This is a genomic window from Pseudoalteromonas sp. SCSIO 43201 (assembly GCF_023716725.1).
Classification (GTDB): Bacteria; Pseudomonadota; Gammaproteobacteria; order Enterobacterales; family Alteromonadaceae; genus Pseudoalteromonas; species Pseudoalteromonas peptidolytica.
The window spans coordinates 1-115,343 of record NZ_CP072685.1 but is presented as its reverse complement, the minus strand read 5'-3'; the positions used below and the strand labels follow the sequence as shown (position 1 = coordinate 115,343).

At 43.3% G+C, this 115,343-nt stretch carries 99 protein-coding genes (1 of these 99 running past the window's edge); 16 read left to right on the top strand and 83 right to left on the bottom strand.

Features of this window, described 5'->3' with window-relative positions; all coding sequences use genetic code 11:
• From J8Z24_RS21780 to J8Z24_RS21680, 21 genes are all read right to left on the bottom strand, one after another.
• Positions 1–1,857 carry the 5' portion of a hypothetical protein gene (locus tag J8Z24_RS21780; RefSeq protein ID WP_252096041.1) on the bottom strand. Its footprint begins 330 nt before the window's first position, so 1,857 of the gene's 2,187 nt are visible here — the first part of the coding sequence; it begins with the start codon at positions 1,855–1,857; its stop codon lies off the left edge, out of view.
• A gap of 8 nt (positions 1,858–1,865) precedes the next feature.
• Complete coding sequence (locus tag J8Z24_RS21775) at positions 1,866–2,252, bottom strand: hypothetical protein (RefSeq protein WP_125251968.1); 387 nt, start codon at positions 2,250–2,252, stop codon at positions 1,866–1,868.
• A complete protein-coding gene (locus J8Z24_RS21770) occupies positions 2,252–2,554 on the bottom strand; it encodes a hypothetical protein (protein WP_125251969.1) in 303 nt (100 codons plus the stop codon). Before J8Z24_RS21770 ends, J8Z24_RS21775 begins: the two co-directional genes overlap by 1 nt.
• A gap of 93 nt (positions 2,555–2,647) precedes the next feature.
• Positions 2,648–5,044 (bottom strand): hypothetical protein, encoded by a 2,397-nt coding sequence (locus J8Z24_RS21765; RefSeq protein WP_252096040.1) that lies wholly within the window; start codon positions 5,042–5,044, stop codon positions 2,648–2,650.
• Between the two features lie 25 nt (positions 5,045–5,069).
• Complete coding sequence (locus J8Z24_RS21760; RefSeq protein ID WP_252096039.1) at positions 5,070–11,426, bottom strand: hypothetical protein; 6,357 nt, start codon at positions 11,424–11,426, stop codon at positions 5,070–5,072.
• Positions 11,427–11,520: 94 nt separating this feature from the next.
• On the bottom strand, positions 11,521–11,730 hold the full coding sequence (locus J8Z24_RS21755) for a hypothetical protein (RefSeq protein ID WP_125251867.1): 210 nt from the start codon (positions 11,728–11,730) through the stop codon (positions 11,521–11,523).
• Between the two features lie 157 nt (positions 11,731–11,887).
• Positions 11,888–12,514, bottom strand: a complete 627-nt coding sequence (locus J8Z24_RS21750; protein WP_128730760.1) for a hypothetical protein — start codon at positions 12,512–12,514, stop codon at positions 11,888–11,890.
• 146 nt (positions 12,515–12,660) lie between these two features.
• A complete protein-coding gene (locus J8Z24_RS21745) occupies positions 12,661–13,548 on the bottom strand; it encodes a hypothetical protein (protein ID WP_125251869.1) in 888 nt (295 codons plus the stop codon).
• A 3-nt stretch (positions 13,549–13,551) separates the two neighbouring features.
• A complete protein-coding gene (locus tag J8Z24_RS21740) occupies positions 13,552–13,977 on the bottom strand; it encodes a hypothetical protein (RefSeq protein WP_147390438.1) in 426 nt (141 codons plus the stop codon).
• 95 nt (positions 13,978–14,072) lie between these two features.
• The gene (locus J8Z24_RS21735) at positions 14,073–17,876 is read right to left on the bottom strand and encodes a DUF4815 domain-containing protein (protein ID WP_252096038.1); all 3,804 of its coding nucleotides are present in this window, start codon (positions 17,874–17,876) and stop codon (positions 14,073–14,075) included.
• Between the two features lie 42 nt (positions 17,877–17,918).
• Complete coding sequence (locus tag J8Z24_RS21730; protein ID WP_176033171.1) at positions 17,919–19,130, bottom strand: hypothetical protein; 1,212 nt, start codon at positions 19,128–19,130, stop codon at positions 17,919–17,921.
• A 17-nt stretch (positions 19,131–19,147) separates the two neighbouring features.
• Positions 19,148–22,174, bottom strand: coding sequence for a DUF4815 domain-containing protein (locus J8Z24_RS21725; RefSeq protein ID WP_252096037.1), 3,027 nt, complete (start codon positions 22,172–22,174; stop codon positions 19,148–19,150).
• A gap of 280 nt (positions 22,175–22,454) precedes the next feature.
• On the bottom strand, positions 22,455–24,074 hold the full coding sequence (locus tag J8Z24_RS21720; RefSeq protein WP_252096036.1) for a phage tail protein: 1,620 nt from the start codon (positions 24,072–24,074) through the stop codon (positions 22,455–22,457).
• A 17-nt stretch (positions 24,075–24,091) separates the two neighbouring features.
• Positions 24,092–25,534: a hypothetical protein gene (locus J8Z24_RS21715; RefSeq protein ID WP_252096035.1), complete on the bottom strand. Its 1,443-nt coding sequence runs from the start codon at positions 25,532–25,534 to the stop codon at positions 24,092–24,094.
• A 16-nt stretch (positions 25,535–25,550) separates the two neighbouring features.
• Positions 25,551–25,919, bottom strand: a complete 369-nt coding sequence (locus tag J8Z24_RS21710) for a GPW/gp25 family protein (RefSeq protein WP_125251876.1) — start codon at positions 25,917–25,919, stop codon at positions 25,551–25,553.
• A 66-nt stretch (positions 25,920–25,985) separates the two neighbouring features.
• Complete coding sequence (locus tag J8Z24_RS21705) at positions 25,986–26,297, bottom strand: PAAR domain-containing protein (RefSeq protein WP_125251877.1); 312 nt, start codon at positions 26,295–26,297, stop codon at positions 25,986–25,988.
• Positions 26,298–26,340: 43 nt separating this feature from the next.
• Positions 26,341–27,699, bottom strand: coding sequence for a hypothetical protein (locus tag J8Z24_RS21700; protein ID WP_252096034.1), 1,359 nt, complete (start codon positions 27,697–27,699; stop codon positions 26,341–26,343).
• A 119-nt stretch (positions 27,700–27,818) separates the two neighbouring features.
• The gene (locus J8Z24_RS21695) at positions 27,819–29,699 is read right to left on the bottom strand and encodes a hypothetical protein (RefSeq protein WP_252096033.1); all 1,881 of its coding nucleotides are present in this window, start codon (positions 29,697–29,699) and stop codon (positions 27,819–27,821) included.
• Positions 29,696–30,436, bottom strand: coding sequence for a phage baseplate assembly protein V (locus J8Z24_RS21690; RefSeq protein WP_128730751.1), 741 nt, complete (start codon positions 30,434–30,436; stop codon positions 29,696–29,698). The genes J8Z24_RS21695 and J8Z24_RS21690 overlap by 4 nt, the downstream gene beginning before the upstream one ends.
• Entirely contained in the window at positions 30,436–31,590 is a 1,155-nt protein-coding gene (locus J8Z24_RS21685) for a hypothetical protein (RefSeq protein ID WP_128730750.1), read from the bottom strand. The genes J8Z24_RS21690 and J8Z24_RS21685 overlap by 1 nt, the downstream gene beginning before the upstream one ends.
• A 234-nt stretch (positions 31,591–31,824) precedes the next feature.
• Positions 31,825–32,376, bottom strand: coding sequence for a hypothetical protein (locus tag J8Z24_RS21680; RefSeq protein ID WP_252096032.1), 552 nt, complete (start codon positions 32,374–32,376; stop codon positions 31,825–31,827).
• 513 nt (positions 32,377–32,889) lie between these two features.
• Here J8Z24_RS21680 and J8Z24_RS21675 point away from each other — a divergent pair.
• Together J8Z24_RS21675 and J8Z24_RS21670 are read left to right on the top strand one after the other, a co-directional pair.
• Positions 32,890–33,093 (top strand): hypothetical protein, encoded by a 204-nt coding sequence (locus J8Z24_RS21675; RefSeq protein ID WP_252096031.1) that lies wholly within the window; start codon positions 32,890–32,892, stop codon positions 33,091–33,093.
• Positions 33,094–33,387: 294 nt separating this feature from the next.
• A complete protein-coding gene (locus tag J8Z24_RS21670; RefSeq protein ID WP_176033177.1) occupies positions 33,388–34,017 on the top strand; it encodes a hypothetical protein in 630 nt (209 codons plus the stop codon).
• 50 nt (positions 34,018–34,067) lie between these two features.
• Here J8Z24_RS21670 and J8Z24_RS21665 read toward each other — a convergent pair whose 3' ends face one another.
• From J8Z24_RS21665 to J8Z24_RS21555, 23 genes are all read right to left on the bottom strand, one after another.
• Positions 34,068–34,718 carry a hypothetical protein gene (locus J8Z24_RS21665; RefSeq protein ID WP_125251885.1) on the bottom strand — a complete coding sequence of 217 codons (651 nt, stop codon included), beginning with the start codon at positions 34,716–34,718 and terminating at the stop codon, positions 34,068–34,070.
• Positions 34,719–34,725: 7 nt separating this feature from the next.
• A complete protein-coding gene (locus J8Z24_RS21660) occupies positions 34,726–38,691 on the bottom strand; it encodes a hypothetical protein (RefSeq protein ID WP_252096030.1) in 3,966 nt (1,321 codons plus the stop codon).
• A 125-nt stretch (positions 38,692–38,816) separates the two neighbouring features.
• On the bottom strand, positions 38,817–39,581 hold the full coding sequence (locus tag J8Z24_RS21655; protein WP_252096029.1) for a T4 family baseplate hub assembly chaperone: 765 nt from the start codon (positions 39,579–39,581) through the stop codon (positions 38,817–38,819).
• 287 nt (positions 39,582–39,868) lie between these two features.
• Positions 39,869–40,096, bottom strand: a complete 228-nt coding sequence (locus J8Z24_RS21650; protein ID WP_125251888.1) for a hypothetical protein — start codon at positions 40,094–40,096, stop codon at positions 39,869–39,871.
• Between the two features lie 88 nt (positions 40,097–40,184).
• Positions 40,185–40,691: a hypothetical protein gene (locus J8Z24_RS21645; protein ID WP_125251889.1), complete on the bottom strand. Its 507-nt coding sequence runs from the start codon at positions 40,689–40,691 to the stop codon at positions 40,185–40,187.
• 141 nt (positions 40,692–40,832) lie between these two features.
• Positions 40,833–41,363 carry a hypothetical protein gene (locus tag J8Z24_RS21640; RefSeq protein WP_125251890.1) on the bottom strand — a complete coding sequence of 177 codons (531 nt, stop codon included), beginning with the start codon at positions 41,361–41,363 and terminating at the stop codon, positions 40,833–40,835.
• Positions 41,364–41,423: 60 nt separating this feature from the next.
• A complete protein-coding gene (locus J8Z24_RS21635; RefSeq protein WP_128730746.1) occupies positions 41,424–43,298 on the bottom strand; it encodes a phage tail sheath subtilisin-like domain-containing protein in 1,875 nt (624 codons plus the stop codon).
• A gap of 46 nt (positions 43,299–43,344) precedes the next feature.
• The gene (locus J8Z24_RS21630) at positions 43,345–43,530 is read right to left on the bottom strand and encodes a hypothetical protein (RefSeq protein ID WP_125251892.1); all 186 of its coding nucleotides are present in this window, start codon (positions 43,528–43,530) and stop codon (positions 43,345–43,347) included.
• Positions 43,531–43,733: 203 nt separating this feature from the next.
• Complete coding sequence (locus tag J8Z24_RS21625; RefSeq protein ID WP_252096028.1) at positions 43,734–44,420, bottom strand: hypothetical protein; 687 nt, start codon at positions 44,418–44,420, stop codon at positions 43,734–43,736.
• Positions 44,413–44,883 (bottom strand): hypothetical protein, encoded by a 471-nt coding sequence (locus J8Z24_RS21620; protein ID WP_128730744.1) that lies wholly within the window; start codon positions 44,881–44,883, stop codon positions 44,413–44,415. The genes J8Z24_RS21625 and J8Z24_RS21620 overlap by 8 nt, the downstream gene beginning before the upstream one ends.
• Positions 44,884–44,936: 53 nt before the next feature.
• On the bottom strand, positions 44,937–45,401 hold the full coding sequence (locus J8Z24_RS21615) for a hypothetical protein (protein ID WP_147388872.1): 465 nt from the start codon (positions 45,399–45,401) through the stop codon (positions 44,937–44,939).
• Positions 45,402–45,483: 82 nt separating this feature from the next.
• Entirely contained in the window at positions 45,484–53,997 is an 8,514-nt protein-coding gene (locus J8Z24_RS21610) for a hypothetical protein (RefSeq protein ID WP_252096080.1), read from the bottom strand.
• A 248-nt stretch (positions 53,998–54,245) separates the two neighbouring features.
• Positions 54,246–55,505, bottom strand: coding sequence for a hypothetical protein (locus J8Z24_RS21605; protein WP_125251897.1), 1,260 nt, complete (start codon positions 55,503–55,505; stop codon positions 54,246–54,248).
• Between the two features lie 17 nt (positions 55,506–55,522).
• Complete coding sequence (locus J8Z24_RS21600) at positions 55,523–57,496, bottom strand: hypothetical protein (RefSeq protein WP_176033183.1); 1,974 nt, start codon at positions 57,494–57,496, stop codon at positions 55,523–55,525.
• A gap of 134 nt (positions 57,497–57,630) precedes the next feature.
• On the bottom strand, positions 57,631–58,962 hold the full coding sequence (locus tag J8Z24_RS21595; protein WP_125251899.1) for a hypothetical protein: 1,332 nt from the start codon (positions 58,960–58,962) through the stop codon (positions 57,631–57,633).
• A 14-nt stretch (positions 58,963–58,976) separates the two neighbouring features.
• Complete coding sequence (locus tag J8Z24_RS21590; protein WP_252096079.1) at positions 58,977–60,323, bottom strand: hypothetical protein; 1,347 nt, start codon at positions 60,321–60,323, stop codon at positions 58,977–58,979.
• A 164-nt stretch (positions 60,324–60,487) separates the two neighbouring features.
• Positions 60,488–61,378, bottom strand: a complete 891-nt coding sequence (locus J8Z24_RS21585; protein WP_252096078.1) for a hypothetical protein — start codon at positions 61,376–61,378, stop codon at positions 60,488–60,490.
• A gap of 51 nt (positions 61,379–61,429) precedes the next feature.
• Positions 61,430–62,512: a hypothetical protein gene (locus J8Z24_RS21580; protein WP_125251902.1), complete on the bottom strand. Its 1,083-nt coding sequence runs from the start codon at positions 62,510–62,512 to the stop codon at positions 61,430–61,432.
• Between the two features lie 265 nt (positions 62,513–62,777).
• Positions 62,778–63,164, bottom strand: a complete 387-nt coding sequence (locus tag J8Z24_RS21575) for a hypothetical protein (RefSeq protein WP_252096077.1) — start codon at positions 63,162–63,164, stop codon at positions 62,778–62,780.
• A 36-nt stretch (positions 63,165–63,200) separates the two neighbouring features.
• Positions 63,201–63,650: a nucleotidyl transferase family protein gene (locus J8Z24_RS21570; protein WP_252096076.1), complete on the bottom strand. Its 450-nt coding sequence runs from the start codon at positions 63,648–63,650 to the stop codon at positions 63,201–63,203.
• Between the two features lie 135 nt (positions 63,651–63,785).
• Positions 63,786–64,034, bottom strand: a complete 249-nt coding sequence (locus J8Z24_RS21565) for a hypothetical protein (protein ID WP_252096075.1) — start codon at positions 64,032–64,034, stop codon at positions 63,786–63,788.
• Between the two features lie 167 nt (positions 64,035–64,201).
• A complete protein-coding gene (locus tag J8Z24_RS21560; RefSeq protein WP_252096074.1) occupies positions 64,202–64,459 on the bottom strand; it encodes a hypothetical protein in 258 nt (85 codons plus the stop codon).
• Between the two features lie 205 nt (positions 64,460–64,664).
• Positions 64,665–65,156, bottom strand: coding sequence for a hypothetical protein (locus J8Z24_RS21555; protein WP_128730736.1), 492 nt, complete (start codon positions 65,154–65,156; stop codon positions 64,665–64,667).
• Positions 65,157–65,684: 528 nt separating this feature from the next.
• On the opposite strand from J8Z24_RS21555, the gene J8Z24_RS21550 reads away from it, so the two are divergent.
• On the top strand, positions 65,685–66,131 hold the full coding sequence (locus J8Z24_RS21550; protein WP_128730735.1) for a hypothetical protein: 447 nt from the start codon (positions 65,685–65,687) through the stop codon (positions 66,129–66,131).
• 211 nt (positions 66,132–66,342) lie between these two features.
• Complete coding sequence (locus tag J8Z24_RS21545; RefSeq protein ID WP_125251908.1) at positions 66,343–66,555, top strand: hypothetical protein; 213 nt, start codon at positions 66,343–66,345, stop codon at positions 66,553–66,555.
• Between the two features lie 496 nt (positions 66,556–67,051).
• On the opposite strand, the gene J8Z24_RS21540 is transcribed toward J8Z24_RS21545, so the two are convergent.
• From J8Z24_RS21540 to J8Z24_RS21505, 8 genes are all read right to left on the bottom strand, one after another.
• Entirely contained in the window at positions 67,052–67,363 is a 312-nt protein-coding gene (locus J8Z24_RS21540) for a hypothetical protein (protein ID WP_128730734.1), read from the bottom strand.
• Between the two features lie 352 nt (positions 67,364–67,715).
• Positions 67,716–69,032 (bottom strand): hypothetical protein, encoded by a 1,317-nt coding sequence (locus J8Z24_RS21535; protein WP_252096073.1) that lies wholly within the window; start codon positions 69,030–69,032, stop codon positions 67,716–67,718.
• A 57-nt stretch (positions 69,033–69,089) separates the two neighbouring features.
• A complete protein-coding gene (locus J8Z24_RS21530; RefSeq protein WP_252096072.1) occupies positions 69,090–70,409 on the bottom strand; it encodes a hypothetical protein in 1,320 nt (439 codons plus the stop codon).
• A gap of 163 nt (positions 70,410–70,572) precedes the next feature.
• On the bottom strand, positions 70,573–71,136 hold the full coding sequence (locus J8Z24_RS21525; protein WP_125251912.1) for a hypothetical protein: 564 nt from the start codon (positions 71,134–71,136) through the stop codon (positions 70,573–70,575).
• 97 nt (positions 71,137–71,233) lie between these two features.
• A complete protein-coding gene (locus J8Z24_RS21520) occupies positions 71,234–71,647 on the bottom strand; it encodes a hypothetical protein (protein ID WP_252096071.1) in 414 nt (137 codons plus the stop codon).
• Complete coding sequence (locus tag J8Z24_RS21515; RefSeq protein ID WP_125251914.1) at positions 71,640–71,894, bottom strand: RNA chaperone Hfq; 255 nt, start codon at positions 71,892–71,894, stop codon at positions 71,640–71,642. Before J8Z24_RS21515 ends, J8Z24_RS21520 begins: the two co-directional genes overlap by 8 nt.
• A gap of 88 nt (positions 71,895–71,982) precedes the next feature.
• Positions 71,983–72,336, bottom strand: coding sequence for a hypothetical protein (locus J8Z24_RS21510; protein ID WP_125251915.1), 354 nt, complete (start codon positions 72,334–72,336; stop codon positions 71,983–71,985).
• 73 nt (positions 72,337–72,409) lie between these two features.
• Positions 72,410–72,892 carry a hypothetical protein gene (locus J8Z24_RS21505; RefSeq protein ID WP_125251916.1) on the bottom strand — a complete coding sequence of 161 codons (483 nt, stop codon included), beginning with the start codon at positions 72,890–72,892 and terminating at the stop codon, positions 72,410–72,412.
• Positions 72,893–73,083: 191 nt separating this feature from the next.
• On the opposite strand from J8Z24_RS21505, the gene J8Z24_RS21500 reads away from it, so the two are divergent.
• Positions 73,084–73,563 (top strand): hypothetical protein, encoded by a 480-nt coding sequence (locus tag J8Z24_RS21500; RefSeq protein ID WP_252096070.1) that lies wholly within the window; start codon positions 73,084–73,086, stop codon positions 73,561–73,563.
• Positions 73,564–73,614: 51 nt separating this feature from the next.
• On the opposite strand, the gene J8Z24_RS21495 is transcribed toward J8Z24_RS21500, so the two are convergent.
• From J8Z24_RS21495 to J8Z24_RS21470, 6 genes are all read right to left on the bottom strand, one after another.
• Positions 73,615–74,289, bottom strand: a complete 675-nt coding sequence (locus J8Z24_RS21495; RefSeq protein WP_252096069.1) for a hypothetical protein — start codon at positions 74,287–74,289, stop codon at positions 73,615–73,617.
• A gap of 47 nt (positions 74,290–74,336) precedes the next feature.
• The gene (locus J8Z24_RS21490; RefSeq protein ID WP_252096068.1) at positions 74,337–75,374 is read right to left on the bottom strand and encodes a hypothetical protein; all 1,038 of its coding nucleotides are present in this window, start codon (positions 75,372–75,374) and stop codon (positions 74,337–74,339) included.
• 324 nt (positions 75,375–75,698) lie between these two features.
• Positions 75,699–76,031: a hypothetical protein gene (locus J8Z24_RS21485; RefSeq protein ID WP_252096067.1), complete on the bottom strand. Its 333-nt coding sequence runs from the start codon at positions 76,029–76,031 to the stop codon at positions 75,699–75,701.
• Positions 76,032–76,114: 83 nt separating this feature from the next.
• Entirely contained in the window at positions 76,115–76,690 is a 576-nt protein-coding gene (locus J8Z24_RS21480; RefSeq protein WP_252096066.1) for a YlcI/YnfO family protein, read from the bottom strand.
• The gene (locus J8Z24_RS21475) at positions 76,683–78,296 is read right to left on the bottom strand and encodes a hypothetical protein (RefSeq protein WP_252096065.1); all 1,614 of its coding nucleotides are present in this window, start codon (positions 78,294–78,296) and stop codon (positions 76,683–76,685) included. The genes J8Z24_RS21480 and J8Z24_RS21475 overlap by 8 nt, the downstream gene beginning before the upstream one ends.
• A gap of 18 nt (positions 78,297–78,314) precedes the next feature.
• Positions 78,315–79,409 carry a ParA family protein gene (locus J8Z24_RS21470; RefSeq protein ID WP_161972718.1) on the bottom strand — a complete coding sequence of 365 codons (1,095 nt, stop codon included), beginning with the start codon at positions 79,407–79,409 and terminating at the stop codon, positions 78,315–78,317.
• A gap of 568 nt (positions 79,410–79,977) precedes the next feature.
• Between J8Z24_RS21470 and J8Z24_RS21465 the strand changes: the two genes are divergently transcribed.
• The 5 genes from J8Z24_RS21465 to J8Z24_RS21445 all read left to right on the top strand — a co-directional run bounded on the left by J8Z24_RS21465 (position 79,978) and on the right by J8Z24_RS21445 (position 82,282).
• Complete coding sequence (locus J8Z24_RS21465; RefSeq protein ID WP_252096064.1) at positions 79,978–80,526, top strand: glycoside hydrolase family 108 protein; 549 nt, start codon at positions 79,978–79,980, stop codon at positions 80,524–80,526.
• Positions 80,523–80,882, top strand: coding sequence for a hypothetical protein (locus J8Z24_RS21460; RefSeq protein WP_128730212.1), 360 nt, complete (start codon positions 80,523–80,525; stop codon positions 80,880–80,882). Before J8Z24_RS21465 ends, J8Z24_RS21460 begins: the two co-directional genes overlap by 4 nt.
• A gap of 45 nt (positions 80,883–80,927) precedes the next feature.
• Positions 80,928–81,341 (top strand): hypothetical protein, encoded by a 414-nt coding sequence (locus J8Z24_RS21455; protein ID WP_176033193.1) that lies wholly within the window; start codon positions 80,928–80,930, stop codon positions 81,339–81,341.
• A 9-nt stretch (positions 81,342–81,350) separates the two neighbouring features.
• Positions 81,351–81,656 (top strand): hypothetical protein, encoded by a 306-nt coding sequence (locus J8Z24_RS21450; RefSeq protein WP_128730216.1) that lies wholly within the window; start codon positions 81,351–81,353, stop codon positions 81,654–81,656.
• Between the two features lie 83 nt (positions 81,657–81,739).
• Complete coding sequence (locus tag J8Z24_RS21445) at positions 81,740–82,282, top strand: hypothetical protein (protein ID WP_128730218.1); 543 nt, start codon at positions 81,740–81,742, stop codon at positions 82,280–82,282.
• A gap of 479 nt (positions 82,283–82,761) precedes the next feature.
• On the opposite strand, the gene J8Z24_RS21440 is transcribed toward J8Z24_RS21445, so the two are convergent.
• Together J8Z24_RS21440 and J8Z24_RS21435 are read right to left on the bottom strand one after the other, a co-directional pair.
• Complete coding sequence (locus J8Z24_RS21440; protein WP_128730220.1) at positions 82,762–83,184, bottom strand: hypothetical protein; 423 nt, start codon at positions 83,182–83,184, stop codon at positions 82,762–82,764.
• A gap of 459 nt (positions 83,185–83,643) precedes the next feature.
• The gene (locus J8Z24_RS21435; RefSeq protein WP_125251930.1) at positions 83,644–84,060 is read right to left on the bottom strand and encodes a hypothetical protein; all 417 of its coding nucleotides are present in this window, start codon (positions 84,058–84,060) and stop codon (positions 83,644–83,646) included.
• Between the two features lie 323 nt (positions 84,061–84,383).
• Between J8Z24_RS21435 and J8Z24_RS21430 the strand changes: the two genes are divergently transcribed.
• On the top strand, positions 84,384–84,650 hold the full coding sequence (locus tag J8Z24_RS21430; RefSeq protein WP_252096063.1) for a hypothetical protein: 267 nt from the start codon (positions 84,384–84,386) through the stop codon (positions 84,648–84,650).
• A gap of 52 nt (positions 84,651–84,702) precedes the next feature.
• Complete coding sequence (secB, locus tag J8Z24_RS21425; protein ID WP_128731802.1) at positions 84,703–85,209, top strand: protein-export chaperone SecB; 507 nt, start codon at positions 84,703–84,705, stop codon at positions 85,207–85,209.
• A gap of 155 nt (positions 85,210–85,364) precedes the next feature.
• On the opposite strand, the gene J8Z24_RS21420 is transcribed toward secB, so the two are convergent.
• Positions 85,365–85,652: an HU family DNA-binding protein gene (locus J8Z24_RS21420; protein WP_206644500.1), complete on the bottom strand. Its 288-nt coding sequence runs from the start codon at positions 85,650–85,652 to the stop codon at positions 85,365–85,367.
• Positions 85,653–85,902: 250 nt separating this feature from the next.
• A complete protein-coding gene (locus J8Z24_RS21415; protein ID WP_125251933.1) occupies positions 85,903–86,223 on the bottom strand; it encodes a hypothetical protein in 321 nt (106 codons plus the stop codon).
• A 954-nt stretch (positions 86,224–87,177) separates the two neighbouring features.
• Between J8Z24_RS21415 and J8Z24_RS21410 the strand changes: the two genes are divergently transcribed.
• Positions 87,178–87,729, top strand: a complete 552-nt coding sequence (locus tag J8Z24_RS21410) for a hypothetical protein (RefSeq protein ID WP_128731803.1) — start codon at positions 87,178–87,180, stop codon at positions 87,727–87,729.
• 571 nt (positions 87,730–88,300) lie between these two features.
• A complete protein-coding gene (locus J8Z24_RS21405) occupies positions 88,301–88,624 on the top strand; it encodes a thioredoxin family protein (RefSeq protein ID WP_147388888.1) in 324 nt (107 codons plus the stop codon).
• An 84-nt stretch (positions 88,625–88,708) separates the two neighbouring features.
• Here the strand turns inward: J8Z24_RS21405 and J8Z24_RS21400 are convergent, their stop codons facing one another.
• Both J8Z24_RS21400 and J8Z24_RS21395 read right to left on the bottom strand, forming a co-directional pair.
• A complete protein-coding gene (locus J8Z24_RS21400; protein WP_252096062.1) occupies positions 88,709–91,555 on the bottom strand; it encodes a DEAD/DEAH box helicase in 2,847 nt (948 codons plus the stop codon).
• 124 nt (positions 91,556–91,679) lie between these two features.
• Positions 91,680–92,039: a hypothetical protein gene (locus J8Z24_RS21395; protein WP_176033196.1), complete on the bottom strand. Its 360-nt coding sequence runs from the start codon at positions 92,037–92,039 to the stop codon at positions 91,680–91,682.
• A 283-nt stretch (positions 92,040–92,322) separates the two neighbouring features.
• Here J8Z24_RS21395 and J8Z24_RS21390 point away from each other — a divergent pair, with 283 nt between their 5' ends.
• Entirely contained in the window at positions 92,323–93,420 is a 1,098-nt protein-coding gene (locus tag J8Z24_RS21390; RefSeq protein WP_252096061.1) for a hypothetical protein, read from the top strand.
• Positions 93,421–93,748: 328 nt separating this feature from the next.
• On the opposite strand, the gene J8Z24_RS21385 is transcribed toward J8Z24_RS21390, so the two are convergent.
• From J8Z24_RS21385 to J8Z24_RS21370, 4 genes are all read right to left on the bottom strand, one after another.
• Positions 93,749–95,110, bottom strand: a complete 1,362-nt coding sequence (locus tag J8Z24_RS21385; protein WP_147388892.1) for a hypothetical protein — start codon at positions 95,108–95,110, stop codon at positions 93,749–93,751.
• Between the two features lie 81 nt (positions 95,111–95,191).
• Positions 95,192–96,322, bottom strand: coding sequence for a hypothetical protein (locus J8Z24_RS21380; RefSeq protein ID WP_252096060.1), 1,131 nt, complete (start codon positions 96,320–96,322; stop codon positions 95,192–95,194).
• A gap of 8 nt (positions 96,323–96,330) precedes the next feature.
• On the bottom strand, positions 96,331–97,041 hold the full coding sequence (locus tag J8Z24_RS21375) for a hypothetical protein (protein WP_252096059.1): 711 nt from the start codon (positions 97,039–97,041) through the stop codon (positions 96,331–96,333).
• Positions 97,041–98,816: a hypothetical protein gene (locus tag J8Z24_RS21370; protein WP_252096058.1), complete on the bottom strand. Its 1,776-nt coding sequence runs from the start codon at positions 98,814–98,816 to the stop codon at positions 97,041–97,043. Before J8Z24_RS21370 ends, J8Z24_RS21375 begins: the two co-directional genes overlap by 1 nt.
• Before the next feature lie 485 nt (positions 98,817–99,301).
• Here J8Z24_RS21370 and J8Z24_RS21365 point away from each other — a divergent pair, with 485 nt between their 5' ends.
• Positions 99,302–101,194, top strand: a complete 1,893-nt coding sequence (locus J8Z24_RS21365; RefSeq protein WP_252096057.1) for a site-specific integrase — start codon at positions 99,302–99,304, stop codon at positions 101,192–101,194.
• A gap of 579 nt (positions 101,195–101,773) precedes the next feature.
• Here J8Z24_RS21365 and J8Z24_RS21360 read toward each other — a convergent pair.
• The 15 genes from J8Z24_RS21360 to J8Z24_RS21290 all read right to left on the bottom strand — a co-directional run bounded on the left by J8Z24_RS21360 (position 101,774) and on the right by J8Z24_RS21290 (position 115,203).
• Positions 101,774–102,097 carry a hypothetical protein gene (locus J8Z24_RS21360; RefSeq protein ID WP_128731777.1) on the bottom strand — a complete coding sequence of 108 codons (324 nt, stop codon included), beginning with the start codon at positions 102,095–102,097 and terminating at the stop codon, positions 101,774–101,776.
• A gap of 1 nt (position 102,098) precedes the next feature.
• Positions 102,099–102,920 (bottom strand): ProQ/FINO family protein, encoded by an 822-nt coding sequence (locus J8Z24_RS21355; RefSeq protein WP_252096056.1) that lies wholly within the window; start codon positions 102,918–102,920, stop codon positions 102,099–102,101.
• Positions 102,921–103,278: 358 nt separating this feature from the next.
• Positions 103,279–104,484 carry a chloride channel protein gene (locus J8Z24_RS21350; protein ID WP_252096055.1) on the bottom strand — a complete coding sequence of 402 codons (1,206 nt, stop codon included), beginning with the start codon at positions 104,482–104,484 and terminating at the stop codon, positions 103,279–103,281.
• A 22-nt stretch (positions 104,485–104,506) separates the two neighbouring features.
• Positions 104,507–104,878: a hypothetical protein gene (locus J8Z24_RS21345; RefSeq protein WP_125251948.1), complete on the bottom strand. Its 372-nt coding sequence runs from the start codon at positions 104,876–104,878 to the stop codon at positions 104,507–104,509.
• A 275-nt stretch (positions 104,879–105,153) separates the two neighbouring features.
• Positions 105,154–106,038 carry a hypothetical protein gene (locus J8Z24_RS21340; protein WP_252096054.1) on the bottom strand — a complete coding sequence of 295 codons (885 nt, stop codon included), beginning with the start codon at positions 106,036–106,038 and terminating at the stop codon, positions 105,154–105,156.
• A gap of 51 nt (positions 106,039–106,089) precedes the next feature.
• Positions 106,090–106,821: a hypothetical protein gene (locus tag J8Z24_RS21335; protein WP_128731781.1), complete on the bottom strand. Its 732-nt coding sequence runs from the start codon at positions 106,819–106,821 to the stop codon at positions 106,090–106,092.
• An 11-nt stretch (positions 106,822–106,832) separates the two neighbouring features.
• Entirely contained in the window at positions 106,833–107,633 is an 801-nt protein-coding gene (locus tag J8Z24_RS21330) for a hypothetical protein (RefSeq protein WP_147388901.1), read from the bottom strand.
• Positions 107,634–107,665: 32 nt separating this feature from the next.
• Positions 107,666–108,394 carry a hypothetical protein gene (locus tag J8Z24_RS21325; protein WP_252096053.1) on the bottom strand — a complete coding sequence of 243 codons (729 nt, stop codon included), beginning with the start codon at positions 108,392–108,394 and terminating at the stop codon, positions 107,666–107,668.
• A gap of 8 nt (positions 108,395–108,402) precedes the next feature.
• Positions 108,403–109,215 (bottom strand): hypothetical protein, encoded by an 813-nt coding sequence (locus J8Z24_RS21320; RefSeq protein ID WP_252096052.1) that lies wholly within the window; start codon positions 109,213–109,215, stop codon positions 108,403–108,405.
• 174 nt (positions 109,216–109,389) lie between these two features.
• Complete coding sequence (locus tag J8Z24_RS21315; protein ID WP_252096051.1) at positions 109,390–110,466, bottom strand: discoidin domain-containing protein; 1,077 nt, start codon at positions 110,464–110,466, stop codon at positions 109,390–109,392.
• 104 nt (positions 110,467–110,570) lie between these two features.
• Entirely contained in the window at positions 110,571–111,638 is a 1,068-nt protein-coding gene (locus J8Z24_RS21310; RefSeq protein ID WP_252096050.1) for a hypothetical protein, read from the bottom strand.
• A 48-nt stretch (positions 111,639–111,686) separates the two neighbouring features.
• Positions 111,687–112,724 carry a hypothetical protein gene (locus tag J8Z24_RS21305; protein ID WP_252096049.1) on the bottom strand — a complete coding sequence of 346 codons (1,038 nt, stop codon included), beginning with the start codon at positions 112,722–112,724 and terminating at the stop codon, positions 111,687–111,689.
• Positions 112,725–112,735: 11 nt separating this feature from the next.
• The gene (locus J8Z24_RS21300; protein ID WP_147388907.1) at positions 112,736–113,278 is read right to left on the bottom strand and encodes a hypothetical protein; all 543 of its coding nucleotides are present in this window, start codon (positions 113,276–113,278) and stop codon (positions 112,736–112,738) included.
• 415 nt (positions 113,279–113,693) lie between these two features.
• Positions 113,694–114,434, bottom strand: a complete 741-nt coding sequence (locus tag J8Z24_RS21295) for a hypothetical protein (protein ID WP_252096048.1) — start codon at positions 114,432–114,434, stop codon at positions 113,694–113,696.
• A 7-nt stretch (positions 114,435–114,441) separates the two neighbouring features.
• Complete coding sequence (locus tag J8Z24_RS21290; protein WP_252096047.1) at positions 114,442–115,203, bottom strand: hypothetical protein; 762 nt, start codon at positions 115,201–115,203, stop codon at positions 114,442–114,444.
• Positions 115,204–115,343 lie beyond the last annotated feature (140 nt).

Below are 115,343 nucleotides of genomic sequence, written 5' to 3'. Positions count from 1 at the left end.
TGTATTTAGTGGTGGCTCATCACCGCCGAAAACCAACGTTTTATGCATGGTTTCGCCAGTAGCAGTTTTACCTGAACGTAAGTTTGCTACTTCCACATGGGTAAAGTCATCTGATGGGTGTGGCCCCACACCTGATAAGTCGGGTAAATCAGCAATGTCAGCCATTTTCACACTTTGCAGCGCACTATTGATTTTATCGATCAGTTCATCAGTCAAATCATGAGTTGAAAGGCCTTTCCCCGGTACATTATCAACTTTGCTTTGTACTGACTGAGTTTGTGCTACTGCTTGAGCGAAGTCAGAAATTGTCTGTGCCGTCTGTGTGCCAGTATGATTTGCTCTATCTCGATCCGCTTCGTGATAGTGTAGGTGAGTACTTTCACCTGTCGTGAGTTGCTGGTGTTGTTGCTCGGTGAGCAAGCGTAGGTCATCTGTGCGAACAATGGCACGCATATCGCCATCGACACCAAGTGTCCACGCATTGAGAGTTTCATCCCATAAAATGGCTGCATTGGCCGAGTTACCACGCGTAATTTTTAGGCCTGCGTCCAAGGTTGGTTCATCAGTGGTGCCTGCTAATAGCGTGATAAATTGCTCACCAGAGGTAACATTGGTCGAGCTAGTTTCGGTGCGTGTACCTGCTACGTCTAGGTTTTCTGACACAACCAAGTTTTTAACAGTTAACTTGCCTTCTGAGTTTAAGTTAAAGAACTTACTGATCACAGTGAGCAGCTGTTCAGCGCCACAATTAATATTAACGTTGTCATCACCATTGCCAATACTTGCATGCTCCGAGAAGCTCACTGGTGCATTGAAAGTGGTAGTGGCGTTGATTTCAGCGCTGTTTGCAGCGCCACTACCCAAAACGGTATTAGCACTGACATTGAGGTTTTCCAGCGCGCCATGTACAACATCAATACGTGCGCCAGTAAAGGCCTGGCCATTGATTTCTAGGGGCGCACCGGTTTCATCTATTAACTTTAATTGACCAGTTGCTTCGTCGTAGCGTAATAGATACTGCGTCTTATTAGAGCCTGTCAGTATGATTTGTGCTGGGGCAACACCTGCGCTGGTTGTCCGCGCTTGAATATCTACTTGGTTAGCAAGTAACTTTCCTTGTTGTGTGTCTGGATCTTCACTTTGAGAGCGTGTGTCGACTGAATTTGCTGATATATTCGCGGCGTGTACTTGGGCAAATGGGTGATCAGCTCGACCTAAAGTTTCTTGATCGGTATTAGGTAATAAGTCTTTGATGACCTTGGTGTGATCGAAATCGGCGGTAAACATGCCATTAAATGAATCGATGTGCCGCGCGTGATCGGTTAGCGTTGTCCCTACATCGGTTCCATCAACCATCAACCCATTGCTATCCGCTGTTACTTTGCCCTGTGCAACAGAAATAATTTGGTTAACGGTTAGCATTTCGATAATGCCATCTTCAGTTGCCAGTCTAGGGATCGCCAAGTCGCTATGGATAAACACCACTACTTTACCTGACACCGCATGACTGAAATTTAATTTAAACTTGTTTTTATCTATAGGGGTTGGATTGGCATGTAATATATTGCCGTTGTCGTCATACACCATAAACACATACTCATCGGTGTTATAGTTATGCGACACTGTCCATTCGAAAGCGGGAGTTGATTGAAAATGGACATGGGAACTTTTTTTATTGGTTAATGGAAACCAAGTTTGCGTTACGCCGATCTTGGAATATATGTATAGGATCCCTTCGACGAGTGCAAATTGCCCAGGAAAAGGGTTCAGTGGAAAAGAATCAATTTGATCAAAACTAAGCGCTGAACGACCGAACATTCTCATATTCGTCATCACGCGCAATTCAGAAGTAGACATATCGTCTCCTATTTTTTAATTGGGTACTCTGGTTTGGCTGTATCGTAAGATGGACACGGTTGCTCTGCGCCTGTTCGGAAGGGGTTTTCTGTTTCCCTATCTATGTCAATGCCACTAAAGCGGCACTTACCATCAAAATTTGTGGCAACTTGCTGCAACAAGCTCAATAACTCGTATTGCTCTTGAACAAAAACCACCATGTCTTCAGCAGACATCTCATCTGTACTGTCGATGAATTGTTTGCTTTTGGTGTGCTCAAGCTTGTGTGCTAGGTGTGTTGGTACATCGACGGGCACCTTGCCATTATTTGATTTGAGTAAGAAGCGTTCAATCTGTCTTTGTAGCTGATTTATCCAGCCTGCACTTTGTACCGTTTTGACATCTTTCACCGTCATTATTTGCGCCTCAACACCGTTTTATTGATTTGGATAGCATTCAGTAAAAGCACGCTCTGTTGTTGCTTTTGTTGTAACTTGCGATAATCCAAATGTCCTTCGTCAAGGATCAAGCGTTCAATACGCTCATAAAATCGGCGTAAGAACGTAATGGCTTGCGTTAGCTCTTTGATTGGCACGCCTTGCTCACTGAGCATGGCAGCCTTTAGCTCCGATAGTGCATCGTGCAATACATACAAAGCATCTTCGCGCGTTTTTAGAGCAACAACATTGACACGGTAAAAACTAAACAAGGTTGACATATTTGCCTCCTTCTTCATATGTTGTACAACATAAATGAGCCGACAACTACGTCGGCCCATTTATGTGTGTTAATACAAGGTAGGCCGAAAAACTTAAGCTGTTGGGTCTGCAAGTTTACGAACTGCTTGGACAGAGACTTTTACTCTTGCCGCTTCAGTTAGGTAAATCATCACAACATTGTCTGATTCTTGCTTGACCATGGTAATGTCGTTATAGAAGCGGGCATCTTCGCCTTCACCGCGCTCCACCCATACCATCACGTCGACATATTCAGAGTTTAGATTGTGTTCGATTTTGTGCTGCATCAGTTTGTTCTGTGACAGCTCGAAGTAAACATTATCATTAACTTGGTTTACGACATTGGTGATATTAGAGCGTACGCCACCCAGTTCAGATGCCATTTCTACATCTAACTTGGTGATAGCGCCAAATAGCGACGTTGTATCCTTGATATAAGTGTAGCTATCAACACTTTGCATGCTACCGTCTGCTGATAGTCCTGCCCCTTGTTTGATAGCGTTGTCAGCGTTCTCACGGGCAATCTTTTCAGCGACTAACTCGCTAGAGACTGCCTTTAATGCGCTATCTAAGAGTAAGCTTGCATTGTGTACACTCGTCGCGGTGTTTAAGTAGTTGCTGTCGGTTGCTTGCTTATAGCTTCCATCCAGCTCTAGACCCGTGCCTACTTGTGTTTTATCAAGCTCTAACTGTAGCGCTTGTCTTGCATTGTTATGTGCTTCTGATTCGCTGGATAGACGTTCATCAACGGCTTTAATTGCATCATCTAACGCTTTATCAGCTGTTTTTAAGCTAGTGACCGCTGTTAAGTAATTCGTTTCTGAATCAGCAATATAGCGACCGTCTGCCTCAAGGCCTGCAGCAATTTGGGTGGCGTTGAGTTCATTGGCAATGGCATTCACACTGTCTTGGAATGTGGCTGAAACCTTCAGGCCTGCATTACTTTTTTCTAGTGTATCGCCATCTATCTTAATCTGTAGCTTAGCCGCTGACGCATCTGACTCGGTGCTGCCATCTTCAGTTGTAAATAAGCCATCGCCAAAGTCGATACCAATCTCATCAGTTGGAGATTCCTTAACACCAGCCCCAAAATTCAAAAATAGGGTATTGCCATCTTTTTGAATACCTGCACCTGCTGTTAGCTGGCCTGCGCCCGAGAATTGTACGAAAGTCAGCTCGGTGGTTTCTAGACTAATTGGGTTGGGAGTGCCAAGTACAAAACCAGCATTGGCATAGGTTGCACCTTCTTCAATGAAGGTGTGCATGCCATTAGTTACTTCGCCATCTGGCGTACCATCTGCGTCTATCGCGCGCTCAAATTCAGCTTTTGCTTCGGTCGTTTGGTCAGAAACCTCAGAGATAGTGACGACATAAATACCGTTATAAATCGCGCTTGGTGAGTCGGTACCATTTTGGCTTGCTGAGTTTTTGATAAGTACGCGGTCGCCACTGACGAGTGATACACCATCAATTTGATAACTGTTATCGCCATTATCTTGAATATCACCACCGAGGTTGGCAATGGGGGCGGTTGTTGCGACCCGTACGGACTCTCGGACATCTAAGCCGGCACGCATACCATCGATGTATTTTAAATTAACTAGGTGATTGGGTTGCGTAGGTACGTGCGCGCTACTGATTGGGTTGGTACCCATATCGAGTGCGCCAGTCATTACACCGCCCGCAATATTTAGTTTTAAGTCATCGGCTTGCTCAGCGGCAACTTTATTGCTTTGTACCGTGTCTGTTAGCGACTTTATTGCATCATCTAACAACTCGTCAGCAGCGGCGAGAGAAGGCACTTTAGATGCGTTAGTAAAATCTTCTGATTTTAGATAATTTGCCCCAGTTGAAGGCGTATAATCGCCAGACTCACTTAACCCTGCTGCTGCTTGGGTTTTGTCTAACTCAGCTTGAATAGCCTCTGAGCTGACTTTACTGGCTGCTTTGTTGATGTCGATTTGATCAACCATCGCATCTAGGGCTGCCTTCAACGTGGTCGGTGCAATACTAAATTCACCTAAACCACCTGCTTTACCTTCGTAGCCAATTTTATTGGTACCAAGGCCTGCATTTTGCGCACCTAAATCAGCTAATGCTTGTTTGTCTGCATCAACAGCATCAATGATGGCGCCGATGATATTGTCTAGCGTGCTTGCTTGCGCTGAAAACTTCGCATTGCTGCCTTGCTTGCCTTCGTAACCGACTTTAGAAGCACCTGAATTGCCTGCTTCTTGAGATGCAAGCGCTGCTAAAAAGTCAGTAAACTCTTGGGTTGTTTGAAAAGCTATCGTTGTCAGCGCACCGCCTTCGTCAGTGATCGATGCCTTAAATTGCTTTTCAGCAGAGTTATACCACACGCGGCCTTCAGAAGCGCCTTGCGGATCTGAAGCCAAGGATTCAATAACAAGGTTTTCAAATGTTGCGCTATTTGCTAGCGTGATACCGTGAAAAATAGGGTAGTTAGCCATACTTTGACTGTCCTCTTACGTCGAATTATGAATAAAACACAACGTCAATGAAGCCGGTTAGGGCTTCGGTGAGACTCACCACAAAACTCATGTCGTCAATGATTTCGTGATGTGCGAACATGCGCACACCTTGACTGTTAAAAATTTCAATCGAGAAATCTTTGGTATTTCTCTCATGTTGTACAATCCACTGCGTTGATTGCTGAGAAAATTCAAATCTCAGTCTTTTTGGCAGTGATACTCGAGTCAGTATTTGTGCCATGCGGTCTTCGACCAGCTGTGGCACGGTTTCAGTTAATTTTAACGTGACCAGGTTTGGTATAAAGGTCGACTTTAATGTTTCAACCTCTGTATCTACAACGGTACGAACGGTGCTGTCTACCAAGTCAGGAACTGCTTCTTGGAGCGCAGCTTGTACTTCATTCAATGCGTATTCAGGTACTATGCGCTCGATAAAGGGTGACACCGTTGTGTCGACATACTCTTGTACAATACCTTGCGCAAGCGCGGTTACATTGTCTTGAAAGTATGCGGCAATACTGCCTTCATCTTTTAGACCCTCATTGATCTTGAACTCAACTAAACTCGGTAGTTCTGAGGTTATCGCGCCAAACGCCTTATCAACCTCACCGCTCACAAATAGTGGAAGTTGATTAGATATCTCTAATTGTACAACAGTAGAGAGAATATCGGGTAGTTGTTTGTCTACTTCCTGCGCTATTTTTGGAACGACGGATCCGTTGATGTGTGTATCGATCTGTGCCGCAGTCTTTGATGCGATAATGGGCCACAATGTATCTTCATTTAGCTGAGCATCAATCATATCCGGAACAGTGATCGCGTCGACAGTCGCGGCTATTTCTTGGATCTGTTCTTGAGTCCAATGGTTACCCAAGTTAATACTATCGATGGCTTGGCTCAGCTCCGTGCGATACGTCTCAGTGATTGACTGGGCTAGGTTTGATAGCGCGTCTGCAACGGTCTGTTCGCCAAAAGTGCCGAGCTTTTCGTTAAGCTTGTCCTCTACAATGCCTGGAACTGTAACATTGTCGACGGCTGCTGCAATCTCCTCTATTTGAGCTTGGTTCCATATTCCTTGACCAATATTCTCAATTGCTTGGGCTATTTCAGCCCGATAGGCCTCAGTTACGGTTGCTTGTAACGCGCTGAGATCATCGACAAGTGCTGCTTGGGCAAGTGGCGCAAGTTTTTCCTCAAGTTGTGTGTCGACAATGCCTGGCACGACTATGTGGTCTATTGCCGCTGCAATGTCTTCAATCTGTGCTTGAGTCCACTGATTGCCTTGGCCCATATTTTCGATGGCTTGCGCGATTTCAGCTCTGTAAGCGTCGGTGATGGAAGTTTGCAGGGCGTTCAGATTGTTTTCAACAGCAGCCTGAGCCAGTGGAGCAACTCTCGCGGGCAGCTGTGCATCAAGCATGTCTGGCACGGTGACACTGTCGACTGCTGCGGCAATTTCTTCAATTTGAGCCTGGCTCCATGCACCCTGAGCAATCTGCTCAATAGCTTCGTTTATCTCGGTGCGGTACGCCTGCGTGATAGACTGACTAATAGCAGATAATGTATCGGCAACCGTTTGTTCTCCCAGATCACCTAACCTTTCGGCAAGTATAGTCGCCACAATGTCTGGGACGGTGATGTTGTCAACAGCAGCGGCGATTTCCTCGATTTGAGCCTGGTTCCAGATCCCCTGTCCCATGCTCTCAATTGCCTGAGCGATATCAGCTTTGTAGGCTTCGGTGACGGCTGCCTGCAAGGCATTGAGGTCGTCGACAAGCGCTGCTTGAGCTAGAGGCGCTACTTTTAAAGCGAGCTGTGTGTCGACAATATCCGGTACCGTGACGGTGTCGACGTTGGCGGCAATGTCCTCAATCTGTGCTTGAGTCCATTGGTTGCCTTGAGCAATGCTATCAATCGCTTGTGTGATTTCTGCTTGGTAAGCCGCGGTGACAGATGCCACTAATGCGCTCAAATCATCAGCAAGGGCGGCTTTGGCTAAGGGTGCAACTTTTGCGCTTAACTGTGTGTCAATGATCTGGGGAACGTTAATAGAATCGACATTGGCGGCAATGTTTTCTATCTGTGTCTGCGTCCAACTGTTGCCTAAGTCAATGCTCTCAATTGCCTGATTTATCTCAGTTCGGTAGCTGGTTGTGAGCGACTGAGCCATTGTCGAGAGTGCATCTGCAACGGTTTGTTCACCCAACGTACCGAGCTTGGCATTGAGGTGATTATCCACAATCTCTGGTACGGTGATAGTATCGACATTAGCGGCGATGTCTTCAATCTGCCCTTGCGTCCAATTGTTAATTTGATCAATGCCTTCAATGGCTTGATTTATCTCCGCGCGGTAGGTTTGGGTGATGGACTGCGCCATAGCAAAAAGCGCATCAGCAACAGTTTGATCCCCAAGTTCGCCAAGTTTTGCATTTAATTGATTATCAACAATGCTTGGCACGGTGATAGCATCAACTGCGGCGGCAATGCTTTCGATTTGTTCTTGGTTCCAGCTATTGCCTTGACTGATACTGTCAAGCGCCTGTGTAATGGCCGTATTGTATGCTTCGGTCACCGCGCTCTCCAGCGCGAGTAAATCATCGGCAAGGGCGACTTTGGCCAGAGGAGCGACCTTCAAACTCAGCTGAGCATCTACAATATCTGGTACCGTGACCGTGTCGACGTTGGCGGCAATGTCCTCAATCTGTGCCTGCGTCCACTGATTGCCTTGTTCTATGCTATCAATCGCTTGTGTGATTTCTGCTTGGTAAGCCGCAGTGACGGACGCCACCAATGCGTTCAAGTCATCAGCCAGCGCAGCTTTGGCCAAGGGGGCAACTTTTGCGCTTAACTGAGTGTCAATGAGCTGGGGAACGGTGATAGAATCGACGTTGGCGGCAATGTCCTCAATCTGTGCCTGCGTCCACTGGTTGCCTTGTTCTATGCTATCAATCGCTTGTATGATTTCTGCTTGGTAAGCCGCAGTGACGGACGCCACCAATGCGTTCAAGTCATCAGCCAGCGCAGCTTTGGCCAAGGGGGCAACTTTTGCGCTTAACTGAGTGTCAATGAGCTGGGGAACGTTAACTGAGTCGACATTAGCGGCAATGTTTTCTATTTGAGCCTGTGTCCAGCTGTTGCCTAGGTCAATACTCTCAATTGCCTGACTTATCTCAGTTCGATAGCTGGTCGTGATCGATTGAGCCATTGCGAAGAGTGCATCTGCAACGGTTTGTTCTCCCAACGTACCAAGCTTGGCATTGAGGTGATTATCGACGATATCTGGTACGGTGATAGTATCGACATTAGCGGCAATGCTTTCTATCTGTGCTTGTGTCCAATTACTACCTTGGTTGATATTGTCAATTGCCTGGACAATTGCCGCGGTATACGCTTCGGTTACTGAGTTCTCCAGTTGATATAGATCGTCAGCAATGGCCGCTTTGGCCAAGGGAGCGACTTTTAGGTTCAGCTGAGTATCAACGATATCTGGTACGATAATATTGTCGACCGCTGCGGCAATCTCTTCGATCTGTCCTTGCGTCCAGCTACTACTTTGCCCTATGTCTTCAATGGCTTGGTTTATCTCGGCGCGATAGCTAGTCGTGATAGACTGGGTCATGGCCGAAAGTGCGTCTGCAACGGTATTGTCGCCAAGAGCGCCTAATTTTACGCTGAGTTGATTATCAACAATGTCAGAGGTGATAGCAGTACTTACTGCCGCAGCAATATTTTCTATTTGCGATTGAGTCCAACTATCGCTAGGCTCTATCCCCTGAAGAGCTTGTGTGATTTCGGCTCTATAGGCTTCGGTGACAGAAGCTTGCAATGCGTTAAGGCTGTCTTCAATTGCTGTGATAGCAAGGGGTGCCACTTTCAAATTAAGCTGTGCATCAACAATATCTGGGACAGTAACCATGTCAATGTTAGCGGCAATCTCTTCTATCTGTGCCTGTGTCCAATTGTTACTTTGGCTGATATTATCAACCGCTTGCGTAATTGCCGCGGTGTACGCTTCGGTTACAGCGGTCTCCAGTTGATATAGATCGCTCGCAAGAGCCGCTTTAGCTAAAGGTGCGACTTTTAAACTCAGCTGAGTGTCAACAATGTCAGGTACGATAATGTTGTCGACGGCTGCAGCAATTTCTTCGATCTGTCCTTGTGTCCAGCTATTGCTTTGCCCAATACTCTCAATGGCTTGGCTTATCTCGTTGCGGTAGTTAGTCGTGATAGACTGCGCCATGGCCGACAGCGCGTCAGCAACGGTATTGTCGCCGAGGGAGCCCAATTTGGTGCTCAATTGATTTGCAACAATATCCGGCACCGTGACGTTATCAACCGCCGCTGCGATTTCTTGAATTTGCGCTTCGCTCCAACCGCCACTTTGGTCAATGCCGGCGATGGCTTGGGCGATTTCTGTCTGGTAGGCGTCAGTGACACTGGCTTGCAAAGCATTGAGGTCATCGGCAAGGGCGGCTTTGGCCATTGGTGCAACTTTTAAGTTCAATTGCGTGTCGACGATTTCAGGCACCGTGACGTTATCAACCGCTGCTGCTATTTCTTGAATTTGCGCTTCGCTCCAACCGCCACTTTGGTCAATGCCCGCGATGGCTTGGGCGATTTCTGTCTGGTAGGCGTCAGTGACACTGGCTTGCAAAGCATTGAGGTCATCGGCAAGGGCGGCTTTGGCCATTGGTGCAACTTTTAAGTTCAATTGCGTGTCGACGATTTCTGGCACCGTGACGTTATCAACCGCTGCTGCTATTTCTTGAATTTGCGCTTCGCTCCAACCGCCACTTTGGTCAATGCCGGCGATGGCTTGGGCAATTTCTGTCTGGTAGGCGTCAGTGACACTGGCTTGCAAAGCATTGAGGTCATCGGCAAGGGCTGCTTTGGCCATTGGCGCGACTTTTAAAGTCAGTTGTGTGTCAACGATTTCTGGCACCGTGACGTTATCAACCGCCGCTGCTATTTCTTGAATTTGCGCTTCGCTCCAACCGCCACTTAGGTCAATGCCGGCAATGGCTTGGGCAATTTCTGTCTGATAGGCGTCAGTGACACTGGCTTGCAAAGCATTGAGGTCATCGGCAAGGGCAGCTTTGGCCATTGGCGCGACTTTTAAAGTCAGTTGTGTGTCGACGATTTCTGGCACCGTGACGTTATCAACCGCTGCTGCTATTTCTTGAATTTGTGCTTCGCTCCACCTGCCACTTTGGTCAATGCCGGCGATGGCTTGGGCAATTTCTGTCTGGTAGGCGTCAGTGACACTGGCTTGCAAAGCATTGAGGTCATCGGCAAGGGCAGCTTTGGCCATTGGCGCGACTTTTAAAGTCAGTTGTGTGTCGACGATTTCTGGCACCGTGACGTTATCAACCGCTGCTGCTATTTCTTGAATTTGTGCTTCGCTCCACCTGCCACTTTGGTCAATGCCGGCGATGGCTTGAGCGATTTCTGCCTGATAGGCGTCGGTGACACTGGCTTGCAACGCGTTGAGGTCGTCGGCAAGGGCAGCTTTGGCCATTGGCGCGACTTTTAAATTCAGTTGTGTATCGACAATATCCGGTACGACAATGTTATCGACTTCGGCGGCAATATTTTGAATTTGCGCTTCGGTCCAACTGTTACCTGGATCGATGCTCTCAATAGCTCGAGCGATTGCGGTTGTATAATCATTTGTGATTGATTGCGCAAACGCCGCTAAGTCATCTTGAATTGCAGAGGACACAGCTGGCGCTACCTGAACCTCTAACGCAGTACTGACTTGTTGTTCAACTCTAGGAAATACGTATTCATCAGAAAAATAAGCTAATTTTTCGCCAAGCGATATATCAATAAAATAATCAATAGCATCTGGTAGTATTTGGTTGAGCCTAGCTTCAACTACTTGCTCAGCTGTGTACTCTAAGCTTAGGTTTATTAAACGATAGGTTTCGTCTATATAGTTTTTTACATCGCCAACAAGCGCGGGAGTTTTAAGGAGCTCAGGCTCTGGAAAATTGGCTAAATTGTCTATCGAAGACAGAGATAACGCGTTGTGAATAACAGGGCTTTGGGCAAATTGAGTTGGATTAACGCCTGAAAAAGTAACATGTCCTTTGTACTCAATATTTGCGGTAGGGCTTAGTATCTGGTTAAAAAAATTATTTACATACTGTTTAACGCTATACGCGTTGACCGCGTATTTGGCATTTTCGAGTGCACCTAAATCAACATCAAGGTTGAAAATAACGGTGTTGTGATAGGTTTGGGTTCCAAAATATTCTTGATCTTGCTCTTTAAGCTGCTTTGTTGCTGACGCGATTAATGCAGCTCGTTCCTCTTGCAAAATTTGAGAACTTAGATTCCCGTAATCTAGCGTGGTCATCTCGCAAACTCTCACTCAACTTTGCGTCTTAGTGACGCATGCTCATAAACAAAGGCGGCAATCTATACTTGCCACCTTTCCAGCGCCTACTTACTTAACCTCGAGGGCTTGTAGGGTAGAGCTTACGTAGTTCACAAAGCTCAAGGTCATGTCGATAACAGCAAGAATTGCTATATTCGATTTCCCAATCGGTCAGTGTTTTTTCTGTTGCAAAGAAAAAACGACGATTTTCAAATTTTTCTAGGCTACAACCTTGCATTTTCATGAACGCAGCTAGCCCTAAACGGTGTGTTGAGATCACCATATCAAACTCCTAATTAATCATTTTCGCTATTTGTCTCACTCACAGCTAGCATTCGCGTTTACCATCACCATGGGCCGTAGTCTCTAGCGTGCACTTTTGGATGCTCGCGTTACACCACTGCTCTAACATCTGGCGGTGGTTTGAACGCCTTCAAATCTCATCGATACAGAATGTAGATACCGTAGATCGGACGTTCTGTATCTGCGGGGTCTTTGCTTTGAGGCATCGATAGTTTTGCTCGTAACGAACTTGCACCATTGGGTATGTCAATTGGCGTGTCTTGAGCAACGACATACCAACTGTCTGTGTTATCAAGAGACACTTTTACAATTTGATCTTCATACGATGGGATGGTCGTAATCAAAAGTTGATGGGCTTTTCCATCTGGTTGACTGTCACTGGTGATGTTTACACTATTGGTGACCAGCTCTGCGTTACTTTGATTAATATGCATGACCGCATCATATGGTCTTATTGTACAATTATGGCTTTCTTGCCCGTTTACTTCATTACCCTCTTTAAAGGTGAGTAGGTTTAAATAAGGTAAACCTGAAGTCAGTGACAAGTGAGTTGAATAGCTGACGACGACATAAGGCCGCTGCAACAGCTCTCTTTTACGTAATGAACTCTCTAAAAATTCTTTATCAACCAATGTCTTACTGTTGAATTTTAATGTTCCGTATTGATCCGTACGAAAACTGTCTAACACATCTAGGTTACTATGACGGTGATCGCGACTGCCTGTTTTAACGGGAACAGTTATCGTCTTTCTATGTATGGTCATCTTTAAATGATATCCAACTTACAAGTCTCATTCTCTACTATTGTACAATTTTAGCTAATTCTAAGGCGATAGTCACTGCTGAAAAATACCTAGAATTGCATATTTATTGCAGTATGAAGGCTTTTGTACTGCCTCCCAATACATTACTAATTATGTACAATAACATATCCGTTGAAAGCACGTTTCATTGACGCCCCAGCACTAGGGTTATAGATAAACCTCAGGGTAATATGATCACCGCCCTTGGTGAAAATAACGCCTTTGTTAAACGCTTCCCAAGTTGTGCCGCCATCTAAACTGTATTCGATGTTCAGGCCTTCAGTGTCGGGTAGCATTGCGATATGAACTGCGTTCCCGTTTGCAGCATCAAGCAAATGATGGGTTACCGTCGTCAAAACCGGCGCACGGCGTCCCCCTGCAGACATATCAACCTTATAGGGGGTGTGATCAATACCAGAAGAACTATCAATATTGATCCCCTCGGTTGTTTGAAAATCATCAATGATAGCATAAGCGAGATCGTACTTTTGGGCTGCAAAACTTGCGTACGCTCTAAGTAACATGGCGTTGGTATTGCCATTACCACTTGGAATAATGTGGTTGAGCGAATCAGGATCACCAATTTTTCCTGTGGTTTGCGGTGTCGATGCTGCAACTTTTTTAACGTTAGGGTGACGTTCTCGCGCTGCTAGCTTTGCGTATAAAGCTTCTAATTCTGAAAGTATGGGATACTTTATACTGACACCCGCTTTGAGTTGCATGGGGCTAACGAGGCTGTTGTAGGTCATTAGCATCCACCAATACTCGGTATGGCCATACAAGCGGTATGAAATTAATGGCGGGTTGCCTTCATCTTCAACGATTAAATACGTACCGGCCATCGGCAGCTTTTTTATCGCTGCAAACATATATGAATCTAAGACATCATATACACCGCCCTGTTTTCCTGTTTGTTCGGTACGGTGCTTAAAGGGCATGAATTTTTCAGCTGAGTAACGGCGCTCTGTTTCTCTTTGTATGTCAATATAAAACATGCGTTATTCCTCTAAAACTAACCAACCAAAGTCAACCGTGATCTGTATCGGGTCGTCACTGGGGTTGGCGATGTGCCAATAGAGTTTGTTATTTGGGAACTCATCTTTGTTGATGAGTGTCGGGTAGCGGTTATTACCCCAGACAGTGCCGAGTGTGTCCCATACCGCGCCCTCATAACTTAAGTAACTTGGGTAAGCTAAAAACTCAAAAGGATTTGGGTCAGAAAAGTCTTTTTTACCAAATATCCTGATCAAGCATGGCGCGCTGACCTCAAGCTTGGTGAGCGTGATTGATTGGCCCATTTTGACGCTTAGGCTTTCAAACTGTTTTGGCGCTATGACTCCTGAGGTGAGTATATCTTCACGACGATATGCGGCACCACCGCCACCGCCGCCCTTGAGGATTTTAAAGTCGTTCAATAATGCCATGACAGGCCTCTGTGTTTCACGTTGTGGCTTCTAGACAAAAAGGGGCGGCTCACTCAGTGAGACGCCCCAGTTGTTGCGTTGCTCGGGGCTTTATATTAGAAAGCCATTGCACGTAAGTTTGATACTACCGGTCGGTTAAGTGCCGAGCCATTAAGTACTAACTTTATTTGCGTTGAGGTATGCTCAAAGTTCTCTTTCGTGTAGGTATACTCAGTTCTGTCTATACCAAGCGCTTTTTCATCAGGGGATGTCATTTCAATCCAAGTGATGTTACTGGCACTTGGATCCACAGCGTAAAATACTTGTACGCTTGCATCACCTTTAAATTGGCCTTCAAAGGTAACTCGCAACGTTGACTCGGCAGCGCCAGTCATAAAGGTACGTGTACAGTAGAGGGCTTTAGATGCTTGTGAGCCAATCATCATCAGCGCTTCTGGCCACATTAATGGTGATCTATAGTGACTGTCTGACGATAAACGCGCAGAAACATTAACTTTACCCGTAAATGAATTAGGCAAGCGGAACGGGACATTCTCGTCGAGTTCGTAGGTGACATTCTCTTCCGTCGTGAAGTTGATCTTAATATTTGATTTATCAGAAGGGCGAATTGCACCACCTGCTACCATTAAATCAGACAATTTTTCAACTTCGAACTCGCCAAAATTAATCTCTTTTTCCAAAGAGGTAAATTCAGCTCTGAGTAAGCGGAATGTTAAATCTGCTTTTTGGTGTGGCGTCCAAGTTGTTGCGTTGGATGACGATAACATGACACCAATTTGGTAAGCTTGCTCCGTGATCACTTTTTGCTTCTCGTTGACACCGCCTAGCTCTGCAATCGCCATTTCGTGGTCAGCATCATCGGTTAATACAACAAAAGCATACTCCTGGCCCGCTTCAATATAAGTTGGGTCAAAAGTCAGACGTGTCCAGCCATAATCCTCAGGTTTGCTATAAGATTGCGGTTTACCATCGATCAGGGGATCTTCTTTAGAAGCATAAAGTCCACTGTCGTATTCAATTAACTCGTCAGCATTTACCCGTACTTCAGCTAATGTTTTATCTGGAATACCAACAGTCGTATTACGTAATTGCAGCACGAGTTGCTTAGCACCGCGTTTAGTAATTTTAATATCGACCCCTGAGATAAAGTGGCTCTCATTAAGTGTGAAGGTTTGCGCTAATGGATCCCAGCGTTGGAAACCTCCAGAGAACTTAGTTTGCCACTCCTCTGTTGTAATGGTGCCCTTACCCGTGAATGACGCTTCTGCTTCAGTTGGCTCGCTGCCACCAATACCTGTGCCTTTCACTGTTACTGCTTTTCGACCTGCAGGGTACGTCTCTTTTGGGATCTTAAACTTACCTTTGAGTACGCCAGAAGCGTCTGCAATCGTCGGGGTACTGCCGTCAATAGAGACAACTGGCAATACGTCACCATCAAAGGTTAAGGCTTGAATTCCTTCCCCTTCCAGCATGCCTTCTAGTGTAAATTCGACGTCCAGCTCCCGTAAAAACTCAGCGGCACGAGAAGTTGAGCCTACTTTTTGTGAAGTTACATTACCTCTAAACTTAAAGCCATATACCCCATGGTTTACAACAGTACTATTAAGCGGCGGACCATCTTTTAGTTCTATTTTACTTTCTGTCCAAATATCAACGGCAGGGATAAGCGTCATTTTTGCCGGAATAGGTTTAAACGCCGAGTAAGGGTTTACCTTCATACTCCCCGTTTTTTCAACCTGCTCGACAGGACGTCCCTTATCAATGAGTACCGTATGCTGATAATCAAGAGTCCATGGTTTGGTTTCTTTAGATGTATTTAAAGAGTTTGGTTTCATATTAATAGGCAGCACAAGCTCTTCACGAGCAGGATTTATTTGTGCTATTTGTTCAATACCATCCACTTTATTGCTTGTTAGATTCGATTCTAGACCTCGGTCACGCATGTCGTCATCCAGCATAGGATCAACGAATAATCCATGAGTGGCTGATGGTGCTTGGCGACTTGTATCATTTTTTAAGCGCTCTAATGACACCAAATCGTATAAGTCAACAATACTTTGCTGCATCTTATTTAGATCGCTCATATGTACTACTTTTACACCATCACGCTTAACATCAGGTTCTTCCCACCAAGTGTGATAAATTTCAGCAAGAGATAGCACGTTGTCAGGCAGCGCTGGAGATGCTGGTTTGGCGAAAGGTGATGATACACCACGTTTCATTATCAACTCACCATCTTTGTTTAAATACAAACGGTCGATTCTAGGTACGCGCCATTGGTAGTCGATCTGAACTTCTGTACCAGGCACTAGGCTTGTTTCGAGGCCATCTGGAGTTTCATCAGTTGTAAATGATTTTTGGATCTCTATTGCTTTACGGTCACCGGAAATACTCACTGCATGGGTGATCTCTTCATTGTGATTTAGGTCAACATAATACGAATCCTGAGGACCAGGAACACCGTCAACAGAACGCCATTTTATCGTCGAGTTACTTTCTTGGTTACCTAGAAAGTCCCAATGTGTACCTTCTTCAAAGATAACTTCGCTTTCGCCAGAACCAATGTATATCTTTTCAATTGAAGTAACAGCACTTACACCAAGCTGGTCAATACCTTCAGTAGTACGGATTATTTTTTTGTTGCGTAAACTCACTTCACCATAAACAACTTCAATTTGATATACAGGACCAAAGTCTAGGTCTAGTCGGTTTGTATTCTTATCGGGATCATTGTTTGGGTGAAAAGCTATTCTTTCACCTTGCGTCAGGTAAGTAACTGCATTGTTTTTGAAGCGGCTACGTTTATCGTGGCGTAAATCAATTTCTCTGCCACCGACATGGGCACGACCACTTGAGATAACAAATGTTGTTGAATCTTTCAGTGGGTCGGTGAGATCACCATCTACATCGGTATTAAACTCATGTAAGCGCACATCAAGGCCATTTACAGCATAATCACCATGGGCATCCACATCATAGCGCACAATTTGTGCGACTAGCTCTTTGGCTTCATCGGATAGTAGTGCTTCCTCTTCCAGTAGTTTACCGTTAGAAACCGTATAGACAGGGTAGAAGTCGCCCACATTATCTTGCACATAATCGAGTCCCCACTTAACTGATGCGTCTGGAGAGGTAAGCTCTGAGCCACCGACATTCTCTGCGCCTGAATTATCAACCCAGACACCAAATTTAAAGGTAGCATTGTGGCTCGCTGAAATTGGCTCAGCAGTTTGCGGCACGTATAGCACGGCACCGTTGATATAGATTGCAGCAGCATCAGCGCGTAGCTTAATATCATCGCCAATCGGCTGTGACACATGCAATGAACCGCCAGAGAGTAATTGGCCGTTACGTAGTAGCGCGTTACCTAGACCCTTAACCCACTGGGCAATAGCAGAGATTAATTTAGGGTGGGCGTCGGCATCCATGTTATGGTCATCAATATCGAGTGTATTTTCATATTTAAACTCAAATAACTCTGAGATATTAATGTTGGTTAGTGTTACCACAAGGCGCAGTGAAATTGAGCCTTCAAAATAATACGTTAAGGCGTTTGAAGGTTGACCAAGCGCCAGTAGAAACGGTTCTTCAGCTAGAATATTATCGTCTTCGCTGACGCTACCATAAAGATAAACTTCACCGATATCCATATCTTCTGTAGTTGCATTCGGAGGAATATTACAGACGAATTCGATAGAGTTTTCACTGATCACACGTCGTGATGTTATGGGGGCTTCATACCAAGTTTCGTTGGTAGACTCGCCATCGCGTGACGAATTTAAATCACCTTTTGTTGCACTGATAGCAAAATGTGTTGGGTTAATGTTCCAACCTTGTTGGTTGGCTGCGTTAATCGTCTTTGATAGACCTTCGTTCGTTATGACGCCAATAACTGCCATTTCAATTTTCCTTTATACAAGTCTCATTCGGATGTGTGTGAGTTAAACTACGGTCACACGTAAAGGGCGTACGCGCGGTACATCATTTGCGGTACCTTCAAGTTCTAGCTTAATGCGTATAGTTTCACCCGAGATATCATTTAATTCGTAGCGTCGCTCGCTAAAACCACCGCCCAGCGACATTTGCTCTACTAATGGCAGTTCCAGCCATTGTGAACCCGTTGAGTAGTACGCTGTCACTTTTGAGTCAAGGCCTGTCGCAGCATCAAATCCAACACGAACATCGACATGCTCGCCTAAGCTGATGTGACGGGTGATATAAATACCTTTTTCTTTTACACCAGCACCCACCATAGTAATCGGTGCCAGAACTTGTGGAGTTTTACCTTTGGTGCCTGATAGCTCCACCTTGACCTTCGCACGACCTGTTACCTTCTCGCCTAGGGTGATTAATGAGCCTTCTTTCAAGCGCACTTCACGATTGCTCGGCAAGGTCATCACGAGGTTAACGTCGGTTTCTGCATCTTGGCGCATGGCGTTAAACTGTGTTTGCACCAGATCTGCTTCATACAAATCAAACTCGCCCAAGTTATAGTTTCTTGTGGTTGAGGTAAACTCAGCTTCATGCAGCGTAAAACGTAGGTCGGTTTTTTGATGCGGCGTCCAAGTCACGGCATTACTTGAGCTTAATAGCACACCAATTTGAAATGGTTGCGCTGTTACCCATGCGTCAGCCCTTTCGTCATAGTCGCCTAATGTGGCCACTTCAACTTCATAGTTCGGATCATCAGACATCAGCACAATACAGTATTCAACACCACGCTCTAACAGCACAGGGTCAAAGGTAATGCGTGTTGCGGTGTTGTTTTGTGTGGTGATCGTATGAGCTTCAACACGTGTGCGACGTAATACAGTTTGTGTCGGAATGCCGTTTTCTGTCGTGCGTATGTCCACAGTTAGTGCGGTTTCACCTACTTTGGTAAACCAGACATCGGCTGCAGCTAGATACAATGTACGATCAAAAGTAAATGTTTGTGCTAATGGGTCGTAGCGCGTAATTTGTGTTAGTGATGTGGTGATCACATCTTGTACTTGAGTAACCTCAGCTTGCCCGTGTCCGGTAAAGGTCGTTGCTGCACTGCTATTTTTGTTACCTTCCACTGTTACATCATAGGTACCCGCGGGCACATTTGATGGAATTTGGAATGAGCCGCGTACAGCCCCGTTGTGATCTGCTATCAATGTGTTAGACATGTCTCATTCTCTCTTTATTAGCCTAAGTTGCCATGGTTTGTGTGGCTGATAACCTCAGCACGGTTTTGTTGGCTAAATGAACCCAGACCCCATGAACAAGGACGTCTAAATACCGCTAGGCGGGAGTCCTTACTTAAATCAATCAGATATTTAGATGACGCTTTTAGCTCACTTTCTCCAGCCTCGCTAGTCCAACATTCAATGATGTCACCTTGACGGCGCACGCGGACTAACATCCCTTCAGGGAATGCAGACCAAGCCGCCCCATTATTGTTACGCACATCGGTATTTTTTGAGCGAGAAATCTCAGTAGCATCGGCTGAGCGATAATCTTTAATAATGGCCCAGCGCAAATCGTTCTCGCCTTTGTCTTGGTTTCGAACAGCACTGAGGGTATGCTCTTTACCGTCAACTTTGATCCGAGCAATAACGATACCCATGCGGTCATTGTCGTTATCAAGACCTGTGAAACGGGCGGTTACATCAAAGTTATCAAATGTATTGGTTGAAAGCAGCATTGCCCAAGAGGTTGAATTAAATCGATATTGAAGATGGCCGTTCGATACAGACCACGCAGAACTTTCATTACCAACTTGCCCATTAGTAGAAGGGTTGCTGCGCTCCCAGTTAAGGATTGCATGCTGTGCGCCTTCAAACAGTGGGCGTGTATCTAATCGTCTGTTGTCGCCAATTAGCAGTGTTTTATCAACCGCTGGGAGGCCGTATTCACCAATAGAATCTGTTACATCTTTGCTCCCAAAGCGAATATTTCTTACCGCTTCACCTGGCTTAAAGCCTTGCAGGTCAAAGCTAACGCGCAGACTACGTAAGTTAGGCAAATCTTCTACACGCATGGTCGTGGATGAGCTCACATTTCGAGAATTAGTGACTGTGGCAACACTACCACTACCAAAACGCTGTCTGAAATCAGAGGCGCGCATACGTTGACGCGACGCAATGACGGTACGACTAATGGAAGTTCTTAGGTTTGTTTGTACTGTCCAATTATCGATCGCCGGAGAAATTGTCAGCTTCGGTGGAATTGGGTCAAATGCCGCATATGGATTGACCTTCATGGCCCCTGTACTGGCATTTTGAGAGACAATTTCTTTTAAAGTATACGGTAAGCAGGCTAGACCCTGTGGTGCATCTTCTTGGCTGATTGACTTGGTATCTATGGTATTGACATCAAATGCCAAGGTGAGCTCTTGGTTCTGTGCATCGACCATTGCGGTTTGTGTAGCGCCACCATCACGGTAGTCATCGCTGATGAATGGGTCAACAAACATACCTTTTGTAGTACGTGGATCGTCCGAGTTCGCAAGGCGTTCAACGCGCTCAACAGCCAACATATCAAACAGTTGTGAAATATGGTTGCGCATTTCGTTTAATTCGGACGCTTTGAGTGCCACCACGCCTGAGTCTTCGATCTGAGGGTTAACTCCCGCAGTCCAATGGTGGCGAATTTCAGCAAGCTGTAGGGCGCCGGCCGGTACTGCTGGGGTAGTCAATGAACGAGTGTCCCCTTTGCCTTTAACGCGTTCTATTTGCCCTGTGCGGTTTAAGATAACCAAGTCTTTTCTCGGTAGTAGCGTTTCATAACTGACTAAGAAGTGGGAATCTTCGACCGCATCTTGCAATGTAAAACCGGCTGCACTGATGTCGTTGGTGGGCACTGTTTTTGTTTTGGTAAATTGGACTTCGATGAAATAGTGCGCATCCATCGTAGGCGCTTGAGTTCCACTTCTAGACCAGTCTATAAAAGATCCAGATATGTCAAAGTGTACGCCTTCACGGTATTGTCGGCCGTCACCATATACGGCGATTATTTTAGTAGGGTTTTCTACAACAAAGTCACGTGTAGCGCTAAATTGGCCTCTTAGCACTCGGAATACTTGCTGTTTGGTGTAATCAACCCTAATAGGCTTATCAGTTGCAACGGGTTGCTCAAAAAGAGATACACCCATAATTCCCTTAGCATCAGGCTTAAATGTATGTCGCTCGGCAGCAACCGGCGCGGTATCAGGGTCAAAGTACTCTTTTATCTCAACGGTTTTATGTTGTTTTATTTCTGTGCCGTCGATATGGGCTTTGCCTTCAGAAACTTGAATAACATAAGAACTATCGTCGGTTTCGGTTATTGTTGCTTTTAGACCATTGACCACATAAGAGCCATTAGCATCTCTGTCATAACGAACAATGGCGCTAGACACTGGCTCTTGTACAATTTCACCTTTTACAACCGTTTTGAGATAACCATCTTCGACAACATGAATTTCATAGTAACGCGTGCCAGCGCTTTGATGGCGAGTGCCCCATTTTAGCGTTTTCTCTTGTGTGTCTGTATCGGTTGAGAGCCAAACACCCACTCCCATCACGCCACTCAAAGGTATGATCACTTCGCCTGCAGGCACCGTGTAAAGTACGCCCTTGTGGTAAAAACGCGCTGAATCTACTTTGCATCGTCCTGTTGCACGATCAATATACATAGAGCCACCACTGGCAAGCTGACCATCCACTAGGATAGTTTCACCCAGCGCTTTAATTTGATCGGTGAGCGTGCCGAATAATTCTTGGTGAGCGGTTGCATCGGTGTTATGTTCTTCAATCGAGCGATGGCCTGTGTATTTAAATTCAAATACTTGTGATGCTTGAATATTGGCAAGCGTGACGTGCATGCGCAGCGTGATAGAGCCATCTTTAAAATAAGTGACGTTATCGCTTGGGTGACCGATCGCCAGCAAAAACTCCGACCCTTCGTCTGGATTTTCACCGAACAGGTAAATCTCTTTGATGTGCTGATCTGTTTCGGTTACCTGTGGAGGTATTGTACAAACAAACTGAATGGTATTTTCAGAAACCACAGTTTGATCTGTGATGTGTGCGTCATACCAAGTGACATTTGTATCAGTTCGCTTTGCACTCAACTCCCCGTCTTGTGCCGAAATACCAAACCGTGTTGGGAAAATCGACCAGCCCTGGTTCGATGATGCCTTTACAGCTTCGGCAAGACCTTTATTGGTCACAATGCCTGTTATAGCCATGGAATAATCCCCTCAATTTTCATTTTGGTGGCGTTTGGGATAGGCCACCTACAAGTCTCAAGACATAAGTCTGTGTTAATACTACCACTGTTGTACAATGTGGCGCTAGCGTAAAGCGAAAAGGAGTGAAAAAAGAATATAGACTGTTACTCTTGCTTCAAACCAATTAGCGAATTTGTCTCAGTGCTACCATGTGTTATCGTCATGGTTTTATGTACGTACCATAGAACCTAACATGTTAATTCTGATGCTTTTTATTCATTCACAATACATGATTCGGCTAGTCTGGCGGCACACTGTGTATGTTACCCGAAAACTCTCGGTCCAATTGTCCGACTATCATGCACATTAAAGGTGAGGGTAAAGAGCTTCTAAGTGTCTGTGCTACTATGCCTTTTGTGCCTACGATGTTGGCATTAAGTGTGACTGTAAGGGTTTGCTCCTGTTCTCTTTCTTTCGTGTAGCCAAGCAAATCTTGATGAACCAAGCCAACCACACTGGTAACAATAGGGCTGACAGTATAGCCATAAAATTGACTGAGTCCGACACCTGCCATGCCAAACAACACGCTTGTTGATGTGGCACCTGGAATTTCTCGGTCTGTGAGCACGTTGACGGCTGTGTTAATTTCTGTACTTACTGAGCAAGTATAGTCTTGTACAATACTCGTCATGGTGGCTAAGTACTCACGCTCCAATAGACCTCTGACATCTAGCATCACTGGAGAGGCGACACTTCCTTCGAGCGTATGATTTGCGCGATAATGCACCCCCAACACCAGTGGTGATTGTACTGTCCCATCGAGGGTTTGATGAGGTAGAATGTTGTATGCGGTGCGTAGTTTTTCATCAACAAAATTGATGAGTAGTGCAAAGTCACTCATCACCGGGTAAACGTATTGACGCAAAAAGAGTCTCAGTGCTTGCAGTGCATTGCCTGTCAACTTATCGTTGTCTTTGGTCAGATCGACTTCCACGCGATAGGTCATTTCATCAGCAGTTTCGCCTGTCGGATCATCTTCCCACCACTCAAACAGTTGTACGTATTCTTTAAGCTCAAGCAAATCGAGCATCAGCTCAACCCCTTTTCTGGAGCCTTTTAGCTGGTGAATGGCCGTTAAAAATGAGCGCACCAGTGCTACATCTAGAGGACTCATGTTCAACGCATCGGTGAGATATTGATACCCGAACTCAGAAATAATTTGACTGTTTCGGTTGCGACTTAGGTCAAGGTCTTCTTGGGTGTATTTTTTGCCTTGAATAACCCACTCAAACCCTTCGGCAGCTGATTGAATTCGGTACTTAAAACCCGGTTCTAACGCATACAAGTCGGAGTTTCGTAAGTCGTTGAATTGGTATACTAAGCCCAGTGTCTCGCATTTGATGGAATCAATTGGAACTGGATGGCCATGAGACAAACCCAAATACTCAAAACGTACAGGTGCAGCACACTTTATTTCATATAGGGCATTTTCTTCGAAATAGCCCTCTTTCATGTTGCGTTGTAACGGTGTAATTTGCTTGATGTATTCGACTGCCTCATCGGCAACGATGTGGCTGATGGGCTCTAGTGATAGTGCTTGTGCGATGAATTGATGTGTACCTGTGCCAAAACTCAATTCAGCGACTTGTCGTTTAATCAGCGGTTCATCCATGTACACACTGGGTTCAATGATGGTGTCGTTTGGGTAACCTGTGATTTGAAATATGTCTGAGGCAGGTTGTTTGGCTAGCACTAAGTAAGTGGCGTACTTATCCCTAATTGCTTCCAAATGTTCTTGAACATTGTTTGTCCGCTCAAAATAGATATGTTCTAGGGCGTCGATCACGTCTTTAAATAGCGGCTTATTTCGCAGCTTTTCCGGTACTAACCCTTGAATATCAATAAAAGAATTTTGCATCTCACTCTCCATATGCACTAACGCTGAGCGGGACCTGAAGTCGCTTCAAAGCTTTTACTTGAGTCATATAGCGACACACGTGGCATGAATTTGAAATACTCACTCCAAGCAATGTTAAGTGGTTGCCATTGCTCCAGTTCTTCATCGCTGATATCGGGGGCTGGGAGCACCTCTATGCGCACGGCCTTGGCGTAAGGGAGATCAGCTAGAATGGCACTTTCTACGTCAAAAGAATCTAGCTTTAGACCTAAGCGGTTTTCAAATTGAGCCAAAGATTGGAGCACATCGATATCAATCGAAGAGGGGAGTTGATTACCTTTTTTAGGGATGATCTGTACTTCTAAGATCACTTCTACAACACGACCACTTACCAATACTGGCGGTGTTACACCCATCGGGCGATTTTCTTCCGGTGCGACCTGTGCTATTACGTTTTCTTTTTCTGCTTCGGTGAGAGGCTGCTCGGTGTCAATAATGTAGGCGATCATTTGCTTTGCTGAATCTAAATCTTTAGCTCGTACATCAATGGCATTTGGGAGCACTTCAGTGATGCGCTTCATATAGTCGTGACGGCCTCTTATCACACGCCCGGTTTCGTGGCGAAGCGGGCCTTTTACCTGTATCTCGCCGACGGTATCTGGAGCTTGATAGCGACTCGCGATCGCCACGTTCTCTAACGTGCCGACTTCTAGGTTAATATTGGTCAACTGCACGCGCTTGTTTTCATGCAGTTGAATATACAGTAGTGACAATTCATATCCGGCCCTGAACTTATCGGTATCTGCTAGGTAGTCATTAATAGCCATTACATCAATGGAACCCACCGTGTTGGTGATACAAACATATTTGCCATTGATCAGATCTATGACATCTTCACTGTGCGGCACGGCTTTATTGTTGAGCTTTAATTCAAAGTGCTCGCTGACATTTTCTTCTGTAAATCTAAATACTTGCGGTTTAGAGGTAGGCAATATGATAGATGTTGTGGCAAGTTGTCCAATGGCAACATCGATTTGTGTCGGTAGTGCATTTTCACTGCTTGGCGGAGAAATCGTATAATCTCCCAATGAGAGTAAATCATATACGCCAGACTCATCTTCGTATTCACCGACTTTGTCGAACTTTTTGATAGTGGTGACACTTGAGGTGTAAATGGATAAACGCAGGCTCACGTTGCTACCACGATATGCAGAGTAGCCAAGAGGCCCCGCGATTGCGCGAGCTGAGCTTTCTAAATGAGTTTCGTGTAGGTATGCCTCTCGTCGATTTGCAAGTGCAGAATATGTGGTAAATGAACCGACTGCAGAGAGTAATTCTAGAATAATTTGCCCGGTACCAAATTTGTAAAAGTCGCGCCAAGCACCATCGGTTTCGGAGTATTTTTCTTCTAATTTGCCGGTGAGATCGTTCAGTATTTGTTCGTAGCTGAACGAGTCAGGCTGGATCAAGTCTTGTGACATGGGGCATTACCTCGTGTTAATCTTTGGTCTGCAGTTTTTTTGTGAAGGTAAAGGTTCTATCACCTAAGCCTTTGATACTATAAAGTAAGTTCACAGAGTAAATATGCTCGTCAGGTATCATCTCCACGTTTAAAGACATGATAACGACGCGTGGTTCAAACTGGGTGATGGCATTATTCAGCCTGTGTTGAATATTAAAAGCAATCTCGTCATCCATTATTTCAAACAATAGATGTTCAATATCCATCCCGTATTCTGGATGGAATACGCGCTCACCGAGACGTGTATTAAATAGGTTATTTAATGCTTGCTGTACGGACTCTTCGTCAGAGACGAGATGTTCAGTAAACATATCACATTGATTAACGTCACTATATAACGCCATTTAAAAACTCCAATATCTAGTCTCATTAGAAGCACATTGTACAATTTATCTGATTGGCGCGTTTATCTAGGCCGTTTTGACTTTACTGGCACCTGACACTATGACGCCAATATTACACCCTGTCACCAAGTCAGTGATCCGAGCATCATTTTTTTTCTCAGCCCTAGTAAACCCTGACGCTGTGACAATAACGCCCTTGTGACCACATGAAGATGAGGTAATATCGCCGAACCGTGCTTTTGGTTTACCCTGTGCAATGACGGTCTTTGCGCCTCGGCGTAAAATTGTCCCTGTCATTGGAATGGGGGTTGGGTGACATACACAAATGCCAACCCACCTGTCACCTAGTCGCGCGTTGTTTAGTGCTGGTAATACCATAATAAACCTCTCGTAGCGGAAAGTTAATAATATTGTACAATAATCACTGAGCGTCTACTCTGGAAATCAACTCAAACTGAATTTCTTGGCCAAATGTAATTAAGCCAAGCTCAAGCTCTGCAAACTCGGCTCTGTCAAAATGGAGTTGATCCCACGGTGTGTCAGTGTTTACCTCTCTTGCCAGCACGCTGAAGCCTGAGTCATCGCTGATGAGTTTCAGCTCTACTCCTTCTATTTCTGACCAAGTTTGAAACGATTGGCCGCTGCTATTATCTTCCAAAGGTACGTAGTTGGTTGGTGTGTTGAAGGTGACTTGATCAACAGCCACACTCATTACGCCGCCAATGCCTCTTTTAACAATACTGATCAGTTGTTCCTCATGGTCATAGCCTAGGCAAAAACCGGCAGCGTATCGATGCAGCGCCGTGCTTTTTAGATGCACGGTTAAACTCCCTCGCCAATCTGGATCGTTAATATCATTATACAAATAGTATCCGCGCCGATAGTAGCTCGAATCACTCAGCACCACTTCGTTTTCGCCGAGCCACTGCCATTCACCACGCAAAGCGCGCCAGCTTTGAGATGAAAAGTCCACTGACGGGATTGGCTCGTTAGGCTGCACCGAGTTGTTAGCGACAAAGCGTTCAATCTCGGTCTCTAGTTTTTGCTGTGCAGGCCCACTAAGCGCTTGCTTTGATTCAATCAATCGCTCTGAGAGTTGAGAGGCATGTCTTGCCTTATTGGTGGCCCAGAGTCCAATGTCTTCATCGTCAATTGAACCGTCTTCAAGTCCTGCTTGGAGTTGCTGAATATTAAAATAATTTTGCTTTATGTCTTGACTGTAGGTGGCCACAGCAGTGAAGCAGTGCTCAAATGGAGAATTAGGCTCCGTGAGCTGGCCTATTTCCATCATTAGTTGCGCTAAATGCTGCATGGCGGTTGACAGCAACTCATTGACTATTTTTGCAAAATCGAGCAGCTCTTGAGCGATATTTTTTAATGAATACAAAGTATTACGAATGTTCGAGAGCTGCGAAGCAATAGCATTACAATCAGACAGTTGGGTAAGTTCGAAAAGCGGCGCCCGTAGTGGCTCGAAATACTCCCCGTTGGCAATTGAAGCAAATAAGCGGCTCATTCCGCCAATCGTTTGATAAAGAAATTCGTCATTGGATACCTCTACCGCGCGTCCATTGGTGCTCATGGCAGTGTAAAATGTGCCCAATTGGCGCATTTGCGACTTCATGTCGTTGCTGATTGTATTAATATCTGCGATGAGCTGCTGTCGTGTGTTGACAATACTGATGTCACAAAGCGTTTGTAAATCTGGATGGGCGTTCAACACTTGTGTGCTTAGCTCATTTAAGCGCTGGCTGATGCCATCAGGTAGCTGATCCGTCATAGTCGTTTCTCAAGTCTCATTTAAAAAGCGTAATTATGCTAACATCGATTTTGCTCGCGTATGAGCAGCTTAATTATATATTGTACAATAGTGAGAAGGGAGGATAAATCCTCATTTCATTAGTTCTCAGTAATTTTTGGTGCCTTCAATGCGATTTGTGTGCCTGCATTGTGTGTTTCTGTTTTGCCTGTTTTGTAGCTAAGATTTTTGCCAACTTTATAGTTTGCATTTTGTGCTATGCGATAATCGAGGTTCTTACCCACGTTCATAAAGAGATCTTTATCTATGACCCAGTCCATCGAGCCTGTTACGTGCCAGCCCCGTTTGGTTTTAGCAAGACTCGATGAGCCGCTGCCACCTTCAAGTAGCATAAATCCGGTATTACTCACATTAGCTGCGTTGACTTCACTGAGCATGTGGACACCCTTGAGAGACAGTGCCTTACCGAATTTATCTTTACCGATAGTGCCCATCGCTGCAGAAACGCTACCTTTACCTGAAAAAATATTGCCAGAACCTTGATAGTGGCCACCACTGATAGTGAGATCGCCGCCCACGGTATTACCTTGTAAAGTAGTGTTTGCACCATCAGCAACGCTAATGTTTTTTCCTACGTTGACACCACTCATTGTTAACGAGGAGGTTTTGGATGCGGTTAATGACTGGCTTAAAGATCCGCCCTCTATGTTCAAGCTGCCTTGGTTGAGTAAAATATCAGTATCTGAGCTGGTTATATTTACCATCGATAGCGCGCTTGAGCACTTGGTTAGGTTTAGGGCATTGGTGTCACCTTGCACTTTACCGCCGTCAATGCGCACAATGCTCTCTGTTATTGTGTACGCTACTTTTTGGCTTTTTACGTCGCTATTGTAACTCAACAAGGAACTGTTGTTGGATAATATGATTGCAGTGTCGCTCCCTGAAGCTTCCAAATTGGCATTGTGTAGCTCTACTTTACAGGCTGTCCCATCGATAATGCTTTGGGTCGCTTTTATCGAAGCATGCTGCACCTGCAACACTCCGTTTTTACCCGATAACACATTACTGGCGCTGCATTGCGTGTTGTGACCGATATACACTTTGCTATCGTCACAGCCTGACATGATGCCACTATCGGCTGATGAGTTAACTTTGATAGTAGAATTGATCGCCGACAACACTGGACCTTGCAGATCTTTAAAGAGCCATTTATCGACTTCTAAATTACTTGAATGCAGTGTAATGGCAACTTGGTTGGCGGACTTGGCAACAGTTGCACCCGCATTTATCTTTGCGCCATGATGTTGGGATAATATATGGCTACAGTTGTTGAACAATATCGCTTGGCTATTGTTCATAGTGAGGTCAGTACCATGGAATTGAAAGCGACAGTGTTTTGAGTTTTTGGCAAAAAATGTCCCCACAGGCAGTACTTTGGCATGAGGTCCCATGGAAAAGCTCATGGTAATGTGCTCACAATCCAATACATTATGCTCTGTGATCCAATCCTTAGTTTGTAACATAGTGACGGCCCCAAAGCGGCATTTAGACATGTTGCCGTTCCAACTAGACAGACCATTTAAACTGATAAAAAAGTGCTCGCTGTCTTTGATGTTTTCTAATGTGCTATCAATGAAAATAAAGCGGATCTTTGCATCAGGACTTTGGTTTTTCATTTTCCCTTGAATAGCGGCAATAGAGCTATTACGCAAAATAATAGTTGCCGGCGTTTCATAATTTAATGATTGTATTGTACAACCATTGAGTTGATAGGTGCCGTCTTTATCTATATTTAAATTACCGGCTTTACCGTGCAAACTGAAAGTTGGGTATTTAAGTGAACGCTCAGTTGCAAATATGGGATCTGAGCTTTGTTGTTCGTTAAATATTCCTGTTGTCAGATGATCAATGGCGTTACCTGTTTCAAGCTGTGTAGGCTTGAGATCGGCTGGGTAGGGATTGTTGTCAATGACACCCGCTTCTACATCCTTACGATGCAGTATTCTGTTGGGATGTGTCATGATTTATCTCCTTTTGGATTGCCTTGACCTATGATTTGATTGATTATGTTTTCAAAACCAATGCCATTTTGTGCCGTTGCGACATCCACTCCGTTGCTTGCTAGCAATGAAATAGCATCCGCACTGTTGATCATCAAAGAAGGTGTATTAAGAAAGATACCGTTTTTAGTTATAGTGAGTTCAACCCCCGCAAAGCTTGCATAAAGCTTTTGGTTTTCTCTATCAAACTCAACTAAGGTGCCATGTGGATCGCTGAGTAAAGTGACACTGCGTTCATTATCGTTAAATGTCTGACTGCCATCTTGCTGACGCGACTCCTTAAATGATAGACCTGGTGCGTGACTGGTAATAGATTTATTGCCATGAGCATCTGCTTCGCCATATCGATGAGGATACTCGCTTTGAAAATCCGTTGGGCGCGTTTGGCGGTTACTGACGCGCCAACGGTATACCGGGTGGTAGATACTCTTTTCTGGAAATTCAACTAATACCGTAGAGTGTAGCTCTGGTACATACATGCTGCTGCCAAACGCATTATTGCCAAGGTGTGCGGGTAATTGAGGATAGCACCAAGGTAAATCATCGATATCGATAAACTTGCTATCCATGAGGCCTTCAATAGAAACTTTGACTCTACCTAACATTCTGGGGTCTTTTACATCAACCACAGTCCCTTCGTATTGGCGTTGAAGGGCATTTCTCGGACGTAGCCAATCAGATTGTTTTATTAGCCCCATTAGCGTATCTCTCCAGCAATATCTTCATGAGTTTCACGGCTAAGCTCAACGGTCGTGACGATGTGATTGTTGGCAAATTTGCGACTTAGTTTACTGATAATATATAAACCTGTGTGGGTCTCGTCAGTGGCAGCATTGGTGCTATCTGGTTCTAAAAAAGAGACAAGATCCAGTACGCGCATCTGTGGGTGTAGTTGATCAGAATACGAAAGCGTTACGGTGACGGTACTAAATAGCGCCAGCGATGTGATGTTTTGTTGGTGTGCATGCCAGTATTTGGGGTGCACATTGTCGTTCAGCCATTGCGGTGTGCCGCGCCTACCATCGATATCTGAGCGTCGCGGAAATAAATTTGATTTGGTGAGCTTTGGCGTAGGCATTTCGAGTAATTCCTCGTATTCACCCAAGTCCCTATCAGTGATGTCTACTCGATTGCCATAACCTAACCAATGGTTGATAAAACCACTATTGGTATTGATTGTATATTCACCGCTATACCAAATGTTTTTGTCGTCTGCATTGTCCTTCACGTTTGGTAAAAACGCCCAATTAGGCTGTGCTTTGCTGACCAAGGTTTTTAAATCTCGAATACGAAAATCTCCGTTGGTACAAGGAGCAAGCATGAGCATAGAGTCTGGTAAGTTAGCATGAAGCCAGATGTCAGAAATAAATTTTTTATCGGTATCATTTGGTTGCAACCAAACTTGTCGGTCTTGTGACTTAGCGAGATTGCTATCTACCTTTTTGAAATGCGTTTTGGCAATCGTGGTAATTGCTTCTATTGCCGATTTTTCTTTTAGCGCCCTTTGGCGATGCTCTGCCAAATAGGACATTGCCGCATAAATTCCGGTAAATTTAATAAGGTAGTGGCTCGCAATGCGCTTTACCATGACGTTAGTGACTTGAAATGACGTCACAACCCCATCACTGTCATCTTCGTTGCGACGAAACATGACATTGAGTCTATTACCTTCGTGAAACAAAGCCCTGACTTTTTTATCACGACAGATCAGCGTTGCGCTGATTGTTGGTAAGGCGGTACCTACGGTCTCTATCATCTCAATTTCTTGGATATCTAGGTTACCTTGAGAATCGGCCAAAGATACACCGCCAATTTCGAGGTTTAACTCGTATTGACCTTCAATTTTCAACATACTTATCAAGTCTCATTAGGTGCTGGAAAACCAACTGTGTGAATTAATTCGTCTGTATGCTAGCTTACTGCGTTGAATAAGGATAGTAATTTATATTGTACAATAGTTGTTGCCAAGGATCACCTGTTTCAGCTTTATTATGTCAGTGAATAATAATTGTGTTTGGTGTCGACCTTGATGTTAACAGGTATAACAGAGAGCGGCTCAACAAGGGCTTTTCTCTGCTGTTTTTTATTATAATCCGATATTAAAAGCGAGGCAGTTTCTGACTATCGCTTGGCCTTTTTTACCGACAGATGGTTGATAATGGCGGATAAATGTTTGCGCTACTTTTTTCAAAAAGTGATTTTGCAAATCATTCTCTGGTAGCCACTTTGCTATGGGTACTATGTTTCCCTGTGCATTATCTTTATAAAGTAAAATAATGGCAGATGAAGCGAGATCATGCTGATCGCACATAAACTCACTCAGATGTTGTTCATGGTTTGTCACAAGCGCTACTTTGTAACGTGTGTTAACAATGTTAGGAGCGCCATTAAACGCGGTTAATATATTGAATAATAGCGCCTCATAGTCTTTTAAAAAGCGCTCCTGAATAAGACCTTTTAAGGCTCGTGTATAAGTCACATTCGTGTGCTGTAAACTAGAGTCAAGCTGTGATTGGCTGTCACGTTTAATGGTCGAGATAGGAAACACGTTGTTGTGGTTGTTAACCTTTAGGGTAGCGTGCTGACCAGCGAGACTTGTAAGCATACTTGATGTATTAAGATAATCTGATTTATACATAGAGATTGTACTCCTTTCTCAGAGTTGTTTTATTTCACCAACTAGAGCGCTACATCTCGGTTTGGCGCACCAGTTGGTAGCAAGTGGAAGCCTATATGAAAAAAAGTTAAAGAATCCATGATTTTTGAACTTTTTTAATTGAAACATAGTGTTGGGCTTTCCATTTACTTATGTTACGTGTATTCTTCGACGCGTACATGGTAAACCTGTTTTCTTTGGTCTTGTGTTTTTTAGAACGAAGAGTGTGAGCAGTTGCTGACCTCTTTGAGACATATAGTATGTCCTCTAGTTCAGATAAATAAGGCTACAGAGATAGATTCAGTTATGTTAATCTACCTATGTTAATTAGAGTTAGCTTAAATGTTATCCTATTTATTGAGCTGAAGGTGTGCTGAGTGTAAGCATTGGAACGCTAGTAGTGGTTTTTATATACTGGAGAGCCTTTTGAAGTACCAATTCACAGGGGATGATTTATGGAGACTCCGAAAGTGGATGCGTTTGACGCAGGCTCAAATGGCTGATCTAGTCGGTATCTCTAAAAATCATTACTGGACCCTAGAAAATTCAATTACTGAGACTGTCGATCATAAGTACGTAGGTATTTGGTTAAAGCAGGCTGGGCTAATTAAGCACAGTTGGTGGCAACCCTTTTTGGAATTAAAAGAGTCAATTGGTGAGCGGCCGATCCGTGCGCGTAAAAAAGACAACACGCTGTGACCGCCTTATTCATAAATAATGTTGTACAAAAACCAAATTAACCCCGCTTTTACCTGTGCTATTGTGGTTCGATATATTAGGCATATGTGTTTTATTTAATTTATTTGACTTGTAACCTTAAGAATATTTTGATGGCTAAGAATATACGTAAACAGCTTAAAATAATTGTTTGTTATGATACTCTTAAAAACGTGTCTGGTGGTAGTGGTGGTGATCAACTTCCAAAGGAAGTTAGGCCTAAGTAGCTGAATACTGGAACTTATCAGCGCTGTAATAATAAAAGGCAGAAAGTAAGTGAGCCGTAATCACTTATATATACTCGTAGTGGTAGTTGTCTCTGCACTTTTTGCAATAGTTGATAGTGCTACGGTATCAAGAAATGTGTTAATTGGTGTCTTATTAATCGTGACAGTGACCAATTGGCGGAATATAAATATTGCACATATATCTTGTATCTTATTAATCATTACACTCATTGAATATCTAGTGTTCTTTATTTTCTTTAAGTATTGGGTCTATTCGTCATTTTTTGGTAATGCGGTAATTTATATGATCCATTCTATGCTCGACTCTATAGTAATATGGGCGTTGTATAATCGTGACAAAATATCTCGCTATGTGTTGAAAAAGCAGGGATATGCACAAGAATTGAGTTATAAAATCTTTACTGACTCATGTTTAGTTGTTGTATTCGCAGGATTTCTAGTTATAGATGTTGCTGCTTTTTCAGAAAATTTACTACGAAATTTGCACGAGTTTGGGGTAAGCAGGCAAATCGCCGAACCATTTTGGAATGTGTATTTTATTTACGATCTTTATCTGCCCATTAAAAATATACTAAACAGTATCACCATTAGCATCATCGTCTTGTCGGTTTATGCCCTGTATGTTAAACCCCGTCAGCTGCGCGCACAGCAACGTTAAACCACTTATTTTGGTTGCAGTAAGTAACATGCTGCAACCAACTTCTCCCTTTACACTTGTATCATTTCAATGGCTTCATCGGCTGTGAGCAACTTCCATGGCGTTAAAGTGCACGACACTTCGGCATACAACGGGTAACCATTTTGTGTCACCTGTTTGCTGAAAGTGGCGGAGACATCTTCCATTAATAAGTTTTTGGCTTCAAACCAACGGCCTATTTTTAAGCTTATCAGCCCCGAGGCTGAGTCCAGCCCAGTAAATTTGTAGTTGTTAGGTGCACTTAAGAATAAGTCAACGCCCGCAATGGACGCAGCAGGCCCTGATGGGTAAACCGTTTTTAAAAGCGCAGCTACCTTTTGTCTTACATCCATACCATCTTTATATGCGACAATGAGAAAGTTGATTGGAATGGAGGGCGATTCACTTGATAGCCAGTGCTTTCGTGTCGATGCAATAGATGTCATCGACATTTGTGAGGGTGCCATGCCAAATAGGCTTAACGCGCTGTGCGCAGTTCTGGAGATTTCATCGGCAGACTCTAAATGTCCCGGTTGTTTGCCCTCCCATTGTGCGGCGCCCGCAACCGTCACTGCTTCGGTGAGGAAGCCTGTGATTGAGTCGTTTGGGGTCACAATATACAGTTTAGCATCTGGTACTTGTCCAGACTCGAGTGCTTCTAAATCTAGTGTATAGTCGCTCATATAACCTCTAATCGAATAAGATACTGTTCATTATCGCAATCCCATAGTCATCGATGCCAAAACTACTTTGAGCTGGTGTTGAACGACTTGCTGGGCGATTTAATTGCACCGACTTACGTGATGCAGACACCGGTTTTACAGTACTACTTGCTGGCAATTTCTTCGCAGTGGCCTGTGTGTTGACCACGTGCGAGAGTGTATCTTTGCGCAGAACTTGGTCGTTAAGTGGCTCTGGTATCGATGTTTTGGTATCTATTTGCAGTGATGATGCAAGGTTGGCAACTTCTGTTTGTTCCCTTTTCTCTTTACTTTGCTCGTGTTTGGCTGCTGTGTGAACGCGTGAGCTATGCGTCGGTATGTGTTGCTGTACCATCATCTGACCGGATGCTGGGGTGGTGGCTGCCTGTGTGTGTGGTTGTGTCATCATCGTCAACGGTATTGCGGCGGCTTTGATTAAACGAGTTGACTGTGATTTTGAACTTTTCGTTGTACCCTGAGGGTCGTTGGAAAAAAGCCCTGAAAATAGGTGACTGCCAAGGTTCACCACCTTAGAGCCAACATCGTACAAAGTGCGCGCGGTATTTCCTTCATCCAGTTGACCAAATGAGATCCCGGACAAAATAGAGCCAGCTGCTGATGCGACTTTCTGACCTGTGCTGGCTTTTTCATTTGCTTGCAGTGCAAAGTTTTCATCTGCACGTTGCCATCCAGCTGCGCCATCTAGTAAAGCTAAACCCGCCGTGAGTGCTTGACCTGCTATTGGAACAAGTTTAGCTCCTCCAAGTACTGCTCGCCCCAACCCTTTCATTGATGGGAGTCGGCTTGAAATAGACTTACTGGTATGCGATAGAGCCTTACTCGCCGTTGATTTACCTTGGGTTGTTTTCCTGCGTCGGCTTTGCGCTTTTACTTCAGATCCAAGACGAGGCTTAGCCTCTCTTCTATGCGCTTTTTTATGGCTAGTATCCGGTGCACCGCTGAGTGCGGCCATTCCGCCTGTCGCTAATGATGCTATGCCTGAAACTGCAGCGCTTGCGCCTCTTGATAATGTAGATATAAAGGAGCGACCAGTGCCGAGACGCTTCACTACCGTAGGTCTCGCTTTATTGCTGCGGCCATTCCGTTTACGATTAGTGCGCTTCTCTCGTTTGCTGGTATGCTTGTCTAGTAAATTGCCTAATAAATTATCCGCTGAGCCATCCTTTGGAAGTATGGTTTTGAACAAGCGTAATGTTTGATTCAGTTCTGACAGCGACTCCTTTTGTTCAGCGAATAACGAAGCGCCCAGATTAAGAAGTCGGCCCGTGATATTGCTTTGTTGACCTTGAATTCGAGTAGAGCGTGGATCCATGTGACTGGCTGCGTTTTTAGCAGTGTCGTGGGCTAATGATGCACCAAACAGGCTGGCGACCTGAGTGATAACTTCATACTTGTTCAGCAAGCCTGTTGTCGTCGCTAATCGAGGTCGTGTGTTGCTGCGCGTTGGTGCTTTGCTGTTACCTGACAATAACCGCAAACTCATCCTCCCATGTAGTGGAGACTGTTTTGTTGTTGGGCGTTTATCTGGATTGGCTACGTGGGTGACATGTGATGGCAAATACTCAGTTGCTAGTTTGGCTAAAGACTGTGTAGGAGCGGCAGCCCAAGTAGTGCGATTGGCTTTCACCTGACGCGCGCGCTTTTGATGTGCTTGCTTACCTTGAGCTGACGTACGTGCTTGGTTTGCTCTTTGTTGGTTCGTATGGGCAATATTCTGGTGAGCAGCTGAAGTTCGCTTGTCACCTTGAATAACTAGCGTGCTGCCTTTATCAATGGTAATTTGGGCATTGTTCAGGTGCAGTGTTTTGGGTGCTGCAACACTTTTTGTAGAGACAGACGCATTAGGGTTAACGTCGCTCGCAGTGATCCCTCCCAACAGCGCGGTGGTTTTAACGCGACCTTGTGGTGGTGCAATCGCTTTTTGACCTTGGGTAGATTTGGCCGTGTTGCCAGGTGGTTGCCTGGTCGCAAAAAGCTCTGTCACTGACCCCATCACACGCTTAGCCAAGCTTTTGTTTTGTGGCTTGGCAATACGTTTATCCAGTTTGGCAGTCTTAGGGTTACCGCCACTAAACAATGCTTTGAGATCGAGTATATTTGGTAGGTCATCAAGACCGAGTGTACCAAGTGCGACACGTAACCATTCATGCTTGTCAATGTTCAAAATCGACTGCTGCTCTGCGCGCCTATTTGAAGCCTCGCGATTAACCTGGGGTTTATGTCGCGGCTTTGTCGCTTGTCTAGTTGCTGTTACTCGTTGCGTTTGCAGCCGTGCAAAGGCCTCATTTACTGTACCTAGAATATTGAGCTTAGCTAGAGCAGGGGGAGCTATTTGCTCTTGTGGGCGTGGTGAGGTTGATTGTTTAATAAGTGTCTGTAATATCGCCTGCTGTGGCTTTGGTGCATCAACTAGCATTTCTTTATAGCTATTGGTCATACGCCCTTGCGTGATGGGCGTAGTGCTTTTTTGTTGCTGATTAAATGCACTAATCAAGGGCGCACAATCGGACAGCAACTGACGAAGAGAGTGAGTCTCTAAACGCTGTCCCTTGAGTAGCGTGTCTATATTTACAGAGGTAAGCGCGCTCGACTTTGTTCCGTTTATTTTGGCAATCGCCTGCAACTGCGTGCTGAGGCTACGTAATGCCGCATTGAGTAGCGCGTGTGTTTCCTCTGCGTGCTGTTGAGTGGGCACGGCGGCTTTTGCTGCACTCACGGGGAGCTGTGAGCGACTTTGTATCTCAGAATTTGGTTGTCGAGTGTTTTTGTTTTGGCTGTGGTGTTTGGGCACTGACGGATCAAAGGTGGATTGTGCGGTGCCTACGTCAATGAGCGCAGCTTTTGTTGAAATCACTGTGCTGCTAGTATTGCCCCGCATCATTGCGGTGTCAGTTGGTGCAAGCATAACAGCCGCTTGTGAAGCGCGTTTTGCAACAGTTGCTGTACTGCTATTTGGTGCGACTTGATTAACGTCAGATGACTGTTTTCCTGCACCTTTTTGACTGGTGAAAAGCGCATCAAAATTAACCAGTTCTGGTAAGTCATCAAGCCCAACTGTGCCCAGTGCAACCTTAAATAACTCTTTTTTGTCGATGTTGAACAAGCTTGCCTTGTCTTTTGTGGTGTCTGAGTTATCTTCTTTGTTGTTCAGATCTGAGCTTCGTCTGGCGCTTTTTAATGCCCGAGATTGTTGAGATTGCTTTTGTTGCTTCTCACTCTGCGCTTTTATATGGCTAGCAAGTTCTGTGAGCGTGCTATCCATATGAGTTAATACATTGAGCTGTGCGTGATCAGCAGCGGCATTTTGTGACAATAAATCTAAGGCCGAGTGGCACTGTGCTCGCTGGCTTTGATCTTTGCTTAATTGTAACTGTGCACTATATTGTCTCGCGATATCCTGAACTAAAATTGGATGATCGCTTTGCTGCTTGGCATTAAAAGCCTTGATCATTGGCCCAAGCATTTTCATTGTGGCGCGCAATGCCTCGATTGACAGATCTTGCCCTTGAAGGAGCTTATCTATATTCAGCGCATGGGGAACATTTTGTAGAGACTGTCCTGTGTTATGTTGAGCCGTTTTTAGTTCATCTAGGTTCAGAGCTTGCAATTGGACAGTAAGGCCCCTGACCACGGCATTGATCAAACCGGTCGCTGTATTTTTGGGGAGTGTAGTTAGAGTTGGGTGTGATTGCCCATTGGAGATAGGAGTATTAGCCTGTCTCGTATTGGGGGAGGGGCTTTTGAAGCGAGCAAAAGCTAACTGCAAGCGTTTTGCCAGCACCGCGAGCTCTTGAGGCTGCGCTTGGCGCGGCTCAAAAATGCGAATACCGCTTGGCTGCGTGCTGTTAATAGTTGTGACGTCACCCAAATTAGGGAGGCTTAGGGCATTTGACTGACGTAATTTGTCAATGTGGCGCACAGCGATGTTAGCCATACAAGTCTCCAAAATGTAATGACTCGGTCTACTGGCCCGAGTCTAAGTATTTACGTAATCGTTGTTGTAGCAGCATTGCCATACCGAAATCGAACTTGGCCAGTTCGGTGGGAGACAATATCTGCTTAATTGCCAAACCGAACTCGACTTCCAGTAGTTGGTTCAGATTTGCGAAAGGGATTGATAAGGGCCGCCTCATCGTCTAGAGAAGCTGAAAAAACAATGCCACATTCAGTATTGGCACAAGTTACCGCCATAGGTTTTAAATCGTGATATAAAAACTTGTCGATGTCCTCTAGTGTGGCCGCGTCATCGCCAATGGCATTGTTAAATAAATTATATGCCAACTTGTAATCAAGAGATGACTGCATTGCAGCGATAGCGACTGGGTCTTCATCGGCATTGCGTCGAGTCAACTCTAAATACTGGCCGACCGTGAGGGGTTTAAATTTAACGTCTGTCATGCCACATAAATCAGCGATAACGGGTAATTTAGGTGCCGCTAGGTCTTCAAATTGCAAATTTTCCCAGCCAAATTGATGTTGCACACTATGTTGACACTGTGGACATTCAACATTCAAATTAAACTCTACGGCATTCATTGTGCTCAAACGACGTAACAAGGCAATGTATAAAAAATCAAAAAATGTGATGTCTTCGCGATCCATTCCTTCTACGCTAATACCATTCAGGATTTTTTCTGTGCTTTTTGCACTAGACATTGTGCCTTGTGCCTGGGAAAACATCTTTACTTCGCCAAATGTATATGGCTTGTAATGTATTTCTGTTCCAACAGGGTAAGCTAAACCACGAGAGGGCAATTGTGCCACTTTTACCATGGTATCAGGTAAGTTGCTTTCTCTGTCTGGTGCTTGTTGTAATTCATTCATCGTATCATTACCTCAGTCTCAGTTTGCCACCATCTATTGGCGACACCTTTTAATCTTCTATTACGATAATCGCGCGTTTGTACTAATTTGTGTCACTACGTGAGCTATTTTTAGGCGGTATATTCGTATCAATAACTCCGCTATCTTGTTGTGCTGTCGCCAAGCTAGCTACATCCATATAGGCAAAGCAAAAATATTGCTACTTAGTTGCTCTAAATAGCAATTTTTGATGCAGTCAGTGTCAGATTTACGCCTTCAAATTGAATATGTAGTAAGGTAAATTGGTATTAAATACTGGTTCTATACTCTACAGCTGGATAGATCCCTTGAATAAGAAAGCCTAACTTAGCAAGTGTTATCGCTTCTTTTTGGGCGATTTCTTTACTCATCATCCAGATAACTTCGCTTCGAGCACCGTTATTGCGACTCTTAAATACCAAGCCGTGATATGCGTATTCATTGGTCGTTTTAAAACGGCCGTGTGGGGTGTCGATCATAAAGCGATATTTACTCATGAGGATCTCCATAACAGGTTGTACACCATCGGTGGGTGCGTCTAATTTAATCAACGTGTGATCAGAGTGTGTGTTTGGCTCTGAACCGTCACTTTTTTGTTTGGCTTAAAATACCCAGTACCTTGAAACTTATAGTATTTTCATGGCTGCCGCTTTCACTTGTGCCTGAAAAATTTAAGTCGCCATCGGGTATTACCATGTAAACTGTCTCTTTGGTTGGCTTTCTTTGTGCGTCTAACATTCTTACTTGTAGATAACGAACACATTCATGGGCGGTGCGCACAAATTTACCCTCACCAAAAATATCTTTGTTTACCCAGTCGCTTATCCAGTGCTTTATCGAATGCTCGCTATCATCAATAAAGCTGATATCTACAGTGGTCTCACTGGTGCTTTGTGGCACACTGTAAGATGAAAGATAAGCTTCAAAGGTAAAGCTTTGTGTTGTTGCTAAATTTTCGTTGACTGTTGTAGCTGGGAACCAATTCGTGAACTGCCCCGGCCCAGAGTTACTGCGGTCTATGAGCCTGCAGTCCCATAAGTAGTCTTTAGCCCAATCAACATTACGTACTGATTCCATCGAAAAATCAGCCATAGACCAGTCTCCGTATTTACACAACGATTACGTTGTGTATTGTACAATATATTAAAGCAAGTTTTATATTGTACAAAGTTAAAAAAAGGGGGCGCACTCGCCACCCTTTTTGTTGCCACACGAATATTACTTTATGGTTGCTTACTGTACAGAAGCACCAGCGCCCATTTTGAAGTAGTCGTATGATAAAGTTAGGCTCGGGCGCATGATATCTGACGTATCACCACCTAGTTCACCGCCCCAGTCCACGCTTTCTAAATAACAACCAAATAGCTTGTAGGTCCAGATTGGCTCGTCCTGATTATTTAGACGCGTTAGTAGCATATCACATTGATATTCCGCACGTTTCTTTTGTTTACCTATGCCTGTTTCCCACAATGCTTCACGCCAGTTGTGAAGCATATTGTGGATAGTGTTATCGACAGTTTCAGCAAACGTGAGATTGATTGTGTGATCATCATCCACAATACCTGCTTGCTTGATATGGTGACCTCGGATTTGAATATCAATGCTCTGCACGGCGCTTGTTGGCAGTGAGCTTGATAAACATCGTACGTTTAAGTCGTTACGATCGAATGCAACTGCCGGAGGGGGCGTGAACCAAACATCCCACTTATACAGAACAGCAAAGTCGTCTAAGTTACGGATCTGTTCAATTTGTAAACCAGCCATATTGGCCTCCTTTATTGGTGCAGGGTATGTACCCTACAAAAGTATCAAATGAACTGGCGCTTATGCAGCCAGTAACTGTTCTGCTAGGCTAAAATCTAAACCGGTTGGTAGTACTGCTGTGGTGAATGGAATATATTCAATACTGCGGGTCGGTTTAACAAATAGCCATAAGTTCATGCGGCCAGCATCAATGTCTTCTGGTGTGTTGTTTGAGTCGTCACAAACGACTTTAAAGTCATATACGCCTCGACGTGCCTTGATGCCATTCATGTATGACGTAACCATGGCACTTGCGATAGCACGTGATGACTCGTCGTTTAATTCAAACAAGAAGTTTTCTAGTGCATCGCGTACCGCCGGTTCTATGGTGATTAACATCATACGAACGTTGATTCTATCGAGTGCACTTGGCATTGAGCTCAGGGTTTTTTGACCCCAGATCAAGATGCCTTTACCTGCTGCAAAGCGCAGCGGATTAATACCAGCGGCGTATAGGCGATCCATTTCGCCTTTATCGTAGCGACGGCGTACATCGAGTACTTTGATCACACCACGGTTAAGGCCAGCTGCTGGGTACCAAGCTTCTTGGTTCATTGCAGTGCGTGATACCGCAAGTGCCGCATAAGCTTCAGGTGAAACAAAGACAGCACGATTGTTGAACTTGTCGAATATCTTAACGTGTGAGCTGTAAATTGCGCCAAATGAGCTGTTTGCATTTAATACAAGGTTACGATAATCAACCACTTCATTCAGGTAGTTGCTGCTTGCTTCAGCGCTGTAAGGCGTTGACAGAAAAGCGAAACAGTCCATACGTTTTTCACATAATGCAAGTAATGCTTTTTGATAACTTGGTACCGCATAGCCGCCATCCATAAACAGCTTGATTGGGTAAGTATCAGAGTTTTCAAACTCTTTTAGCGCTTGCATCATGTGGCCCGCCATGACTGCGCCACCTAAATCACCACCTGCAAAACCAATCGCGTTAAGCACGTGATCAGCCGGCTCTCCTACATAACTTGGGTTTGCGAAACCACGAATGTAGTTAGATTGCTCAAGTACGTTATCCAAAAAGATATTCTTGTTGAATCCATCTACCGCATCTTCACGTAACGCACAGGTAAATGATTCAACTGGGTTGGCGCTATCATCTAGATAGACTTCTAGTACGAATGTATTTGGCGTGGTGGCCACTGGTGAGAATAATGACATCACAATGTCACCTTGACCAGCATCGGTAAACGTTACGTACTCTTCGTCAGCTAATGCTTGTGCAGAGGTTGCCAATCGGATCTTGCCGCTCTCTTCACTTTTGACATAGTAACCGCGATCGCCAGAGATGCCGGTTGGTAGTCTGTCATCTTCCGCTTGCTTTATCACGGCTAAACGCACCACTGAGCCCGTAGACCAAGCCTGCGTAACTGCTAGGCTGCTATCAAGTACTTCAGCATCAGCTTCATCAGTAACTGTATTAAACGCAACTTTTTCTGCTGTACGATAGTTGTGTACTTTTACTGACAGGCGGTTACCCCAAGTGCCTTGATCTGCCGCTGTCAGGATGAATGCTTGTGGTGAAGCTGCTTTGATATCTAAGAAATCTTCGAAGCCATCTGCAATTGGCTTAGACTCTGTTTCAGAACCCATTTCGCCAATCGCGGTTGCTGCGAACTTTGCACCATCACCAAGTACACGACGAATGTACAATTTGTCTGCGCCACCAAGATAAGTCAGTGCAGAGTAGTGTGCGTTGTCAGCACCAATTTTAACCTTACCATCAACCGTGTAACGGTTTAAAAAAGTGTTTTCACTGGTACATAGTTGCGGTTCTAGAGAACCTCTTTCAGCTTGTGGTAATAAGATTGCGGCGTACATGCCGGCTTCTGAACCTACACGCTGAGATAAATTTAATTCTTTAAGAATGACTTGTGCAGATGACATTATGCGTCTCCTTTACTAATTCAATGAAGCTTGCGTATTCAAACGCTTAGCTTACTCGAACGCCTTTTGGCAATGCGCCTAAAGCTTTAGGGTTGATGTTATTGATACGTCCGCGTGGTGGTAGTGTCGTTGCATCACCGTCGTATGAAATAACGACAGGGTGGTTTAGCGTCGAAACTAACGTTGCAAGCTCCGTTGCTGCACTGTCGGTTTTAGATTTACGTGAAGCCATGTTTGCTCCTAATGTGACATTAAAATTAGTCCCAAGTTACCGGTGTAATCTTGGTTTAGGTGTCTCAATGCCTGAATAACAGGCGCTCATCTCACAGCTCATCGTCTCATAGGGTGTAACTTCAGGATAACGAGGAAGTTACGACTTTATTGTACAACAGTGATGGAAGGTTCGTCATCACTGGATTAAAATAATTCGCTAATTTAATCGTTTGCAGGCTGTGCTTTAGACTCGCAAAGAAGGTGGAGATTTACCCCCCCAGAAGCGAAAATATTGGTGATTAACGCCAGAGTTTCATTCTTTGATACAATGAACGGCCCCCTCACAATAACTTCTGCACCAATGGATTTGGTTGCACTGTCACCAAGGTCGACAGTAAAGTCTTGTAGGGCTTTCCAAGTAAGTTTGTATTCAATTTGTCCGATATCGGGAATATCAACACTAACTGCACTGATTTCACGCAAGCCCCCTGCCACGCTGTAGAGCATTTCAAAGCGTTCTAATTCTTCCATGGAAGAGGTGATATACATAAACTTAAAAGTCATGTCACCGAATAGCACGGGGTATTTGTCCAGAGCGGTTTGGCACTGATGCGGATTGAGTGGATTTTCAGAGCGATATTTTTTTGCCAGTAATGTGTGACCACTTCGCCCAGCATATATGTCATTATTGTTGATGGTGGAGCGGTTAAATAGCAGTAGTGGCAGCGCGGTTGGGTCTATCACTTGTTTTTTTTGATTCGCTGTGCGAAAGGCGCGCAAACCATCTTGATAGTCAAGTGATGGCGTGAATATCGCGTTGACATTAGGAAGGTAGTTACCTATTTCTTTGAGTAGATAATAGGTTACCAACGAAGGGGTTGCGACGACACGTGTTTGCGGATCAGTCATGAAGTTCCTCCGCCTCAATAGGCAATAACGCGAGCTTGTTCATCAAGCATTGTGTCACTCCCAGTGTGAGGGATTGTTTGACTTTGTAGGAAAATATTTTCCCATCACTACGCTCAAAAGTGAGCTTGTCTCCTGGTTTGATATCTGCTTGCGCGTACACCTCGACTTTTTTAGCACTACCTAAAGCATGTGTGCCCTCAAGTACCCAGCCTCGAGAGGGAGGAATTATTTTTGCGCGAAATTCCTTGATTTCAAAGGGCGAATTGGGTCTTGTTGACATGGGCCCTGTATGGCCACCATAAACACTGGCGATGGCAGACTGGGGGTTAAGCGTCTGAGGTTGCGATGACGCAACTGATACTTGGCGAGATACCTTGACCTCCACACCAAACATATTGATCAAGGTGGGGAACATGGAGGCACTCCACCGACTGATGGCAGATTCAATATTAGGATATAGCATTTACAAGTCTCTTTGCAGTTATCAAACCATATTATTGTACAATAACTGTCATTTTAGGTGAATGGATTACCAACATATAGATGAAATGTGTAACCGTGCCCAGTGTAACCTCTATTTGGTACTATCGGGCGAACAGAAAAGGAGTCCTTGCCCTCGTAGCCACGACCAGGTCGGTAAACAAGTTTATCATACATAGGAAACCAAGGTGCGACTTCGAGGACACCAAATTCCGGAAAGCGCAGTATTTCAAAACTGCAACGATACCTTTGAGAAAAGTCTTTCTCTAATTCTTTTTGGTCAATAAAATGCAGATCATAATATTCACGCTGATAGTCATAGCTCCAATAATCGATGGTGCGGTGTAAGACATCGCTACTGGTAAAGCGGGGATCTTTGGTGTGATCAAAAAAACTAAACCAGGTTTCTTGATTTCTTGCGATATGTGTTTGTTTTGGGCCATGTAAACGCACATAGGCCGGTCTTTTATTGGGCTCTACATTGGCATATGCTGTGATCATACTTTTCCCTTTTGTGTAATGTTGGCGCATGGGCTGTGCTCAGTGACAGTAGCCATACGCCGATCTTGGTTGGGTGTGCCTGTTACAGGCTACCCCATACAATATAATTGTATTGTGTATCCGACGGTGAATAGGCGCGCCACATCCAAGAGCCGTCTTTAGGGTGGCGATAAAGGATAGGCTCTACGACCATGTTCCTGACAGCATCAAGCATTGCTGCACGGGGAGAATACGCACCTTGCGCAGTTCCGGCTTGCACTTTTGCAATGAGCTCTTCTCGGTAATCTGTGCGTAAATCCCGTAACCATTGCATCAGATCAATAGCGACAATACCAGCTTTGTAACGGCGGTAATCATCACTGCGGTAATTAAGTGGTAAATTGAGCTCTACTCGATCATGGAATGGTTTTGTCTGTAAAGCAGAATGATCGATGCTATCGAGTATAGATGTCATATCCACCGCGAAGTTAGCACCGAGTTGCCTTTGTGTTGAGTGTGTTTGATGATAAAAATCAATTACCTCTGGCAAGTTTTGAGTCATGAAACGATATTTTCGTTGGTGGTTGGCTACCTGCTCTTTGTTCATCCGATAGTGCATATATGCACGGGGATCAGAGGCAAGGTATTGTTCAAATGCAGCGCCTATAGCCATGACGAGGTTAGGGTATTCCACATATTGTGCGATGATTGGGCTTGCAGCGTCGAGCGGAGACTGTAACTGGTTATAGGCAGACTCCAATTGCGCTGTGTTGACACCCAACTGGGTGAGGGTGTTCATCAGCTTAGCTGCACCGAGCATTTGTTGGTCGTATATGCGCTCAACGTCCACTTCATTGAGCTCGCTTTGTCTAAGTAGAGCTAACCTCTCGGCTAATCCTTGACGTGACTGCGCCATTAGTGTGTGAATGGTAGAAGCGGAAAGACCTGCCTGTGCAAGTGCATGTTGTGCGACGTTGTCAATGTGATTAGCCTGGATCAAGGCATTTAACAAGGTACTTTCACTTAGTAGGTCTTGACGATAATGTTGTCGCACACTAGGTGGGAGCACCATGGCCTGAGCTAAGCGGTTTAACAAGTGGCCTCGCGTCTTAAGTGACTGCTTAAAGCTTTTATCTGTGAGCCAGCTCCCTTCTAAGATCTCGATAATTTCTTTGTGCAGCTTGGTACTGATTGTGGGCGCTGTTTGTTTCATTTGCCAGTGATCGATAGCAACTGCTGTGAGTTCAGCCGTGTACTGCATTAAGCTCTGTATGTAGCTATCTGGTGACAGTCGAGTGTAATCTAACTTGTCTGCATGCGCGTATAGAGAGTCCCGTAATATGGTATTAATTTTGAGTGCATAATGGCTGACGGTACTTGCTTTTAGCCTGTCCATTTCCTGGATCTTGATTGGTATTGGCGCGCAAAACGTACGCTTACCTAAATCAACTGTGCCGTATAGGTCAAAACCCTTTGCATGACGCATGGCTACAAATACGCTGTCAGGCATGCTTTGTTTTAATAATTTATAAGGTGATTGTACTACCTTACCTAACGGCACATCACTTGGGGTAACGAGCTGATAAGTGAGCTCGGTTGAGCGCATCATGCTGTGTGCTTTCGCCAAGCTAATAGACTGCTTAGTAGTATGAACGTCGGTGACGCGTAATGTTAGCAAGCGCGTAACGTTGTAGCTCAAAGTGGTGACTTTTAGATTCACTAATGCGGGGATGTTTGTTGAGGTCTTTAGCGCCTCGAGCTTTTCCCATTGTATTGTCCTTGTGAGCGGGTTGGTCAGTGTTTCTTTAATGACGACATGCCTAACCGCCGGTTGGTCGCCACTATGCTTGATAGAGCGCGTTGTTCCCGTGCCGATTGTTTGCCATGCACGCGTCGTTGTATCGTGAGCACATATGATGTCGCTACAACGTGAAGCCCGATATGCCGTGGTGAAGCTGTGCGTGCTCAGTGGCGTGGCTAGTTTGTAGAGAAGGCGAGTGGTACTATTAGATAAGTGCGTATTGATCCATTTATCTACCGTCAGTTTACCTATCCCCTGACTAGTTTGGCGCCAAGCAATGTTATCGCTGTTATAGGCTTGAGCATGAGTGCTAGCGCGTAGCCAACTTGGGGCACCAATAAGCAGTCTCGTATTCGTTACCGCTTGGCTAAATAGGCGTTCTGTGTGTTCATGCCCTAATCGATTTTGTACATAACGCATGTTTAGTCGGCTGTAACCGAACGAGAATTGCTCTGCACTGCGACGTATTGTTCGGCTGACTGTTTTTTTCGCCTGCGATAGCTGCTTGAAATCATTCACGAATAATTGCAGATCTGCAGAAAATGGTGCGTAATTACGCTCATAATTGAGACGTACACCTCCAGCACTTCGCTTGTCACGGACGACATGCTGCGTGTGTTCTAATCCAAGGGCGTATAATCCGGCATCTTTTTGAGTGCTTAGCACCGCGGTATCTTGCTTTGGCAGTTCTTGAATATACTGTTGTTGTGACAAGTGCAGGCCAGGGGAAAACGGCCCAAAATCTTGAAGGAAATCGGGTAATCCATGAGGAAATATATAACGCGGTTTAGGCATCCAGTACTGAGGCTTTTGAGAAAGTAGCACACGCTTGCCAGCTTCGCGATAAATAGCCACACGTTGCAATAGGCGCGTGGTTTTATTAATTAAGGGCCTAAAATTAAGCATATTGAAGCGTTTTGACCACGGCTGATATAGTAGATAAGCAGCAACTTCTAGTTGATTGTGTTGGCAATAACCCGACTCCACCTGCCATTTAATCGTTGCCGGCAGGTGCACTTTGGTTCCAGCTTGCTTAAGTAGGTGTGCTTTTTTGAAGACATAATGATTTCTTACCCAAGTGCCTGGTATAAACTTCAGCTGCATATGTTGATTCAACGAATCAACATACATGCGGCCTGACATTTCAATTGCGCCGGACGCGTGCTTCGACAAGGCTTTATTTTGTATCAGCAAAGTGTTTGGTAAATGCTTGCCTAGTATCGATTTGATCGGATGTATTTTAAATGATTCTTGCAAAGAAAAATTGATCAGCTTGAGCGCATCTGCTTGCATCCCTGCGGTGATAGAAAAAACTGCTTTTGGTAAAGTGATCAGCGGTTGAATAACCTCATATATTGCATTGACTAATTTAATTTCTTGCGTCGATGTTATGCTGTTGGTTTGCTTAACAGCAAGCTGTTGCTGCCAGTTCTTAATTACTTCTACTGCGTGGAGCAAATGAGTGGGTCGGTGTGTTTGGCCATTGGCACGGATCAAGTAATGGGCGTAGTTGAGTACGCTTGCTTCAACCATCTTGACAATGAGCTTGGCGCTAGATTGATGTAAAAATTGTGTCTGTTGGCCCGTGTGTGACAACGCGGCGAGCGCTTTGTTATACACGACACTTAGGTATTGCTGTGCTTGATATAAACGTTCATACTTCACCGCATCAGAGCACAAAACAGCCATATTTTTGTTAATTTTAGATTGTATGGCAGAAAGTGTTTCTGATTCCAAAGAGGCGTATTTTGAATACCGGCCTAGGCCTTGTACAAATTTATTTAAAGTTGTGACTGTGACGATGAGCAGTTCAAGCGCATTATTACTATTGAGACTTTTAAAAGCCACATTGACCTCTTGAGCTAGGGTTTTATCTATGGCTGTGTATATTTTATCACTGAGTCTGTGTACTTCGCTTAACCAGCGAGACGGAGCCGCGTTGAGCATATTTATGGATAAGTTTTGCCACGGCGTCGCGTTAACTTGATTATTTAGCTTAAATTGAAAGCTCGGTGACTGAATATAGTATCCGTCGTTAATTGCTACGTCACGGTAGATAATGCGTGCAGTGAACTGCTGTTCTATCCATTGTTTAAAGACCCCGCGTACTATTTTTGCGCTGGTCTGTATACTGGAAATACCCGTTTTCTTTACGAGTGGTATATGCTGTTGAGCAAAGGTTGGTTGCTGATTGTCAGCAGCCTCTAAGCGTGAACACCAAAATCGTATGCTCTCATTCGCTGTGCTTCTAATGTTTAGAGGCCTTGCATTGTCAGCGGCGCGTACGCCCAATATTTTACCTGTGATCAGCCAAGGTAGCTGAGATCTACCTGTGAAGCCGCTAGATTGATAGGCATGCCCCTGTTGGTTATTTAAAAAGTTCACCGAAAACAGGGTAATATTGTGCTCTCTTTGCGGTGTACTTTGAATGAGCTCTCCAAGTGTGAGACCAAGTTTGGAGAAGCGGTAGTTCATCATATCGCTTATGGCATGTGAATAGGTAGGTGACTCAGCCGTTAGTACGGACACGGGAATATGTTTGATTTGTTTTGCCATCCAATACGATGCTTGTTCATGCACCCGTGATTGCCAGCTCTTTGCTGTACTAGACAAGCTTTGCAGTGCACGAAGTGTCGTGCGGTATTGAGTCACGTTATACTGTATTTCAGATAGGATATTTTCGCCGCCACTAAACGCACTGTCAGGCGACATGGTAATATTATTAGTCCACAAAGGGCCGCTAGCAATAGACTTAGCAATTACGTTGATCGGTTTACCGGTTGTAGCCTTTTTTAAATAGCGCGGCGCATTGACCTGAATTTTAGAGACGACGGTCGTCGTGTAGCCAATATTGTGTCTATCTGAACTTACTCTGGTGTAGCGATAAAGTTGATAAACAGGTGCGCCAAGAGATTGCCTGAACTGATCTTGCATCTGCGTAAAGGTCAACTTTTGATAATCGGCCGTTTGTTTGAGCAAAATACGCAACGCTATGGTTTGAATGGCATGTTGCGTATTATAAACGGCAGAGCCGATATCATCAGAGTAGGCATTACTGACACCGGTAGTAAAAATGGCTTTGGCGAGCGTTGCTAATGATGATTGTGGTTCAACGGCAAACTCTGCTTTTTGCGGCTGATTTTCATTTAAGAATGACGCAATAAAATATTTGATCACATCGGCGACTTGAGCACTTTGTTGCGAGGCTGTTTGTTTAAGCAGTTGAGCGACAAACTTGTTGAGTTTATCCGCAACAGCGTGGGTGTCCGAGGTGTGAGAAGGTGACAGCACACCTTTGATAAATTGGATCCTGCTGCCACTTTCTTTTCCTATCCAATTTGACAACACATCGTAAATTGCGCGACCAAGTAAATACTGCTGACCGCTCAAATGATAATTGATGATTGCGGGTGTTGAGGTATCCTGTCCATTCGCTTTATCGTAGTTAATATTACCCACTAAAGTTTGGGGTTGTGCCGTGTTGGCTTGCGAAGTTCCCGCTTCTAACTGTTTAGTGTGTGCGGCTGTGGAGGGCACGTCTGGCGCTTCACTTTTAGACATACTCACTAAGTGTGCATTCATAGCATCAGCAAGTGGACCAGAATGTGCACCGGTCGCTGAGTACTCCATTTTATAGCCAGATGGGTGCAGTGCTAACCAACTAATTGCATACTGAATTGCCTCATATAAACGCTGGATGCGAGTACTCGACTCCATGATAAAGCTGAGAGTTTGTGCAACGTTTACGCGTTGGTTTGGTTGGCTTAGTAACGCGATTAATTGGTCATTACTGGCTGATTTTAATCCACCAATAATACTGAAGTTCATCATCTCAGGTTTTGAGGCATGATAGCTTTGTATTGGGTAGCTCGTCATAAAATTAGTGCCTAAATTGCTCTGACAGAGCAATCTTAATTTTACTGAGCCACACAAGCGCAGGCTTTGTTGCTTTGTTCTATGTGCGGTTAAATCTGTACCTAAGGACGCACTTAACTGCTTTAGCTCAAGTGTATTGATATTGTCCGCGCTTAATGTACGCTGCCCCTCTACAGGTTGGGCTTTCCAGCTATCAACAGCATGCTGAATAGCCCAAATACTTCGCCTAAAGCGCCTTGCCTCAGCAGGTTGTCTAAAAGGTAACTTCGCTGCCCAAGAATAAATTTGGCTAGCTACTAGGTAGTGCTTAAGTTGACGTGTGGATCCGGTGAGCACCTCATCCACTGTGAGTGCACTTTGTGATGTTGCGCGCCGAGACTCGGTTTGCCCAACTCCTTTGGTACTTTGCAATGTGAGGGAAGTTAGTGTGTCATAGGCGACGGTGGCATTAACCTTAGTGTTGGCTTGATACAGCTCATTATCATAACCTAGCACGCCACTGTGGTTGTACATACTGATACCGTCAACCTCTTGGGTGCCAAAAAGCGGTAACTTTACGCGTACAGGCTGCATGCCGTTGCTAACTCTTGGGCTGATCCCTTCATGCCATGAGAACGCTCTTGTTTGTGGCGAGCCACTCGCTTGTGAAGGGTAGCCCACTCCTTGCGTTTTATCACTTGCCAACGAAATAGGGTTGCTAAATACAGACCAAGTATAACGCTTGCCAATTTTTTTAGAGGCAAATCGTCGCAGTCCTAAGTAACGCTGAATACCGCCCAGTGCCAGTCGATAGTGCCAATCTTTAGTGTAGGTTGAACTGACGTTGAACGAAGAACGCATATGAGGACTAAATACGCGTTGCTGTGACGTGGCATTGGTACTAACAAAGCCAGAGGCACTAAGAACGTTTTCGTGTAATTGCCTCGACCCTTCACTCATCATGTCTATTTTAGGACCATGGTGGGCATTCGTAGAGTAGAGACGACCTCGGTTAACGTCGTTAACGCGACTGAGCCAAGTTTGTAAATGAAACTTGGCTGTTGCCCATTGCTTTTGTGTGGGGCTTATTTTATATCGCGCATACCCGTGCTGAGAGTTCGCTGATGTGCGCCGTAAAATATAATGTGCGTTTTGCCATCGCACTGTTAGTTGTTCCGCCAAAGTATAAGCGTGTGTATGAGTACCCATACTCCTACTCTGGCCATCGTTAGCATATGTTTTGTGTGCGCAGGTATGAGCACTCACACATTGAGAGTTTGATGTTAAGTCTATTGAATCTTGGCTTGATGACAGTGATGGTACAAATTTTTGAGATCTTGCTCTGTGTAGATCCCAAAAACCAACGCTAAGTAGCGCGTGTTGGGTACTATTAAGTTGAAACCCTTGTATGAGTGGTGTCGTATTGGTATCGGTTGTAGTAGCAAAAACACGAAATTGAACGCCTTTGAGTTGCGCACCAGAGGGCGTAGTTGGTAAATTTGCTGACCAATCACTGTACTGAATATGGGCATATTCTTCGTTGGAGTAGCTTACTCGAAATTCAAAAGTGACTGATGTGTTGCTTGGAGTTGTACCGCTTAGAAGTACCTCAGCGCCTTCAACTAAGGTTAGTGCAGATAAAGGATAAATTTCTGACACATACTTACCAACATAATAGCCTTCGGTATAGACTGGATTTTTAAGCGTTAATAACCCTCGTGCTGGCAACCACTGCATTCCCGTGAACTCACCTTGGGATAAATCAACATAGCGTTCAGAGGATGCGAATGGCTCGTATACTTTGATGCTAACACGGTGGTGAAGCCCTGAGTGTTTGCTGAATTTGTGGCTGATAGCCAGTTGCTGTTCGGTGATCCATGCGGCGCTTGTTAGCCTGCGTGACCCCGCTTCGTCTATAACAAGTTCTCCGCCATCGGCGAGCACGAGCAGTGGGTCGCCATCGCCACGTAACGAAAAATATTCGCTGGTATAAAACTCATCCTCTTGGCAGTGTCGCTGAGCGCTTAAGTTAAAATAGTCAGCTTTCTCTTGCAAGTTAACGAGCAGCTCAGGTTGATTGTTGGGTAGTGCTCCGGCTTCCTTTTCAATATGTTGTACAATTGAGGTCACTTCTTCATTACCAGGCTCTTGAATATCAAGGAGTGAAACAATATAGTCACCGTGGTGACGTCGATGCCAAGCCGTTTTGGTAGTGATGATTGGATCGGTACATATATTGACTGAGCCATAGGCGGGTAAAGGTGTAATGTCAGCATCAATCAAATCCAATACCAGGGCATCACCAGAATGCACTTCAGTAAATACCAGCAAGGAAGTGTGCCCACCAACATGCTGCACGCTGGTAGGCAAAGGTACATTTTGTACTTCCAGTCCTTCGAAAGAAACAAAGTATAATGTGGTCGCACTGACCGCTGCGACCGACTGTGCTTGAGGTAACCACACTAAATGGCGAATACCGGGTAACCCGGGTACGCTGCGATAGGGAACTAGCTCGAGTAGCCCTTCTTCTCGCGATAAAACCTGTTGAATTTCTATATGGAACATATCTGGACCAACTAGCCAAATAAGACCATCTGCCCAAATGATGTCGGTTATATTGTCGTGTAAGTTTACTGTTTGCAGGTGGATAAGGTTCGGGCTGAAAATATGCAGTTTGCCGTCTGCACTGAGTACTAATACGCGCTCGCTCCCAGCGATAACACCGCTAACCACGCGAGTTGGTGAGGCTACTTCGGCAACATACACCATATCATGGTTGATTGGCGTGACGGCAACGACGTAATTCTCATTAAAGTTTGCCAGATACAATAACCCTTTATTATCGGGTATAACGCTGGGTACTCTTTGTTCCGACTTAACACTGAACCATTCTCTTTTGTCCGCTAGCGCATTGATAAATGCACGGTATTTCGCATTTTTTATGGTATTTATTACACTCACGAGGCACCCTCATACTAGTCTCATTTGGCATCGCCTTAATATAAGGATTGTACCGCGATTGTTGAAATGAAGCAGTAGTGAGATTGAAATATTGTACAATAAATTAATGGGGACGGTGAGTTAGCCGTTTGAAAAGGAAGAAGGGCTGTTTCTCAGGCGATCCAAACCTAAGTTATTATATAAATATACGCAAACTCTGCGAGAAACAGCAAAAAGAAGGGCATTGCACCCTTCAAACAAGTGCTCGATTATTTTTTAATTTCAGACTCGGGAATACCAGACTTAATTAGGTGGAGCATAATAAGGTTGGTATTAAATGGCCCTGTTGGCTGAATAGCAATATACCTTCGATACAGCTTCTCTTGCGTTTCAGGGTCTTTTTCACCATACACGTGCACATTTACAGGTAACCCAGATGAAATGACGTCAGCTGAGGTGTAAGCAACCATATCTAGCTCGTGCTTAAACCTAAAGCGTGGCGTGTTCAGCTTTGAAGGGAACAGGATTGCATAGCGAGAGCCTGCTTTTTCAATGCTTGCAACGCCAATATCGCGCATTTCAATCCGCGCCTGTTGTTGACGTAGATTAATAATGGCGTTCATATCACGGTCGTTACGCCACGCATCGTATTGTTTACCAGGTGCATTAACGTCTTTTTCTCGCACCACAAAGCGTTTTAGTGCGATGGCACCTTGCTTGGTCGCATCTGGAGAGGGCGTAATAGAGCTTTGCGGGCCAGACGATGTTGATCCCAAAGTTTGTGTATATGGAATGCCATTTTCTTGTGCATATTTCTCATAAGCAGCTTGGTGGGCTGCTGAACGAGTATTACTCTCGTTAGAAATACCATACATACAGAAAATTGGATTTCGGCTACCATCCGCATCTGGTTCTCTCAATGGTTGACCATCTGATTGGTCTACAGGGCGCTGTACCACAAACCAGCTTTGCGTTGGCGGATCTCGGTGTTCGTCACCCTCTAGCCAAATAGCTAAAAATAATCCATGTTCGGTAGATGATGCGCGCCACGAAACTGGATGTGCTTTTAGACGACCTTTGACGACTTTAGTGTCGAAAAATAGACCATCCCCAGTGTTAGCACGGTGTTCAACACCTGCTTCTGTATAGGTATAGTCATAGTCTGGACCTAAGTTACCTGAAGTCACACCTCGTGCGTCTTGGATCACTTGGCCATTTGAAAAATCACACTGTAGTTGCGGTGTGACATGCGCCTCAATTGTTTGATAAGAAAACTCTGAGCCACTGACGGTTTTTGTAGCCATTTTTAGTGCGATAAGTTCACTATCAAACATGTTTTGTGAATCACCGCGAGGAACAGCAACAAAACTGTAGCCACCTTGCGCATCAAACTTTTCTTTTGCGTTTGGAAATTGATATTTAATTTCCCAACCAACGGTATTGAGCCACTCTGCGATTTCAAACAAAACGAAACGCAGGTCGCTGTAACCATACTTAACATTACTTTGTACAAGGGTATTTAAAGCCATCCTCGTCCTCTCCTAAATTAGTTTTGTTGTTTGCTGTTAAGGTTGCCTAAGCGACCGCCATACCAACGCATTAAAACACGCATACCAGTATTAAACTTACCTGTTGCAGGCAAGCCCTTGTACAGACGCGATGTTTCTTCCCATACACCGTTTCCTTGAATACATGACTCTCTATCTACGTGTGCTTCGTTTGGTATAGAGCATACTCCTTCATCGTACATGCTAAATTCTGATAGGGCGCCGTTAGAAATAACATCAGCTGAGGTATAACCAATGAGGTCGGCTTCTTCTAAATACAGGTAGCGCTGTGTTGTTAGACCTGAAGGTACCGTGATCACGTATTCATAATCTTCCGATACAGCAACTTGCTCGTAGGTATTGATGATGGCATTTGAATCCGGGCTATCATCGCCTGCTGTTTGTTCTTCAGAAGGGCGATGCACGTCAGACTCTCGTACAATAAAGTAATTACTGGTGCTAACACGCTCATGATAAACACCATAAATGCAGAACAATGGGCAAAAGCTCTTTGATTGGTCAACTAACGGTGTGCCGGTGTCTTTATCTACCAAGCGTTGTGTTGCAAACCAGCTAAAACGGTGACCATCATTTGTTTCATATTGGTCTACTGCTTGGTCCCACGTTGCCAGCACAATACCATGATCGCTCACTGTGAGTGCATAAGACATCGGAACGTTACGAGCGCCTTCTTTAGGGTCCATGGCCTCACCTTCTACATCGAAGGACTGATTGGTAACTGGCACTAAGTCATATTTTAGGTTATCGTAAAACTCAAGCCCCTTGTTTTTAGCAACGTCAGGTGAACCTAGTACAACGCTCGGATCCTGCGGTGCATATTCTGTCAACTGTGGTGTCTTATTGAGTGCAGCAGAGGTATCTACGTCCCACTTCGCCCTGTAATTTGGCTTTGTTGAAGTACCGATGTTGATACTAATGATTTTATGGTAGGTAAACTCAGAGTAAAGGCTGAGTGGGAATTCAATTTCCAACTCTTGCTGAAGGCCAAACTCATCTCGTTTGGAATTTTCAATCGCTAAATTGAGTAAACTGGGAGGAACCTCACCTTCCACTTTAATGGTTGTGATAGAATCGCCATCAAAGTCTGTCAATGTTTTGCCTACAGGTGCGCGGAAATGTATTGTAAATTCTCGGCGCTCATAGACAGGATCTTCAAAACCCGCAGCACGATCACCTGACGACTTAATATGAGGGTTCGTTCCCCCAGTACCGAATGTTGGATACGATGCGCCTAAATCCACTTCTTCTGGGTTCATTAACTCGAACCACTCGACGTTTAAGTTATAAAGAATGTGGTTATTTTCATCAAAGGCACCACGAGGGAGCATGTTACGGCTGCCAGGAACCTTGAAAACACTGTCGGCTGCATGTGATTTATTGATACAGTTCCACTCTAAGTTACCATATGGATCAATATCTTGAGTTTCTTTTATTTTGGTATGATAAATCGCACGGTTAATAAAGCCATAACGGTTTGACTGTGGTACAGCGCCATTACCATCATGTACGCGATTACCAATAAAGCCTAAGGTACCTCGGGTTTGGATATTAGAAATATTGCTCTCATCATACGATGTATTTGGCGGAATATAAGGAATGGCTGGAGCTTTATCTTTGTCCATATCAATTTGCAGTGGTGTCGTCACATTGATATGACCCATGCCGTGGCCAATTTCTGAACGTGTGTCAAAGCGCACTACCCAAGGTTGAGGATTTGACTCATCTTCTGCACAGGCATCGACATGTTTGCTTGCTTGCACAATGATCACATCATTGATTGGATTATCTGGGTTTTGATAGTCAAGCTCTGAAGTATCCTTTGGATACACAATATCGAATGCTTTTACTTGGTTGCTATTTTCCCGTGTTAGGTCTTGTACAATAGATAAGAACATTTCCCGGGGTGTGGCGAACCCTCCGCGTGTTACGGAATAAGGTGAAAATTCTGACATGACTCATTTTCCTCGCTGTCTCTAGTCTCAGCACCATTACAGTTAGCTCTGTAACTGTTGTACAGTGTGCTTGTATTGTACAACAGTTTTGAACAAAATGGCGAATGCTCAATAACGATTATTAAGCTGTTTAATTACTGATTTTCCCCGGTGTCTGGGGCGTCACAATCTATTTCAGTTAACATTAATACAGTCATATTGGTATTATGGCTGCTGTTTGGTGTTAATGCGGTATATTTGCGATAACGTTTGGCGCTTGTATCACCTTCGTTATACACATTAACTTTAATAGTAAGCTGTGGTGCTATTACGTCGGCTGATGTGTATGCCACCATATCCATGTCATGCTGATAGCGAAAACGCTTTGTATTCAGTCTATTAGGATAAAGGATAACGTATTTGGCACCAGCTAAGGTAAATGCGCCTGCGTTTGTTGCTTCTGAACTCGCTCGATATTCAACTCGAGTTTGCTGCTGCACTTCGTTTACCCAAGCATTTGAGTCTCGGGTGTTCAGCGTCGCATCTTCGGCGTATGTTGGCTTTAATACGTCTTTTTCTCGTACCGTAAATTTTTGAATAATGCCCGGTAGCGAGCTTAAAGATACAGGTTGCGTTCTACCTAAAGGTACCTGTCCATCCATGTCCATGGTGTAGATTTCACCATCTTGTGTGGTACCAAAATTATCATAAATGTATTTATTATAGATTCCGTATAAGCAAAAAATGGGGTTACGAGAGCCCAGCGGATCTGCATCTTGCAAGTTGTTGCCAGACTTTTGATCCACAGGCCTTTGTAGCACCATCCAACTTTGTGTTGGCGAGTCTCCAGCTGATTGGTCGTCTGATTCTACCCAGTACGCAAAAGAAAACCCTCTATCTGTGATGGATAGTCGGTATGACATTGGGTAAGCTCGAAGCATCCCCTCAAATTCGCGCACGTCAATAAAGTAGAGCGTTGATACGTTAAAGCCGTGGCTTGGCTGCGGCGGCTTTGTCGTCGCGTTAGCTGCCGATGATTTGTTTAGTGGGATCACATCACGGTAATTGTGCGGAACAGTGTGTGGTGATTCACCAACATGACCGCAAGTGTAGCCGCGCAAATTCGGAATGGCTTCCTCAAAGTCCTCACCCAGTTGTAGTGGCGTCGCCATTTGAATTTCACAAGTGTATTGTGTATCTGCGTATACCCTGATGCGATAAGGTTCTTCATCGTTGAGTGAATTTGTCGCAGTCGTTGACTCAAGTACAGCCATAATAGGCTGAGGATTATTTGGGTCGAACTCGATAGGGGTGCGGGTGATCCGTTTATAGCCGTTTTCGACCATCACTTGTAACCAGTTGCTGACAAGCTCACGGACATCAGTGAAGCCATCACGGGTAACGGTCGTGACGAAATGCTCTCCACCATTGGCCAAGCTCGCTGGTAAATTCGAAGTGTAAATATCACCATTTATTGTAAGTGGCATCGATAACTCTCCTGTTAGTAAGTGCCAGCGCTAGAGCCAGGCACAACGTCGGTCTGACCCACGTTGTCTTGTGTTGTGATAGCCTTGTTGTACCAGCGCATGAGAATGCGTACGCCGGTGTTATATTTGCCCGTGGAGCGCAACCCTTTGTATCGCTTTTTACTGCCATCATCGTACATGGACAACTCAGCAATACCGTCTTGAGAAATAATATCGGCTGAGCAGTAACTGATCATGTCCATCTCTTCAAGATACAAATAACGTTGGGTGTTGATCCCACTTGGTACGGATACGACATATTCGTAGTTTTCTGTGACAGAGATTTGTTCGTTAGGATTGATAAGTGCAACACTGTCTTGGGTGTTTTTGGTTGCATCTAAGTCCTCAGATGGACGGTGCACATCTGATTCTCGAACCACAAAATAACGTTTAATATTTTGAGTTTGGTTTTGAATACCATACAAACACGCTAGTGGGCAGTGTGAATCGGCTTGATTTACAAGTGGTGTGCCGCTTTCTTTGTCTACGAGGCGTTGGCAAACAAACCAGCTGTGGCGGTGGCCTTTTGCATCATATTGATCTGTCGCTTCTTCCCAAATAGCCAATGCAATACCATGCTCACTAACGGACAGGGCATATGACATTGGAATATTAGGCGTGCCTGCAATGTTTACCTGAGCTGTGTCAGGGTACTTAGTTTCAAATTCTGTTTTAATATTGTAAAGCGGGCGACGACAGAAAAAGCCTTTGTCTTCAATCTCTAGGCGCAGCTTATCATTTGGGTCACACCAAGCAACTTGCTTGTCTACAACGGGAACACGTTCGCCCAAGAAGCCCAAAGTGCCAACGACAATGGGTTCGTCACCTGTACCGCGGTTCGGTGGCGTATAGTCGTACATTTGCCAGTCTCCACTTGCAGGTTTGTACAACTGTAGTGGGGTAGAAATATTGATATGCAAGTTACCAACTTCAGGCGCATCGTTGTCGCGGTCTTCACGGCGATTGTTATGTGCTGGGGTGCATTGTTTGCCAACACCAGTATCGAAACGAATAATCCAAGGCTGAGGGATGATCTCAGTACCTTGTGCCTTAAAAGTTGGATCCGCGCCAGCTAAAGGATCGACAAACCCCGTCGCTTGTACAACAAATACGTCGCTATCAATTGACTCCGGATCACCCAAATCTGGGTTATCTGCGGGATATAAAAGTTCAAACGCATTCTGCGCTTCATCGGCAGCAGTTGGATGCTCATAATAATTCACTAAATCTCGGACTACGGCTGTGATCAGGCTTTTTAACGTCGTGTATCCACCACGCTCGACTGAATAAGGCGCAAACTCCGCTTTTTTGACAAAACCCATAAATTTCTCCGGATAGTCTGGGGCCAATGCAAACTGGTCTCATTAATGCCTACTTTGCCTCTGCAAAGTGCGGTTCTAACTATTGTACAATTTAAAACGCTTCGATCGTACAATAATTAAGGTGTTTCACTACTGTGTTTCACAAAATCTCAATATGTAGCGCATTATGTAATGCGAAACATAACGCTGACGCCGTTATTATCGGCTAATGTACTTACCATGGTGTGATAGTTCCTGCGCTCACCAAATACCTCAAGAGGTAGAGTGGCATTGGCGCTGACTAAATCCGTATTGGCAAAGCCAATCATATCGAATACACCATCATAGCTAAATCGTTCAGTAGAGAAATTATTAGGAAATTGAATAAAGTAATCCCTACTTTCTGAAATTTCTTTTAATTTCACTGTATGCATTGCGCTGTAACGATTGTATTGATCTGAAATCGCTGTTTGTGCAGGCGCGGGGACTGGAATGTCGCGCTCACGTACGAGCATCTGTTCAACGCTTGACTCATAGCGGTTGAATATACCGCTTAATGCAATCACCGGGTTATGCTCAGTTGGAATAGCAATGCCATTTTGCCATTCAACAGGCTTTTGTACGACTAGCCAAGATAGTTGACGGTTTAAACTGTTAACGACCGCATGCTCCCAAATTGCAAAAGCAAAGCCATGAGAATCGGCTGTGAAAAGCACAGAAAAAGGCCGTGAATACTTAGCATCACCTTTAAGTCCTTCCCTTTGATGCCAATAGCCAACAGCATAACTTGTGTCTTTTGTATTAAGGCTACCTAGGTTTCTATTATATAGAGAGCCGTCAGGGTCTAACTGCATGGGCGTCACAATATTCATGCGCAGCGCTATGTCGTTAATCAGCTCAAAGCGCACGACCCAAGGCTGGTTTTTTGCATTGGCATCAAGTGTGACACGCGGCATCAAGTTAAGTACGCGGCCATTTTCCATTTTTTTATAAGTGAAATACATACTTGTTGATTCTATCAAGAAATCAAGTACTTGTGCCAAGTCCACTAAGCCATGTTTAAACTGATGGTACATATATTTTACCAGCCCTTTATATCGCAATACGTTTCATGGTTTGTCATGCTGCTATCCTGTGGCCAATAACCAGTTGTAACTTTCATCATGCACCGAGCGAACATGCTCTTTTATCTCTGGTCCATTGATATAAATCAGAATAATGGTGCCGGTCGAATCTTGGGCGTGATTCAATACTGTTTTAAAGCGGCGACTTTGCTTCTCGTAAAAGACCTGAGAAAATTCAACGTTTTGTAAACTTCCAAATAAGCGAGCCTCACTGTAGGCAATCAGATCGAGGACATGTTTGTAGCGATAACGGCGCGTATTCAAATTGTGGGGAAAAAATACTTTTGCGGTATTATCATCAGTAAAATAGTTAACTTCAGCGTCTTGATGAGGCAAAATCGCATTGTCCATGTGCTTAAATCGCCAAGCCGGTTGGCTTTTAGTCGGTACGTACACGTCGGCCTCCCGTACTACAAACTTGTTTCTTACATGACCAAAACCATTTTTTATTTCATATGCTGCGAATACTGGCGACATTTCACTTACCAGCGGCTCGCCCGATTCTGGATCAACAGGGCGTTGTACACAAAGCCAACTAAACCAGCTTGCATTATTACTGTTTATTTGCGTTGCATCATCAAAAGTTTCTTCGTATGAAAAAAATACAAAGCCGCGCTCGGTTAACGTAAGTATATACCCCATTGGATACGCTGGAGCTGCTTTTCTCAGGTACGTTCTATCAACAAATGGGATCCCTGAGTTACCAATATCAGACCCGATGACACCAACATGATCCCAACCCACTAACCGTTCAAACTGACCCTGCACCTCTGTGAGCATTGCGGTGTCGGGAAGCTGCAACTTTGGCGCCACATATAATCTGGCTTCATTCCAACTAACTTTAAACATAACGCGCCAACTATACTGGTTGCCAGCCAGCATGGCGTTACCCTCAGGCAGTACTTCAAGTAAGCACGAGAACGGGGCGTCATCTTCAAGTAATTTGGGGTGAATGATTTGATCATTATCCAGCTGCTGTATCGAGACTGACTGAAATTTTCCAGACTCGACCATGTCAATCACCACATCTTTTAACATATTGACGTGTGATTTGTAGCCACTGCGGTTAAACGACATACCTGACATAGTTTACTCGTTATATAGGCTGCTTTGACAAGCTAACACATAGAGGTCCGCAAAATGGACGGGTAAAGCGCAAAGTTGTGTATTACATGTTTCACGTGTGGACATCATACAGGCCCCATAGTTCTCATTATTCACCGCTTGGTGTCGGTGTAGTCTCAGTTGTACAATAGAGTATACCAAGAGTCTTTGTCACTGAACAGCTTATCATCGCTGTTAAACACCTATTGCTGTTTTTATTGCAAAAGGTAATTGCTTCACCAAGCTGTCAGTTTTTATGTGTAAAGCTAACGACAGTCGCCTCTATTGCTTCTTTTAAATACGCTGTAATAGAGGTGTTTTTCTTTACTGACAATATATTTGCAACCTGTTCATATAAGGCATATTGGTCTGTATCAAATAAGTTCATGATTCTATTGTATAATGTGTCAATTAATTCGAACTCATGCTGCTTTAGTAAAGGCGCACAATCACTCAGCGCTTGCAACACGGATGTCCGAGCCACGTAATACGTACGGGTACCTTGTTTACCTCTGTTTGTGAGCTGATCCATCGTTAACTCGCCATTCTGGTATTCGTATTTTGTTGTATGTTCAGTGCGTAACGCCACAGCCACTGGTATGTTGAATAATGCAAAATGCCCAGATCTAAGCATTGTTTTAGCTCATACTGTAAGTTAATCAATGACGGCTCACCTAAAAAAGCGTGCAATACTGTTGAGGAGTCGATGATTGCGCCTGCTTTTGTCTTTCGCTGGGGTCACAAAGCGACAGTCAATTCCATTTTGCTGATATTCACTAAATTTACCGCATGCACTCAGGCTTGATGTTAGCAATACCTTTTTCCCACTGGTGTTTGACTGAATGAGTTCAATGCAATCGCTATTGCTACTTTGTGCATCTGGCTGAACGAACTTTAAAGCTGGTACATAAACTTGAGAGGCGCACCATCGCTCGATCATTTCTTGGCTTTGAGCTTGTGTCCATAAATGCTTTGGGGAAGCGGTGCTATTATGGTGGCGTAAAATAATCAGCGTATTATCTGCTTGATGCCTAGCTAAATTTAATAAGTTAATGTGGCCCATAGTAAGGGGAACAGGTTCTAAGGGCACAATAGACCAATCATAATCATTATATGTCATAGTTCAGTGTCTCATACTTCCAGTCTCAAGTTGGCGATACAAAATTGTCTTAGTCAAAAACACGTTGATAGGTACAATTTTCAAGCATATTATCAAATTACCACAGAGAAACAAGGTCTTGGTATTTACGCTTACTCACCCAATCGCATGATGCCAGCGAGATTGCTCTTGTAGTCTACGCTTCGTGTTTTTTAGCATCAACCGTCCCTCATATACGAGTAACTTTCCGTCCATTGAGACGGGAAAGTCTTGCAATGTAAAGGCGCGCCTAGAGCGGCCAATGGCAAGTAAAGAGTAGCTTACTAGTAGGTCTAAAAATAAAACATCGTCATAGGAAATCGAAGGTAAATTGCATGTCGTTACTCGATTGTTTTCATCAAACATGATATCAGTAATGTCATGAAAATAGAGTGCTGTTTACGTCGTATTTTCCTGCTGAACCGGCTATAAAAAGGGTTGGCTCTTGGTATTCCCAAACCGGAGGCTTATTGATGATTGAGCGGCCATAAACTAACTCTGCTATGGCGCTCTCATGGTCTAATGGAGTAACATTAGAAACCCAGTTTTGGCCTGCCCAAAGGTGACGTAGTAAAGTCATATGTCTTGTCACAGTCAACGATAAGGCGTTTTGATTGCGGGCAATATTTGTTGTAAATACCCAAGGCACGCTTCACGATGAGGTGAAATTGATGCTTGTCAATTTGGGTCATTTCTAAGTCGCCCATAATGAATCCACCGGTTTCGATCATGACGTAGTCAATTAACTCTTCAAGATACATACCAAGTACTCCAATTGATTGTAAAGACACTATAATTGAAGCTCACTAATGAGTGAGTTTCTGACGCTGATGTTACACCCGCGCTTACTAAAGTGTGTTAGTGGCCGTTATCAAAAAGCCAAGGGGCTTAATATTTAACAGCGATGAAGTTGTAATTGTACAATACAAGTTGTAACAGGAAAATAAGAGAATTGGGTCAGCCAAACTCTGATATTGTACAATATTTATGTATTGATTAATTATTTCCGATTGCTAACTTGAAAAGTCGCTCTATGATATGTTCATCTGGGTAGGCATCTCCACATCTATCTGAGAATGCAAGTGCGATTTCCTGAATCAATATCAGCTGCTCGGTTTTTATCTCATTGTGAGAAAGCCCTAATTTGGACATCATTTGGTGCGTTACGACACTAAACTTCAAAATATCCACCGGTTTTCGTTCAACTTTTCTTCGCTCACCATATTCCCAATACAGTAGATCTACTTGTAAGATCTGAGCAAAATGCACTCTATCTTCAGCTTTTCGAGGCAAAACATCCTCTTTTAGCCACTTTGCAGCGGCTGAGAAGGAGATATCAGCAGCATCTCTAACCACAGAAGTTCTGCCGTGGCCGGGCTCTTTCCATCGTTTCTTATTCTTATCCAACATTTCATTGAGGCGGGCTGACGGTCCATTTGGGCTTTTTAACCCCAGATTTTGGTGATCTTTATAGTATAGTTCTGTCAACTTTAGTGGCTCCGAACGAAAAACATTGCTTAACACTTAAAGTGCAAAAAGCTGCTGCAATCATACAGCCGTTACAGTTGAAACGCCATAGAGTGCGTCGCTCTAATTCAGCTTTAAGTATGATTTTAATAATATTAAATCATTCATTAGTAAGGTTTTTTTTATTTCCGTTTTGCTGGTTTGAAAAATAACACCTTGAATTAATAGCACTTTAAATACATTTATCAAGATTTATAATTATATAAAACTGGATAATAGGCGTGGTAATTTATCTAAAATGTGAATTGCGTCAAATGCTTTTATTCGCCTACATTTGCTATATATCAACACAACTCTAACAAAAAGTGTGCTAAAACATGTTTTCAGATCGATAAGTGAAGAATTGTATATGACGCAACAGATTGAGCTTGAATCAATCACACTTTGAGTGTAATGTTTTATAGCGCGGGGAAATGTTAGTCGTTGTAATACTAGGCAATCTAAGGCGCCTATAAAGAAATGTACGTTTTATTAGGGAGTGAGTGTTGTATGACAATAAGGTACAGCAAGTCCAGCATAACTAATGGTCGAGGCAAGCGAACAAGCCTAAACAGTCTTCTAAAAGACACCCACGTTAGAGCATTTGAAACATTGGCTTTGAACACTGCTAATGGGTTACGCGATGCTCTGCCGTTAAAGGAGAGTGCCAAAGTAGCCTATTTACTTGTCACGAGTGCAGATACGCTAGGGATGAACATTGATGAGTTCAATTACAATGTGAGTGTGGCAATTGTTGGTGTAGCGAATGATGCAGGTATATTAACCTATAACAAATGGCTACCAGAAAATGAGATCCAGGCAAGCCTACTAGCGACAGTGTCTAACGTTGCATATCAAGCTTTTGAGTTTCCGTCTGATGAATTTTATATTGGTAACCCTGCTGTTGAGCAGGTATTTGACATTACACCAGTATTGGACAATTTGATTCTTAACTAAAACGGCTCTGCGTGTGTACTTAATGTACTCACAAGCAATGTGCGATTTTCAATATACTTGTAGTCACGCGTCTTGCGTTTAGTGATGCACTACATTTAGAATGTTGACTCGAGACTAACGACATTTAGCCCAATATCATTATATGACGAACTGTGCACTTAAAATGATAGGTCAAGGGCTATAAGAATTTTGTAATGAATGGTGGACTAAGATGGACGCAAAACACTTTAATGCGACTTTTGTTCGAGAAGACATTAATATAGCAGCACTGCTTAATACTACTTACCAAGGTGGACCTGCACTCATTGCTGCATATGAAGCCCTAAGTGATGAGGACAAAGCAAAAGTGTTGTGTAACGCAGCGATTAATGTCGGGGTTGGAATAGCCGGTATGGTACCGCCTGTTGAATATGAAAAGGAGTAATAGAAATCTAAATATACCTTAAGTGCGCTTTTATCAGAGCGACGTTCATATTGTTGATTGTAAGGTACGGGAAGTAAAACGCTTTGCTTAAAAGAGTGAATATGCTTGTTGGTTACCCTTATTCAATGAATGCTCAGACGCTACGACTACATTTTAATTCATATCGGCGTCTGTTAGGGTGTAATTTGTCGCAATGCCAGAGTAATATTCTAAGCTTAATAGGCAGTTTATTTAGCTGGCGTTGTTAATTATTTTATCTATTAGTGCTTTGATTTTAAATGACTTTATAACCTTGGGTGGCGCTTACCGTTATAACAAGTGAAGCACCGGCCATTTAGGAAAGTTAATTGCCAAGTTTAATGTTATCGTAGCGTAAGGTAATAGCAAAACAGCAGTTCTTTTTCTGATGTCGTCAAGTGTCAAGCGCCTGAGGTAATGACTTCTAGCAATGAGCATGAATGAGTTGTACAGTACGGTATGCTTTATATTGTACAATTTACCCTTGCTTTGATGTGTTAATTTGTTCTTGCAAAAAGCCATCAATCATTCTATTAAAATTGTATTCACCCAGTGCTTTTCTTAATCTAATTCTATCTTCCGTTAAACGCCCGCTCTCAATGAGTAAATTAATGGTGTAACGTGCTTTGAGTATGTCTTGAACATCATCACCAACATATACAACACAATATATATCATGTTGGACGTAATTGGTGGGGTAGGGGAGCTTATCACAATGAAGTACATTACCAATTCGGTGTGTATTTGGTTTTTGCGCTGATGTTAAGAAAAGTGGATCTGAATTAAACATGTAATGGGTCTCATGGAGAAGTTAAAAGCAACACAGTAAATTCGCTGTGAATTTGCATATTGTACAATGCGCACAGTATCCAATGGGTTGCTTACACTAAAGTTGCAACTAAAAAAAGGCGCTAATATTATACCAATTCGCCTTAATACTTGCTCAATTTGAAGGAATAAATCTGACGCTAATTGGTTAAACGTTGCTTATCTAGAACAAACTAAGTAGCACCGCCTTTTCCTTGTCTGCATCCATGCAGCTACCTTGGCGATAGTATGACGTGCTAGCGGTATTATCTGTTCGCCTCAAAATAACAAGCTTAATTAAGCAAATTGGTATAAAGAGTCCGGCTGAGCGAGATTTATCGATTACTAAACTTCAAGAAAAAACGCTCAAACGCAGCTTGTCCAACATAAACAATACGTGTTAAGCCTGTATCAACACCTTGGTCATCTTTGTCTTCAGTAATATAAAATACGCCCTCAGAGAAGCGCACGACACTGTCTATATGGTGTTCCCTCACATAGCATGGCGCTGTGATCATCTTAAATACGCGTTGTGCGTCGCTATCATTTAGATCAAGCGTGATATAAATACCTGGTGCCTGAACACCTTGATCATTGGCTGCATATAATAAATCCATGAGCTGCTTACGCATCGCATCAGCCGCAGGTTCAAGTGATTGCACAGTCGCAATAGCTGCTTGTTTCAATAACGCTTTATACGCTGAACCGATATCTTTAATATCACCTTCGCTGAGTTGCGCCAAAAGTGCATCTCTTTGTGCTGGTGTTAACTCAGCAATACGCTTAGCAGCATCCTCTAAGATTTCTTGATCTATACCGCCGCCGTCTAATATAACCGTATCGACAAAATGATCTAACCATGGGATTTGTATGTTTTGTGCTAATTTCAATGGCGCAGACACACCAACTGGAGAATCCGTTTTTGAAACAAAGCGTATTTGTATATCATACTCAACATAGCGTTGATAAATTGAACCAGGCAAATCTTCAATTGCGAACCTTTCACCGTTAGGGCCAAAAAACTCATCTCGTTCAACGATGTATTCACGTGGCCCTGTATTTGTTAATACGGAGTTTATTACTTCGAAGCGCACTGACAAGTTGTCTTTTCCAGCCATATTGACACTTTCAATGTCATAAATTAACCGGTATGGGTCACTAGGATTTGAAAAGGCAATGTCACTCAGTGTTGGGGCTGAATAGGCTGTCCCATGAGTAGTAAAAGCACCTTGAAGCCAACCTGTTTGCAATACTCCGTCAACAACAAGTTCTATACCATAGTAATAGTCAGTGCCAGAGAGCAAACCATCGACAAATAAATCTTTGTATTGAAAACGGTCCTCTGCTTGATAAGTGACTTTATACGCTAGCTGAGTAACATTAAATTTGTATGGATTTAAGTTACCTTGCGCATATGTTTGATCGAATGAAACTGAGTTACCATCTAATTCATCTTTGGCTGCAACATAAATAGACAAGTAGGTATTCGGTAAACTGGCTTGGTCTTTTAACGCATCTCGCAACGAGATGTGATCTTGCGCGCCAACCAGCGCAATGGCGTGGCGCATTAGCCCATCGGCTGCCGCTTGTGTTTGTGCCGTCGTGACTACATTGTTAGTAGCGTTTAAAAACGACAATAGATCAAAAGTCATAGGAGATCACCTCTATAATAACTGGGCGTATAAACGCCCAGCAGATTGTAAAGCAGGTTATGAGAAAATAAGCTCAGCACGGTCACGATACACATCGCCACGCACTGACACTTGGAATTTTTTGTCTGAAATAACGCCACCTTCAACAATTGGGCCTAAGTAAAAAGCTTTACCAAGCCAAGTAAAGTAACGGGTTTCGATACCGTTGGTGAAACCCTGTTTGGTCACAAACATAAAGACATCATAGGTATCAAATTCGGCATCTCCGGTAGAACCGCTCAAGTCCAAAACTTCGCTGTAATCAGGGTCAATATCACTGTATAGAGCAATACGACGTAACTTCGTCCTTACTTCGTTAAAGGTATCTTTTGCACTTTCAAATTCTTCGACCGCCACGTCACGAGTCAGGTCGTACATCTGCGATGCAACGAGTGAATATGCGCCACTATTTAACGCGGTACGCAGTGCTTTGCGGGCATCTTTATTGGCTGTTAGCTTAGTTGCTATCTTACTCACAAGCGCATCTTCAATTTGCTTGCCTTTGATGACCGTCGTGTCGACAAAACCAGCAAGCCAAGGAAGTTCAAAAGATTGAGCGTCTACTTTTACCGAAGCTGAAGCTGAGTTGGGCGCATTATCCACTTTCTCTATCGTTCTTAAGTGGACAGAGTAATTTACATAACTGCGCATGTTGTTTTCACCAACAGTAAACATAAAGGTTGGTTCACTGTCTGCTTGAAATTCAAATTCTCCAGAAAATACCACGCTTTGCTCATAAGGCACTTCTGGCATTGCACTCTTAGTGTCGTCAACTACTTCAAGTAAAAAGTGCGTGTTGTCCTCAGCTGAAACGTTACTGACTTTTACTTCGACACTTTTAGCCGTTTCTGTGATTGATAAAACGACATTTTCTGGCTCCGCTACATTCGAGCCCCCTAGTTGCATTTCAGAGCTTGGCGCTAATAGAAACTCTCCTTGCAGCTCGCCATTCAGTACAAGTTCAAATGCGCATTTAAAACGCGCATTTGCTGGCAAGCCGCCAATTGTAATAGGCTCGTACTTTTCACTCCCTTCTTGCGCTTGATGCAAATCTTTCAGAGCGACTTGCGCTGTATAATCTGCGGTATCGAGATCATCTTTTGTAAGCTCGCCGCTAGCATACGAGTGTTTCAAGTACACTTTTAGGTATGAGTTACGAATGTCCTCTTTGAGAGATATGTTATTTTCACTTGCGTATGCTTTAATTGCATCGAATAAGTAGTCGCCTGCAATATCTTGGTTCTCTAGTGTCAGTGAAAGACTATAGATACCATGGTTGTTAGGTTGCGACGTAAACGTCACTGTGTTTTGCAATACAGTAGTAATATCAAATGCCATGTTAGCATCTCCTATAGGTGCAGGATTGTAAGGCTCAATCTCACAGACTCATTTATGTACCAACAACGCGTTTGTTAGTTCAATATTCTCACAGTTGCAATTAAGGTAAAACCAACCTAACTGCATGCTTTAAGAGCGCACAATCCATCCTAAAAACGTCGGCTCACTGATGTGATGAAGTTGCCAGCATAATTAATGCAGCGACTCTTTGACTGTTTTCAAGCGTTGAGTTTGGCGCTTTTTTATATGCTAAGTGAGCAAATGCACTTTTGGTTTCTGCTTGTAAAAACCAGCAGGCATTACCCAACTCAGTTTCGACGATCAAAGCTAGTCTGTGATGATATTCACATAAATAACACGCCTCTTGGTGTGCATAGGTGAATGCTATCAGCAAATCATTTTTTTCTCGGCTTTGCTCTTCGAACGATTGTTTCAGTTTTACATGCCTATTGAGTAATTCAATACGCTGACTTTCACTTGCGGTTAACGCTTGCTCGTAGCTTGCCAGAGGCAGTGTACCCAGAATGTCATGTAAAACACTGTAGTCTCTTGATCTTGGAGACCAGTTTAGTCCGAGCTTATCCAGCGCCGTAGACAAAGCGTCCTTTGCTAGTCGAACTTCCTCTGCTAACAGCTCATTGGTAAAGCGCAGACGTTGCTGCTCTTTAACTATATCATCTCGGTTTGTACCGAGCTCGTTTTGGTGAGATATGTGTTTTTGTGTCATCTTGCGCTTCCTTTTCGTTGAGCTAAATAAACATCTCAACGTTCTCAAACGCAAAGTAGAACCTTACTTTCTACCTATCTCACACATGTAACCACGGCTAATTGGTTACCGAAGTGATGGCAAGCTGTCTTAAACGATATTGTTCAATCACTTTAGCTCTCGCTTCGTTCCAAGGTGCACAACAACCTTTACCAAATTGCATCGCAGACCCATCATTTTTATTATTGTACAATGAGTAGAGGTTACAGCGATAGAGATTTACGCCCTCTTGTAGCGTTTCATCTAAAATTAGGTGGGTACATTGATTGGTTTCGGTGTTCATTTCACCTCTACCACACAGGTTCGTTCGGCAACACGCCCCACTTCTGACACATTTGAAATGATAAATAGGTTCATCCTCGTGACCAGAAACTACCAACAACTGCTCTTGTTCCATCCTTTTTAGCTCTGTATCACTTGGTCGCCAGAACTCAGGGTCAATGGTCACAATCCCTTGATCACGACTATTCACAGGTGGCTACTTTGTGATCGTCATGGGCAATCGTTGCAACACTTTCTCGATTAATCAGCATGGGCTCTTTATTATGCGAGGAAAGTAGCACACTACCTTTATCAAACCGACGGACTTTACCATTAAGACAGATACCATTGACTAAATACACACGCACTTTCGCCCCTTTTAAAAGGAACTGTATTAAGTGCTCTCCCCACAGGTCAAAAGGCTCACCATTGGGAAACACCAACTCTTTATTAGACATCGACTTAACTCCAGTTGACTGATTACTACTAGTGCCACTTTGCTTTATATTTGCGACACAAAAATGAACTTGTTCACGCTGACAAACGTCAATTACGTATGTTTCTCGTTCTTACAAATTTATCAAAGCCTCTAAATCCAAACGAGGCTCCTACAGCTAGGCCGAACATATAGCGGTAAAATTCGGGGGTCTGCTCTAATTGAATAAAGCCTTGATGAGCGTATGGCGCAAGTTGTGGAATAAAACACATAATAAAAGGAACACTTAACAAAACAGTAAACCATTCATCTTTCCAACTGGTGGCCGCACCATTAGCCATCGCTTCTTCCCAACTTATTACGCGCTGCGCTTTAGCGTGTGCAGCTTGTTTAACAATATCCTGTTTGCCTTTAAATATTTCGAAAATCCAACCGCCTGCGGCTGTAAGAGCTTGAAACCACATGTTTTTATCCTTATTTAACTAAGTTAACACATCATACTTTTTATCTTTCTAATCCGCCCTCAGCAACATTATACTACTGGAACATGATGCGGCCACTTGACGCATGCAGACAATCAATAATTTGTTGTACAATAGTATAGGCAAGGCGACCATCATACTTACCTAAATAGTTTTCTCTAAGCCTTTTCATACATAGCGCAATAATACAAGTGTCGTCCGCAATGGGATGAATATGAATAATCTCCACAATAAATTGTTCTATAATTCGCTCGAGTGCCAGCGCACTGATCCTTTCAGGCATCGCATGTAGCAAATGCACCAGCTCGTTATTCAAAGAGCTGAGCTTTTCTTTGTCTCTTACACCAGGTCGAGATTTGTTTTTTATTTTAGCTATGGATTTTTTTATTTCATATTCAGCCAGTTGTGCAGCCCTTAACTGCGAATTTGGCTCCGATTCATCTATACCTAACGACTCACAAAATTTACGTACTCGCTGTGCAGCATCCTCACACTCAACATCTAAATACACCAATACCGCATCAGTTGTACATGTCATCTTTTTTCAACCTAGTCTCATCTTGATAGCAATATGCCTTATAATTATCACAATTACAACGCGATACAATTTATATTGTACAATATAAATTCCGCATGATGCGTGACTAAAAAAGAAGAAAGTAGCTAACCGCCTACTTCGCAGTTAGAATAAGAGTCGTTTAATCTAAATGAGACTTGAGAACCTATATTATGGAGCATGTACAAATACTTGGGGCGATCAGCCGCACTAAAATGAAGCATACATATGAACTTATCGCGTTCGCTGATGGAGTTAAGCCTGCTGGGATAAGGGATATCATTAATGTGCCTCTTACACAAACCATTTGCCTTAATCGCAAGCTGCATATCAACGAGTATCCGCAAATTACGAGCTTTTTTGAAAGTTACCCTAGCTCAACACCACTGGGACAACAAGCCATAGCGGTATTTATTGAACATGATAGTTTGAATATAAAAGGTATGCTCAATTTAACCCCTTTGGGGTGGGCAACCCTGAGTAAAGAAAACGGCATGCCCATTCATTTACCGAGTATAAACCTCAGCACCCGCAAAAAACTGTTTGCACAAAACTATACTCATTTGCGTAACCTTTTAACTGAGTACAAATGTTATATGAATGACCCTCAGAGCCTTACTCATCATGTAACAGATGAAGTAAAAGCACAATAGCTGTAATAAAGGGGGCAAAAGGTGACAACAAGTCACCTTTACTGGAACAAATTAATATAGATAGGCAGGCAATAAGTTAATAGTAATGGCGTCCGCTTGGCTGTAGTCATTATCTACAGTGCAATCAAAGTAAATATGATCAACTTGCGCTTCTTTATTCGATACCACGTCTCTAAATGCTTGCGACGTAACTTTCGCACCATATTGTTTTAACTCAACTAAAGACGACTCATTGTCTGGCAGCCATGGTTTAACCCTTGTAATATTATACGCATAGCCATTGTCATAGCCACGATAGCTTGGGTCTATCTCATTGCTAATATCCAGTGTTTCTCTGTATACCTCTTGACCTTTTCTACGGGCAACAACATCACATGAAACAAGTGAGCTGATATCACCAACTCGGCCAGCAAACCAACCAGCACCAATGTATATCTCTCCTGGAGAATCTGGGTAGGAGCTTTTTGAAATAGATACTGGCAATTTACAAATTACTTGTGTCGGGGTATTTGCAACATCTGGCGAAGCAATAGCAGGTTGCCCAATGCCATATTCACGTGCTGGTGTGTAATTATTATATGTCACAGTTGACCACAACCCACCATACTCACCAACTTCTGTCCCAGAATAGACCGAACCTGTGATAGTACAGAACCCGCGAGGGGATGGTGTACTTGGGTGTTCAGGATAAAGAGAAGCATAGGCGGTAAAAGCAGTAAAAAGCACACAGTATATATATGACTAATCGATTATTTAACATAATATTACTCCCCTTAAAATTTATCTGCGTAAGTAGTTGCATAACTGCCTAGAAGCATAATATTGTCTTGAGCTGGGTTTTTAAATTGACAAATACTTCTCGCATAGCCATATGGTTGATGTGGAAATTGACCACTATGTGTATATCTGATTGTCATAGTGGAAATTTTTTTACCATCAATCTCTTCATGCTCCCAGTGTGGGGTACTGCGTATCAAATGTACGTTTGTATATTCGCTACGAATAAAACATCTATCAGACGCGGTCTCACCTAAAAACCGGTCAGCAGAATAAATGTTTGTGAACACTTCAATTTTATTTGCCCTAAGACGTCCAATACATTGCACCTGACCTAGACCGGATTTCAATTTAGTTGCGCCAAACTCGTCGGTATAGTCAATACGGTCTGCACCGCATATACCTACTCTGGTAAGTTGTGGGTTTTTAAATGAAGTGGGGTCTCGAAAAGATTGCTCAGAAATTACCATAAAGTCATCTAGGTAAACCACATCACCCACGCTGGTACGTGAAATAGTCACTTTTTTAACAGGCTTTGATGAATGAACGCCCCAAAAAACTAGGTTATTATTTACATCGACAGCATCTGGCAAAGTATAGTGTGCTACACCGCCATCCTTATAATCAAACTGAATTTGTAAATTCGCACTCCCAACATCTAAGTCAACAGCTTGAAATGCAAACGATTTAATAGGGGCATCGAAAGTAAGCTCGATATCCTCTATGTAGATGGCCATTGAACCGGAAGGTGCATGCGATGTGGCTATAAATGATGCCTCACCCGTTAACGTTGCAGATACGCCATTGCTAAATGTTAATTTTTTTCCAGCAGCTGCTTGTCCGTTTATAAAACTCTCTAGACCATTAGAAACAGTGCTACTTGATGAATGGGCCTTAAACTCCTCTATTGCACTGGCTACCCTATCTTTTACTTTGGTAGTCCCCCAATCAAGGTCTCTTGCAAAAAAGGGAGTGTCGGCCAGCACAGGAAATGCGCTCAGCAGAAACGTGATAATCGTTATTATCGCTTTCATTAAAAATTTCCTTAAGTCTAATTTAGTGTCTCATAGCTAAACCCAGTTACCTGCCAGTAAAGGGCAGTCGCAATATATCACATCAAAGATATTGTACAATGATAAAAGGTAGGGATATAAACCGAATGCACATCTAAATCAAACGCGTTAAATATTTTAGCTTAACCCGAACTCTGAGTAAAAAGTGAGTTAATCAACAACAATACCTAAGCTCACAAGACGCAACATCACTCTAGCCAGAGGTTATTTCTTAATACATGGCAAGTTTAACGCAGCAGTAAGGGGTAACAACTGCTAGAGGTTCAATGATTACTTAAATTAAGGCTAGCTAAATAGCTTTACACGGGTAAGATCTAGATCGGTATTAATAACTAAGCCAGCTTGATCAGCCGTTACCTTCGCGAAAGCGACTACTTCTGCCACTTTATTTTTAGGGCCTTGAATATTAAGTGTAACTGTAAACTTTTCAGGTGATATATTTCTCTCTAACTGCGTCATTTCGCGTAGTGCTTCATCATTAAACAGTCTATCTCTTATCATATCCGCCACCGTATATGCACTTTTCCATCGCTGACGGATAAGCGCTTTTGATAAGCGTTTAATGGATGTATTCAAGTCTGTAACCGAAATAGTTACGACAGAGTGCTGTATGTTCATTGGGGTGCTCCTTTCATTTGCTATTGTACAATAGCAAATGAAAGGCAAGCAGAAAAGGACTAAGCAGCAAAAACCAACAATGGCTATTGTTGATTTAACGGGGAGCCAATCAACGTAGACAAATCACTTTCTTTCATCAAGCGCTCCCAAATTACCATATGACCCAAAATTGTTCTTAGTTTGTCTCTGACAGGTGCTAAAGAGAGTGTGGTGGGTACATCATCCGACTCAATCGGCGTATTGTCGGCCAAGTCAATAACGCGTAGTAGCTCTTGAAAAGCACTTAGCGCTGGAATAGATTGTTGGATCATCCTAATCGATAATGAGCGTCCACCTACGGTAGATATTTTGGTTTCCAGTGTCATGCGCGCCAAGTTTTGATAAATCGCCAGACGTTCTTTTTCTTGCTCCGCCTTGTCGTCGATCTCTTGCAAAAACTCAAGGTGCGTATCCAAATGGATACGTTTGAATTCAATAATTGCTTCAGATACCCAGCGGCTGCGTGATACTCCTTTTTGCTGCGCTGCCGCATCCATCAATTCAATCATTTTGTTAGGAAACCTAGCATTAATGCGATCGGAGCCGTCACTCACTGAGTCAAGTTTTGGCTTAGGCGTCACCAGCATAGCAAGTTTACTTGAGCTACGATCATTAACCATGCTTACGCTCCTCTTTCTGGCCTTGGAATAATTCAGACCAGTTAACCCCTTCAGTGCGCGCTTTACGGATCAAACCAGATAAATCCTCGCCCGACATATCTAGGTTGTCTAAATGCTGCATAGACTGACTGACGATATTTAATAAGCCTTGACGGTATGTATCTATATCTTCTTTTGAACCTTTAGATGCAGCCATTGATTCCAGTAGCTCGCCTGTTTGTTCCAGTGTAGGATCTATCCGCGCGCAAACCGCAATCAGCATTTTTAGCTGTCTGTCTCGTAACGCGTTATCCGACTCAGGTGTTGGAAAGCCTAACTTCTTCAGCTTCTTAACTGTTTCTTTTTTATCGCCCTCTGACTGTTGTGCCACTTGTTGACGTGTAACATCTTCGCTCTTTTTAATGACATGCTTACCCGTAACTTGATTAACGAGTGCCATCACTTCATCCACAAGCGCTTGAGGCACCTCATCGATAGAAAAATCAATCTTTTCATCTGCAACCGAGAAGGCATAAACATGAACAGGGTCACAACTAATACCATGTTGCTGTGCATACGCTGCAGCGTCATTCGCCACTTTTATTAAAGATTCACGACCCGGCTTATGCACGGAGCAGATTTCTAACAGCAGCTCGCTTTGCGGGTGTCGCACCAACTTCAAAAAACGTGCAACTTGTGGTTTTGACTCAGAAGTCAGCTTCATCGCGACTTTTGCTGTGTTTGTAGACATTGCATCGGCAACATCTTTACCCACTTTTTGACATAGCACCCTGTAATGTGTGTGATAATGCCTGAATGTATCTGCCAAAGATAAAGATACCGACGAACTATTCGCTTCGTATGAAGTTGCGAGAGTGGCCAGCTCAACGTCTAGATCTGAGGCATCTTGAGATAGGCCATCAGCAGCACGTTCATTTACAGCCAGACGTAGTCTTAGCGTCTCGCGTCCGTATAAATGGGCAGCACGCAGACGCCGCTCACCATCAATGATCACCACATGTGACGCAGCGCCAAATTCGTCGTAAGCTAAAAAGCCATCAATAGACTTACGCTGGCCTTTTGTTTTTAAGCTCACCGCAGTTTTAAATAAGTCCTGCACACCTGTCATTGCGTCGCTTAACTCTTTGCCGTGCAACTTACCTTTAGCTACTAACATTGCCAGCGGTGAAGCCCAAAACGATTCTACATACTCAGCCGCATCTAGCTCTTGCCAGTTATCAGGGCATGAAGGCAGCAATCCCATATAAGTATCAAAAGATAACTTTAATGTACCGTTTAAGCGATGATTGTCTGCTCTGGGTTTAATCAAACTCAACGGTATTTCTACATCGAAAGATTCACCACCGTTCTCTTCAAACATTTTTTTCACTTGAGACAACTGCTCAATGACCGGCACTTTATAGATTGCTTTTTCTATGGTTGCGCCTGATTGCCCTTGCTCGTTCGAGTTCACAGATTTATAAGATCGTTGCTGTTGCTGCAAATACATCGCGTTAACCGCATCCATTTCCTGTGAAAGTGCTTGCGCCGTTCTTTCGGCAGCTTTGTCTCGTGCTCCTTTGGTTTGAAGCAAGTGACCGAGTTTTGATTGTTTTTTACTTGTCATAGCGAATTACCTAAAAGCTTAATTATCATCCTCAGGAGGAAGAGGCTCACCAAAAATGCGTTGATGTAACTTATCAATTATTGAAAACAGCTTTTTTCTCGAAGGATCTGATTTTTTATTCCAAATAAGCGATGACATTGGCGGCTTTACAGCTCGTTTCTCTTCAGCGCTGAGCTTTTCAAAGCTTTCCGGGTCTATATAAGGGGGCACAGAAATATCACGACGTTCCTGAATTAACCGACTACGAGGAAATACCTCATTTTTTGGAAAGCAACCAAACGCAGGGTAATTGAAAATTGGCTCTAATAAAATTTCTTCTCGTTTACTCAACTTCCCTGAATTTAATGGATTAACAATTGTCGTCACTAGGCGCATGCGACCATCACTATTATTTGCCGCAAGGCAAGACATAGTGACGGTGTTGCATGAGCCAAGCGTATCTCTGGATGGGTTTACTGGCACAATCACATGATCCGATAGTTGATACAGCGCCTCGTTTAATTCCGCATCCAGTGGTGGGGTATCGAAAATGATCAGGTCGTAACAATTGAGGATGTCGCAATCAATCAACCAAGACTCCCACCGCTCATAAAGTGTTCTTGCCGGGTATTTTTCTGCATGAGTGTGGATATGACTGAGTGCCTCACTATCACCAGGTACAATATCTAGCATCCCCCCCAATTTATTCACAGTGCCTAAATGAGGAGAGTCATGCTGGATATATGTGCCGTACTGACACACATATTGCCTGTCTTCTTTCATGATCTCTGATGAGCTACTGCGAGCAGCAAAAGGCATTGGATTACCATCTTCATCATAATACTCAGGGTGAATTATGGGCTGATGAATGGCTCTGAGCGCAGAACCTGCAAATGCGTGCGCCGCATCAACTGTGGTCGACTCAATAACGCCATAAGCACCACTTAGATTGCACTGTTTATCAGTATCTATAAGAAGGACGCGTTTACCAGCCCAAAGCGCAATACCTTCCCCTAAATAACTCACCAAGGTGGTCTTACCCACACCACCTTTGCGGTTTGCAACAGAAACAATCTTAGCCCGACTATCGACCGGAATTTGGGCTAGCCTGAAGCTTCTTGCAGATAAACTCATAAAAACCTCCATGCGAATTTTACAGCCATTATTTTTTTCATTTTCGGTTCCTTAGCGGATTATTGAGTTGCGCGCACTTTACCTTTTGAGTCGAGAACGCCTGTACGACAATGACTTATAGCTTACGCCATATAAAAAGTGAGTGCAACAATTGATTGTGCAATCACTTTTTATAAACACAAAAAACAGCAACCAATAAGTTTGTATTCACTCACAAACAAATGTAAGTACCAGCTAACAACAAAAGTCCTATCAATATAAAGAGGAAGCACTTACTTACACATAAGTATCAGTACATAATTCGAACAATCAAGCAGGCGACGATACCGTGACAGTATTGCCTTAACATTATTTTCACTGTCACTTAAAGTAATTTCTTTGCTGCACTCAATGTGCCGTTCAAGGTACAATAGACAATATAAGAGACTGAAGTTGATAACAACTTAATAGTGAGTAGTGATTGAGACCCTGTTGTGGCGCCTTTTTAAAGTGCCATTCGTATAGTATTGCCCGTTATGCCAAAACAGCTCAATTAAAGGTACTAACGGTGTTTGGTTAAGGAGTTAACATGTCAGATCACTTACGGCAGTATCAACACGTTTTTGAGTCAGCCTTTCGTTTACTTTTAGAGTTTGAAGGTGGCTTTGTCGACGACCCTGACGACAGTGGCGGTAAAACAAAATACGGGATTTCTCAAAATGCCTATCCTAATTTGGATATAGCGGCACTGACCAAAGCACAAGCGAAAGAGATATACCAAAGAGATTACTTTGAAGCCTGTAAAGCCCACTTAATGCCTGAAAAAATGGCGGTTTTAGTTTTTGATACCGCCGTAAACATGGGGGTGAGAAGTGCTATAAAACTATTACAACAAGCGATCAAGACCGATGTAGATGGCATTATTGGGCCTAACACACTTAGAGCGTTAAAACAGGCAAACAGAGTCCAAGGAGACAATTTATTCATTGAGTACCAAAGCTTAAGAGCCAAGCAATATGCCGAGATCATCGCACGTAGACCGAGCAATGGTAAATATGCAAAAGGCTGGTTTCGCCGTCAATTTAAACTACAACAATACCTGTCACAACAGGTAGGCTTTGCTGAGGAGGCTTTATGAATCAACAATATATCACCGCCAAACTCACACACTACGATACCCAAGATCCTACGGAGATATTTGAAGATTTAATAGCAACGCATTCTCCATTCGCATTCTATTTATTTAACTGGATAAACTTTCATAGTGATGCTTTTGAAAGCTGTGTAGAACTTTTACATGATATTCAATGTATTGATGGCCGAGTACTCCATCAGTGTATGCCGCATCGTAATGGCACTCACTTCGTTTGTATTGAAACAGATGAAATTATATATCCATCCCACATCAGCCTCATCCGGCTGAGTAAAAAGCAAATACTTATGCCATGTGAATGGACTCATCCTACACAGGCACTTTACCCAACCAAGCGCTGAGCGAAGCTCGGCAAAATTCAGTGAAAATGAGAGTGGAGCGACAGAATGATCACAGTAAACATTCCCCAGGAAAATGGACAGTATCAATCAGTATCGAACCAAATTGGTGACCACACGCTACATGTTGTCACCCCAACATTTGGGAAAAGCGAACTGCTTGTGTACGTCGACTTTAATAAAAAAAATTTGCAGGCAACAGGGCGCATCAAAATCGCTATGCAAGACCCAAACATAGCACAAGACACACCGTTCGATATGTGTCAGCTCGTCAATAACAGCATTGTGCCGATGGAGATAAATATTGTACAATCAGGTCAATATAGGTTTCCTATTCCGGTTGGTAGCAATGAAGTCAAGGTTAAACTATCAATCGAGCTTGCTGATGCTCATGAAGAAACTGATTCGTTCGCACTATGGGTAGCAGCCAATAGTGATAATGCAGTATCTGTTTTAAAGTAAGGGCTTAAAATGTACAGCACTTCAGTTTCACAACAGTTTTACCAACCAGATCAAAGCAGTAGCGGAGGGTCAAGCACGGAAATTCAGCAGTCATACACAATTTCCGAGCCTGATGGGCAACCCATTCACATTGCACTAAACGGACAAATCGACAGTACTAAACATGTTTTGGTAACATTGAATGGCTTGCTCTTGGATAAAGAAAGTCAATACAGTATCGCTACACAAGATAGCAAAAGCATCCTGTTGATTGACCCAGCTGTCACAATTTATGACGGTGATAAAATTCAATTGTCAGCCAAATTACTCAACTGATAACAGTGAGTATAACGCTGTCTCTGGAATCGCGTATGAGCTTGAGATGAGAAATACATTAACCCATTAAGGAGACTCATCCAATGAGTAAGTTACGCGCAAACTCACAAATTATGCCTGCAACAATTAGTCGTGAGCTAGTCGACCCAGGCTTTGAAGCAAACTTAGTAAAATTTGCTGATGATATTGCTTCACTTAGTACCGTAAAAGCGAGTATTTCCTACGTAGACTCTAAAGTGTCTGATCTCATTAATAGTGCACCTGAAGCGCTTGATACACTTAAAGAATTAGCTGATGCTCTGGGAAATGACGCCGACTTTGCAGCAACTGTAACGACAGCTTTAACCACACAAGATAACCGTATTAAGGCCATAGAAGATGATACATCGCGTATCATGGCTCAGGATATTGTTTCTGCGGAAGATCTATCCGCTCAAGTAGATGGTGCAGTAGTGTCTTTTGATATTGCAAAATCACCTCGGGTTGGATCTGCACAAGTATTTGTGAATGGTCTTGCTGTATTTGAAGACTCGGTTACGATTGACGAAGCCACCAAAAAAGCGACTTTTGTAACAGCGCCTCAAATCGGCGACAAAGTGCGCATTAGTTACATCGCTGAAAGATAAAATAACGAAACTCATTAAGAGGCCACTAATCAGGCCTCTTTTTCAGAGACAGCAAAGCTAGATTAAGCAGACCAACTTCAGATCTGTACACTGAAATTTTTATTGTACATTAAAATCAGGCTACTTTTGAGTACCGAGCAGCAAGCTTACTTTAGCAAAGATCAGATTCAGATCGGTTATAAACACCTGGTTTTTGTATGAAAGTGTTCAAAATAGCTAAAACAGCTCAATTTGGATCGCTTTGTAAGTTCCATATCTATAAATTAAGCAACTAATTTATGATCTAAAATCAGATGAAAGAATATTTAAACCCAACCAAATCAATATTTTATTTATAAAAATTGATAATCAGACTTATTTTTTAAAAAGGATCCCACTTACTTATGTACTGTTCCAAACTTTTGAAAATTTGAGCCAGTTTATACCGTAATGACGCTTCACTATAACAGATGCTCATTTAACAACGTAGTTGTACAATACTATATACGTTGAGACAGATGTGTAGATATCTTTTTTAATTCTCTACGGAAAAAATAAGCCTCATCCAGATCTTGCCTCGCTTCTAATTCTAATAGTAAACGCTCCATCATGAGTAATGACTGCTGAATAGATAAACGGCTTATGTCAAGGCAATCTTGTGCAGAGTCTCTTTGTTGACGCGACAGATCAAGCGAAACTCTTAACTCTTCTATGGTATCTTCAGCGATAATTAATTCATTTCTAAAGTCGGCAAGCTGAATACGCTGCTCTTCCCGGGAGTGCTGCGCCCCCAACTCATAGAAGAATGACAACAGAGAAGTAAGGTATTCAGGAGCCACTGTATTTCCTTTAAAACACGGCTGCCCATTGTGTTCTTGCAACTCGTTAGGGCTTCTTTTACTCGGAGCAATATCATTATACATACAATACAAGTCCTGTTTCATTTACTCGGCTTACGTTATCGTAAACCAATTATTTCGTGCGTTTTAAATCCGTTATCTTACGCCTTTTCAAACCCATCAGGGCTAAGAAAAAAACAAGACAATTTTTTATTTTATTAATTGAATCATGACATTACCTAAATCACTGTCCTAGAATAATAGTACGAGCCCAGAGTAAGGTGAAGCAGCTGTATTACTGCATAAGTCAAAACAACCTAGCAATACTTGTCAAAACACACACATGTCAAATACTTAATTTTCGGCGCATTTCTATAAAACACCGCATGGTGTTATTAGGATAGAGTTTATTTGCTTGGGCCGCAACTGTTTTTAGCAAAGCCAATAAATCCGCTGACGCTCACCCTTTGAGCAGCATGCTTACTTATAACGGGGAGGAATATTGAGTAGTGCCAGGGACCCCAGCACTAAAGCAGCCACCAATTAGACGGCTTTATTCTCTTCTTTCACAATACCAAGTGCTTTTCCTAGCAGCTCTTTGTATAGCTGGCCGCCTTGCAAAATCCCTGCAAGAAGAATGCGTTGAGACTCCAATTCTGCAGCCTTCTTTTGCTGCTCTTTTGTCAGCTTACGCTTATCTTCAGGAAGTTCATTTTCCGCTTCACGCAATGCCGAGCTTCTTTCGTCAACATGTTTATTTAAGTGTTGTTGTACAACACCTATCGCTTGTTCAACTTGTCCTTTTGTTGCCATTTGAAACGCTCGTTGTGTCAGGCTAGCGAAGTCATCTGCTACAATAGCATATCCGTTATTACATTGCGTACATACCGCCGCAAGCTTGCCTGCTATCTCACCAACAATGCTAGGATTGCTACAATACGGACAGCGGGGTAAATTCATACTCATTCTTTGATTTCTCCATTAATACAATAAAATCAAACTATTACACATACTTGATATGCAACCAGCCACTTCATAATGTGAGCCAGAAAGAAATAGCAATATGTAGAGTTTATATTTGTCTCATTCGCATGATGACTTAAATGTCTTCACATTTCAATTGTACAATAATATAGTAGCGCTATTATCACCTTTGAAAAACTTGAGTTCGCATTCTTTGAGCTTGTAGTGCATTGAGGTTTCAGTACTAGCGTTCTCAGATAAATTGGCTAAAAATAATGAATTTGAGCAAAAAAAAACACCTTCCGTGTTTGGAAGTAAAAATGAACGAACAGTTCGAACCTCTGATGAAACATGGTTCAATCTATGCTAAAGTGATGGCCAATTCGATCCAAGCTACCTTGCTACAAGTAGCAAAGCAAGAGCTTGCTACAGCCGAGGCAGAGCAAGTAATAGGTGAGCTCACAGCACCATCGCTGTGTCGAGATCTTGTTGAAAAAGAGCACAGACTTGCTATATCTGAAGAGCTTACAGCGTTACGAGAGATTGCCATGCTGTTATTGATCTATATTGAAGAGCAAGCGATATAAAATTTCCCATAATACGCATTTATTTTGCGTGTAAATTAATGAGACATGTGACATGACTAATAAAGACAATACAACTGCCGTTGAGCAGTCATTCGAACTACAAAAAATTTACCATAAAAAATCAACTTTCGATGCACCCAATGCACCGGCTGTATTTTTAGATGAGTGGAAACCCTCTATTAGCGTTGATTTAAATACTGAAGCAAATAGGATAAGCGATACCACTTATGAGGTTGTACTCACTGTGAAGTGCAAAGCTAAAGCCACGAATAGTGATACACAATTATTTAATACCACTGTAGAGCAGGCAGGGATCTTTGAAATTGAGGGCTATGAGGAAACAGAGATCATGGCATTAGTAGGGTCATACTGCCCAGCTCAGCTCTATCCGTTTGCACGAAATCACATTTCCTCTCAAGTGTTACATGGTGGCTTTCCCCAGCTACTTCTGGCGCCTGTCGACTTTGATGCACTACTTGATGATGCAATAAAAAGCGCAGATCAAGAGAGTCAAGGGAGTGAAACAAACGACACTGACGATGAGGTCGAGGTCATCTAGCTAGTAAAAAGCCGACGTTCAGTCGGCTTTTCTAATTCAAATTAACTTAGTTAAGCTTTCTACTTTCAAGCGAGAAAACTTTGCCGATAACAGCGCCCTGCTACAGCCAAGATAAATTCCGCCATATAGTCAGGCAAAAAGCCAGTCAACATAGACTATTTTACATTCGGTAGAAGCTCTTTGAGTCGTTGACTCACTTTGAACTGTACAGTGTTGCACGCATCAATAGGAACAGGCTCTTTTGTTGAGGGGTTTCTCCCTAAACGCGCATTGCGTTGAACTACCTTTAGTGTTCCAAATCCTTGCACTCGCACATCTTGCCCTGCTTGCAGAGCGTCACAAAACGCATCAATCACCGCATTCACACAACCACGAGCGTCCGTTTTACTAATTTTCATTGCGTCAGCCACATGATCAGCCAACTCTGTCTTTGAAATTGCCATCTTAAATACCCCTAAATATCTACATGTCTCAGTTAACAACCAAATCATGAAGAGGTAGTAGATATTATATTGTCACATTTGCATTATAATTTGATAGATATTGTACAATTTAATTCTATCGATTCGATAACAGATTAACGTCACTAAATTGGTAGAGGCCAGTTATATGATTTTCTCTATTGTACCACGGTGCGCTTAAACACTCGCAGCGCAAAAACGAAAACCTACTTTATAACCGACTAAGTAACATCTAGCTTTCTAAATTAGAAGTTCGACGTTGACGTCGCCGACTGCAAGCACTATCACAAGATGAAAAAGCGTGCTCTTCACCTACAAACTCTCTTGAAGCCAAGCAGTTAGCAACCGCACTGGGTAGTTCTTTGTTTGATATTAGTCCCAGAGCCCGGGCTTTTGCCATTTCAACTGCAATTACAATTTCTTCTGCGCTCATATCAGCATTATATAATCTCAACTGTCCTTGCTCATCATAACCAATGACAAGTCCTTTTATCAATGAAGCGGGATCTCCCTGCGCCAAGCTAGCGCATATTTTTTGGATCTGCGTATCCATAAGTACCATCCTAGATTCTAAATTTTTGAGCTATATGCCTGTAGTTATTTAAATAAAAAGCCACTCCTTAAGCAGGAGTAGCTTTTCGGTTGGGTCTACTTAAAGCACTTATATCACCTTTAAAATATACGCTTTAAAATCATCATATTGCAGAGTCACATGCTGTAAGAACATTTACTATTCTCTCTCACATTGCGAATGTGCTATGTAACAATTAGCGTAAATCTTATGGTGTCTTTATATGTCTCATTTAATGTACAACGGAAACGAATATACTCCGCATGTTACAAGAAATCTAATTAGTGTGCAGGAGTATCCAAGCTTTAATCCCCCTTGTCAATAATCAATTGTAACAAGAATAGAAACATTGCAACATAGTACAGGCACCTTAAAGCAACAAGCAAGTTGTACAATTATCAACCACCTACGATTAGTCAACTGAATTTATCGAAGAGTGATCTAATACAGTTGGCTGAAATACCACTTTTAATGACTAAATTAACAACGGCGACAACACTGCTTATAATGAAAATTGTTGTACAACAAACTCTTTATTTTCAATACTTACGAAGATATTCAGCATAATTTCATGTTGGGCAATTGCTGCAACCAAGCAAACGAGAAAGCGCACCAAAACAGGACTTCGGAGGCCAAAATTTACTATTTTGATTTGACAGTCAGCGTCGTAACGTATAGATTTGTCTAGGATATAGCGTAATGGGTTGCATTGCAGTGATTTACATCGAATGCAAATGCAATAAATAGTGTATCAGGAAGAGTCGCTAGTGAATTAGGTACAAATCACAGCTAGTTGCTAATTAAATGAGCATTGGTATTAATATTTTAGAGCTATATCAAAAAGTTATGATAAAACTTTTAAATTAAAGTTTAGTTTTTGTCAGTCTTAATCTTTTTAGGCTGTTATCAAATCGGGGCTAACAGTGAGGCTAATTTATGAAATTTAAGAGAGTTGTGCACGAGAAAAGTAATATCGATGGCTCTTCGGCTAGCGCCAAAGCTATCGCCCAAGCTCCTACCATCAAACTTGCAAATGTAAGCGGAAATAATGCCAAGTTAAGACAGGCTAAAGTTGGCTCGGCTATTGACCAAGTTGGGGCTTTAACTGCTGCTCGTGACCTGTTAGACGCTCGCATTGAAGAGGCACAGTCTTCACTTATGGATTTACTCAAAACCTCTACACAGCCTTCCATTGAGGGTAAAAAGTTTGTCGCAAGCAAAACACCAGTCTCCTGTAAGCAATTACTTCCTAAAGCAAAAGTAATGACTTCAATGATAGCGCTGTTACAAAAAGCAAATGAGCAAAACAAAAACGATGGCGGACTTTTTGAAATGATTTTAAGTCTAGATCCTGACATCATTAATGCACACTTTCTGCCATTACTCGAAGCTATTTTTGAAAAATCGGCATTAACTGAAGAAGCTGAAAAGCTCTATTTTGTCTCTGAAAAGGATGAAGTCGTAATCAGTCTTCGTGAAGCTGTTTAATGTAACCTTTTTTAAGGGCAAGAAACGATATCAACCTCTTGCCCACCTTCTTACTCTTCTCAAGTCATCAAAATCCAGTCCCCATATTGTACAATATACTTGTATTATTCATACTCTAGATTGCTTATTAAAATATAGGTATATTCGCGAAGTGGTTTTATTTATTTAATCTGAACTCGGGGTAACAAGTGGGTTACTCAACGAAAACACCTAAGCTCAATAGGCATAATATCACGCTAGCCATAAGTTATGTCTTAATACGAAGCAAATTTGTGCATCAGTAAATAGCCTATTGCAAACAAATTTAGCGCAGCAGTAAAGGATAACCGCTGTGAGAAGACAACTTATTAAGCCTAGCTTAGGTTATCTAGCCAGATATAGTTTTGGCGATAACGCCGCTTGCGCGTCCTGCTCTCGCTAAGGCCTCTGCCTCCTGTAGGAAAGGTTAGCTTATGCAGCAATAGCAGGTTCTTAGAAGTAACGCCTTCAGATTGGGCAAGTATTAAAAGATAATGAGTATTAAATTCAGCCACAAATATGCAAAAACTAATGACTGAATTGGAGGCTTGTAATGAGTAACATACAATATGCAACGAATGAAAATGTCCATACGCTAATCAATCAAGGTTACACATTGGTTGCCTACTATGCGCCTTGGTGTGGCCCTTGCAAACAGTTGGGACTCGCACTAGAGGCGCTGCCCGACACATTGACGCAACATCTTACTATTGTGAAAGTGAATATTGACGAATGTGGCGATGCGTTAAAGAATGCGAGCGTTGATGTGATACCAACTCTGCACTTTATGCTCAACGGCAATGTTATCGAGAAAAACATTGGTGCAGTGATCAAACCAAAACTGATGCAGCGGATCGCAAAAGAGATCCATTGCTGAGCAAGTCCAGTTGATGTGTCACTTTCAAACTGCATTATCTGTGCAGGCTTTTACGTTACTAACCGTAGCCTGCTTGCAAGCACATTACTCTACGCCATATTGGCTTCGTATGATTTTTCTCGCCGAAGCCAGTGCGGTCTCTAACTTTTTATGACCCAAAATCCGTGTAACCTCAGATCGTCGCTCTACATCAATAAAATCGTCTAAACTTACGATTCCCGCTTTCACAAGCTTGCGGATATTCATCACCCCCACTTCCTCAACACAAAGCAGCTTCGCGGAATCAGCCGTTGTGCCATATCTAAATCGGGTTTCTAACATATGCCAATATCCATCAGGACGCGAGATAGCACAGGCTTTAGCGATTTGTCTTAAGGCTTGAAAGACACGTGAAAGGTCATATTTAAAACCGTTTATCTTTTGGTATTGCACCGTTTTGCCACTGAGGTATGTCGCCATATCCGCTGGCAATGCCATTTCCGACGCAAATGGTACCACCCGTTGCAAACGCTTCATATAGTCATCGACTAGCTTCGCCTGACTACGTTGAATGTAGTCTGTGTTATAAGAAGGAGCCCCAGCGATAGCCCAGGCTAACGCATCATCGTTATCCCAAATCTGAGCATGGTCTACAAACCGTAACGCCGTATGCCAATGAAAAACATCCTCTGGCTTGTAGTACCAACGCGATGAAACTTTGCCAATCTCAGTTATTTTGTACTGTTCGTCATGTCCTTTGAGCATCTGTGTACGAAGTAAATCTCCCAAGACGCTCTCAACCACTTTTTGCTCAACCAAGCCTTGCAGTTTCGCTAAAGAACGGTCAAACCAGTTAACCAAATCTAGTTGATTATGAATCGTACCCGCATCTACTTCAGCGAGAATATGAAAGCCGAGGGTAGCTTCATTGACCAGTTGACTATGGACAGGCTTAGCTTGCTGTATACGATGTTCCCAAACTTTTGGCTGCGCACAAATAAGATAACAGTGCCCATGATAGCGTGCTAGATACTGGGGATCATTGTATGCGATCCACGCTTTGGCTTCTTCGACGCTTTGAGCCAGGATAACCTTTTGATGGTCTTTAACCTGTCGCATGTTCACTTTACGCTTTCTTCTCTGAAGGCGCGCTTCATTATCCACGGCTTTGATATCTTGTTGATTACCTGCGTGGCGGATATCTATTACCGACCCCGCAGTGGACATATCTAACTCAGCAACACTATCTAATATTCTTAACGACAATCTATCCAAACTAGACTGGGCGTAACTATTTCCATCAGGAGCAACAACAAAGTAATCAGCTGGAAGGCTGCGCCCTGCACGGCCAGCCATTTGTAAAATATCTTCTATTTCCACTGGAGACAAACCTCGAGTTGTGCCCACAATTACAACATTTTGTGCTGGCACATTACACCCCCATGCAAGGGTTGAGGTGGATACTAAAACTCGTAGTTTTCCGTGCGGATCTTTAAATTCTTTTTCAATTTGTTGCCTGATATTTACTTTCAAATCGGCACTATGAAACTCAGCGTCAATGCCCTGCGCCCTGACCTTTCTTAATAGGTCTGCGCCGGTTGCCTTATCATGGACAAAAAGAAGATATTTCTCATCTGACTTTTCGGCATCTGTCACTTTCTTGAGCGCTTCATTGATGCGACTGTCTCTACTTTGTTTGTAATTGCCATTGTCTACATAGCGCGGAAAATGCCAAGTAAGGGGAGTTGGCCGCCAAGGAGAATTAATGATCTCACTTTGCAAACCATTTAATACACTTAGCCACTGTGCAAACTGCTCCACATTGGGCATCGTAGCAGACATAAATAGAATTTTCGCTTGATTAAACTGAGTAAAACGCATTAAACCAGCTTCTACAGCATGGCCACGTTCCGTGCCAATAATGTGAGACTCATCAACCACCAATAGGCCAACCCTGTCGATCCAAGCACTACGCTCACTACCATACTTTCTAGTCCGAGAGTCCAGCATTTCAGAGGTGATACACAAGATATCCGCTTGATTTATTTCATCGTTTTTATCTGGTGATAAGGCATAGTCTCCCGTCAATATCGCTATCTTGTATTGAGCACCGAATGTGTGTGACCAGTCATCGTATTTTTCTTGGGTTAATGAGCGAAGCGGAGACACATACACAACCACTTCTCCTTTGGCTAATGTATGCGCCATACATAACTCGGCACACACCGTTTTACCACTACTGGTTGCAGTACCCAGTACCAAGTTCACGTTTTTCGTATGTATCTGATTTTTAAGCAGCGTCGATTGCACTCGGTTAAAGTGACTAAACGGGTAATTAAGTAAAGTAAATTCAGACGTTTTGATAAGGTCACTATCTTCAACGAGGGACAACCCTACCGTTGACTGCGACAACTCTTCGCCCGTAGTTAGACCCAATTTGCGTGTCATAGACGCACAAATTGCGCCTGCGGGATAACCTAAATCATCATTGCCATGAGACAATAGAAAGAGCTGCTGATCAGCATTAAGGTGCTCTAGTGGATAAATTCTACCATTGGTTTTTGACTTCCCTGAACATACTGCATAATTACTACATAACTTCATGGCTCGACCCTGAGAAAACTGCACCATTTTGTGGGCGTAGCATTTTGGGCAATAGTCTAATTCGCCAATATCTATGTCTTGCTCGTCTGCAGCACTATCTAGACAACGAACGGCATGTTCAGTACGCCATGCAACCTGATACTCTCGATATGTGAGATTAGACACCGAGTCAAATATAACTAACTGAACCGCTTGCTCGACGAAATCAAAATGCGCATTAATACCTGTACATAACCAACGTTCACATCGGCCATCTACCGTTTTAATGATGACAAACCCGTCTGAATCTAATGCCAGTCCTACGTAACCCCAACGATTTCGGGCCCAGTCAAGCATATCATTTAACATAGTACCTCAGATCACTTACTCATTATGCAATGAGAAATAACGCTCCCACAGTAATAACTATCGCACCGTTAAAGGCTAGATTATGCAATAATCACTTGTATTTATAAGATATTTAGAAAGTCTATTAAACTAAATGGTTTTGGATCACGCTATCCGTATGTGCAATAAGCAAATGCTCGTTTTCTATAAAAACCATATAGTTAACTTCAGCTCCTGGTATAATTGATGCCAGCACATTCTCTAATATACCTTCAAACTTTTCAGTAGCAATGCCCTTGAATGTTGCCAATTTACTAAGCCTTTGTGCTAGAGAGTGTTGTTCAAGAAATGACGCTGCATCAAACAACCAGTTATCCTTGGAAAAGTAGCGAGCAGCTTTTGTTTCAACTTCCACAAACCTTGCTGTTTCTCCCCCATTTACAGGCAAAACGAGTACAGCCGACGTATTGGGCATAACGATATAATTTGCATTTTCTAAATTCATACTCGCTCCATTCAAAAAGCCTGCCGCGCACCATTACACGAATTGTATAATCGTATGCTAAGCGTGTTAGAATGTCACGCATTAGGGAATACAAAGCTATCACATTGGCTGTTATTCAAACATTTTTGACAAAATATCATCACTTATCGATACCTCCTTTTTTAAAAGTTGCCTAAAATGACTTTTATTGTACAATGAACTGAAAGTTACTGTTGTGCAGTCATTTTGGCTTGCTTCAACCTTCACTTTAAAAAAACCATCATGCTTACATAAAGGTGACAACATGACGCAATCAGCAGCTGAGTTTAACGGGATATTAGCGATAGCTCACGACCTCTTACCCGCAATGCACAGCGGACTTTCACAACTTAAGCCCAACGATACAGCCTTACTTGTTGCCGCTAAGCTTCATTATGCGTTTTGGTTTGCCACCTCAGAAGAGCAAATCATCGAGCTAACAAAACAAGCACAGGGGTCTGATAAAAAACGCAAAGACCTTGATAAACTCACAACTTGGGCAGAATCCGCCTCCAGCGTTTTCGATACCGAGGTGCAATGGGAAAAAATGCCCCGCCAATATCACAAAAAGTTTGAGAAATTCCCAAGTAAAGCACAAGCGACAATTGACAACCCGCTGCCTTCATTGTCAGAGACATTGATTGCTCTAGATGATTTACCAATACCAGAGCTATTAAAAACATTAGCGCAGCAGGCATCCCCCTTTCTAATGCCAGATACCGACGCTTTTCTTTCCTCTATGTTTGGCCAGCAAAGCCGCGAAAAACCTATCGACATTGTTGACGAATCAATACCAACAGAAACCGATCCACTCAGTAACGGCAGTGATCTAACACCCGATGCGATTGTGGATATTCAAAATGCCTACATAGTTAAAAGCTATGTTGACGTGCCAATGACAGATGCCGCCGAGCAACATGCGCTAACACAAACCACAGTGGAAGAAAAAACAACGGCCGGCGAAGCGTCTAATGACACGGAGTTCACAGCGTACACACCTACCACAACTAAGAAAAAGATCCGTAAAATAGCACGCGCTGAAAAAGGTCACGGTGCAATGATCCGGATAGTACGCCATATGCTGGTTTTAAACGAGCAAGCATCAAAAGCTCAAATCATGGCTGTGTTAGATTTGCTGGGTATAAAATATGCGGCTTCAGCATTACCAGCTAAAATATCAGATGCTCGTAAAATGCTCTTGTATATGGGTGATATGGGTCTTGTAGACGAGGAACTGGCAAATTCATATGACTCAATGGTTAAAATATCTCAATACGATGAAAACCTCAGTATAGAAGATGCCAAGCGCATTGATGCACTATTAAGTGAATTGGAATTTAAACCCGTTAAGCGCAGAACTTAGATTAAATTTATCATTAATATATACAGAGTAATTTTTACATATTTAGCAATAAAACCATTGATAATAAACATAAAATACTGTTAACATCAGGGTACAGACCATGATGGTTTATCTAAAGTAATGCGGTTATTTTGGATAATAGGTATGTAGATTTTTTTGCCGCAAATTGCATTATATTTGAGCAGCCCGCCTTATCAACTATGTGCGGGTTTGTTTTTAGTTAGCGCCATTATTTTCTTATCTCATTCACCAACTTTTAAATTCGCTTAAATAAAGCAAAAAAAAGGCCGCAACACATGCGACCTTATGAAGTATGTGTATCGCGAGCTTATACTAAGCGGATCTTGGTAATAAAACTTGGTACAAGCACATCAATTGCAGACCATACTGCAGCCGCTCTTTGGTTAACCAGCGGGTTAACACCATGCGGAAGTGCCGATGTAACAACAAGTGGCATATAAGGCGCGCTAACCAATGCACTTTCAAAATTTGACTTACCTTTATAAACACAGACTGCCGTATCAGCATCCATCACCTGTTGATTAGGCACACGTACAATTAAGATACCATCTAAGATACCGAAAATGTGTGGGCCTACAGCAGCGCCGTCAGAAAGCTTAGTAAAGCCAGGTAAAGTTGCTGCCAATGCACAGACATTACGTCCCGCAACCATTGCCGAAATAGTGCCTCTGCCTGCATTATTTAAAATAGTCGCTTCAGCTTGCGCAATAGCATCTTTAAACCCTTGTTTGTGATCATTATAACTAATACCACTGGGTGCATTTTTCTTAAATGTCACCTCCCCCTGCGCTTTAGCTAATAACATGCGCGTAGCCGTATTCATTTGCTCTGAGTTAATGGCAGCGACGAGGTCTTGTGCAATTTCATCTTCGGCTACCATGCCAAAACGGCGGCGTAAAGCATAGGACTGCTGTAAACCAATCGTGTCTTTTAACGCCCATAAACGTGCTTGAACCGTTTTAGATGCAAACTTCATCCCTACTTTTGGAATGTCATCTGCCGCGTCATAATCACCACTATATGCAGCGGTAATGGTATGCTCCGCCTCTGGCGCATGCTTTGTCGATAAAGTAACCGTACCATTGACGTAATCAATGGTGCCTTGAATATCGAAACCAATTAACTGACCTAACCCATTGTCTTGCGCAACTAAATTCAACTCTGCGATTTCAACACGTACAGAACCTACTTGCACAGGCGCATTTTTTAGCGAGAAGCTGTAGTCGCTCTCACCTGCTTGGGTTTGACCAAGTGCTTCACCCATCACATTTGACGTTGCAGACACACCTGATAATAAATCACCTGAGTTAAGCTGTGAGTCGCCGGATACAATATTCTTGAAGTAAATGGTGCCTTGTTCTTCATCAATTGGTTGAATTGACGCAATAGCAGATAAAGGTGAAGTACCGTAGGCGACAGTAAGCACATCCAGTGCAACATCTGGGATCTTACCCAACTGAGATAATGTGCCATCTTCTTCACAAAGCCGCTTATACACTTGGAAGTTTTCAAGTTGCTTACCCAACGCATAGACATCCGTTGTATTAATTGCACGCACTTTACTCAATAAAGAGTTTCTTTCTAATGCTTCGACAAAAGGCTTGTATTTCGTGAAGTAGTGATCTGCTTTGCGCTCAATTGCTTGGCCCGTTACGGTTTCTTGTAACATGGTATTGTCCTCAAAATTCATAAAAAACTATCAACAGCACTCGTTGGATATAACGAGCATTCATATTAGGAGTAAGCTGTATTACTGTGTCGACTCAAACAACGAGCTTAATCGACTTGTGCCTGTGTTATCTTGGCTATCTGACAGCACTACGCTGTCTTCATAATTGACGGAAAAGTTTGCATATAACTGCTCAGACAAAGAGCCTACTCGTGTTCGTGCAGTCGAGTATTGCCCACCTATTTTGCTTAACGCTGCTTGAACTTCACATACGCTACCTAGCTTTTTATAGTCTTCTAACTGCGCCATCATACTCGAGTTGAGCTGGCGAACTTCCGCCAGTGTTTGTTCCAGTAACTCAATATTCTCAGCCTGTGTTTTTGCCTGCTCATTTAGCGAATCATTTTTGCTACGCAGTGTCGCATGTTCGGCATAAGCTTTTGCCAGACTCTCTTCAACGTGGCTTTTCTGTTTCGCTAGAGCCGCAATAGTAGATGCACTCTCACTCATTACAGTATCCTTAACGGGGTTAGTCTTTAACGGGGTCTCATTCTTTTCATCCACACTCGTTTGAATGCTGGTATTGGCCAGCTCAAGAATGGACTGATGTAATTTCGCGGCCTCATCATCGAGCGATTCGACCAACGAGGGAATAGCTTGAGCAACACCTGGCTCTTGCACGAAATCAAAGGTTTCAAGTACAAAGCTGGCTTCATCTATCACCGGGGCATTGTCTCGCTTGTATGGCGTATAGCCTCCATAACCCCGACTAGATACAGGAAATTGCACACCGCCTCGAAGATAGGCGTTCAGTACTCGACCAGCTGGGGTATTTAACACTAATATTTCACCCATTCCTATGCTGTTTTTCTCATCAATCCATAATTTAGAGATCCGATGCGATGCCCTTCCTTCCAATAGAGCCTGATCATCAAGTGCCTGCGTATGGCCGATTGTGCCCAGCATAGTTCCTGATGATATTTTAGCTTGGCTGCGCTCGATAGCAGTACGCCATAATTCACGCGTATAAAAACGGCCATTGCGAGATGTACCATCGACTAGAAAAAATGGCCCTACAACACGCGCCAATATGCCTACTCCATCTACCTGTGATGTTTCTTGCAAACCTTGTGTATGTTTAGACGCTTCACTGATCTGGTAGATCACATTAGACGTATCGAACGCGTCGATAAATAGTGTACGCTCTGTCATGCGCTGCCTCATTTAAACTCTAATTTTTCACGCAGTCGTTGTACAATGTCTTGCTTAGAATCATTGTTGTACAAATGGTGCTGTGAATCTTGCAACCACTGCACAGCATCCACTGTACAGTTGGCTTTGTTGAACGCTTTTCCTAGCTCAACCGGATGGACTAAAGCTAGCAAAATACATAGTTCGTCTTCTTGCAAGGGTAAGTTAGCTTCACCCTTTGTTGATAAGCTGTCTATTTGCAACCATTTCTGCTCAATATTGAGCAGCATTGGGATGGCGACATCCGTCACCTGCTGCCACTCTATGTGGTGACTTAACGTCTGGTACTCCTCATTCCCAGTGTATAGCAGGCTGCGTAGGGACGACACTGCATTTAACAAACGATCCCGAACAATTAGCAGGCTTTTTTCATCCTGCCCGCTGATCCGAACAGCTAAATGTCGTCCCAAAATTTTGTGCATTCGTTTTCCAGCCGTACGACCATGAAATCGGCTAGCAACACGCATCAGCATCGCATTATTTACAACTGAGCCATGCGCTATGCACTCACTTCTAGCAAAGTCACTGGCGCCATAAACTAAGCGATTTCTTCGCTCAATAAAAGCATCCAAAACATCTTCGGGGATCTGTTCTGGCGCCCTCCCATCCTCATCAATCAAGTCAAGCTGACCCACTTCGCACAATAACAGTACCCGCTCAGCAGGCTTTGCAAACCTCATCACTTCTCATTACTCATCTTCACTCTAGCGTCGCGTTTTACTGATGTTTCACTATGTATTGGCTCAGCATTATTTGCTGTTTTGCTTTGTGATAATTGCTGAACTGCGGTGTCTACTAACTGCCTTAGCGAAGCTTCATCCATATGCAATGCTTCTAATGGCTTGCGTTTAGGCTGGAGATTTTTTTTTGCTTCTACGGGCTGTTTCTTGACCCCTGAAGCCGCTTTTTTTGCTGGTTTATCGAGCACAACGTTTTGGGGTTCATCGGTTTCTCTAGAAACCAAAAACGGGTCTAGCACACCAACCATATTTAATTGACGCCTGATCCACTCGAATACGGCTTTGAAATCAACTTTATCTTGAAAATGTGCCGAATCATCCAGATCCTGCATAAACGCCAGTAAATTTGATACAGAGAACAATACCTGTTCTGTTGACTCGAGCTGATCAAGCGCCTCTAAGCCCACTCCCTGACGGCTGAAATGAACTTGGATCTCTTGTACAGAACACTGAATGCCTTTTTTCGCTAAGTGCGTCATTGCAAGCTGTTTTAAACCATTTGCCAAGGCACCTTGAATTGATTTTACCTTTCGTAAGTAACGCGTATGACGTTTTTCAAACTCTCCTTGAGATTGTAAGGTTTCACCACCAAAGAGTAATTCAATCGGCACTCCTACCGACGCGCATACTGCTGCTCTAATATCACGGATACACGCGAGTAAATCATCAATATTTACGGTGTCCGGTACATCCATTCCCTGCAGCGTCCCCCTATCACCAAACACAGGTAACACTTTGGCTTTCCCTGCGGTGGCCATAATATCTCCCACCGTTGTCAGTGACTGCGCCTCACCGTTAAACGTGGTTTTCTGATTCAATAAACTTTCATAACGTCTGGCGATGTTAAAGGCTTCTTTAGGCTCCGTGGCGCTTGGGATCGACACCCCAACCAAAGACCGAGTACTTAATTGATGCAACTTACTTGCCGGCACCAGCGCTTCAAGTAGTTGAAGCTCCTTTAGTTTTGACTGTACACCAAAAAGCAGCGGTTTACCCACTCGCACATAGTTAGGTAGCATTTTGGTGGCAAGGTGCTGCTTATCTCGCACCGATACTCCCAATTCATCGCCTAGGTCGACACGAAGTTTATTTCGCCCAAGTGCAAAATGCAGGTGAGAATTTGCGGGTGTGATACGGATACGCTCTTGTTCTCGAACTAAGAATTTGGCTGGCATTCCATGACGATATAATGCCACTACATCATTTTGTGTAACATCATCGATCACTTCGCTCACGCCATTGGCATCAGCAATAAGACGTAGTGTGTAGTCGCCATACTTTAGCAGATCTGGAGTCACATCTTCACAAAGTTGATCAAGATTAATCTCTTTTTGTAACGCGCTCAAAGCAGCTTCAACATCCTTGTTGCTACTATGGAGATTTACGATACAACCATGCTCGGGGTCGGCCACCAATACTTCATCACATATCAGTGAGTGCATTGCATCAACAAGGTAATAAGTGGATAGCTCTTCAACTGTACGGCTGTAGTCACGCTTGGTGCTCGCAGCTTTAGTAAAGGTACTCACCATTGCCAGTGCTGCTGCGCCATCGGTATTACTTGCAGCAATTCGTTGTTCTATTTCTTCTTTTACAGCAGCCTGAAAGCCAAATAATGACTGTTTAGCAAAATTTGCTTCGTGGTGATGAGTCGAAGACTCAGTTAATTTATCAAACTCAACAGCCTGCTTTGTGTCATACAGATTAGTATTCACTAAGGGTACCGCCCTAAATTCACGTCTCATTAGTTCATATAATTGTACAAGGTAAGTTACAACTACAATTGTACAATGAAATGGTTGGTTCTAGTTTATCAAGACTGATGCTGTACAACAAGTTGCAAGAGAGCTTCCAATCTAGTTTTATTTTGGTGCTGAACGCAAAGCACTATAAGGCAGGCAGTTACAATACATGAAATAAAACAATGCACATAGGTTAGCTGTACAACCTTATATTCTCTCTCGGTATCAGTCTAAATTTACGCAAGCAACGTGTCACCGTATGTATATGCGAGCCATACATTCAAAGCGGCTTTTCTATTAATATGGATACGACGTACAACGAAACCTCAACTATTGTACAATGGTAAAACCCTCCTTATCTGTCGACAAAATACCTGCGCCGCAGTGTGTTATGCTTGATTAGTGATTGTAGCCCAAGCTACACTTATCATTATTGTATAAATGTATAAGTTGCTCTCATGGCGTTAAAAGAATATCAATCGTTCAAAAGCAAACTCAGCTCACGGGGTGACCGAAGAGCATTGAATCTGCTATCGACTTTGAACCTATTACGCCATGATATGCTCATTGATGAGCAGACAATTATCAAAGCCTGCCTCTGTGCAAAGACTTTAGCATCACTTAAAGCGAGGTTGTCCGCGCATTTACAAGCCCATGCCTTTACTAAAAATTCAATCACAACTTATCGCAGCCGCCTCACTCAATTGGCAACCACATACAAACAACACATTAATCCACACGTATTAGATGAACAAGCCAATACGGGGCAACGTTTAATGCACTATGCCGCTAAATATTGGCCTAAAAAAAACAAAGGACAACTACATACGTTAATCAATGAGTACAGTGGTATTCCAATTGGGACAATAAAACGCTGGACGAGTCACGACGCGCAGCCAAGGGCACAGCATGTTGTAGCTCTGGCAAAATTAGAAACGCTCTTTGGATTGGATATGGGCACGCTCACACAGTGCGCTCGCATCAATAAGCAGCGCTCGCTAAGCAAGCACATTAAACCAAAGGTACCGTTACCAAAACAACAACCCGAAATCGACACCTTACCAGCACACTTGCAGTTACAAATTAACGCCCTGCTAGATTTCAAAAATAAGTTAGTCGCGCCGCCGCTTTCACAAGCTAGCTTTGCGATGAGAAAGCGCGAAGCGCTTCCCCTACAAGGCGCAGGGCGGTGGACAACAACCCCTGATGGCATCAACAGCAGCGCTGAAAACTTTTGCGCTCAAGTCTTACGTTTCTTCCGGTGGGTTGTGACCTCACATGATATTGAAGTTCAGCAGCTTGATCTTAGCATGCTTACTTGTGTTGAACTCCTTGAGGGTTACACACACGCATGTTTTCGAAGTGAAGTGTATAACACGCTATTAGCTTTTCTTACGCCGCTATATGGCCTATGTGAGGCAAACTCAGGTTATTTAACCAGGTATCATGCTCCGAAGTGTACCTGGATACTCTACGATGGCCATAGCACGGAGCAATTTGATGGCCTCGACGACTGGCTGAGTCAATCTATATATTTACATCGACAAATTGGTACTTGGATCAGAGATACAAAACATAAAATCAATGAAAGGCGACATGATAAGCAAAGCAGTGGCAGTCGAAATATTCACTGGTTACTCGATAGGCCGGATGCAGACTTATCACAGAGTATGGCAGAATTACAGTTAATGATTGAAGCCATGGTAGAGTTTGCTGATAAAATAACAGAACCTGCACGACAGTTACTGCCTTTACAGGTGGCAGTGTGGTTATCACTTAGCATAAAAACTCCATTACGCATTTCAAACTGGTGCGCTATGCAATGGCTTGATGCACCTTTTGCAGCTCAAGCGAAAACACCCGTTTTGTATAAAGATGCAGGCACATATTATTTAAAAGTTCCCCGCAATTGGCTCAAAAATCGCCGTAGTCTTGAAGTCACTATGATTGAGGCTAAGATAGAAGATCCATTTACAATCAAACTGCTAAATCGATTAGCAGCCATAAGGACGCAATTGGCCTGGCCAACCATGAGTGATGCGGTATTTATACAAACCAGAGACAGCAAAACGCGCGACCGTGGTGCACCATACACACGTAAGGCACTTGCCAAAGTGATCCAACAGTGGACAGCTAAGACCGCCAAAGCACTTTGGCCAGAGCGGTTTATTGAAAATGGCATAAACCCCCACGCCTTGAGACATTTTATGGCCACCTTTGTTCTCGATAAAACCGGTGATTATGGCATGGCAGCAACCAAACTGATGGATAGCGTGGCAGTAGTGATTAAGGTCTATGGTAAAAACGACCATGAAACAAATACCATCAAACTGAAGCAGCTTGGTTTATAGTGAACATAACCTTTTGATAAATAAAATTTTCTGACAGGGCGTTTTAGCGATAATTGCGTTGAATCGACTTCCAATAGCGAGCTATTGGTGCATAGTGCAATATTTTACCAACTCCGAGATCTACTGAAAAAAGACCTCTGGTTCCAGACGATTTAACCCATCGACGCGACAAAAAGGCCACTATGAGAGATAAACAGATCATTGTCTTACCAGCTAAAAACAGCTTCACACAGGGCGAGACGATGTTTAAGATAGCGTGTATGTCACGTAAACGGTTTTGCACTTTAGGCCTTCTTACTCTATCTTTTCTTCGCAAACTTGCAACAGGCAACGAAGTGGCCGCAGCCAAAGTTTCAAAGTTCGTGTGTAATGACCCAACCCAAAATTTAGGCTCTTCATATTGCCGATAGTTAACAGGGGAGCTTAGTAAAATGTCCACAAAAGTCCTAATTAACGACACTAATTCCGGCACATATTTGGACGTAAAGTGGATAAACTACACTTTTTGTTGACTGAGCCCCTAGCCTCTCAATCGCTGTTTAGTGGTACCCCACACTACGGAGCTGGTCTTATCGTTACTTAGCTATAGTCTGAAAAATATAAATCGCTACTACGGTCATTAAGCTGAGTAGCACATAGAAAATGGTGATAGTCCCCTTGCCAGTAACCGACTATTTTTTCAAAATAAGTAAAGTGTAGTGACGACTCAGGCTCTTTATCTTGAGAAGGGGTTTGTGGCGGACTAAACAAATCACTTACCAATTTCAGCTGTGTTAGCGAGTCATTGTGTTGATCCAGGGGTAAATTGAAGCTCATATTAGTAACATCACAGCATGTCGGTTGATACATGCCAATGCTATCGCCATATTGATAAAATGACGTGCAAAAATTATCAGTATTCATCTTATTTAGTCTCTACTTTTTGACCGACTGGAATTATCATCTCTGGTGCTAAGGTCGTAGATCGACGCTTACGCTTAATCAGTATCGTAGGTTTGCCCACTGTTTTCTTAAGCCCCCCTTTTGACTTGCCAATATTCGGTTTTGATAGTCGCTTGGGCTTGTCATTGATAGCTGCGTGAACTTTGACTAGTGAGTCAGATAAATAGGGCCGCGGAGCAATACGCTCACATAGATCTCGCCCATTTTCAGCCAGCAATTCGTATGTCTGTGCGGCGCTACCTTCTTTCGCGACCCGAAACAAGTAGCTAGCATATTTGTTGCGGATCTTAGCACGGGTAAGATCGCTACGAGTAAGCTCTGCTCGCATAATCCCAAGCACTATTTCACGCTCTAACCATTGTGCATAGCGTTCACTTTGCAACGCGTTATGCTGCTTAGTCAATCCAACAAGTTGATTAAGAGTATAAATCATTTCTCGGCGCGTGATTTTCCCATCTCGCTTACCATGCAAGTCAACCCGAGCAGCGCCAACGCCCCACAAAACGCAACATGTTAAATATCTTTTTGAGCGCGCCACATATGCCAACGTGTCTCTGATCACCTGCGCTGAAAACTCCCCTTCAAGTTTACGCAATAATTGCACATGTAAAGCCAATGACCAAGGCCGAGGATCTTTACCAAAGTGTTGGGGGTACACCTTAGATAAGTGTTTTTGTAATTGCTTTCGCGCATTTAGCATGACTGCTTTTTGACTGCTCAGTCTAGCAGTGATGTCGTCAGCTGGTATTTGCTTGGTTTGACTAGGTGGCAATCGGTTTTCCATCTTGCCTCCCTCAAACGTTTTTAGCAAAATTAAGCAGGCACGTATATACGCATTGCGCTATCAGTCCTTTATTTACGATGCGCTTGTTATTTAAAGCAAAAATACAATAGTGCATTGTTCTTATCTCATTATGTTCACAGCAAAATAGCCGCTGCGATATCTCAAGTCTCATGTTTGATTTAAGTTGTACAATATAGCAACTTGGGTACAAGGATACGGTTATTCGAGTGCACTGTAAAGCATTTGCTAAAACCCAATCTATTTTTTACTGCTCGGTAGTCTAATATTGTACAACTAAACTCCCTGCCTCTCTGTGTCATGTCTCAAAAGCATCATCGATGTTGGCCACCTAACACATTTAGACAAACAAATGGTCCGTATTGATCTGATAGCCAGAGGACTTCAATCTATCAACCAAGTGGTTTGCTCGGCTCTTAAAAGCACTTTCATTTAACCCTAGCCGTGATGCAAGCGTACCAACCGATACCCCTTGCACTAGCCCCATGATAACTTCCTGATCCGAAAGCTCCATATCCTGAATAACAGCTTTGTGCACTTTAGCTCCCCCCAGTACAACGACATCTTTATCGTTTCGTTGTATTGATGTTAGGTTAGGCTGCTCTTTTGTTTGATTATTTATTTGCAAGCTACTCGATTTGCCCTGGGCTTGTGCTAATGCGGCATCCATTTGCTGAATGCTAGGCGCTTGTTGCTTTGCCATCTGTCGGACCTGCGGCGGAATATCTGGCGCTCGCTTTTGAGATACTTGAGCGATTTGTTCATTCACAGATTTAGTCGAGAGATCAGAGGTAGTAGGCTCGCTTGTACTACTCTGTTGCACTTCGTTTTGCTCCCTCTCCGACTTTTTGTGTTTCGATTCATTCTGTTTTTGCGCTAATGCACCATTGGTTGCCAATGTTAAAATCACAGCTAAAGGATCAAACACGATAATAATGGCAAAAATAAAATACTTCACCGCTTCGTCTTTATCGATGTTAAACATATCAGCCACATACAATATCGGACCTACATGTGACTTGGCTTCAAGTATGCGTTTGTTTAATTGAGTTAACACCTCAATCAAGCGGCTCTCTCGTTCTGCTAACACTTCCAGTTCAGGTCGACGTTCTCGCTGCAATTCAATTCTTTTGGTCACATAGGTATTCGGTACATTTCCTATTTCCGTATGTATACGCTCAATATCCTCACGAACGATGGCAAGTTCAATCTGTTTTTGCTCGACAAGCAACTCTATTTCGTTCAGTTGCTTGAGTGAATCTCCATAACCTTGTGATAGAAAACCAAATATTCCTAATGAAGTGATGGCCATAAGCACCAAGATCGCACTCACAAGATACCCTTTCATGGCTCTGCTAACGTCATCCCACGCGCGATAAACATAAGATGCAGCAACGAGTTTACCTAACTCAAGGCTCGCCCCCATAAATACCACTGGCCAATAGCTGGCAGAAAACATCGCGGCTAAACCTAAGATAGAAAAGTACGCCGCATTTCCTGCGATCAACAGCGCAGTAAAAGCCAAAATAGTTATAAAAATCATCATATTCTCCGTGTTTTACTGAGTACTACTCAAAAGAAGGGATAGTCATCGGCTGGCTAGATTGCGGCTGAATAGGTGTCAGCATCTCAATGACATAATCACAAGCAGCTTCAAAATCGAATTGTTCTAAACTCGTCCCAACCGAGTCATCTGCTATCGTCAACGCTACACAGCGCACACTCGCAACATTGAGTTTTTCGACTTCATTCCTAACGTGGGTGCGCAGCTGAAGCTGAGCTTGTTCACTTTGAAACTGACTTGGGAATAAGCAATACACTGTCGCAGCAGTATTGCACAGCCAATCTGTTAGTTGTTCACGGCTGGGAAACCCTTTGACTAACACCAAGTCATTATTCGTTTGCTCTATTCTATGGCGTTTAAATTCAGTGCTTTTCATTCATCACTCCTTTTATCATAGCCTGTGTAAAGGCGCCGAATAGGCAACCAACACTCTCACCACTGTACTTAACGTGCTAGTAATTAATATACTTGCTAGCATAACCAGTAAGCTGATACTGGCGTCTAATACCTCAAAACTCATCGATAAACGGATAACCCTAGGTTTGGAGTATGCCAGTATCGCAGTCTAATCAATTACGGCAACAAAAAAGCCGCAGTCTACATTCGCTGCGGCTATTGTACAACAGATATTGAGAAAGTGTATCTCTCTGTCTAAATTGCTTGGTAACCCTTAGCTAGAGCCCTTGAGTCAACTCCTTGGCTGATAAGCGTAGCCGCTGCGTTAATTTCGTCTAAACGCGATAATGCACGCGCATCCATACCAAGAGACTGAATCATATGCCCAGCTACTGAGCCATCTGCAAATATTGAGCGCGTATCCATACCACGCGAAGTAATATAGGGAGCAGACTCCATGCTTGCTTGATTGAAATACTCAGTATGGTAACCAAATCGAGCCAGCAGTAAGTTACCCTTAGTAGTAAATCGCAAAGGCTGTAGAGCAATCGCCCTTCTTTCTACAGCAGCAACAGCAACTTTGTTTTGCTCAGGTAAACCAGTGTTGGTTAAGAGCGCTTCAGAAGCTACTTGGGGGTGACTGATAAGCACTTTAGGCCGTATTCTATGCGTACCATGGAGAAGCGCAGCTTCCTGAACCTGAGATACATTACACAGATACTCTGGTTTTATATGTACGGTGTTATATAAAAGTGCATCCCTATTGGCAATGGAGTCAAAAAACACATATTCAGGTTTAATAGACGTAGTATTAAACAGCAACGGATCTGAATTAACCGTTGTGTGAATAAATATATAGCTAACTTTGGGCGACTGAAAGCTGCCAACTAAAACCGGCTCTTGAAGTTCACCAGTATAATTAGTTAGCACACTCCACCTGGCCGTATGCGCAGTTTTGACTGCCAGATCTGAATAATTAGCATCGCCAAAAAACAATAGCTGTTCTTGTGGATAGCCAATAAACTCTGTAGTGTGCTGTTTTGCCTTCACCCAATGTTGTCGGTAGCGAGAAACAGGCTTCTCCTCACCGTTCCAACTGTCGCGTAACGTGATCCCTTTGTATCGTAAAGTAACGTGCATAATGTCTCCTAGCCGTCAGACGCAAATGGTAGGTAATGCCTACCATCACAATCACTCTCCCAAAGCCTCTATTTCAGCACCGCTTTTGAGTGTATCCACAGAGGAAAGGCGGTTAAGTGCCGCTTCCATTTGTGCTTTTGCATCTGACCAATCATGAAACATATTGGTGAAGTAAACATCGATAAATTTACTCACTAGAGGTAAATTCACATCACTTTTGCTCATATCCAATCGTGTTAACTGCAACGGAGCCTGTGAATCGTGTAAGCCAACCGCCATATCAAAATATTTATAAGTTAGCTGCGCTACATCCAGCGGTGCAGAGCCATCCCAGATTTCATTAGGCCAATCCGTAATGTCTGTCTTGCTACGCACTTCGTCTTGATCAACGATGATAAATGCCTGTGCTGCGGTACCACTGTTGCGAATATCAATTGCAAATTTAGAGGTGGGGTTAAAGCGCAGTGCCGGCATAATAGGCAAACGCCTCTCTTCTGTATCAAAGTTCGTAGCTGGATCTCCCTTATCAGCGGCCTTTCGATATGTATATGATACGCCGAATTCAGCTAAAGGCAGTTGAGGTCGGCCCGAAGACCATTGGGTATACCCCACACTCGATGCTAATACCTGCTTATCTGCATCTAACACCACCAATAACGCGGGTTTACCTTCAACAATCCGCATTCTTTTAAGATCTTCTGAAGTATCTTTGAACTGAGACTGGGTAGCATACTGTGGCTGCTCAGATGCAGCCAAGATATGTGGTAGGATAATAAGTGACATACAAAATACTCCTATTGCATCATGATGCGCAGTGAAAGTGGCGTAATAGTTTCAAATTCATAACCCCGTCTTGGCAGCTCTATTTGCAAATCGGCACCGCTACCAACCAGGCCAATTGTACCAACTATAATCGGTCTTCTTTCAGGTTGATAATCATAAAACATGTGTGAAACATAGCCTGTTACTTTTGTGCCATCAGGATTTGTGGCACTCTTTGGCGCATACACTTTGTAGCTTTGCATTGTTGGTAAAGAACTTGATTCGCTGATCATAAACCACGTGGGCAGATCACCAGATGTAAGTTTGTTCTCTCTACCGGCCTGTATAACACCATTGCGATTACCCGCATTCCAGGTATATTCCTTCTGCCCGTCAAAAGAAAAGTCCATCATCCACGATGTCGTTACTCCTTCCAAAGGTGGCAGCGTTTGCATACCTTCAATCGCTGACTCCAACCGCACTCCCTCCGGCAGTATCAAGCCGCTAGCTCGAACCGACTGACCAAATACAGCTCGAGAATGGTTGTCAGTATGGTCACAGGACAATTCAATAGACCCGAGGTGAGGAAAATGAAGATCAAGAGAGAAACCATATTTTTCAGTTGCATCCGCAGTAACGACATCACCTTCTTTCATCGCAAAGGTGCCGTAAAGTAATTCTGCTGGGGTAGGCACTCTACCTACAAAACCATGCAAGTAATAATTACGTGCACCTTTGTTTTCTGAAGACGTGTCAATGTATGCAGGGCTGCCCCAACGATGTACAATTTCTTTAACCGCCTCATCATTAATCAGTGTATTTAATGTAGACATATATTCTCCAAAAATTTAATTACTATGTGAGGCTAAAGGCCTGCGTCCAACATCTCTTGTGGGCTTTGCGTCGTGCTTACCGATTCAATACTATTTAATCGCGCTTCTAGCTCCGCTTTAGCATTGGACCAATCACGTAAAAAGTTAGTGAAATACACATTGATATGGGGCTCAATCAACTTTATGACTTGATCGTTTTGATCAACGTCTAAGGAGGAAAATCGCAACGTGGCATCCGACTGCTCAGTACCAACCGTTAACTCTAAATATTTATAACCACTGGCTGTTACGTCAAACGGTTCATCACCACGCCACATCTCGCTAGGCCAGGTTTCTATATCTATTCTGCTATATTGTTCATTTCTATCGGTAATCAAATAGGCATTCGCTATGGTGCCCGAATTTCTAAGTGCTACATCGAAATCCTGATATGGCGTAAACCTCAGCGCAGGGGTAAGCGGTTGCAAATTCACAGTTTGTGAAAAAGCAGTAACAGCATCAGCGTTGGATGTACGATATGTGAAGTTAACACCATGCTGACTAGGAGAAAGGTTTGAACGTTCCTTTGTTGACCAATAAGTCGTACCAACCGTAGATGCTAAAACGTTATTCTGCGCATCCACAACAATAAGTAGCGCTGGTTTATATTCAATCTTTCGTGTCAGATGAATATCTCTTGAAGATTCATGGATTGAAAGCTGAGCATAGTGAGTTCTGTTTTCGGCAGCTATCAATACAACCGGGTGAATAACCAATGACATAGTAGCTCCTAGTTACTTTTAATTTTCAACGATACTAAAGTTGCAGAGTAGATATTGTTTTCATATCCATCTGAAAGTTCAATTTCGGCACCACTACCCACAGAACCAAAACGGCCATACAAGACCCCTAACCTAGAAAAGTGGGTACTTTGCAACGAATTAATTGTCGCAATATGTTGATTATCACGATCCATCACTTTTTGTGTATCTCTAGCAGGGAAATCTAAGCTTTCAGAAATATAAAACCAGGTGGGCTTGAACCCATGTACAAGCCGCCCCTCATCATGCGCTGTCTTTAACGCAGCTTTATTGCCCCCATGCCAATGTTTTTTTGCGCTAGGACTAAATGTTACACTCATCATCATAGACGTATCATGGTGCTCTTTCACTGGCAATCGAGTATAATGTGTATATCCTTTTACCAGTGATATTCCCTCGGGAAATACTCGCCCACTGACTTCAGCGTCAATAGTTGCCTGACCGGGAGAAGGTTCAGTATCAGCGTTACCACCTGCTCTATAATAATGCGCGTCAGCTGATAAATCGGTTCGAATACCAATCCAGCCTAGATAGGCATCAGCTAAATCGTGAGGGGTATTAGATACAAGATCTCCAGTTTTATTAATAAATGTTCCGTAGTACATTTCAGCAGGCGTTGGCACTCGCCCGGTAAACGCATGAATATAGTACCGAGAGGCCAGTGAGCTACCATATTTGAGCATCCCCAAATAGTAAGTAGGACTCCCCCAACCATGTAATATCTCTTGTAGATCTTGCTTATTTAATAAGGTCTCTAACCTTGGTGCACCTTGATCACTCATCTGATCTCCTAATAACTGTGTCTCATCAATGCAAGCTATGTTCGGTGGACTGTTTCTAGCCATACATCATAAAATTTCAAGTCTAAGTAAACGTGCTGATGCACTAAAATATACACCAACTAGTATTGTACAATGTAAATTACACTCAACATACCACTAAACTACAACTTACTATTATACAATACCTAAAATATGTACATCGTTCACGCCGGTGGTGTACGTGTAAATAATATCGTAAGTGCCGTACCAATTCCTATGCCAATCAGGTGCGAGTACACCTGTAAACTGAAGGCGAATACTTTTAACATTGTGAATAGGCGTTGGTAGATAAAGGGTTTCCACACCGCTTACGCCTTCGATAACAAATGTGTGTGCACTAGACCAATTACCAGCTGCATCAGAGTATAAAAACTCAATTTGCTTGGGGCAACGATTGCGTCTTTGCGTTTCGCCTGAAATATGTAACCCAACCACGGTACGTTGTAACGTTTTAAAGTCAACTTGCAAGTAACTCGTGCCGTTCACTTGGTCGGAAAGCCACAAACCACCACTTTGAAAAGCATGAAAAGGCAAAGTGTATGTCCAAAAACGTGCGCCACTATAGGGTGGACCCGCGTTACGAAACCCAGTGAAATCGCTCGAAACTAATCCGTTGGTACTGGGTAGAGACAGTTGCTGTGGCTTTTCACACACATCTTGATGCGGTTGGTGAATATAAAATGGCAATGGAACTTGATGCTGCTCAAGAAAAAGCCCCCGACCCATTGCAAAATCTTCAATGTGTTCAATTTCGAGATCAGCGCCCGAGCCTTTCTTTCCAACTGTTCCTACAAAAAATACGTATCCCCTCACACTTAAATTGGCATCAACAGATGCGACACCACCCAGTTGGGTCATCACGAATACAAATGATCGTAGTTCGCCAGTGTGCAGATACAAGGGAAAAACACCTCCTTCTGTTTCCTGTGGCCATCTAAATGACATAATACCTTCGTCATTGACCTCAAGCCGTGGCATATCTCGATAAGCAGCAGGTTTGTGCCCTGCACTCAACATCAAATTGATGTCATTTTTACTAAGGCCGTTATTAAGCCTCAAGTACGCTGCAAGCTCTTCAACTGGTCGAGAATCTAAACAAAACAACGCACCTTGGCTCAGGTCATTATGCCAAAGTGTTTTATCAAACGTTGGTAAGTTTGCATTTAAGTCTGTCGCTAGCTTTTTTTTATTAACCCAATAATGTTGGGACACCACCAGATCTCCTTTACATATTCAACGAGCGCAAAACGCACCAGAGCCTCTGTATTCATGACCTTAACCCGCTACAACAATGGATTAGTAAACATGACAAAACCTTATACAACACCCAGAACACGAATATCACTGATACCGATTGTACGGGTGAAAATTCGTCCAGGCCCGTAACGGTTTTTATGTGAATCAGGATTCAATACATCATTAAACTTCAGGCGCACACCTTTCACATTTTTTACCGGCTCTGGTAAATATAGAGTTTCAATACCTCGTGTACCTTGAATGACAAATGTATGGACACTGTGCCATACGCCCTGAGCATCAATACAAATAAACTCTATCTTTTTTGGACAACGGTTACGTCGCCCTATCTGTCCCGCAATATACACTCCAGAAATAGAGCGCTGAATGGTTTCAAAGTTAACTTGCAAATGACCATTTAAAGCACTTGAAAGCCACAAACTTCTTTGAAACGCAGAATAAGGTGGTGTTGATACACCACGCTGCGCTCCACTATACAATGGCCCCGAATTATTTACACCTTGATAATCTCTGGTAGTCATACCATTAGTACCAGGTAAAGATAATGCCTGTGGATGAGTACTTTTATCGGCATGGGGCTGATGGATGAAAAATGGCATATCAATGCTATTATTCTCCATAAAAAGCGCGCCTCCTACCTCATATTCAGAGATTTCCTCAAGCTCCAAATCGGCGCCAGAGTCTTTGCCACCGACTGTGCCTGCAAAAAATACGTAAGCCCTGGCACTTAAGTTGGGGTCAACCGAAGCATACGGGTTTACCCTTGTCAGCAGTAAAAAAAATGACTGAACGGGCCCCGCTTCTAACTGTAGTGGATAAATCGCTTGGTTCGTTTCTTGTGGCCAAATAAATGATATTTTACCGTTATCACTGACGACCAATTCAGGCATCTGCCTGTACGATACAGGCTTATACCCAGATACTAACATAGCATTGATTTGAGCCGCATTAAGACCATTTTCTAACCTCAACTCATCCGCTAGTGCTTCAACAGGCCTAGCATCGAGACAAAAGAGCGCCCCCTGATCTGAGGTACCTCCCCAAGCCGTACCTGTAAAAGTAGGTAAGTATGAAGCTAAATCAGCTCCTAGTTTGCGCTTATTTATCCAATAATGTGTGGATACCATAATCTCTCCATTCTTGGTATAACACGGAAATAGGCAACCAAGTTCGCGCTAAACACAACCTAGTACAACCATTTGCTCTATCGCGATGTGATAGTAGTAGTTGTAACGACCTGACCAACGGTTATAGACTCTGTCTTTAGCAAGTGATTCGATCAGTTCAAATCGCATGCTGACCACGCCTTTTAGGGGGTCTGGGAATGTAAGGGTAACAATGCCATTTGAACCTGTATTATCAAATGTGGGACCTGTTCGCTCAACGCCATCGGCCAATGTATAAAAGACCTTGATTATCCTAGGTAAGCGATAACGCCAATTAAGCTGACCTTCAACAAACAAGCCTGTAATTTCTTTTTGTGGCTCTTTGAAATCAACTTTAACATAGCTGCCACCAGAGGCCGCCGTAGTCCCCCAAACACCTCCAACCTTAAATGGACGCCAATAATTGCTACTTGGATTTGTTGAGCAATTAGCCACACGAATACCATTTGTTCCAATTAAAGACAGCGGCTGTGGTGCATTCAGACGGTCAATATGCGTGTTATAAATATTAAATGGTGTAGTTACTTTATTATCTGGTACATACAAGGGTCGACCATTTTTATATTCATCGACCTTTTCAATTTCCAGCTCGGCACCACTTCCTTTCGCACCAACTGAACCCACGAAAAAAATATGAGATCGAACGCTCAGCTGGCTATCTAACGTAGCCCTATCACTAGTATTACTCATTAAAAAAGCAAATGACTTAACCTCCCCTTCTTCCAATTGCGGAGGGTAGCAAAGGTAGCGCTGTGCATCAGGCCAAGAAAACGTAATGCCACCAGAACCATCGATAGCTATTTGTGCGCGATCACGCCAGCCCATTGGTTTCGATGGTTGCGTGAGCATATTATTAACCTGCGTTTTACTTAGCCCATTTTGATGGCGTAAATATGCTGCAAGCGCTTCAGGTTCTCTGCTATCGAGCAAAAACAACGCGCCTTCATTGTGGTCACTAGACCAGCTTGAGTCTTTAAATGTTGGCAGATATTCACTGAGACAGTTGACTAGCATTTGGCTGCTAATCCAGTAGTGGGCAGCGGTCATGAATATACTCCTTATAAGGGGACTCTTACAGGTAACATATTGACAGGATCTGGCGCCTGCCCTTGATCAGAACTCTCAGTTATCACCAGCAAGTCCTTGCTAGAAACAGTATCGCCGACACCAACTGAGCCTAAAAACTCGATGCCACCGGTTACATTTTCCACCTGCTCCCAGTCACCCTCAAGAACAGCAAACCATGTTGGTATTGGCAACGGTTCGCTCGCACTATAAAGCTTGCTAGCCACTTTGTGAGATAATGACGCTTCATCATTAGCTTGGCTGTATAAAAGGTTTGTGACTAACGCAGATTTGTTCCAATTAGGCGTTCCATACTCTACCGAATCGGTGTAAGACAGAGATTTACCAGATAAAATTGGAATTAACTCATACGTCGCGATGAAATCACTGCTACGTGCTTTTAAAACCTGCAGCATGTCCTCTTCTGATAGTCCCATGTCAAAAGCTGGTAATGCCCCTGAAAAAAGCATCAATCTGCGTTTGGAGTGATTTAAAAACAACAAAGTTTTTAAAACCGTTGAGTAGTTTGTTATCACCGTATTCCCCTAAAAATAGTGCTACTGGCCTTTACCCTCAGCCCTAAATGTCATTCTATACATACCCGCCTAACTACTAGGTTTGTTTTGAACCAAGAAAGCTTTTTTGGTAACACCGCTACCGAAATCTGCTGTCGACAAAAGATTTAGATCTATGTAGATAAGGCAAAAATTCAGTTATTGAGCTGCGCTAAATGAGAAACTTTTAACGCGGCTATCGCCAGGTTTATACCAATTTTCTTAATTATGTAGTCTATTTGGGGGCGAGAAAACCTTGTCGATAACCAGGCAAAATTTTGCTATTTAGTTGTTCTAAATAAGAAACTTTTAACGCTGTTAGCGTCAGATTTACTCCTTCAAATTGAGCAAGTATTAAGTCAAATTGGTATTACTCTTTAAAAATGCTTAACTGATATTACAGATTAGTATCAGCCAATTGCGCATCAATGCTTGATTGGTCAACACCCAGCTCAGCTATGGTAGACAACAACGCTTTAAGCTCTGTATTTGTTTGCGTCCAGTCACCCAACAAATTTCTAAAACAAATATGGAGCGCTTTGCCCGCAACATGTACTGTGTGGCTATCAGGGTCAAGTTCAAGCTCGGTGAGTCTTACGTCTGTATACGCACTTATCTCTCCAATGCTCAGTTCTAAGGTAGGTAAGTCGCTTAGCGCTCGATTAAATTGCCCTTCGTTGAATAGAGCATCATGCCACCCCAAAGTCACCTTTTTACTAAAGTACTCTTTATTATCAACAACTAAATAGGATTTTGTCGCGACTCCTTTTGCTAGGATCCGCTCCGCTGACACCGCATTAGACGTAAACACAAGCGTAGGAAGGACGGGCTTAATGGGGGTATTGTACTGGCTCAGCACGGGCTGCTGAGCTTGTTCTGACATTTGTTCATAAAAATAAAACCCGCTTAAATCATGCTCATTTCCTTGTCTTTCTTGAGACATATTCCAATGGGTTTCACCTACAGTTGTAAGTAATACCGTATCATTCTCGTCTGTAATGACCAGCATGGCCGGCTTGTTTTCTAATTGTCGTGTCAATGCAATATTTGGATCACTTTGTTTAAACGCGCCCTGCGTCGCCTCATTCATCGACTCTGACTGGTAGACAAGCATGGGATTTAACATTATCGCCATCATTGTGCTCCTAAGTTGTGATTATACGTAAACCAGCCATCCGGATATGTGAATTAAACCCGGTCGCGCCTGAAATCAGTTCAAGATCTGAGTTAGTGCCCATCGCACCCACATTTCCGACAATTAGAGGTAACGCACTGGTTTGCATATCAACATGCAAAGATTCTATCACTGCAGTGTTATCCAATGAGTGTGGGTTTTGTACAACTCGTGTTTTCCAGCGAGGCCGGCTTTCGCTCTCCGAAATATAAAACCAAGTCGCCCCAGTGGTATTTAACCCTCCAGACAGCGCTTCTTGGCTAAGCCACCCGAGATTCCCATTTGACAGCACGAGCGTTTTAGTTGATTTAAAAGACCAATCTAACATCCAAGACTGCGTAGCCATTGATGCAACGGGAAGCGGTGACAAGGCAGTATAACTTGAAGCGATAGATAGCTGCTCTGGCCATATACGACCTGTCGATTTGACACTTTTATTTATGACACTCTCACCAACAGCCGTCGCAACATTAAAGCTACCTAAATAGCGCTGCTCCAGCGTAAGCGGCATATCGCGATGGCTATCTCCTACTCTGTCAATAAATGTGCCGTGTAAAACCTCACTTTGAGTAGGGATGCGGCCACAAAATAAATGTACAAAATACTGCCTTTGTGCTGTATTTGCTACATTCGCATTCGAAGGCGTTGCAAATGCTGGACACCCCCAACCGTGTAAGATCTGGCGCAACGTGTCATCAGGTAAAAGTGATGATACCTCATAGCTATCAGCCATATAGTCTCCTAGGCGTTATATCTGAATAACAGTTAAAAACATGTTATTTAATAGCGTCATGCTAGACCCTAGTTACTAACATAAGCACATCATACTTGTGTTACTTAATTCTACGATAAACAAATGTAATGCGCTCAAAT

Bases quoted from the DNA above. Each gene is read 5' to 3' on its own strand.
- J8Z24_RS21775 (WP_125251968.1), bottom strand. From the start codon at position 2,252: ATGACGGTGAAAGATGTCAAAACGGTACAAAGTGCAGGCTGGATAAAT.
- J8Z24_RS21770 (WP_125251969.1), bottom strand. From the start codon at position 2,554: ATGTCAACCTTGTTTAGTTTTTACCGTGTCAATGTTGTTGCTCTAAAA.
- J8Z24_RS21765 (WP_252096040.1), bottom strand. From the start codon at position 5,044: ATGGCTAACTACCCTATTTTTCACGGTATCACGCTAGCAAATAGCGCA.
- J8Z24_RS21760 (WP_252096039.1), bottom strand. From the start codon at position 11,426: ATGACCACGCTAGATTACGGGAATCTAAGTTCTCAAATTTTGCAAGAG.
- J8Z24_RS21755 (WP_125251867.1), bottom strand. From the start codon at position 11,730: ATGGTGATCTCAACACACCGTTTAGGGCTAGCTGCGTTCATGAAAATG.
- J8Z24_RS21750 (WP_128730760.1), bottom strand. From the start codon at position 12,514: ATGACCATACATAGAAAGACGATAACTGTTCCCGTTAAAACAGGCAGT.
- J8Z24_RS21745 (WP_125251869.1), bottom strand. From the start codon at position 13,548: ATGTTTTATATTGACATACAAAGAGAAACAGAGCGCCGTTACTCAGCT.
- J8Z24_RS21740 (WP_147390438.1), bottom strand. From the start codon at position 13,977: ATGGCATTATTGAACGACTTTAAAATCCTCAAGGGCGGCGGTGGCGGT.
- J8Z24_RS21735 (WP_252096038.1), bottom strand. From the start codon at position 17,876: ATGGCAGTTATTGGCGTCATAACGAACGAAGGTCTATCAAAGACGATT.
- J8Z24_RS21730 (WP_176033171.1), bottom strand. From the start codon at position 19,130: ATGTCTAACACATTGATAGCAGATCACAACGGGGCTGTACGCGGCTCA.
- J8Z24_RS21725 (WP_252096037.1), bottom strand. From the start codon at position 22,174: ATGGCTATAACAGGCATTGTGACCAATAAAGGTCTTGCCGAAGCTGTA.
- J8Z24_RS21720 (WP_252096036.1), bottom strand. From the start codon at position 24,074: ATGCAAAATTCTTTTATTGATATTCAAGGGTTAGTACCGGAAAAGCTG.
- J8Z24_RS21715 (WP_252096035.1), bottom strand. From the start codon at position 25,534: ATGTCACAAGACTTGATCCAGCCTGACTCGTTCAGCTACGAACAAATA.
- J8Z24_RS21710 (WP_125251876.1), bottom strand. From the start codon at position 25,919: ATGGCGTTATATAGTGACGTTAATCAATGTGATATGTTTACTGAACAT.
- J8Z24_RS21705 (WP_125251877.1), bottom strand. From the start codon at position 26,297: ATGGTATTACCAGCACTAAACAACGCGCGACTAGGTGACAGGTGGGTT.
- J8Z24_RS21700 (WP_252096034.1), bottom strand. From the start codon at position 27,699: ATGACGGATCAGCTACCTGATGGCATCAGCCAGCGCTTAAATGAGCTA.
- J8Z24_RS21695 (WP_252096033.1), bottom strand. From the start codon at position 29,699: ATGACACATCCCAACAGAATACTGCATCGTAAGGATGTAGAAGCGGGT.
- J8Z24_RS21690 (WP_128730751.1), bottom strand. From the start codon at position 30,436: ATGGGGCTAATAAAACAATCTGATTGGCTACGTCCGAGAAATGCCCTT.
- J8Z24_RS21685 (WP_128730750.1), bottom strand. From the start codon at position 31,590: ATGTTGAAAATTGAAGGTCAATACGAGTTAAACCTCGAAATTGGCGGT.
- J8Z24_RS21680 (WP_252096032.1), bottom strand. From the start codon at position 32,376: ATGTATAAATCAGATTATCTTAATACATCAAGTATGCTTACAAGTCTC.
- J8Z24_RS21675 (WP_252096031.1), top strand. From the start codon at position 32,890: ATGGCTGATCTAGTCGGTATCTCTAAAAATCATTACTGGACCCTAGAA.
- J8Z24_RS21665 (WP_125251885.1), bottom strand. From the start codon at position 34,718: ATGAGCGACTATACACTAGATTTAGAAGCACTCGAGTCTGGACAAGTA.
- J8Z24_RS21660 (WP_252096030.1), bottom strand. From the start codon at position 38,691: ATGGCTAACATCGCTGTGCGCCACATTGACAAATTACGTCAGTCAAAT.
- J8Z24_RS21655 (WP_252096029.1), bottom strand. From the start codon at position 39,581: ATGAATGAATTACAACAAGCACCAGACAGAGAAAGCAACTTACCTGAT.
- J8Z24_RS21650 (WP_125251888.1), bottom strand. From the start codon at position 40,096: ATGAGTAAATATCGCTTTATGATCGACACCCCACACGGCCGTTTTAAA.
- J8Z24_RS21645 (WP_125251889.1), bottom strand. From the start codon at position 40,691: ATGGCTGATTTTTCGATGGAATCAGTACGTAATGTTGATTGGGCTAAA.
- J8Z24_RS21640 (WP_125251890.1), bottom strand. From the start codon at position 41,363: ATGGCTGGTTTACAAATTGAACAGATCCGTAACTTAGACGACTTTGCT.
- J8Z24_RS21635 (WP_128730746.1), bottom strand. From the start codon at position 43,298: ATGTCATCTGCACAAGTCATTCTTAAAGAATTAAATTTATCTCAGCGT.
- J8Z24_RS21630 (WP_125251892.1), bottom strand. From the start codon at position 43,530: ATGGCTTCACGTAAATCTAAAACCGACAGTGCAGCAACGGAGCTTGCA.
- J8Z24_RS21625 (WP_252096028.1), bottom strand. From the start codon at position 44,420: ATGACTGATCCGCAAACACGTGTCGTCGCAACCCCTTCGTTGGTAACC.
- J8Z24_RS21620 (WP_128730744.1), bottom strand. From the start codon at position 44,883: ATGCTATATCCTAATATTGAATCTGCCATCAGTCGGTGGAGTGCCTCC.
- J8Z24_RS21615 (WP_147388872.1), bottom strand. From the start codon at position 45,401: ATGATCACAGCATATGCCAATGTAGAGCCCAATAAAAGACCGGCCTAT.
- J8Z24_RS21605 (WP_125251897.1), bottom strand. From the start codon at position 55,505: ATGGCTTTAAATACCCTTGTACAAAGTAATGTTAAGTATGGTTACAGC.
- J8Z24_RS21600 (WP_176033183.1), bottom strand. From the start codon at position 57,496: ATGTCAGAATTTTCACCTTATTCCGTAACACGCGGAGGGTTCGCCACA.
- J8Z24_RS21595 (WP_125251899.1), bottom strand. From the start codon at position 58,962: ATGCCACTTACAATAAATGGTGATATTTACACTTCGAATTTACCAGCG.
- J8Z24_RS21590 (WP_252096079.1), bottom strand. From the start codon at position 60,323: ATGGGTTTTGTCAAAAAAGCGGAGTTTGCGCCTTATTCAGTCGAGCGT.
- J8Z24_RS21585 (WP_252096078.1), bottom strand. From the start codon at position 61,378: ATGTACCATCAGTTTAAACATGGCTTAGTGGACTTGGCACAAGTACTT.
- J8Z24_RS21580 (WP_125251902.1), bottom strand. From the start codon at position 62,512: ATGTCAGGTATGTCGTTTAACCGCAGTGGCTACAAATCACACGTCAAT.
- J8Z24_RS21575 (WP_252096077.1), bottom strand. From the start codon at position 63,164: ATGCTTAGATCTGGGCATTTTGCATTATTCAACATACCAGTGGCTGTG.
- J8Z24_RS21570 (WP_252096076.1), bottom strand. From the start codon at position 63,650: ATGACATATAATGATTATGATTGGTCTATTGTGCCCTTAGAACCTGTT.
- J8Z24_RS21565 (WP_252096075.1), bottom strand. From the start codon at position 64,034: ATGTTTGATGAAAACAATCGAGTAACGACATGCAATTTACCTTCGATT.
- J8Z24_RS21550 (WP_128730735.1), top strand. From the start codon at position 65,685: ATGACAATAAGGTACAGCAAGTCCAGCATAACTAATGGTCGAGGCAAG.
- J8Z24_RS21545 (WP_125251908.1), top strand. From the start codon at position 66,343: ATGGACGCAAAACACTTTAATGCGACTTTTGTTCGAGAAGACATTAAT.
- J8Z24_RS21540 (WP_128730734.1), bottom strand. From the start codon at position 67,363: ATGTTTAATTCAGATCCACTTTTCTTAACATCAGCGCAAAAACCAAAT.
- J8Z24_RS21535 (WP_252096073.1), bottom strand. From the start codon at position 69,032: ATGACTTTTGATCTATTGTCGTTTTTAAACGCTACTAACAATGTAGTC.
- J8Z24_RS21530 (WP_252096072.1), bottom strand. From the start codon at position 70,409: ATGGCATTTGATATTACTACTGTATTGCAAAACACAGTGACGTTTACG.
- J8Z24_RS21525 (WP_125251912.1), bottom strand. From the start codon at position 71,136: ATGACACAAAAACACATATCTCACCAAAACGAGCTCGGTACAAACCGA.
- J8Z24_RS21515 (WP_125251914.1), bottom strand. From the start codon at position 71,894: ATGTCTAATAAAGAGTTGGTGTTTCCCAATGGTGAGCCTTTTGACCTG.
- J8Z24_RS21510 (WP_125251915.1), bottom strand. From the start codon at position 72,336: ATGTGGTTTCAAGCTCTTACAGCCGCAGGCGGTTGGATTTTCGAAATA.
- J8Z24_RS21505 (WP_125251916.1), bottom strand. From the start codon at position 72,892: ATGACATGTACAACTGATGCGGTATTGGTGTATTTAGATGTTGAGTGT.
- J8Z24_RS21500 (WP_252096070.1), top strand. From the start codon at position 73,084: ATGGAGCATGTACAAATACTTGGGGCGATCAGCCGCACTAAAATGAAG.
- J8Z24_RS21490 (WP_252096068.1), bottom strand. From the start codon at position 75,374: ATGAAAGCGATAATAACGATTATCACGTTTCTGCTGAGCGCATTTCCT.
- J8Z24_RS21485 (WP_252096067.1), bottom strand. From the start codon at position 76,031: ATGAACATACAGCACTCTGTCGTAACTATTTCGGTTACAGACTTGAAT.
- J8Z24_RS21480 (WP_252096066.1), bottom strand. From the start codon at position 76,690: ATGGTTAATGATCGTAGCTCAAGTAAACTTGCTATGCTGGTGACGCCT.
- J8Z24_RS21475 (WP_252096065.1), bottom strand. From the start codon at position 78,296: ATGACAAGTAAAAAACAATCAAAACTCGGTCACTTGCTTCAAACCAAA.
- J8Z24_RS21470 (WP_161972718.1), bottom strand. From the start codon at position 79,409: ATGAGTTTATCTGCAAGAAGCTTCAGGCTAGCCCAAATTCCGGTCGAT.
- J8Z24_RS21465 (WP_252096064.1), top strand. From the start codon at position 79,978: ATGTCAGATCACTTACGGCAGTATCAACACGTTTTTGAGTCAGCCTTT.
- J8Z24_RS21460 (WP_128730212.1), top strand. From the start codon at position 80,523: ATGAATCAACAATATATCACCGCCAAACTCACACACTACGATACCCAA.
- J8Z24_RS21455 (WP_176033193.1), top strand. From the start codon at position 80,928: ATGATCACAGTAAACATTCCCCAGGAAAATGGACAGTATCAATCAGTA.
- J8Z24_RS21450 (WP_128730216.1), top strand. From the start codon at position 81,351: ATGTACAGCACTTCAGTTTCACAACAGTTTTACCAACCAGATCAAAGC.
- J8Z24_RS21445 (WP_128730218.1), top strand. From the start codon at position 81,740: ATGAGTAAGTTACGCGCAAACTCACAAATTATGCCTGCAACAATTAGT.
- J8Z24_RS21440 (WP_128730220.1), bottom strand. From the start codon at position 83,184: ATGTATAATGATATTGCTCCGAGTAAAAGAAGCCCTAACGAGTTGCAA.
- J8Z24_RS21435 (WP_125251930.1), bottom strand. From the start codon at position 84,060: ATGAATTTACCCCGCTGTCCGTATTGTAGCAATCCTAGCATTGTTGGT.
- J8Z24_RS21430 (WP_252096063.1), top strand. From the start codon at position 84,384: ATGAACGAACAGTTCGAACCTCTGATGAAACATGGTTCAATCTATGCT.
- secB (WP_128731802.1), top strand. From the start codon at position 84,703: ATGACTAATAAAGACAATACAACTGCCGTTGAGCAGTCATTCGAACTA.
- J8Z24_RS21420 (WP_206644500.1), bottom strand. From the start codon at position 85,652: ATGGCAATTTCAAAGACAGAGTTGGCTGATCATGTGGCTGACGCAATG.
- J8Z24_RS21415 (WP_125251933.1), bottom strand. From the start codon at position 86,223: ATGGATACGCAGATCCAAAAAATATGCGCTAGCTTGGCGCAGGGAGAT.
- J8Z24_RS21410 (WP_128731803.1), top strand. From the start codon at position 87,178: ATGAAATTTAAGAGAGTTGTGCACGAGAAAAGTAATATCGATGGCTCT.
- J8Z24_RS21405 (WP_147388888.1), top strand. From the start codon at position 88,301: ATGAGTAACATACAATATGCAACGAATGAAAATGTCCATACGCTAATC.
- J8Z24_RS21400 (WP_252096062.1), bottom strand. From the start codon at position 91,555: ATGTTAAATGATATGCTTGACTGGGCCCGAAATCGTTGGGGTTACGTA.
- J8Z24_RS21395 (WP_176033196.1), bottom strand. From the start codon at position 92,039: ATGAATTTAGAAAATGCAAATTATATCGTTATGCCCAATACGTCGGCT.
- J8Z24_RS21390 (WP_252096061.1), top strand. From the start codon at position 92,323: ATGACGCAATCAGCAGCTGAGTTTAACGGGATATTAGCGATAGCTCAC.
- J8Z24_RS21385 (WP_147388892.1), bottom strand. From the start codon at position 95,110: ATGTTACAAGAAACCGTAACGGGCCAAGCAATTGAGCGCAAAGCAGAT.
- J8Z24_RS21380 (WP_252096060.1), bottom strand. From the start codon at position 96,322: ATGACAGAGCGTACACTATTTATCGACGCGTTCGATACGTCTAATGTG.
- J8Z24_RS21375 (WP_252096059.1), bottom strand. From the start codon at position 97,041: ATGAGGTTTGCAAAGCCTGCTGAGCGGGTACTGTTATTGTGCGAAGTG.
- J8Z24_RS21365 (WP_252096057.1), top strand. From the start codon at position 99,302: ATGGCGTTAAAAGAATATCAATCGTTCAAAAGCAAACTCAGCTCACGG.
- J8Z24_RS21360 (WP_128731777.1), bottom strand. From the start codon at position 102,097: ATGAATACTGATAATTTTTGCACGTCATTTTATCAATATGGCGATAGC.
- J8Z24_RS21355 (WP_252096056.1), bottom strand. From the start codon at position 102,920: ATGGAAAACCGATTGCCACCTAGTCAAACCAAGCAAATACCAGCTGAC.
- J8Z24_RS21350 (WP_252096055.1), bottom strand. From the start codon at position 104,484: ATGATGATTTTTATAACTATTTTGGCTTTTACTGCGCTGTTGATCGCA.
- J8Z24_RS21345 (WP_125251948.1), bottom strand. From the start codon at position 104,878: ATGAAAAGCACTGAATTTAAACGCCATAGAATAGAGCAAACGAATAAT.
- J8Z24_RS21340 (WP_252096054.1), bottom strand. From the start codon at position 106,038: ATGCACGTTACTTTACGATACAAAGGGATCACGTTACGCGACAGTTGG.
- J8Z24_RS21335 (WP_128731781.1), bottom strand. From the start codon at position 106,821: ATGTCACTTATTATCCTACCACATATCTTGGCTGCATCTGAGCAGCCA.
- J8Z24_RS21330 (WP_147388901.1), bottom strand. From the start codon at position 107,633: ATGTCTACATTAAATACACTGATTAATGATGAGGCGGTTAAAGAAATT.
- J8Z24_RS21325 (WP_252096053.1), bottom strand. From the start codon at position 108,394: ATGTCATTGGTTATTCACCCGGTTGTATTGATAGCTGCCGAAAACAGA.
- J8Z24_RS21320 (WP_252096052.1), bottom strand. From the start codon at position 109,215: ATGAGTGATCAAGGTGCACCAAGGTTAGAGACCTTATTAAATAAGCAA.
- J8Z24_RS21310 (WP_252096050.1), bottom strand. From the start codon at position 111,638: ATGGTATCCACACATTATTGGATAAATAAGCGCAAACTAGGAGCTGAT.
- J8Z24_RS21305 (WP_252096049.1), bottom strand. From the start codon at position 112,724: ATGACCGCTGCCCACTACTGGATTAGCAGCCAAATGCTAGTCAACTGT.
- J8Z24_RS21295 (WP_252096048.1), bottom strand. From the start codon at position 114,434: ATGATGGCGATAATGTTAAATCCCATGCTTGTCTACCAGTCAGAGTCG.
- J8Z24_RS21290 (WP_252096047.1), bottom strand. From the start codon at position 115,203: ATGGCTGATAGCTATGAGGTATCATCACTTTTACCTGATGACACGTTG.